This window comes from Gryllotalpicola sp., assembly GCF_027352875.1.
In the GTDB taxonomy this organism is placed as follows: Bacteria; Actinomycetota; Actinomycetes; order Actinomycetales; family Microbacteriaceae; genus Gryllotalpicola.
Map to the genome: position 1 here is coordinate 1 of NZ_DAIEII010000021.1, position 105587 is coordinate 105587.

99 protein-coding genes, 1 tRNA gene and 1 pseudogene are annotated in these 105587 nt (G+C 70.0%); 47 read left to right on the forward strand and 54 right to left on the reverse strand.

Annotation, left to right across the window (positions count from 1 at the left end):
- Nucleotides 1-768 (reverse strand): alpha-amylase family glycosyl hydrolase (locus tag M7D61_RS02605; RefSeq protein WP_298227302.1); only part of this gene is annotated, 768 nt, incomplete at its 3' end.
- 49 nt (nt 769-817) lie between these two features.
- On the opposite strand from M7D61_RS02605, the gene M7D61_RS02610 reads away from it, so the two are divergent.
- Entirely contained in the window at nt 818-1741 is a 924-nt protein-coding gene (locus M7D61_RS02610; RefSeq protein ID WP_298227304.1) for an alpha/beta fold hydrolase, read from the forward strand.
- On the forward strand, nt 1738-2829 hold the full coding sequence (locus M7D61_RS02615) for a glycosyltransferase family 1 protein (RefSeq protein WP_298227306.1): 1092 nt from the start codon (nt 1738-1740) through the stop codon (nt 2827-2829). The genes M7D61_RS02610 and M7D61_RS02615 overlap by 4 nt, the downstream gene beginning before the upstream one ends.
- Nucleotides 2830-2838: 9 nt before the next feature.
- Here M7D61_RS02615 and M7D61_RS02620 read toward each other — a convergent pair whose 3' ends face one another.
- Nucleotides 2839-3669, reverse strand: a complete 831-nt coding sequence (locus M7D61_RS02620) for a Sir2 family NAD-dependent protein deacetylase (RefSeq protein ID WP_298227308.1) — start codon at nt 3667-3669, stop codon at nt 2839-2841.
- A gap of 55 nt (nt 3670-3724) precedes the next feature.
- Here M7D61_RS02620 and M7D61_RS02625 point away from each other — a divergent pair, with 55 nt between their 5' ends.
- The 3 genes from M7D61_RS02625 (at nt 3725) to M7D61_RS02635 (ending at nt 7755) form a co-directional block, all read left to right on the forward strand.
- On the forward strand, nt 3725-4558 hold the full coding sequence (locus M7D61_RS02625) for an RNA methyltransferase (protein ID WP_298227311.1): 834 nt from the start codon (nt 3725-3727) through the stop codon (nt 4556-4558).
- 10 nt (nt 4559-4568) lie between these two features.
- Nucleotides 4569-5840 carry a D-alanyl-D-alanine carboxypeptidase gene (locus M7D61_RS02630; RefSeq protein ID WP_298227313.1) on the forward strand — a complete coding sequence of 424 codons (1272 nt, stop codon included), beginning with the start codon at nt 4569-4571 and terminating at the stop codon, nt 5838-5840.
- A gap of 85 nt (nt 5841-5925) precedes the next feature.
- Entirely contained in the window at nt 5926-7755 is a 1830-nt protein-coding gene (locus tag M7D61_RS02635) for a DEAD/DEAH box helicase (RefSeq protein WP_298227314.1), read from the forward strand.
- A 52-nt stretch (nt 7756-7807) separates the two neighbouring features.
- Here the strand turns inward: M7D61_RS02635 and M7D61_RS02640 are convergent, their stop codons facing one another.
- From M7D61_RS02640 to M7D61_RS02650, 3 genes are read right to left on the reverse strand one after another with little or no spacing between them, the layout of a single operon-like run.
- Nucleotides 7808-11266: an error-prone DNA polymerase gene (locus M7D61_RS02640; protein ID WP_298227316.1), complete on the reverse strand. Its 3459-nt coding sequence runs from the start codon at nt 11264-11266 to the stop codon at nt 7808-7810.
- 42 nt (nt 11267-11308) lie between these two features.
- On the reverse strand, nt 11309-12856 hold the full coding sequence (locus tag M7D61_RS02645) for a DNA polymerase Y family protein (RefSeq protein ID WP_298227318.1): 1548 nt from the start codon (nt 12854-12856) through the stop codon (nt 11309-11311).
- Nucleotides 12853-13506, reverse strand: a complete 654-nt coding sequence (locus tag M7D61_RS02650; protein WP_298227320.1) for a hypothetical protein — start codon at nt 13504-13506, stop codon at nt 12853-12855. Before M7D61_RS02650 ends, M7D61_RS02645 begins: the two co-directional genes overlap by 4 nt.
- Nucleotides 13507-13613: 107 nt before the next feature.
- Here M7D61_RS02650 and M7D61_RS02655 point away from each other — a divergent pair, with 107 nt between their 5' ends.
- Nucleotides 13614-15209, forward strand: coding sequence for a SulP family inorganic anion transporter (locus M7D61_RS02655; RefSeq protein ID WP_298227322.1), 1596 nt, complete (start codon nt 13614-13616; stop codon nt 15207-15209).
- A 58-nt stretch (nt 15210-15267) separates the two neighbouring features.
- Nucleotides 15268-16104, forward strand: a complete 837-nt coding sequence (locus tag M7D61_RS02660) for an undecaprenyl-diphosphate phosphatase (RefSeq protein WP_298227325.1) — start codon at nt 15268-15270, stop codon at nt 16102-16104.
- Between the two features lie 4 nt (nt 16105-16108).
- On the opposite strand, the gene M7D61_RS02665 is transcribed toward M7D61_RS02660, so the two are convergent.
- Both M7D61_RS02665 and M7D61_RS02670 read right to left on the reverse strand, forming a co-directional pair.
- Nucleotides 16109-16675 (reverse strand): dienelactone hydrolase family protein, encoded by a 567-nt coding sequence (locus tag M7D61_RS02665; protein WP_298227327.1) that lies wholly within the window; start codon nt 16673-16675, stop codon nt 16109-16111.
- 284 nt (nt 16676-16959) lie between these two features.
- Nucleotides 16960-17044 (reverse strand) — tRNA-Leu (locus M7D61_RS02670).
- Nucleotides 17045-17111: 67 nt separating this feature from the next.
- On the opposite strand from M7D61_RS02670, the gene M7D61_RS02675 reads away from it, so the two are divergent.
- The 3 genes from M7D61_RS02675 (at nt 17112) to M7D61_RS02685 (ending at nt 20885) form a co-directional block, all read left to right on the forward strand.
- The gene (locus M7D61_RS02675) at nt 17112-18440 is read left to right on the forward strand and encodes a M20/M25/M40 family metallo-hydrolase (RefSeq protein ID WP_298227330.1); all 1329 of its coding nucleotides are present in this window, start codon (nt 17112-17114) and stop codon (nt 18438-18440) included.
- The gene (gene mshC, locus M7D61_RS02680; RefSeq protein ID WP_298227332.1) at nt 18440-19732 is read left to right on the forward strand and encodes a cysteine--1-D-myo-inosityl 2-amino-2-deoxy-alpha-D-glucopyranoside ligase; all 1293 of its coding nucleotides are present in this window, start codon (nt 18440-18442) and stop codon (nt 19730-19732) included. Before M7D61_RS02675 ends, mshC begins: the two co-directional genes overlap by 1 nt.
- Before the next feature lie 250 nt (nt 19733-19982).
- On the forward strand, nt 19983-20885 hold the full coding sequence (locus M7D61_RS02685) for a DUF559 domain-containing protein (RefSeq protein ID WP_298227334.1): 903 nt from the start codon (nt 19983-19985) through the stop codon (nt 20883-20885).
- 67 nt (nt 20886-20952) lie between these two features.
- Here M7D61_RS02685 and M7D61_RS02690 read toward each other — a convergent pair whose 3' ends face one another.
- On the reverse strand, nt 20953-21882 hold the full coding sequence (locus M7D61_RS02690; protein ID WP_298227336.1) for a PAC2 family protein: 930 nt from the start codon (nt 21880-21882) through the stop codon (nt 20953-20955).
- A gap of 166 nt (nt 21883-22048) precedes the next feature.
- On the opposite strand from M7D61_RS02690, the gene M7D61_RS02695 reads away from it, so the two are divergent.
- Genes M7D61_RS02695 through lnt form a run of 8 tightly spaced genes read left to right on the forward strand, consistent with a single transcriptional unit; the run spans nt 22049 to nt 31866 of the window.
- A complete protein-coding gene (locus M7D61_RS02695; RefSeq protein ID WP_298227500.1) occupies nt 22049-22693 on the forward strand; it encodes an HAD family phosphatase in 645 nt (214 codons plus the stop codon).
- A complete protein-coding gene (locus tag M7D61_RS02700; protein WP_298227337.1) occupies nt 22690-23682 on the forward strand; it encodes a tRNA (adenine-N1)-methyltransferase in 993 nt (330 codons plus the stop codon). The genes M7D61_RS02695 and M7D61_RS02700 overlap by 4 nt, the downstream gene beginning before the upstream one ends.
- A gap of 41 nt (nt 23683-23723) precedes the next feature.
- Nucleotides 23724-24617 (forward strand): hypothetical protein, encoded by an 894-nt coding sequence (locus tag M7D61_RS02705; protein WP_298227339.1) that lies wholly within the window; start codon nt 23724-23726, stop codon nt 24615-24617.
- Nucleotides 24618-24620: 3 nt separating this feature from the next.
- A complete protein-coding gene (locus M7D61_RS02710) occupies nt 24621-26642 on the forward strand; it encodes a WYL domain-containing protein (protein WP_298227341.1) in 2022 nt (673 codons plus the stop codon).
- Nucleotides 26643-26668: 26 nt separating this feature from the next.
- Nucleotides 26669-26929, forward strand: coding sequence for a twin-arginine translocase TatA/TatE family subunit (tatA, locus tag M7D61_RS02715; protein ID WP_298227343.1), 261 nt, complete (start codon nt 26669-26671; stop codon nt 26927-26929).
- 3 nt (nt 26930-26932) lie between these two features.
- Nucleotides 26933-27727: a twin-arginine translocase subunit TatC gene (tatC, locus tag M7D61_RS02720; protein WP_298227345.1), complete on the forward strand. Its 795-nt coding sequence runs from the start codon at nt 26933-26935 to the stop codon at nt 27725-27727.
- Nucleotides 27728-27769: 42 nt separating this feature from the next.
- Nucleotides 27770-30262: a DEAD/DEAH box helicase gene (locus tag M7D61_RS02725; RefSeq protein ID WP_298227348.1), complete on the forward strand. Its 2493-nt coding sequence runs from the start codon at nt 27770-27772 to the stop codon at nt 30260-30262.
- A complete protein-coding gene (gene lnt, locus M7D61_RS02730) occupies nt 30259-31866 on the forward strand; it encodes an apolipoprotein N-acyltransferase (RefSeq protein ID WP_298227350.1) in 1608 nt (535 codons plus the stop codon). The genes M7D61_RS02725 and lnt overlap by 4 nt, the downstream gene beginning before the upstream one ends.
- 88 nt (nt 31867-31954) lie before the next feature.
- Here the strand turns inward: lnt and M7D61_RS02735 are convergent, their stop codons facing one another.
- The 3 genes from M7D61_RS02735 to M7D61_RS02745 form a co-directional block, all read right to left on the reverse strand.
- A complete protein-coding gene (locus tag M7D61_RS02735; protein WP_298227352.1) occupies nt 31955-32320 on the reverse strand; it encodes an RNA polymerase-binding protein RbpA in 366 nt (121 codons plus the stop codon).
- Nucleotides 32321-32611: 291 nt separating this feature from the next.
- Nucleotides 32612-33520: an SPFH domain-containing protein gene (locus tag M7D61_RS02740; RefSeq protein WP_298227502.1), complete on the reverse strand. Its 909-nt coding sequence runs from the start codon at nt 33518-33520 to the stop codon at nt 32612-32614.
- The gene (locus tag M7D61_RS02745; protein WP_298227354.1) at nt 33514-33975 is read right to left on the reverse strand and encodes an NfeD family protein; all 462 of its coding nucleotides are present in this window, start codon (nt 33973-33975) and stop codon (nt 33514-33516) included. The genes M7D61_RS02740 and M7D61_RS02745 overlap by 7 nt, the downstream gene beginning before the upstream one ends.
- A gap of 58 nt (nt 33976-34033) precedes the next feature.
- Here M7D61_RS02745 and M7D61_RS02750 point away from each other — a divergent pair, with 58 nt between their 5' ends.
- A complete protein-coding gene (locus M7D61_RS02750; protein WP_298227356.1) occupies nt 34034-34798 on the forward strand; it encodes an SDR family oxidoreductase in 765 nt (254 codons plus the stop codon).
- A gap of 110 nt (nt 34799-34908) precedes the next feature.
- Here the strand turns inward: M7D61_RS02750 and M7D61_RS02755 are convergent, their stop codons facing one another.
- Nucleotides 34909-35364: a hypothetical protein gene (locus M7D61_RS02755; protein WP_298227357.1), complete on the reverse strand. Its 456-nt coding sequence runs from the start codon at nt 35362-35364 to the stop codon at nt 34909-34911.
- Nucleotides 35365-35400: 36 nt separating this feature from the next.
- Between M7D61_RS02755 and M7D61_RS02760 the strand changes: the two genes are divergently transcribed.
- A complete protein-coding gene (locus M7D61_RS02760) occupies nt 35401-36879 on the forward strand; it encodes a hypothetical protein (RefSeq protein WP_298227358.1) in 1479 nt (492 codons plus the stop codon).
- Between the two features lie 94 nt (nt 36880-36973).
- Here M7D61_RS02760 and trpD read toward each other — a convergent pair whose 3' ends face one another.
- On the reverse strand, nt 36974-38029 hold the full coding sequence (gene trpD, locus M7D61_RS02765) for an anthranilate phosphoribosyltransferase (RefSeq protein WP_298227360.1): 1056 nt from the start codon (nt 38027-38029) through the stop codon (nt 36974-36976).
- Between the two features lie 56 nt (nt 38030-38085).
- Between trpD and M7D61_RS02770 the strand changes: the two genes are divergently transcribed.
- The 4 genes from M7D61_RS02770 to M7D61_RS02785 are packed head-to-tail and all read left to right on the forward strand — an operon-like array spanning nt 38086 to nt 42290.
- Nucleotides 38086-38730 carry a heme-copper oxidase subunit III gene (locus M7D61_RS02770; RefSeq protein WP_298227362.1) on the forward strand — a complete coding sequence of 215 codons (645 nt, stop codon included), beginning with the start codon at nt 38086-38088 and terminating at the stop codon, nt 38728-38730.
- A 14-nt stretch (nt 38731-38744) separates the two neighbouring features.
- On the forward strand, nt 38745-39572 hold the full coding sequence (locus M7D61_RS02775; RefSeq protein ID WP_298227364.1) for a cytochrome c: 828 nt from the start codon (nt 38745-38747) through the stop codon (nt 39570-39572).
- 37 nt (nt 39573-39609) lie between these two features.
- The gene (locus tag M7D61_RS02780; protein ID WP_298227366.1) at nt 39610-40671 is read left to right on the forward strand and encodes a Rieske 2Fe-2S domain-containing protein; all 1062 of its coding nucleotides are present in this window, start codon (nt 39610-39612) and stop codon (nt 40669-40671) included.
- 2 nt (nt 40672-40673) lie between these two features.
- Nucleotides 40674-42290 (forward strand): ubiquinol-cytochrome c reductase cytochrome b subunit, encoded by a 1617-nt coding sequence (locus tag M7D61_RS02785; protein WP_298227368.1) that lies wholly within the window; start codon nt 40674-40676, stop codon nt 42288-42290.
- 316 nt (nt 42291-42606) lie between these two features.
- On the opposite strand, the gene M7D61_RS02790 is transcribed toward M7D61_RS02785, so the two are convergent.
- The 6 genes from M7D61_RS02790 to M7D61_RS02815 form a co-directional block, all read right to left on the reverse strand.
- Nucleotides 42607-42942, reverse strand: a complete 336-nt coding sequence (locus M7D61_RS02790; RefSeq protein ID WP_298227370.1) for a DUF2255 family protein — start codon at nt 42940-42942, stop codon at nt 42607-42609.
- A 98-nt stretch (nt 42943-43040) separates the two neighbouring features.
- On the reverse strand, nt 43041-43457 hold the full coding sequence (locus M7D61_RS02795; RefSeq protein WP_298227372.1) for a cytochrome c oxidase subunit 4: 417 nt from the start codon (nt 43455-43457) through the stop codon (nt 43041-43043).
- Between the two features lies 1 nt (nt 43458).
- Nucleotides 43459-45144 (reverse strand): cytochrome c oxidase subunit I, encoded by a 1686-nt coding sequence (gene ctaD, locus M7D61_RS02800; RefSeq protein ID WP_298227374.1) that lies wholly within the window; start codon nt 45142-45144, stop codon nt 43459-43461.
- The gene (coxB, locus tag M7D61_RS02805; protein WP_298227376.1) at nt 45144-46049 is read right to left on the reverse strand and encodes a cytochrome c oxidase subunit II; all 906 of its coding nucleotides are present in this window, start codon (nt 46047-46049) and stop codon (nt 45144-45146) included. Before coxB ends, ctaD begins: the two co-directional genes overlap by 1 nt.
- Nucleotides 46050-46272: 223 nt before the next feature.
- A complete protein-coding gene (locus M7D61_RS02810; RefSeq protein WP_298227378.1) occupies nt 46273-46635 on the reverse strand; it encodes an iron-sulfur cluster assembly accessory protein in 363 nt (120 codons plus the stop codon).
- A gap of 8 nt (nt 46636-46643) precedes the next feature.
- Nucleotides 46644-48056, reverse strand: a complete 1413-nt coding sequence (locus tag M7D61_RS02815; protein WP_298227380.1) for a dipeptidase — start codon at nt 48054-48056, stop codon at nt 46644-46646.
- A gap of 18 nt (nt 48057-48074) precedes the next feature.
- Between M7D61_RS02815 and M7D61_RS02820 the strand changes: the two genes are divergently transcribed.
- Together M7D61_RS02820 and M7D61_RS02825 are read left to right on the forward strand one after the other, a co-directional pair.
- Nucleotides 48075-48599: a DUF3043 domain-containing protein gene (locus tag M7D61_RS02820; protein ID WP_298227383.1), complete on the forward strand. Its 525-nt coding sequence runs from the start codon at nt 48075-48077 to the stop codon at nt 48597-48599.
- Nucleotides 48600-48609: 10 nt separating this feature from the next.
- Nucleotides 48610-49077 (forward strand): annotated as a pseudogene (locus tag M7D61_RS02825) (ribonuclease H); the annotation flags it as partial.
- A gap of 130 nt (nt 49078-49207) precedes the next feature.
- Here the strand turns inward: M7D61_RS02825 and M7D61_RS02830 are convergent.
- The 22 genes from M7D61_RS02830 to M7D61_RS02935 all read right to left on the reverse strand — a co-directional run bounded on the left by M7D61_RS02830 (nt 49208) and on the right by M7D61_RS02935 (nt 73903).
- Nucleotides 49208-50236: a quinone-dependent dihydroorotate dehydrogenase gene (locus M7D61_RS02830; protein ID WP_298227385.1), complete on the reverse strand. Its 1029-nt coding sequence runs from the start codon at nt 50234-50236 to the stop codon at nt 49208-49210.
- A 4-nt stretch (nt 50237-50240) separates the two neighbouring features.
- Nucleotides 50241-50699, reverse strand: a complete 459-nt coding sequence (nrdR, locus tag M7D61_RS02835) for a transcriptional regulator NrdR (RefSeq protein ID WP_298227387.1) — start codon at nt 50697-50699, stop codon at nt 50241-50243.
- Between the two features lie 159 nt (nt 50700-50858).
- Nucleotides 50859-52157: a histidinol dehydrogenase gene (gene hisD, locus M7D61_RS02840; RefSeq protein WP_298227389.1), complete on the reverse strand. Its 1299-nt coding sequence runs from the start codon at nt 52155-52157 to the stop codon at nt 50859-50861.
- A 50-nt stretch (nt 52158-52207) separates the two neighbouring features.
- Nucleotides 52208-55726: a DNA polymerase III subunit alpha gene (gene dnaE / locus M7D61_RS02845; protein ID WP_298227391.1), complete on the reverse strand. Its 3519-nt coding sequence runs from the start codon at nt 55724-55726 to the stop codon at nt 52208-52210.
- Between the two features lie 21 nt (nt 55727-55747).
- The gene (locus M7D61_RS02850; RefSeq protein ID WP_298227393.1) at nt 55748-56668 is read right to left on the reverse strand and encodes an RluA family pseudouridine synthase; all 921 of its coding nucleotides are present in this window, start codon (nt 56666-56668) and stop codon (nt 55748-55750) included.
- On the reverse strand, nt 56668-57231 hold the full coding sequence (gene lspA / locus M7D61_RS02855; RefSeq protein WP_298227395.1) for a signal peptidase II: 564 nt from the start codon (nt 57229-57231) through the stop codon (nt 56668-56670). The genes M7D61_RS02850 and lspA overlap by 1 nt, the downstream gene beginning before the upstream one ends.
- Entirely contained in the window at nt 57221-57877 is a 657-nt protein-coding gene (locus tag M7D61_RS02860) for a DivIVA domain-containing protein (RefSeq protein WP_298227397.1), read from the reverse strand. Before M7D61_RS02860 ends, lspA begins: the two co-directional genes overlap by 11 nt.
- Before the next feature lie 55 nt (nt 57878-57932).
- Nucleotides 57933-58385, reverse strand: a complete 453-nt coding sequence (sepF, locus tag M7D61_RS02865) for a cell division protein SepF (RefSeq protein WP_298227399.1) — start codon at nt 58383-58385, stop codon at nt 57933-57935.
- A gap of 35 nt (nt 58386-58420) precedes the next feature.
- Entirely contained in the window at nt 58421-59110 is a 690-nt protein-coding gene (locus M7D61_RS02870; RefSeq protein ID WP_298227401.1) for a YggS family pyridoxal phosphate-dependent enzyme, read from the reverse strand.
- Nucleotides 59107-60315 (reverse strand): cell division protein FtsZ, encoded by a 1209-nt coding sequence (gene ftsZ, locus M7D61_RS02875; protein ID WP_298227402.1) that lies wholly within the window; start codon nt 60313-60315, stop codon nt 59107-59109. The genes M7D61_RS02870 and ftsZ overlap by 4 nt, the downstream gene beginning before the upstream one ends.
- Before the next feature lie 126 nt (nt 60316-60441).
- Nucleotides 60442-61488 (reverse strand): FtsQ-type POTRA domain-containing protein, encoded by a 1047-nt coding sequence (locus tag M7D61_RS02880; protein WP_298227404.1) that lies wholly within the window; start codon nt 61486-61488, stop codon nt 60442-60444.
- A complete protein-coding gene (murC, locus tag M7D61_RS02885) occupies nt 61485-62885 on the reverse strand; it encodes a UDP-N-acetylmuramate--L-alanine ligase (RefSeq protein ID WP_298227406.1) in 1401 nt (466 codons plus the stop codon). The genes M7D61_RS02880 and murC overlap by 4 nt, the downstream gene beginning before the upstream one ends.
- Nucleotides 62886-63006: 121 nt before the next feature.
- Nucleotides 63007-64080, reverse strand: a complete 1074-nt coding sequence (locus M7D61_RS02890; RefSeq protein ID WP_298227408.1) for a UDP-N-acetylglucosamine--N-acetylmuramyl-(pentapeptide) pyrophosphoryl-undecaprenol N-acetylglucosamine transferase — start codon at nt 64078-64080, stop codon at nt 63007-63009.
- Nucleotides 64077-65345 (reverse strand): putative lipid II flippase FtsW, encoded by a 1269-nt coding sequence (gene ftsW, locus M7D61_RS02895; protein WP_298227410.1) that lies wholly within the window; start codon nt 65343-65345, stop codon nt 64077-64079. The genes M7D61_RS02890 and ftsW overlap by 4 nt, the downstream gene beginning before the upstream one ends.
- Nucleotides 65346-65349: 4 nt before the next feature.
- Nucleotides 65350-66885, reverse strand: a complete 1536-nt coding sequence (murD, locus tag M7D61_RS02900) for a UDP-N-acetylmuramoyl-L-alanine--D-glutamate ligase (RefSeq protein WP_298227412.1) — start codon at nt 66883-66885, stop codon at nt 65350-65352.
- On the reverse strand, nt 66882-67994 hold the full coding sequence (gene mraY, locus M7D61_RS02905; protein WP_298227415.1) for a phospho-N-acetylmuramoyl-pentapeptide-transferase: 1113 nt from the start codon (nt 67992-67994) through the stop codon (nt 66882-66884). The genes murD and mraY overlap by 4 nt, the downstream gene beginning before the upstream one ends.
- On the reverse strand, nt 67991-69403 hold the full coding sequence (murF, locus tag M7D61_RS02910) for a UDP-N-acetylmuramoyl-tripeptide--D-alanyl-D-alanine ligase (RefSeq protein WP_298227417.1): 1413 nt from the start codon (nt 69401-69403) through the stop codon (nt 67991-67993). Before murF ends, mraY begins: the two co-directional genes overlap by 4 nt.
- Before the next feature lie 7 nt (nt 69404-69410).
- Complete coding sequence (locus M7D61_RS02915; protein WP_298227420.1) at nt 69411-71195, reverse strand: penicillin-binding protein 2; 1785 nt, start codon at nt 71193-71195, stop codon at nt 69411-69413.
- A 19-nt stretch (nt 71196-71214) separates the two neighbouring features.
- Complete coding sequence (locus tag M7D61_RS02920; RefSeq protein WP_298227422.1) at nt 71215-71889, reverse strand: hypothetical protein; 675 nt, start codon at nt 71887-71889, stop codon at nt 71215-71217.
- The gene (gene rsmH, locus M7D61_RS02925) at nt 71886-72839 is read right to left on the reverse strand and encodes a 16S rRNA (cytosine(1402)-N(4))-methyltransferase RsmH (protein ID WP_298227424.1); all 954 of its coding nucleotides are present in this window, start codon (nt 72837-72839) and stop codon (nt 71886-71888) included. The genes M7D61_RS02920 and rsmH overlap by 4 nt, the downstream gene beginning before the upstream one ends.
- Nucleotides 72840-72937: 98 nt before the next feature.
- A complete protein-coding gene (mraZ, locus tag M7D61_RS02930; protein ID WP_298227426.1) occupies nt 72938-73369 on the reverse strand; it encodes a division/cell wall cluster transcriptional repressor MraZ in 432 nt (143 codons plus the stop codon).
- 237 nt (nt 73370-73606) lie between these two features.
- Nucleotides 73607-73903 (reverse strand): DUF3040 domain-containing protein, encoded by a 297-nt coding sequence (locus M7D61_RS02935; RefSeq protein ID WP_298227428.1) that lies wholly within the window; start codon nt 73901-73903, stop codon nt 73607-73609.
- Nucleotides 73904-74013: 110 nt separating this feature from the next.
- Between M7D61_RS02935 and M7D61_RS02940 the strand changes: the two genes are divergently transcribed.
- Nucleotides 74014-75117 (forward strand): polyprenyl synthetase family protein, encoded by a 1104-nt coding sequence (locus M7D61_RS02940; protein WP_298227430.1) that lies wholly within the window; start codon nt 74014-74016, stop codon nt 75115-75117.
- 176 nt (nt 75118-75293) lie between these two features.
- On the opposite strand, the gene M7D61_RS02945 is transcribed toward M7D61_RS02940, so the two are convergent.
- On the reverse strand, nt 75294-75650 hold the full coding sequence (locus M7D61_RS02945) for an Rv2175c family DNA-binding protein (RefSeq protein WP_298227433.1): 357 nt from the start codon (nt 75648-75650) through the stop codon (nt 75294-75296).
- Between the two features lie 72 nt (nt 75651-75722).
- On the opposite strand from M7D61_RS02945, the gene pknB reads away from it, so the two are divergent.
- A complete protein-coding gene (pknB, locus tag M7D61_RS02950) occupies nt 75723-77735 on the forward strand; it encodes a Stk1 family PASTA domain-containing Ser/Thr kinase (protein WP_298227435.1) in 2013 nt (670 codons plus the stop codon).
- A gap of 4 nt (nt 77736-77739) precedes the next feature.
- Here the strand turns inward: pknB and M7D61_RS02955 are convergent, their stop codons facing one another.
- From M7D61_RS02955 to M7D61_RS02965, 3 genes are all read right to left on the reverse strand, one after another.
- Nucleotides 77740-79131 (reverse strand): class II 3-deoxy-7-phosphoheptulonate synthase, encoded by a 1392-nt coding sequence (locus M7D61_RS02955; RefSeq protein ID WP_298227437.1) that lies wholly within the window; start codon nt 79129-79131, stop codon nt 77740-77742.
- A gap of 162 nt (nt 79132-79293) precedes the next feature.
- A complete protein-coding gene (locus M7D61_RS02960) occupies nt 79294-79785 on the reverse strand; it encodes a peptide deformylase (RefSeq protein WP_298227439.1) in 492 nt (163 codons plus the stop codon).
- 4 nt (nt 79786-79789) lie between these two features.
- Nucleotides 79790-81274, reverse strand: coding sequence for a MinD/ParA family protein (locus M7D61_RS02965; protein WP_298227441.1), 1485 nt, complete (start codon nt 81272-81274; stop codon nt 79790-79792).
- 64 nt (nt 81275-81338) lie between these two features.
- Here M7D61_RS02965 and M7D61_RS02970 point away from each other — a divergent pair, with 64 nt between their 5' ends.
- Nucleotides 81339-82142 carry a ParA family protein gene (locus M7D61_RS02970; RefSeq protein WP_298227444.1) on the forward strand — a complete coding sequence of 268 codons (804 nt, stop codon included), beginning with the start codon at nt 81339-81341 and terminating at the stop codon, nt 82140-82142.
- A gap of 32 nt (nt 82143-82174) precedes the next feature.
- On the opposite strand, the gene M7D61_RS02975 is transcribed toward M7D61_RS02970, so the two are convergent.
- From M7D61_RS02975 to M7D61_RS02985, 3 genes are all read right to left on the reverse strand, one after another.
- Nucleotides 82175-82726: a MerR family transcriptional regulator gene (locus M7D61_RS02975; RefSeq protein WP_298227446.1), complete on the reverse strand. Its 552-nt coding sequence runs from the start codon at nt 82724-82726 to the stop codon at nt 82175-82177.
- Between the two features lie 145 nt (nt 82727-82871).
- Nucleotides 82872-83564 (reverse strand): MerR family transcriptional regulator, encoded by a 693-nt coding sequence (locus tag M7D61_RS02980; protein WP_298227448.1) that lies wholly within the window; start codon nt 83562-83564, stop codon nt 82872-82874.
- Nucleotides 83564-83935: an FHA domain-containing protein gene (locus tag M7D61_RS02985; protein WP_298227504.1), complete on the reverse strand. Its 372-nt coding sequence runs from the start codon at nt 83933-83935 to the stop codon at nt 83564-83566. Before M7D61_RS02985 ends, M7D61_RS02980 begins: the two co-directional genes overlap by 1 nt.
- Before the next feature lie 173 nt (nt 83936-84108).
- Here M7D61_RS02985 and M7D61_RS02990 point away from each other — a divergent pair, with 173 nt between their 5' ends.
- A complete protein-coding gene (locus tag M7D61_RS02990) occupies nt 84109-84948 on the forward strand; it encodes a DUF1295 domain-containing protein (protein ID WP_298227450.1) in 840 nt (279 codons plus the stop codon).
- Nucleotides 84949-84957: 9 nt separating this feature from the next.
- Nucleotides 84958-85434 carry a hypothetical protein gene (locus M7D61_RS02995; protein WP_298227452.1) on the forward strand — a complete coding sequence of 159 codons (477 nt, stop codon included), beginning with the start codon at nt 84958-84960 and terminating at the stop codon, nt 85432-85434.
- Here the strand turns inward: M7D61_RS02995 and M7D61_RS03000 are convergent.
- Nucleotides 85431-85946 carry an NUDIX hydrolase gene (locus tag M7D61_RS03000; protein ID WP_298227455.1) on the reverse strand — a complete coding sequence of 172 codons (516 nt, stop codon included), beginning with the start codon at nt 85944-85946 and terminating at the stop codon, nt 85431-85433. The genes M7D61_RS02995 and M7D61_RS03000 overlap by 4 nt on opposite strands.
- A gap of 35 nt (nt 85947-85981) precedes the next feature.
- Between M7D61_RS03000 and ybaK the strand changes: the two genes are divergently transcribed.
- A complete protein-coding gene (ybaK, locus tag M7D61_RS03005) occupies nt 85982-86470 on the forward strand; it encodes a Cys-tRNA(Pro) deacylase (RefSeq protein ID WP_298227457.1) in 489 nt (162 codons plus the stop codon).
- 160 nt (nt 86471-86630) lie between these two features.
- Here the strand turns inward: ybaK and mgrA are convergent, their stop codons facing one another.
- A complete protein-coding gene (gene mgrA, locus M7D61_RS03010; RefSeq protein ID WP_298227459.1) occupies nt 86631-87662 on the reverse strand; it encodes an L-glyceraldehyde 3-phosphate reductase in 1032 nt (343 codons plus the stop codon).
- The gene (locus tag M7D61_RS03015) at nt 87659-88534 is read right to left on the reverse strand and encodes an LLM class F420-dependent oxidoreductase (RefSeq protein WP_298227462.1); all 876 of its coding nucleotides are present in this window, start codon (nt 88532-88534) and stop codon (nt 87659-87661) included. The genes mgrA and M7D61_RS03015 overlap by 4 nt, the downstream gene beginning before the upstream one ends.
- 82 nt (nt 88535-88616) lie before the next feature.
- Here M7D61_RS03015 and M7D61_RS03020 point away from each other — a divergent pair, with 82 nt between their 5' ends.
- Nucleotides 88617-89507: an alpha/beta hydrolase gene (locus M7D61_RS03020; protein WP_298227464.1), complete on the forward strand. Its 891-nt coding sequence runs from the start codon at nt 88617-88619 to the stop codon at nt 89505-89507.
- On the opposite strand, the gene M7D61_RS03025 is transcribed toward M7D61_RS03020, so the two are convergent.
- Nucleotides 89479-90225 carry a tyrosine-protein phosphatase gene (locus tag M7D61_RS03025; RefSeq protein ID WP_298227466.1) on the reverse strand — a complete coding sequence of 249 codons (747 nt, stop codon included), beginning with the start codon at nt 90223-90225 and terminating at the stop codon, nt 89479-89481. The two genes, M7D61_RS03020 and M7D61_RS03025, sit on opposite strands and share 29 nt — an antisense overlap.
- 87 nt (nt 90226-90312) lie before the next feature.
- Here M7D61_RS03025 and M7D61_RS03030 point away from each other — a divergent pair, with 87 nt between their 5' ends.
- The 13 genes from M7D61_RS03030 to M7D61_RS03090 all read left to right on the forward strand — a co-directional run bounded on the left by M7D61_RS03030 (nt 90313) and on the right by M7D61_RS03090 (nt 102070).
- Nucleotides 90313-91641, forward strand: coding sequence for an O-acetylhomoserine aminocarboxypropyltransferase/cysteine synthase family protein (locus M7D61_RS03030; RefSeq protein WP_298227469.1), 1329 nt, complete (start codon nt 90313-90315; stop codon nt 91639-91641).
- 85 nt (nt 91642-91726) lie between these two features.
- Nucleotides 91727-93229, forward strand: coding sequence for an ABC transporter substrate-binding protein (locus M7D61_RS03035; protein ID WP_298227471.1), 1503 nt, complete (start codon nt 91727-91729; stop codon nt 93227-93229).
- A gap of 4 nt (nt 93230-93233) precedes the next feature.
- Nucleotides 93234-94196: an ABC transporter permease gene (locus M7D61_RS03040; RefSeq protein ID WP_298227473.1), complete on the forward strand. Its 963-nt coding sequence runs from the start codon at nt 93234-93236 to the stop codon at nt 94194-94196.
- On the forward strand, nt 94193-95104 hold the full coding sequence (locus tag M7D61_RS03045) for an ABC transporter permease (protein WP_298227475.1): 912 nt from the start codon (nt 94193-94195) through the stop codon (nt 95102-95104). The genes M7D61_RS03040 and M7D61_RS03045 overlap by 4 nt, the downstream gene beginning before the upstream one ends.
- Nucleotides 95101-95955, forward strand: a complete 855-nt coding sequence (locus M7D61_RS03050; RefSeq protein WP_298227476.1) for an ABC transporter ATP-binding protein — start codon at nt 95101-95103, stop codon at nt 95953-95955. Before M7D61_RS03045 ends, M7D61_RS03050 begins: the two co-directional genes overlap by 4 nt.
- Complete coding sequence (locus M7D61_RS03055) at nt 95952-96746, forward strand: ATP-binding cassette domain-containing protein (RefSeq protein WP_298227478.1); 795 nt, start codon at nt 95952-95954, stop codon at nt 96744-96746. Before M7D61_RS03050 ends, M7D61_RS03055 begins: the two co-directional genes overlap by 4 nt.
- Before the next feature lie 18 nt (nt 96747-96764).
- Nucleotides 96765-97757, forward strand: coding sequence for an LLM class flavin-dependent oxidoreductase (locus M7D61_RS03060; RefSeq protein ID WP_298227480.1), 993 nt, complete (start codon nt 96765-96767; stop codon nt 97755-97757).
- Nucleotides 97754-99076, forward strand: a complete 1323-nt coding sequence (locus tag M7D61_RS03065) for an LLM class flavin-dependent oxidoreductase (protein ID WP_298227482.1) — start codon at nt 97754-97756, stop codon at nt 99074-99076. Before M7D61_RS03060 ends, M7D61_RS03065 begins: the two co-directional genes overlap by 4 nt.
- Complete coding sequence (locus M7D61_RS03070) at nt 99073-99897, forward strand: DUF1684 domain-containing protein (RefSeq protein WP_298227484.1); 825 nt, start codon at nt 99073-99075, stop codon at nt 99895-99897. The genes M7D61_RS03065 and M7D61_RS03070 overlap by 4 nt, the downstream gene beginning before the upstream one ends.
- Nucleotides 99894-100934 (forward strand): LLM class flavin-dependent oxidoreductase, encoded by a 1041-nt coding sequence (locus tag M7D61_RS03075; protein WP_298227486.1) that lies wholly within the window; start codon nt 99894-99896, stop codon nt 100932-100934. The genes M7D61_RS03070 and M7D61_RS03075 overlap by 4 nt, the downstream gene beginning before the upstream one ends.
- Nucleotides 100935-100948: 14 nt before the next feature.
- Nucleotides 100949-101173 carry a hypothetical protein gene (locus M7D61_RS03080; protein ID WP_298227488.1) on the forward strand — a complete coding sequence of 75 codons (225 nt, stop codon included), beginning with the start codon at nt 100949-100951 and terminating at the stop codon, nt 101171-101173.
- Between the two features lie 10 nt (nt 101174-101183).
- Entirely contained in the window at nt 101184-101531 is a 348-nt protein-coding gene (locus M7D61_RS03085) for a carboxymuconolactone decarboxylase family protein (protein ID WP_298227490.1), read from the forward strand.
- A 5-nt stretch (nt 101532-101536) separates the two neighbouring features.
- Nucleotides 101537-102070 carry a flavin reductase family protein gene (locus M7D61_RS03090; protein ID WP_366083709.1) on the forward strand — a complete coding sequence of 178 codons (534 nt, stop codon included), beginning with the start codon at nt 101537-101539 and terminating at the stop codon, nt 102068-102070.
- A 73-nt stretch (nt 102071-102143) separates the two neighbouring features.
- Here M7D61_RS03090 and M7D61_RS03095 read toward each other — a convergent pair whose 3' ends face one another.
- On the reverse strand, nt 102144-102545 hold the full coding sequence (locus tag M7D61_RS03095; RefSeq protein WP_298227494.1) for a helix-turn-helix domain-containing protein: 402 nt from the start codon (nt 102543-102545) through the stop codon (nt 102144-102146).
- Between the two features lie 155 nt (nt 102546-102700).
- On the opposite strand from M7D61_RS03095, the gene M7D61_RS03100 reads away from it, so the two are divergent.
- Entirely contained in the window at nt 102701-103270 is a 570-nt protein-coding gene (locus tag M7D61_RS03100; RefSeq protein WP_298227496.1) for an NAD(P)H-dependent oxidoreductase, read from the forward strand.
- A gap of 494 nt (nt 103271-103764) precedes the next feature.
- Here the strand turns inward: M7D61_RS03100 and M7D61_RS03105 are convergent, their stop codons facing one another.
- On the reverse strand, nt 103765-105306 hold the full coding sequence (locus tag M7D61_RS03105) for a CoA-acylating methylmalonate-semialdehyde dehydrogenase (RefSeq protein WP_298227498.1): 1542 nt from the start codon (nt 105304-105306) through the stop codon (nt 103765-103767).
- Nucleotides 105307-105587 lie beyond the last annotated feature (281 nt).

The following is a 105587-nucleotide window of genomic DNA, read 5'->3' on the forward strand; positions in this document are numbered from 1 at the left end:
CGCCTCGGCGAGCATGACGCGCCCCGGATAGTCGCGGTCGACCATGCGCCTCAACTGCCGCAGGAACTCGTGCGTCTGCGGCTCGCCCTCGCCGTTGCCCTCGTCGGACTCGTAGAGGTACGGGATGGCGTCCAGCCGGAATCCGTCGACGCCCAGGTCGAGCCAGAACCGCACCACCTCGTGCACGGCGTGGTGGACAGCGGGGGAGTTGTAGTTGAGGTCGGGCTGGTGGCTGAAGAAGCGGTGGAAGTAGTACTGGCGGCGCTTCTCGTCGAAGGCCCAGTTCGAGGTCTCGGTGTCGGAGAAGATGATGCGGATGTCGGGCCAGCGCTCGTCGTCGTCCGACCAGACGTAGAAGTCGCCGAACGGCCCGTCCGGTTCGGCGCGGGCTGCCTGGAACCAGGCGTGCTGATCCGAAGTGTGGTTGAGCGGCAGGTCGATGATGATGCGCATGTTGCGCTGGTGCGCCTGGCGAACCAGATCGCGAAAGTCGTCGAGGGTGCCGTACTCGGCGGCGATGCCCGCGTAGTCGGACACGTCGTAGCCGCCGTCGCGGCCGGGCGAGGGGAAGATCGGCGGCAGCCACAGCGCGTCGATCCCCAGCCACTGCAGGTAGTCGAGCTTGCCGATGAGACCGGGCAGGTCGCCGATGCCGTCGCCGTTGGAATCCGCGAAGGAGCGCACGAGCACCTCGTAGAACACCGCCCGCCGGTACCACTGCACATCGAGGGCGAGGCCGGGCAGGGTGATCGGCGCGGTGAAGGTCACGTCGCCAGCCTAAGGAGGCGACCCTGCCGCGCCATAGAATGACCTCGGCATGACGGGGCACAGCACGGTCGATATCTCGCCGTACGCGGAGGCGCTCGCGAGCGTTCCGGGGCGCGAGCGCCACACTGTTGTGGCCGGCGTCGACTGCGCGTACTGGGAGTACGGGGCGGCGAGCGCGGTCGGGACGATCGTCGCGATCCACGGATTCCGCGGCGACCACCACGGGCTCGAGGCGATCATCGCCTCACTCGGCGGCCGCCACGTCATCGCCCCCGACCTGCCCGGTTTCGGCGCCTCGGCGCCCTTCGAGGACCGCGCCCACGACATCGCCGGATACGCAGCCTGGCTGGGCGAGTTCGTCTCGGCGCTCGGCGCCGAGGGCCCGGTGACGATCCTCGGCCACTCGTTCGGGTCGATCATCGTCGCCGCGGCGCTGGCGAACGGCCTGGTGGTGCCGGAACCCGGCCACGTCGTGCTCATCAACCCCATCGGTCAGAACGCGCTGCACGGCCCGCGCGCCCTCGGCACCGCCCTCGCCGTGTTCTACTACTGGCTCGGCCGGGTCCTGCCCGAGCGGCTCGGTCAGGCGTGGCTGCGCTCGCGCGTCATCGTGCGGGGGATGAGCGTCGCCATGGCGAAGACCCATGACCCGCAACTGCGCGCCTGGATCCACGAGCAGCACGACACCTACTTCTCGGCGTTCGCGAACCGGACCCAGCTGCTCGAAGCGTTCCGGGCGTCGGTGTCGCACGACGTCAGCGAGTTCGCGGCCTCCGTCACCGCACCGACCCTGCTCATCGCGGCAGCGCAGGACGACGTCACCCCGCTCAGCGCGCAGCGCCGGCTCGCGACGCTCTTCCCCAACGCGCGCCTCGAGGTCATCGAGGGCGTCGGACACCTCGTGCACTACGAGACGCCGCTCATCGCCGCCGACCTCGTGACCCGGTTCGTGGGCGACGAGGCCACCGCATGAGGCTGCTGTTCGACTGCAGATACGTGAGGGTGGGGCGCCACGACGGGATCTCGCGCTACTCGGCGTCGCTGGTCGCCGAACTGGCCCGGCTGATGCCGGTGGAGCTGCTCGTCTCGGACGAGCGCCAGCTCGCGTCGCTGCCGGCGGTGCCGTGGCACCTCGTCTCGTCGCCGACCTCGCCCCGGGAGCCCTGGATCGCCCGCGAGATCAACCGGCTCGAACCCGACGTCGTGTTCTCGCCCATGCAGACGATGGGCTCGCAGGGGCGGCGCTACCGGTTGATCCTCACCGTGCACGACCTCATCTACTACCGGCATCGGACGCCGCCGAGCGACCTGCCCTGGTACGTGCGTCTCGCCTGGCGGCTCTACCACCTGGCGTGGTGGCCGCAGCGGAGGCTCTTGAACGGGGCGGACGCCGTCGTCACCGTGTCGGAGACGACGCGAGTTCTGATCTCGGCGCACCGCCTGACGAAGCGTCCGGTGTTCGTGGTGGGGAATGCGCCGGGGGAGCTGCCCCCCAGCGTGCGCGCCGGCGCCTATCAGCCCGACCGCTCGCCCCGAGCGGTCGTCCACATGGGCCAGTTCCTGCCGTATAAGAACATCGACACCCTCGTGCGTGCCGCCGAGCACCTCGACGGCTACGAGATCCACTTCATGTCTGCGGCATCCGACGCGGAGAAGGCGCGGTTGCGAGCTCTGGTGACACCGGATGCCGCGATGCGGCTCGTCTTCCACGACGGAGCCTCCGACGCCGAATACTACGGCTGGCTGGCCCGGGCGACAGCGCTCGTCACGACGTCGTGGGACGAGGGCTTCGGCATCCCCGTCGTCGAGGCGATGCGCGTCGGCACGCCCGTCGTCGCGAGCGACATCCCCATCTTCCGCGAGGTCGGAGGGGATGCCGCGGTGTTCGTCGACCCGGCATCGGCCTCGGACGTGGCGCGGGGAATCCGCTCGCTCGAGGACGTCTACGAGTGGCACTCGCGCTCGGACGCCTCGATCCGGCACGCGGCGAGGTATTCGTGGGCGGCGAGCGCGTCGGCCCTCAAGGCCGCGATCGACACCGTCGCCGGGCCCACCCCATAGGCGTCGATGTCAGAGGCGTTCGGCGAGAGCGGTCAGCGTCTGCGTCGTGCCGCCATCGATCTTCACGGCCGCGGACGAGTCGCCCTTGGTCGCGCCGCGGTTGACGATGACGATGGGCAGCTTGCGGCGACGCGCCTGCTCGATGAGGCGGATGCCGGTGTTGACGACCAGCGACGAGCCCGCGACGAGCAGCGCCTCGGCCGAGTGCACCAGCGCGCGGGCCTCGGCGAAGCGGTCGGGCGGCACGAACTCGCCGAAGAACACGACATCGGGTTTGAGCCAGCCGCCGCAGACCGTGCATGCCGGCACGAGGAAGCCGTCGACGTCCGCGACGTCGACATCGCCATCCGGGTTGAGCATGACCGCGTCGGGCTGCCGGAGCTGCGGATTGAGCTCGTCGATGCGCTGGGCGATGTCGGCGCGGGCGAAGACCTGCCCGCAGCTCAGGCAGAGGACGCGGTCCATGGCGCCGTGGAGGGGGACCACGACCGACGAGCCGGCACGCAGATGCAACCCGTCGACGTTCTGCGTGATGACACCGCTGGCGACGCCCCGGCGCTCGAGGTCGGCGAGCGCGAAATGCCCCGCATTGGGCTGCGCTGCGCCGAAGAGCGCCCAGCCGAGGTGCGAGCCGGCCCAGTAGCGCTTTCGGGCGCGCTCGGAGCCGAGGAACTGCGCGATCGTCATGGGGGTTCGTTGGGGGGCGCCGACGCCGCGGTAGTCGGGGATGCCAGAATCCGTCGACACGCCTGCACCGGTGAGGACGGCGATGGTGCGACCAGCGAGCGCTTCGGCCGCCTGGTCGACGAGGACGGCAGCCTCGGAGGTCGTGACCGTCATCGCGCACCTCCTCCTCGATTGCGAGTGTAAACGGCGCATGATGCAGGCTTGTTTCGTGCAGCTGCGGCAGATCGAGACCCTCGACGACCCGATGCTCGCCGATTACACGTCGCTCACCGACGTCGCGCTGCGGCGTGTGCTCGAGCCGGCGGGCGGGCTCTACCTCGCCGAGTCGACGAAGGTCATCGAACGCGCCCTCGAAGCAGGGCACGTCCCGCGTTCGATGCTCGTGCCCGAGCAGTGGGTCGCCGAGGCAGAGGCGCTTCTGGCGCGTCACGCGCAGAATACGCACTCTGCGCCCTTGCCCGACGACTTCCCCGTTTACACCGGACCCGACGCCGTGCTCCAGCGGCTCACCGGATTCCACCTCCACCGCGGCGCGATGGCGGCGATGCACCGGCCGGAGCTGCCCGCCGTCGCAGCGGTGCTGGCAGGCGCCCGGCGTGTCATCATCCTCGATGGACTCGTCGACCACACCAATGTCGGCGCGATCTTCCGCTCGGCGGCGGGGCTCGGAGCCGATGCGGTGCTCGTCACACCGACCTGCGCCGACCCGCTCTACCGCCGCAGCGTGCGGGTGAGCATGGGTACGGTGCTGCAAGTGCCGTGGACACGGTTGCCGGAGTGGCCGGATGCCGCCGACGAACTGCACGCGGCCGGGTTCCACATCGCGGCGCTGGCGCTGGCCGACGACGCCGTCGCGCTGGACGTCTTCGCCGCCGCGCCGCCGGAGCGCGTCGCCCTCGTGCTCGGGGCCGAAGGCGACGGCCTGGGGCGGCGCGCCCTCGCCGTCGCCGATACGACCGTCACCATCCCGATGCTGCACGGCGTCGACTCACTTAACGTCGCTGCGGCGAGTGCTGTCGCGATGTGGGCGCTTCGTCGCTGAGCATCGGAGGATGACCGCTGAGGAACGCGCGCTGAGGCACCTGCGCGATGCGCGGCGGCGCCGCATCTACGCGCGCCGCCGCTGGCTCGTGTTCGGGACGACGGCCCTCATCGTGCTGGGGCTGGTCTACGTCGTCATGGGGGCGGCCGCGCCGCTCAAGGCCGCCGCGTTCACGCCATCCGCCGCCGCGACCGCCGTCGCGAAGGGAAAGGCCGCCGCACCCGCCTGGCCGCCCTACGGCGAAGCGGCCATCGGAATCGTCGGCCAGAACGGCCTCATCGCCCAGCGCGGCGCGCGCAAGACGGTGCCCATCGCCTCGATCACGAAGACGATCACCGCGCTCATGGTGCTCAAGGCGAAGCCCATCGCCGCCGGTGAGACCGGGCCGCTCATCACCTTCACGAAGAAGGACGTCGCGATCCTCCACCAGGTCGAGGCCGAGTACGGCGCCTGGCAGAACATCTGGGCGGGGCTGTCGATGACCGAGCTCGACGCGCTCAACGTCATGCTCGTGCCGAGCGCCAACAACTACGCCATCTCGCTCGCGACCTGGGCGTACGGCTCAGTTCCGGCGTACCTCACGGCGGCGAACGCCTGGCTGGCTGCACAGGGCCTGGCCGACACCCATCTCGCCGACGCCTCCGGGCTGGATTCCGGTTCGGTGAGCGACGCGGGCGACCTTGTCGCCCTCGGGAAGCTCGTCGCCGCGGACCCGACCTTGGCGCCGATTGTGGCGAAGAAGCACTTCACCCTCGCGGCCCTCGGCACGATGGACAACACCAACACCGCGCTCGGCGTCGGCGGCGTCGACGGCATCAAGACCGGTCACACCGACCAGGCCGGCTACTGCCTGCTGTTCTCGGCCTCGGTGAAGATCTACGGTCAGGCGCGCACGATCGTCGGCGTCGTGCTCGACCTCAGGTCCTACGACGATCTCAAGAAGTACGTGCCGAGGCTCGTCGCGAGCATCGCCGCCGGGTATCAGACCCTCGACCCCACGGGCGCCGGCACGACGGCGCTCGGCACCCTCACGACCGCGTGGGGTGCGTCGACGCCTGTCGTGGCGCAGAAAGCGGCGACGGTTCAGGTGTACGGGGATGCCCCGGTGACGGCCGTGCTCGACGTCGGCCGGCTGCGGCCGGGCACGGCGGCGGGCTCGACCGTCGGCACGGTGACCTTCGACGGCGGCGCGCATTCGGTATCCGTCCCGCTCGCGACGACGACGACCGTCTACGGCCCGGACTACGGCTGGCGGCTCAGCCACCCGTGGGACTGGTTCTGAGCACGAAGCCTCATCGCCGATCGGCTCGAGCCTCGGCCGCTTCGGGTCCACATCCTCGCCGTACTGTGACGTTACGCTCGAAGGAATGTCTGTGTTCGCGGCCGCAGAGCCGCCCGGCCGCGCCGGGTACGCCGCCGCCGATCTCTCGCCCGCCTGGCCGCTGCGCGCCCCCTGGGGCACCGCGAGCAAGCTGCGCGCCTGGCAGGAGGAGGCTCTCGAGCGGTACTTCACCGCCGAGCCGCACGACTTCCTCGCCTCGGCCACCCCGGGCGCCGGCAAGACGACGTTCGCGTTGCGCCTGGCGATCGAGCTCGTGCACCGGCACGAGATCGATCGCATCATCGTCGTCACCCCGACCGAGCATCTCAAGCGGCAGTGGGCGGAGGCCGCCGACCGGGTGGGCCTGCACCTCGATCCGGCGTTCCGCACCGCGTCCCGCCGCTTCGGCCGGCACTTCCGCGGCATCGCGGTGACGTATGCGCAAGTGGCCGTCAAGCCGCAGGTGTTCGCCGACCTCGTCGCAGAGCATCGCACGCTCGTCGTCCTCGACGAGGTGCACCACGGCGGCGATGCGCTGTCCTGGGGCGACGCGACGCGCGAGGCGTTCGAGCGCGCGACGCGCCGCCTGTCGCTGACGGGAACGCCGTTCCGCTCCGACACCGCGCCGATCCCGTTCGTCAGCTACGAACGCGGCGAGGACGGCATCCGCCGATCCCGTACCGACTACGACTACGGGTACGGCAGGGCGCTGGCCGACGGCGTCGTGCGCCCGGTGCTCTTCATGGTGTACGCCGGCCACGCCCGCTGGCGCACCCGGTCGGGCGAGCAGATGGAGGCGCGCCTCGGCGAGGGCAACACGCGCGATGTGACAGCCCAGGCGTGGCGCACCGCGCTCGACCCGAAGGGGGAATGGATCCCGGCGGTACTGACGGCCGCCGATCGCCGACTCACCGAGGTGCGCGAGTCGATTCCGGATGCCGGAGGCCTCGTCATCGCGACGGATCGCGAGCAGGCGAGGGCGTATGCCGCGATCCTCCGCGGAATCACCGGGCAGGAGCCCGTGGTGGTGCTCAGCGACGAGAAGACGGCATCGGAGCGCATCGCCGCCTTCGCGGGCGGCAACGAGCGCTGGATGGTCGCGGTGCGCATGGTGTCGGAGGGCGTCGATGTGCCGCGCCTCGCCGTCGGCGTCTATGCGACGAACTCGTCGACGCCGTTGTTCTTCGCCCAGGCGATCGGGCGCTTCGTGCGCGCCCGCCGCCGCGGCGAGACCGCATCGGTGTTCCTGCCCGACGTGCCGCAGCTCGTGGCCCTCGCCGCTGCGCTGGAACTGGAGCGCGACCACGCGCTCGACCGGGATTCCGCCGTCGAGGACGGCCTCGACGATTCCCTGCTCGAATCGGCGCAGCGCGAGGAGCGCGCCTCCGAGACGCTGGCCGACGAGTTCGCCTTCGAGGCGGTGTCGTCGGCCGCCGCCTTCGACCGCGTCGTCTACGACGGGCGCGACTTCGGCGCATTCGCCGAACCGGGCAGCGACGAGGAGTGGGACTTCATCGGCCTGCCCGGCATCCTCGAACCCGAGCAGGTGCACGAGCTGCTCGCGCATCGCCAGCAACGGCAACTCGCTCGGCAGCGACGATCCAGCGGATCGTCGCGCGAGTCGGCGCCGCCGACAGGCGGGGAGGCCAGGTCCGGGAGCCCGGCGAAGCCGCTGCCCCTCTACCGCACCCTCAAGGAGCAGCGCACCCTGCTCAACTCGCTCGTCGGGCTGTACGCCCGCAACTCCGGCGAGGCCCATGGACTCATCCACGCCGAGCTGCGGCGCCGGTGCGGTGGGCCGGCTGTCGCCCAGGCGAGCGTGACGCAGCTCGAGGCGCGCATCCAGCTGCTGCGGAAGCAGCTGGGGCATATCTGAGCCCCGCTTTCGGCGATGAGGCCGCCTCTGGCGATCCCTCGGATCGGCGCCCTCAGCGGAAGTCGCGCGACGTGGTCCGCACCGCGATCGGCAGCGGATCGATCCGGTCGGCGACGACGCTGATCACCCCCTCGGGGGAGCGCTGGAGGATGCCGCGTACCACCAGCGCGCTCGACTCGCGGGCCACCCGGCGGTACTTCTGCCACACCCCCCGCGCGACCACCACATTGGTCAGCCCTGTCTCGTCCTCGAGATTGAGGAACGTGATCCCCCCGGCGGTCGTGGGGTGCTGCCGATGAGTGACGACGCCGCCGATGCTCACCCGCCGCCCCGGTTCGTGGGTCGCAAGCTGGACCGCGGTGAGCACCCCGCTGCTCGCAAGCCGAACGCGCTCGTGCCGGAGAGGATGGTCGTCGGGGGAGACCCCGGTGGCCCACATGTCGTAGGCGAGCCGGTCGGCGGGGCCGAGAGCGGGCAGCAGCGGGGGCTGCACCACGAGATGGCTTCCCGGAAGGTGATCACGGTGCACCCGAGAGGCGCTCCCCGCGATCCAGATGGCTTCGCGGCGCGACTTTCCGAATGACTCAAAGGCGCCCGCGGCCGCAAGGGATTCCAGCTGCAGGGTGCTCAGCCCCACTCGCTCGGCCAGGTCGTACTGATCGCGGTAGGACCCGGATGCCTCGCGCTCGGCGACGATCCGCGCAGCCAGCTCCGACCCGATCGCGCGCACCTGGGCGAGGCCGAGCCTCACCGCAGAGGCGCCGTCGCGCCGGTGCTCTGCGGAGCCGTCGGGAGCGGAGGGGTCGAACTCGTCCGCTTCGTCGAGGTCGTCGGGGTCGCCGCTGCGCGTCGTGGTGTGCTGCAGGCAGGAGGCCCGCCCGGTCGGGCCTGTGCGCGCGGGCGCGATCGGCTCGAGCGCGGCGTCCGCCTCGGAGCGTGCGATGTCGACCTGCCGCACCTCGACCCCGTGGCGGACCGCGTCGGCCACCAGGGTCTGCGAGGAGTAGAAGCCCATCGGCTGGGAGCGCAGCAGACCGGCGAGGAAGGCAGCCGGGTAGTGCAGCTTGAGCCACGAGCTCGCGTAGACGAGCACCGCGAAGCTCAGAGCATGGCTCTCGGCGAAGCCGAAGTCGGCGAAGGCCTTGATCTTGCCGTAGATGCTCTGGGCATCGGCTTCCGTGATGCCGTTCGCGGCCATGCCGGCGAAGAGCTTCTCCTGCAGCGTCTCGATGCGCTCCTGACCGCGCTTCGAGCCCATCGAGCGGCGCAGCAGGTCGGCGTCCTCCGGGCTGCAGCCGCCGACGGCGACCGCCATCTGCATGACCTGCTCCTGGAAGAGCGGAACACCGTAGGTGCGCTTGAGCACGGGCTCCAGCGCAGGGTGCTGGTAGGTCACCTTCTCCTCCCCGGCGCGGCGCCGGATATACGGGTGCACCGCGCCGCCCTGGATCGGCCCGGGCCGGATGAGCGCGACCTCGACGACCAGGTCGTAGAAGCGCCGCGGCTTGAGTCGGGGAAGCGTCGCGAGTTGCGCCCTGCTCTCGACCTGGAACACGCCGATCGCATCCGCACGGCAGAGCATGTCGTAGACCGCCGGCTCCTCGCGCGGGATCGTCTCGATGGTCCAGCTCTCCCCGAGCGAGCCGACCTGGTCGAAGACCTGGTGGATGGCCGAGAGCATGCCGAGGCCGAGCAGATCGAACTTGACCAGCCCCATCCACTCGCAGTCGTCCTTGTCCCATTGCAGCACCGTGCGGTCGACCATGCGCGCATGCTCGATGGGGCAGACCTCGCCGACGGGCTGCCGGGTGAGCACCATCCCGCCGGAGTGGATGCCGAGGTGCCGGGGCGCCTTCCTGAGCTGCTCGGCCAGTTCGAGCACGGGACTCGGGATGTCGGCGGAATCGCCGGCCTGCAGCCCTCGGGAGCGCTCGAAGCGCTTGCTCCAGGCGTCCTGCTGGCCGGGGGAGTGGCCGAGGGCCTTTGCCATGTCGCGCACGGCGGCCTTGGGCTGGTAGCTGATGACCGTGGCGACCTGGGCGGCCCTGTCGCGGCCGTACTTCCCATAGACGTACTGGATCACCTCCTCGCGGCGCCCTGCCTCGAAGTCGACGTCGATGTCGGGCTCCTCCGGGCGCAAGGAGGAGAGGAACCGCTCGAACGGCAGCCGATAGAAGATCGGATCGACGGAGGTGATGCCGAGTACGTAGCACACCGCTGAGTTCGCCGCCGAGCCGCGGCCCTGGCAGAGGATCCCCCTCCTTCTAGCAAATTGCACAATATCGTGCACGATGAGGAAATAACCGGGGAAGTCCTTGTTCTCGATGACCTTCAGCTCGCTCTCCATCCGCACGCGCACCTCGGAGAGGAGGCCGGGCCGCCTCTCCTGCGCATATTTCTCACGGATGCCCTGTTCGACGAGCTCGCGCAGACGGCTCATGGGCGTGTGGCCCGCCGGCACATCGAGCATCGGCAGGCCGGGCCGGGCCTTCCGCAGCGAGAAGGCGAGCTCGGCGGCGACGTCGACAGTGCGCTCGACCGCCCCGGGGTAGCGGCGGAACAGCGCAGCCATCTCGGCGCCGCTGCGCAGATGAGCCGACCCCGCCGGCAGCCACGGGTCCAGTTCGTCGAGGCTGCGCCGGGCACGCACCGCGGCCACCGCGTCGGCGAGCGGCCGCTGCGCCGGCGTGGCGTAGTGCACGTTGCCCGTGGCGACGACCGCGAGATGCCGGGATGCCGCGAGTCCGGCCAGCGCGTCGTTCCAGGTGCTCGCGAGCGCCTCGCCATGGTCGTAGAGCTCGACGAGCACGTTCTCGCGCCCGAACAGGTCGATCAATCGGTCGAGTTCCCGACCCGCCGCGGCCGCGGCCGACCCGCGGTCGACGCCCGGAACGGTGAGCGCCTGCCGCACTGCGCCCTTGCGGCACCCGGTGAGGACCGTCCAGCGGCCGCGCCCCCGCTCGGCGAGCCTCTCGAGCGAGTATTCCGGCCTCCCCTTCTCGGCATCGCCGGCGAGCTGAGCCTCGGTGAGAGCGGCGGCGAGGGCGTGGTATCCCTCCGCCCCCCGGGCGAGGACGAGCAGGTGGCTCCCTTCGGGGTCCGCGATGCCGCTCTGCGGGGCGCCGAGTCCGAGCGACAGCTCGGCGCCGAAGACCGTCTTCAGCTCTGTCGAATAGACCTCCGCCGCCTCGGCCATCCGGACGACGCCGTAGAGGCCGTCGTGATCGGTGATGGCGAGGCCGGCCAGGCGCAGCCGTGCCGCCTCGGCGACGAGTCGGGCCGGGTCGCTCGCCCCGTCGAGGAAGCTGAAACTGGAGTGAGCGTGCAACTCCGCATAGGGCGTGACGAGATCGTCGCGGAGATCGCCGAGCGCGACGAGAGGGGGATCGGGCAGCTCGCGGCGGCGCTTCCGACCCGACGGGCGCTCTGGTTCGCGCGAGCCCGACGCGTCCCGGTCCGAGAGCGTGCGCTCGAGTTCCGACCACGGGATCGGCGGATTGGAGAACCCCATCAGAATCGCCGCCTTCCGGACACGACCGCTGGTCGATCGCACCTAGTCATACCGCGCCTCCGCCGCCCACGCGCCGCCCTCGAACACGAGCAGCCAGGCGGTTCCGACCTCGTCGATGAGACTGAGCCGCTGCACCCCGCGAGCAGCAGCGGCGTCCCACCACCGCTCGATGACCGGCCACGGGCCGGCCCAGGCGATGACGACCGCCGTGATCGCCCCGACGACAAGCACAGCCGGATCGCCGGTGAGGGCGCCGGACCCGTCCATCAGCACCGGCTCACCCGAGGAGTCCGCCACCGAGACCGCCAGCCGTTGCCGGAACACTGTCGCAGGCAGCGGGTCGGGAAGCGCCCCCGGCCACGGCCCCTTCGCGGCCCCCGCGATCTCGGCCGGAACCGGATCGCCCCAGGGCACGAGCACCTCGCGCTCGTCGAGCAGCCGACCACCACCGACGCGCGCGGTGACAACGCCCTCGTGGCCGAGCATGCTCTGCACCCGCGAGAGGGCGTGGTGCACCCGCTCGTCGGGCGCATCGCCCCACAGCCCCTCCTCGTGATGGTGGACGGAGTCGACGCTCTCAGGAGTGAGGGTGACGCGCAGCACCGGGGAGGACAGGCCGAGCGCCCCGCCGACCCCGTGAAGCTGCCAGCGCACCCGGTCGACGAGATCGGCGGCGGTGAACCAGCGCGGATGCAGCCAGGTGCGCACGCTCGTCTCGCCCTCTGTCTCCATGGTCACCGTGACCGCCGTGCAGACCAGATGGGCCGCGATGAGCGCGGCGACGACCTCATCGGCAGTGGCGCGAATGGCGAACGCGAGCTGATCGACGCGGTCGACGCCGTCGTCGAAGGCGATCGACCGCTCGAGCTGCGCCGCGGCCGGACGCGACACCACCGTCTCCGCGTCGCGCCCGGTCACGAGGGCGTGGACCCTGAGGCCCAATGCGCCGAAGCGGGTCGCCAGCTCGTCCTCTCCGAAGCCGGCGAGAGACCCCAGCGTCGAGAGGCCGAGTCGGCGGCACAGCTCGGCGAACCCGACGTCGCCGACCGCCTCGACGCTCTGCCCGGCGAGGAATTCGGATGTGCTCCCCGGTGGCACGAGGAGCACGGCGGACTCCGCCGACGTCGCCTGGACGGCGAGCTGGGCTGCGAACGGGCCGTCTGCCGCTCCGGCGCGCGCATCCGGGACACCGACGCTGCCGAGCGCGGCGATGAGGGTCGCGGCGAGGGGCTGCTCGCCGCCGTAGTACCGGGCAGGCCCCCGGGTGCGCAGCGCGAACAGGCCGGGCCGGATCGGCTGCACCCCGGGCACGAGCTGCTCGATCGCGGCGAGCACCGGCTCGAAGAGCCGCGCGTCGAGGGCGGCGTCATAGGCGACGACCGCCAGAGCAGGGCAGCGCGCCTGCGCTTCGCGCACCCTGAGGCCGCGTGCGACCCCGGCGGCGCGGGCCGCGGCCGAGCAGGCGAACACCTCGCCCTTGTCGATGAGTGCGAGCGGGGCGTCCCCGTCGAGCTCGGGATGCTGCAGCGCATGGGCGCGCACCGGCCAGTCCGGGCACCACAGCACCATCGAACGCGTCAGCTCGTTCATGCGACCGCCCACTCGCCCTGCCGGGCGACACCGCGCACCTCGGCGCGCACGGTGACGACGCGCTCGCGCGGATACCCGTGACCCTGCCCCATGCCCTGCCATGCGCTGTGCGCGACGGACAGCCGCGCGGTCGCCCCAGGCCACTCGCCGAAGGCGATGAGCGCGGCATCATGCTGGCGCAGCCGGGCGCGCAGCCGCGCAGCGTCCGTCTCACTCACCCGCGAGGCCGGCCGCACCGCGACGACCCGCAGCGCGTCGGCGAGGGCAGCGACGACCGCAAGCCACGCGGAGCCGGGGGAGGGCACGAGCACGAGCCGCGAGAGGTCGATGCCGAGACGGGATGCCGCTTCCGCGCCGAACCACGGCACGCCGACGACCGCGCACCACAGCCCTGCCGCGCTGGGCCCGGCGAGCAGCCCCATGAGCAGGCTCGTCGACCCGATGACGCTGTAGACGCCGCCGGGCTGCAAGCCCCCGCCGGGCAGCAGGGTCTGGAGATCCGGCAGCGTCGGCAGCACGGGGGAGCCCTCGACGGCGGAGCCCGCGAGCGTGATGCGCTGCAGGGAACGGACGCGCGCGTTCAGCTCGCGCACCCGCTCGAGGTCGGCGGCGGCTCTCTCCACAGGGAGGAGTTCGAATGCCGATGTCATTGGCATCCCGTCATAATCGAACACATGTTCTACAGTGTCAAGTCCCCCGCCGACATCGGCTCGAACACGGCGGCGATCGGTCCGCGCCGCGCGGCAGTATGGTCGGCATGGCGATCTTCGCAGGCCTCACCCGACAGGTCTGGCGGCGCGAGGCGTTCTCGGGCGTCACGCTCGCCGTGGTCTCGGTGCCGCTCGCGGTCGCCTACGCTGAGGCCGCCGGCCTGCCGCCGACGACGGGGCTCTACGCGCTCATCGTCCCCGCCGTGCTGTTCGCGCTGCTCGCCACCAGCGGGCGGCTCGTCGTGGGTCCGGCCCCTGTGGTCACAGCCATTGCGGCCTCGTCGCTGCCGCTCGCCTCGGGCGCGTCCGGGGTGCAGCTCGCCACCGCGCAGGCACTGCTCGCCGCGCTCGCCCTCGCCCTCATCGCGATGCTCCGCCTCGGCTTCGTGCAGGCGGCGCTGTCGCGCCCGGCGATGCTCGGCGTGGCCTCGGCGGCGGTGCTCGGCCTCGTCATCCGCCAGGCGGCGGGCATCCTCGGCATTCCGGTCGATGCGCCGCTCGGCACACCGCAACTCGTCTCCCAGGTCGGCGCGGGTCTCGGGGCGGTGCAGTGGTGGGCGGTCGCCTTCGGCGTGCTCGGTCTCGCAGTAATCGCGATCGGCCACCGCATCACGAAGTTCCTCCCCTGGGAGATCCTCGTCCTCGCTGCGAGCACGACCGCGTTCCAGGTCTTCGGCCTGCGCGGCCACGGCATCGCCCTCGCGCCTCAGATCCAGGCCGCGACGCCGCCGTTCTCCTGGCCGGTGATCCCATGGGGCTCCTGGCTCGAGCTCATCCCGAGCGCGATCGCCATCGCACTCGTCACGGTCTCCGAGACGGGCTTCGTCGACCGCCAGCACCGCAGCCCCTTCGGCTTCGCCGCCGCCGACTTCGCCGCCGGCATCACGGGGGGCTTCGCGGTCGGCGTCTCGCCCGAGCGCAGCCGACGCCTCACCCAGGCGGGCGCGTCCTCGCAGCTTCCCGGCGTCGTCTCCGCCGTCCTCGTCCTCGCCTTCGTCACCTTCGGAGCCTCGCTCCTCGGAACCGTCCCGCTCCCGACGATGGCTGCGATCGTGCTGCTGGCGCTCGCCCCTCTCACGCGCCCCAGCGAGTTCACCCGGCTCTGGGGAGTGCGCAAGCTCGACTTCCTCGTCGCCGCACTCGCCTTCGCCGCGACGATCGCGTTCGGCGCCCTCATCGGCATCGCGGTCGCCGTCGGCATGAGCCTGCTTGGCGTGCTGCGCACTGCCGCGAGCCCGCAGTCCGACCTCGTCGACGGCGACGACCGTCCGCGTGCGAGCCTCCGCGAGACGCAGGCCGGCCGCACGGTGTCGGCGCCCGGTATCGTCATCGTGCGCTTCGCCGGCCCGGTCACCTCGGCGACGGGGGACGCCTTCGAGCGCGGCATCCACCGTGCCGTCACCGCCGCCCGACCGGCGGGCCTCGGGCACCTCGTCATCGACTGCGAGGCGATCACGGGATTCGACGCGACCGGCGCGCTCGTGGCCCGCGAGGCGATCAGCTGGGCCCGGTCGCTGGGTGTCGCCACCGACTACTCCCGCGCCCGCGCGGCGCTCCGCATCGAGCTCGAGCACTACGGTCTGCTCGGCTCGGCGAAGGTGTTCGAGAGCAACGCCCGGGCGATTGCCGAGCTCAGCCCGTGAGCGCTGTTACCGTCCTCTTTGAGCCGCCCTTCCGGCGGCCTCCGAAAGGAATCCCCGCGTGAACTTCATCGTCGCTCTCGTCCTCGGCATCATCGAAGGCGTCACCGAGTTCCTCCCGGTCTCGTCGACCGGGCACCTCACGATCGTCGAGAAGCTCTTCGGCCTCGACGTCGCGGCCCCCGGCATCACGGCGTTCACCGCGATCATCCAGGTCGGGGCGATCATCGCCGTCATCATCTACTTCTGGCGCGACATCGTCCGTCTCGTCGCGGCCTTCTTCCGCGGGCTCGCCAACCCGGCGAAGCGCGACCAGAGCTACCGCGAGGCGTGGTTCGTCATCATCGGCACGATCCCGGTGGGCGTCATCGGCTTCGCGCTCCGGCACGTCATCTCGGGGCCGCTGCGCAATCTCTGGGTCGTCGTGGTGGCGCTCATCGTGTGGAGCGCCGTGATGTGGTTCGCCGAGCGGGTGGCGACGAGGCAGCGCGGCGAGCAGCAGATGAACTGGGTGGATGCCGTCGTCATCGGCCTCGTGCAGTGCTTCTCGCTCATCCCCGGCGTGTCCCGCTCGGGCGCGACGATCAGCGCGGGCCTCTTCCGCGGCCTCGACCGCGTCGCCGCGACGCGGATCTCGTTCCTGCTGTCCATTCCGGCGCTCGTCGCAGCGGGCGGCTTCGAGGCGCTGACGAGCGCGTCGGACGTCTCGAGCAGCTATTTCGGCTGGGGCGGCACCGCGATCGCGACGATCGTGAGCCTCGTCGTGGCGTACCTGTCGATCGCATGGCTGCTGCGCTACGTGCAGAAGCACCCGATCAGCGTCTTCATCTGGTACCGCGTCGGTGCCGCAGTCGTCGTCGGGGTGCTGCTCGCGACCGGCGTCATCACGGCGGTCTGAGCCGCTACGCGATCGCCTCGAGAAACCGCAGGATGCGATTGAGGGCGAGTTGCGCGGCCTCGGGATCGTAGTCCTCGTGCCCGGCCTCGGCGAAGAGGTGCCCTGAGCCGGGGTAGAGATACATCTCGGCGCCCGGGATCTCGTACTCCATCGCCGTGTCGACCTCGACTTCGCGCCGCGGGTCGTACTCGGTCTGATGGCTCTGCGCGGGCACCCCGTCCGGCCAGTCTTCGCCGAACCAGCCGGGCGCCACCGCACCGTAGAGGAACACCGCGCCCTGCGCATCGCCGCGGGTGAGGAGCACCTGCGCGGCGAGAGCGCAGCCCAGCGACATCCCGACGTACACCAGGCCCGCCGGCAGCGTCGACACCGCCTCGAACGCGCGCTCGGCGAGCTCCTCGTCGCCGAGCTCACCGGCGTAGCGCATGCCGTCCTCGATGTCGTCGAAGGTGTAGCCGCCGAAGACGTCGGGGGTCTCGACGCTGTGCCCGGCGGCGCGCAGCCGGTCGGCGAACGCGATGACGCCGCGGGTGAGCCCGCCGGCGTGATGGAAGAGCACGATGTCGGCCATGGCGCAACGCTATGGGCATCCGCTGAGAGGAGAACGGCCCGGAACCGAGAGGCACCCCGTCGCACCAGATGTGCACGCAGTGGAACTAGGTGTCACGGTCGTGCGGGCCGCGCACCGCCGCGAGGTGGACGAGCGCTGAAACGAAGCGGAGTCCCGCAATCCAGCGCGCAGCAGACCGCTTCCCGGCACACCCCGGAGAGCCCCAGCGCACGCCCCGGCACAGAAACCAGAACGACCCCCAAGATCAGGAACAAAATTCCTGATCAGGGGTCATTTCTGAATCGTGCGCGAGAGGGGACTTGAACCCCCACGACCTATACGGTCACTAGCACCTCAAGCTAGCGCGTCTGCCAATTCCGCCACCCGCGCGTGCACGAGGCGTCCGCCGCAGCGGCGCCGAGGAACGACATTATCACGAGCCGGTAGGTTGGGCAGCATGAGCCCAGACGCCCCCGAGTTTGACGGATCGCCTGACGGACCCCTCGACGAGACCGCGCGGATCGCAGCCGATCTCATCCGCATCGACACGTCGAACTTCGGCGAAGGCCGCTCCAACGGCGAGGCCGAGGCGGCCGAGTACATCGAGGGGTACCTGGTCGGCCTGGGGCTGAACCCCGAGCTCGTCGACGCGGCCCCGCGCCGCACCAGCGTCGTCGCGCGCGTTCCCGGCCGCGATGCCGCGAAGCCGGCACTCGTCGTCCACGGGCACACCGACGTCGTCCCCGCCGACCCGGCGCAGTGGAGCGTCGACCCCTTCGCGGGCGTCATCAAGGACGGGATGCTGTGGGGCCGCGGCGCCGTCGACATGAAGAACACCGACGCGATGATCCTCACCGCCCTGGGGGATGTCCTCGCCGCCGGCGGCCCCGAGCGAGACCTCGTCATCGCGTTCTTCTCCGACGAGGAGGACGGCGGACGCCTCGGCTCCCACATCCTCGTGCGCGAGCGCCCCGAGCTCTTCGCCGGCGCCACCGAGGCGATCGGCGAGGTCGGCGGCTACTCCATCGACGTCGGCGGCAGGCGCGCCTACCTGCTGCAGACCGGTGAGAAGGCCCTGATCTGGGCCCGGCTGACCGCACACGGGCCGGCCGGGCACGGCTCGCGGCTGGCGCCCGAGAACGCCGTCGTGACGCTGGCACGCGCCGTCGCCGCGATCGGCGCCCTCGACTTCCCGGTGCAGCTCACCGGCACGACGGCCGAGCTCGTCCGCGAGCTCGCGGCCCTGCTCGAGGTCGACCCCGAGCAGGTCGGGCCGGACGAGGTGGTGCTGCGCACGGGCTCGGCATCCGGATTCATCCTCGCCACCCTCCGCCACACCGCGAACCCGACCGGGCTCACCGCGGGCTACAAGCACAATGTCATCCCGGAGAAGGCGGAGGCGCTCGTCGACATCCGCCCGCTGCCGGGGTACGAGGCCGAGGTGCTCGACCTGCTCCAGGCGGTCGCGGGCGACGACGTCGAGATCGAGGTGCTGCACCAGGACATCGGCATGGAGCACCCCTTCGACGGCGCCCTCGTCGACGCCTGCGTCGCGGCCCTCGGCCGGCACGACCCGGGCGCGCCGGTGCTGCCGTACCTCATGTCGGGCGGCACCGACAACAAGGCGCTCGCCCGGCTCGGCATCAGGGGCTACGGATTCGCCCCGCTGCGCCTGCCCGCGCACCTCGACTTCCCGGGCATGTTCCACGGCGTCGACGAGCGGGTGCCGCTCGACGCGCTGGTCTTCGGCCGATCGGTGCTCGCCGACCTGCTGACGACCTACTGATGCGCTCCTGGCCCGCACCGCGGCTCCCCGAGCTGCCCGGCCGCTCCACCGCGCCGCTCGTCTACGACGACCAGGAGCGCGCGCTCGTCGAGCTCGGCCCGGCCGCGCCCGGCGAGCCCGTCACGCTGTACGTGTGCGGCATCACGCCGTACGACGCCACCCATCTCGGCCACGCCGCGACCTATCTCGCCTTCGACACGCTGCAGCGGGTGTGGCGGGATGCCGGATTCGCCGTCCGCTACGCCCAGAACGTCACCGACGTCGACGACCCGCTCCTCGAGCGCGCGAGCGCGACGGGGGAGGACTGGCGCGACCTCGCCGCACGCGAGGTGGAGCGGTTCCGACTCGACATGGCCGCGCTCGCCGTCATCCCGCCGGACGCCTACGTCGCGGTCACCGAGGTCATCGACCCGATCGCGGCTGCCGTCGCCGATCTCGTCGCCCGCGGCCTCGCCTACCCGGTCGCGGAGGCGCCCGGCGGGCCCGCCGACATCTATTTCGACACGGCCGCCGCGGAGGCCGCGACCGCCTGGGCGGCGGGCGAAGAGAGCCACCTCGACCGGGCAGGGATGCTGCGCCTCTTCGGCGAGCGCGGCGGCGACCCCGGCCGCGCCGGGAAGCGCGATGCGCTCGATGCACTGCTGTGGCGGCATGCGCGACCCGGCGAGCCGTCCTGGCCCTCGCCGGTCGGCGCCGGGCGACCCGGCTGGCACATCGAATGCTCCGTCATCGCCGCGCGCGAGCTCGGCGCCCCGATCACCGTGCAGGGGGGCGGCTCCGACCTGCTCTTCCCGCACCACGACCTAGGAGCGGGCACCGCCGCGGCGCTCACCGGCCGGCCGCACGCCCGTGCCTACGTGCACGCCGGCATGGTGGCGTACCGCGGCGAGAAGATGAGCAAGTCGCTGGGCAACCTGGTGCTCGTCTCGGCGCTGCGGGATGCCGGAGTCGACCCCGGGGCCATCCGGCTCGCCCTCCTCGCCCGCCACTACCGCGACGACTGGGAGTGGACGGATTCCGCCCTCGTCGACGCGCAGACGCGCCTCGCCCGGTGGCGTGCCGCAGTGGATTCCGCGACTCCGCCGGCCGACCGGCCGCCGAAGGCGACCGGGGGAGGCCACGGGGGCGTGCCCGCGGAGTCTGCACCGCTCGCCGCCGTCCGCGCCGCCCTGCACGTCGACCTCGACACCCCTGCCGCCCTCGCCGTCGTCGACGCCGCCGCGCAGACCGGCACCCTGACGAGCGACCTCGTCGCCGCGGTCGACGCGCTGCTCGGCATCCGCCTCGCCTAGCGTCGCGCCGAGGGCGCGACCTCGGCGCGCTCCGGCTGAGAGACGGCGAGACACTCCGGATTGCGCACACCGAGCTGCGGCGAGGCGCCCGGATCTCAGCCCGAGCGCACGCACGTCGACCGGCAGAGTGCGGAGGCCCTGAGCTCGGAGCCCTTTGCCCTTCCCCTCCACAGTCCAGTGTCGGAGGCAGAACGCACAGGAACGCGGCGGGCGAGCAGGCCCGCAAGGACCTCGGCCCAATCCTCCGGCGGTGAACTCGCCCCTCTGCGCCCTCAGCCACGTCGCCACCACCGCCCAGCTCATCACTGCCGGATATTCGCGGGGCGCCGTCGCTGCGCTGTCCGGTGACCGAAGGATCATCCGCATCCGCAGAGGATTGCTCTGCTGCGCCCATCTCACAGAGGACGAGCGCTACGCGTTGAACTGCGCGGCCAGGCTCGACTGCATCACGGTCTTGCGCGCCGCCGGAATCTGGACCGGGGCATCCCGTGGAACCCACCTGCGCTATGCACAAGGGACCTCGCGCCGCACTCAGCGGATGCGCGAAGCAGCCCGATACGCCGTGGCCCACTGGGCCGGCGAGTCGTTTCCCAGCCATGACCGCCTGTGGGTATCGGTTCCAGAGGCGCTCCGTCAGGCGATGGGATGCCTCCCACCAGACGACGTGGTCGCCGCTATCGAGTCCGCAGTGCGCCTCAAGGCGATCAGCGCGGATCAGGCACTCATGGTGATCGCAGCCGCTCCTCGGCGGCTGGCCTCGGTGCTGGGTGAGGTGGACACCGAATTCCGCGCGCAGTCAGGATACGAGACGCTCGTTCGCCTGCGTCTCACTCGACTCGGGCATCGGGTCGAGCCTCAGGCGCTCATCCCCGGAGTCGGGCACGTCGACAACCTCGTCGACGGGGTCCTCGCCGTGGAAACCGACGGGAAGACCCACGAGAACTCGGTCGCCGAGGATCGGCGGCGCGACCTGGCAACCCGGTCCTGGGGAATCCGGGTGCTGAGAGTCGACCCTGGTCAGGTCGATCATGACTGGGATGCCGTGCTCTCCGTCATCGAGCTGATGCTCGCGTCGGAGCAGGGCGGCGCGCGCAGCCCGGCGGTCGACCTTCGGGCTGAGTCCCGGCCGACACGCCGACGCAAAGGCTGGTAGCCACGGCATGTCCTCCGGATCTCAGCCCGAGCGCACGCACGCCCAGACCTCGGGCTCCCGGCCCGGCCTACCCCTGACCCGTGACCGGCCCGCCGTCGCCTGGCTTCTCGCGGTGGCGCAGGTAGCGCTCGAACTCCTTCGCGATCGCCTCGCCGGACGCCTCGGGCGACTCGACGGTGTCCCGCTGCTCCTCGAGCTGCTCGATGTAGGCCGCCATGTCCTCGTCGTCCGCCGCGAGTGCGTCGATACCGGATTCCCACGCCGCCGACTCGGCGACGAGATCGCCGCGCGGGATCGTCACGTCGACGAGCTCCTCGAGCTTGTCGATGAGGGCCAGCATCGCCTTGGGAGACGGGGCGTTGTGCACGTAGTGCGGCACCGAGGCCCAGATCGAGATCGTGGGGATTCCGAGCTGCTCCGCGGCATCCCCGAGCACCCCGAGGATGCCCGTGGGACCTTCGTAGGTCGAGCGCTCGATGTCGAGCTGGCGGCGCACCAGCGGGTTGTCCGAGGCCGCGAAGACGGTGATGGGCCGGGTGTGCGGCACATCGGCGAGCATCGACCCGAGGAAGACGATCGTGCCGATGTCGGCGGCGAGCGCGGCGTCCATGATCTCGGCGGCGAACGCCTTCCAGGTGCGCGACGGTTCGGTGCCGAGCACCAGATAGATGTTGGACTCGTTGTGCCCGCTCACCTGCATCTCGGCGTCCTCGGCCATGCTGTGCGGCACCTTCGGACCGTGCCCCGGCGAGCGCGGGCCGTAGAACGCGGCGCCCGGCCAGGAGAGGATCCGGCGGCCGTCGTCGTCGAACGAACTCACGGGACGAGTGAACTGGTAGTCGTAGTAGAGCTCGGGGTCGATCTCGTGCAGCGGCACGACGTCAAGGACGTCCTTCAATGTCCGCACGGCACCGCTCGCAGCTTCGCCGGCGTCATTCCAACCCTCGAAGGCGACGACGAGGATACGTCCGGCGAGGACCTCGCTGCGATCTGCCACTGCACCAACCTTCCGGGCTCCCGAGGCGGCCCGTCCTCCTCACACAATAGGCCGCGCGGTGCGCCCCGCCGTGGAATGCGGCTGGGAATCCGCCCACGGGATGGCACCGGGACGCCCCGCTAGACTCGGCCCCGTGACAGCCCTCCCCGCCGCCGTGCTGTGGGACATGGACGGCACGCTCGTCGATACCGAGCCGTATTGGATGGCGGCCGAGACCGAACTTGTGCACTCCTTCGGCGGCACCTGGACGCACGACGACGCGCTCACCCTCGTCGGCGGCGAGCTCTCCTGGTCGGCCGGCCAGCTCCAGCGCCGCGGCGTCGACCTCTCGATCGACGAGATCGTTCCGGCGCTCACCGCTCGGGTGCAGCAGCAGCTCGCCGAGATCGGCGTGCCGTGGCGGCCCGGCGCCCAGGAGCTGCTGCGCGAGCTGCGCGAGGCAAGCGTCAGGACCGCGCTCGTGACGATGTCGTACCGGCGGATGGCCGAGCAGATCGCCTCATACATCCCTTTCGAACCCTTCGACGCGATCATCGCCGGCGACGAGGTGGTGAACGGCAAGCCGCACCCCGAGGCGTACCTCACCGCCGCCGCGCGGCTGGGGGTAGACGCCGCCCGGTGCGTCGCGATCGAGGACTCCCTCACGGGGCTCGCCGCCGCGGTCGCGTCCGGCGCGATGACGATCGGGGTGCCGCACCTCGTGCCGCTTCCCGAGTCGGACGAGCACACGCTGTGGCCGACCCTCGCCGGGCGCACCGTCGACGACATCAGGGCCCTCGCCTCCGGCCGGTTCCGGGACGCCGCCCGATGACCGCCCCGGTCCTCTCCGGCCCGTTTCGCCCGGGCGACCGCGTCCAGCTCACCGACCCGAGGGGCCGGATGAACACCGTCTCCCTCGAGCCGGGCGCGGTCTTCCACTCGCACCGCGGCGACATCCGCCACGACGACATCATCGGCGTGCCCGACGGCTCGGTGGTCGTCAACTCCGGCGGCGTCGAGTACCTGGCGCTGCGGCCGCTGCTGCGCGACTTCGTCATGTCGATGCCGCGAGGGGCGGCCATCATCTACCCGAAGGATGCCGCGCAGATCCTCGCCCGCGCCGACATCTTCCCGGGCGCGACGGTCGTCGAGGCGGGTGTGGGCAGCGGCGCGCTGTCGCTCTGGCTGCTGCGCGCCGTCGGTCCGGCCGGGCGCCTCCACAGTGTCGAGCGCCGTGCGGAGTTCGCCGACATCGCGGCCGGCAACGTCGCCGGATTCTTCGGCGAGAGCCCTGCGAACTGGTCGGTGACCCTCGGCGACCTCGCCGATGTGCTCGGCGAGACCGTCGCGGCAGCATCCGTCGACCGCGTGGTGCTCGACATGCTCGCGCCATGGGAGGTGCTCGAGGCATCCGCGACCGCCCTCAAGCCCGGGGGAGTGGTGCTCGCCTACGTCGCAACCGTGACGCAGCTCAGCCGCGTGGCCGAGGCGATCCGCCGGACGGGGCTCTTCACCGAGCCGGACGCCGACGAGACGATGGTGCGCGGCTGGCACCTCGACGGCCTCGCAGTGCGCCCCGATCACCGCATGGTGGGGCACACCGGATTCCTCATCACGGCCCGCCGCCTCGGCCCAGGGGTCGTGCTCCCGGCGAGGGCCCGGCGCGGCAGCAAGGCGGAGGGCACCGACGCGGACGTCGAGGCCTGGACACCGGATGCTCTCGGCGAGCAGGGCAAGAGCGCGAAGGTGCTGCGGAAGAAGGCCCGCGAGGCCCAGGCCCTCGCGAATCGCTCGCGCTCGACCGCCCCGTCCGCGGACTGAGCGGCCGCCGCGAAGAAGTACGGCCGATAGACTGCCGTCCCGTGCGCAGAACCCCGTCCCTCATCTCCGCCGCCGTCCTCGTCGCGCTCGCCGCTGCCACCCTCACCGGGTGCGCGGCATCCGGCAATGACTCGAACTGCCTGGTCTCGAGCGGGCCGGCGTCCGACTCGGTGAGTGCGACGGGCGACTTCGGCGCGGCCGCGCTCGACGTCAAGGTTCCGTCGCCGCTGACCGCGACGACGACCGAGCGCACGACGCTCATCGCCGGAACAGGCGCGCCGCTGCAGGCGGGGCAGTACGCCAAGCTCGACCTCCACATCTACGACGGCGGCACGGGCAAGCTCATCGCCGCGCCCTCGACGTGGACGTCGGACTCGGTCTCCGTGCTGCGGAGCCAGGGCCTCACCGACGCCCTACGCTGCGTCCCCGAGGGCTCACGAGTGGCGATCGTGATCCCGGCCGCGGAGGGCGCGAGCACGCTCGGCGCCGCGGCGGATTCGACGGCGATCATCGTCGCCGATCTCTCCAACTACCTGCTGACACGGGCCCGGGGCACGAAGGCGACCCTGCCCGCAGGCTTCCCGGCGGTGACGCTCGCCCCGAACGGCCAGCCCGGGATCGTCATCCCGTCCGACACCCCCGCGCCGACCACGATCGAGTCCGCCGACTCCATCGCGGGCCACGGCGCCGTGCTCACCAGCAAGGACACGGTCGTCGTGCACTACTCGACGATCACCTGGAACACCCCGACGGTGACGAGCACCTCGTGGAACCAGAACGCCCCCGTCACGATCGGGCTCACGGGAACCGACGGCCTCACCAAGGCGATCGTCGGCCAGCGGATCGGGTCGCAGGTCGTGGTGCTCGTCCCGGCTGCGGACAACAGCGGCACCTCGGTCGTCTTCATCATCGACCTGCTCGGCGTCAAGAGCTGACCCGTGCCCGCTCGCGCCTCCGTCGACGAGCGCCTCTTCGCGCTCGTGCTGGCGCTCGTCGCGACCGACCGGGGTCTGACCAAGGCCGAAATCCTCTCGTCGGTCCACGGCTACTCCGAGGACTACCGCGAGGGCGGCGACAACTCCGCGCTCGAGCGCAAATTCGAGCGCGACAAGGACGAGATCCGCGAACTGGGGATTCCCCTCGAGACGCGCGAGCCCAGGGATGAGCCCGGCAACAACCAGCTCATCCGCTACCTCATCCCGAAGCGCGCCTACGAGCTGCCGCAGGACGTGCGGTTCAGCCCGGAGGAGCTCGGCCTGCTCACCCTGGCCGCCGAGGTGTGGAAGGAGGGGTCGCTGTCGGCGGAATCCCGCCGCGCCATCATCAAGCTGCGCTCGCTCGGCGTCGCCCCCGACGACCCGCTTCTCGGCTACGCGCCGCGGGTGAGCACGCACGACCGCGCCTTCGCCCCGCTGTCGCAGGCGCTGGAGAAGGGCGTCGTCGTGCAGTTCCGCTACCTGCGGCCCGGCGGGGCCGAGGCAGCGCAGCGCACGATCGCGCCGCTCGCCCTCTACCAGTTCCGCGGCCGCTGGTACCTCACCGGCACCAGCGCCGCCGACGGGGGCGAGCGCACCTATCTGCTCTCGCGCATCGTCGGCCCGGTAACGCTGACGAAGCAGCCCGCGCCGCGAGCGCCGACCGATGCGGCTCAGCGCTACCTCCGAGAGCTCGAGGGCATCTGGCTCGCGAACGAGGCGGTCGTCGACGTCCTGCCCGGCTCGGATGCCGCCGCCCGCCTCGGCCACCGCTACGGCACCGCCGAGGGCGCGACCCGACTCGAGCTGCACTACGCCGATGTCCACGTGCTCGCCGACGAGCTCGCAGGCTACGGCCCCGAGGCGCTCGTCGTGGAGCCGGCGGCGCTGCGGGATGCCGTGCTCGAGCGGCTCCGCACGGCGAGGACGCTGCACGAAAGCGCCGTCGATCAGGGCCCGCCGCCTGTCGGCGGCGCCGCATCGCGCGGCGGTCCGCCGGAGCGCCGCGCGGAGCGGGGCGCCACGCCAGACCGGCTCACCCTCCTCCTCTCGCTGGTGCCCTATCTCATCGTCACCAAGGTCGTCAGCGTCGCCGAGGTCGCCGAGCACTTCGACCTCGACGTCGACGAGGTACGACGGGCCGTCGAGCTCATCGCCGTCAGCGGCGTCCCCGGCAGTACGCGCGCCTATGATCCCGGCGACCTCTTCGACATCGACTGGGAGGCGTTCGAGGACGAGGACGTCATCGTGCTCACCCACGGCGTCGCGATCGACGACTCGCCACGGCTCTCGGCCCGCGAGGCGGCGGTGCTCATCACCGGCCTCCAGTCGTTGCAGGCGCTGCCCGAGAACGACTCGGCGGCGATCGACGCACTCAAGGCCAAGCTCGCACGCGGCGCGACGGGGGCGCCGGCGGCCGTCGCCATCGCCGCCGCCGAGTCCGACGAGACGCTCGCGACCATCGCCGCGATCCGCCGCGCGATCGCCGAGCGAACACAGCTCGCGTTCGACTACCTCGACGGCGAAGGCAACCGCGAGCACCGCTCCGTCGACCCGCTGCGGCTCGAGTCGAGCGATGACACCTGGTACCTGCGCGCCTGGTGCCACCTGCGCGAGGGCATCCGCACCTTCCGGCTCGACCGGATCAGCGGTCTTACCGCGACCGGCGAACCGATCGGCGACTCCGCCGCCGAGGCGACGTTGCCGGATTCGCTCTTCGAGGCCTCGCCCGACGACCTCACCGTCGAGCTGCGCATCGCCGAGGCAGCGCTGCCGTTCGTGGCCGACTATCTCGGCGCGGTGCCCGCGACCCCCGACGGCGACGGCTGGCTGCGGGCCGGCATCCGCGTCGCCCACTTCCACGGCCTCAAGCGCATCGCCACGGGCAACGCCGGCCTCATCGAAGTGCTGAGCCCGCAGGCGGCTCGCGACGAGGTCGTCACCTGGGCGGATGCTGCGATCCGCGCCTACGAAGCGCCCCGCTGACCCAGCGGCGGGTAAACTGTCGCGAAATGCCGTTCGGACGCCCGCGCGGCCTGGAGCCGGAGGAAATTATGTTCAGGGAATGGTGGTTCTGGGTCATCATCCTCGTGGTGATCCTGCTCCTCTTCGGGACCACGCGTCTTCCCGGCCTCGCCAAGAGCATGGGTGAGTCGATGCGCGTCTTCCGCAAGGAAGTGAAGGGCCTCGGCGATGACGTCAAGGCTGACGAGGCTCAGAAGACCACTGAGACCTCGGCGAAGTCCGAGACGCCGTCCGACACCAAGAGCTAGCCCATGAGCGCCCCGACCGAGAGTCGGCGGGCGCCGGGGTCGTCCGACAAACGGATGACCCTCCGCCAGCACCTGCTGGAGCTCCGAAACCGCGCATTGATCGCCGCCGCCGGAATCCTGGCCGGCGCCGTCGGCGGCTGGTTCCTCTACCCGTGGGTGTGGGCATCGCTGACCGATCCGGTGAAGAGCATGGGCACGCTCTCGACGATCAACTTCCAGGGCCTCACCGACGCCTTCGACATGCACATGGCGGTGTCGATCTACGTCGGCATCATCCTCTCGAGCCCGCTGTGGCTGTATGAGGTGTTCGCGTTCTTCACTCCGGGGCTCACCCGCCGCGAGAAGGCGTACGTCTTCGGATTCCTCATCCCGTCGGTCCTGCTCTTCCTCGGTGGCTGCACGATCGGCTGGTACGCCATCCCGCACATCGTCGACCTCTTCCTGCAGTTCACCCCCAACGGCAACAGCAACCTGCTCCACGCGACGGACTACTTCAACTTCGTGCTCAAGCTGATGATCGTCGCCGGCATCGCCTTCGTGCTGCCCGTGTTCCTGGTGCTGCTCGACCTCATCGGCATCGTCAACGGCAAGGCACTGCTCAAGGCCTGGCGGTGGGCGGTGCTCGGCTCGATCGGCTTCACCGCCCTCGCGACCCCGGCCACCGACCCGATCACGATGATGATCATGGCGATCCCGCTGCTCGTGCTGTACTTCGCGGCGTGCTTCGTCTCACTGTCCTTCGACAAACGCAAGGCCCGCCGGGCCGCCCTCGTGGACGCCGACCTCGCCGCGTCCTGACCGCCTCCCGGTGATGGGTGCCGCGGCGCTTAGTCTGAGCAGGTGACAGACCAGCTCTCGCCGGCCGAGCGCTACGCGCTGTCCCGCACCCGCGCCGCGAGCCCGCAGCTCGACGAGTTCCGCTCGCTCCTGGAATTCGACCTCGACCCGTTCCAGGTCGAGGCATGCGCGGCGCTGGAAGCGGGCAGGAGCGTGCTCGTCGCCGCCCCGACCGGCGCCGGTAAGACGGCGGTGGCCGAATTCGCGGTGCACCTCGCGATGCGCGACCTCAAGGACAAGGTCTTCTACACGACGCCGATGAAGGCGCTCTCCAACCAGAAATTCAATGAGTTCGTCGAGCGCTACGGCGCCGGCGACGTGGGACTGCTCACCGGCGACACCAATGTGAACTCGAAGGCGCGCATCGTCGTCATGACGACCGAGGTGCTGCGCAACATGCTCTACGCCAACTCCGACCTGCTCGCGAACCTCGCCTTCGTCGTCATGGACGAAGTCCACTACCTCGCCGACCGCTTCCGCGGTGCGGTGTGGGAGGAGGTCATCATCCACCTGCCGCAGCCGGTGCGGCTGGTCTCACTCTCGGCCACGGTCTCCAACGCCGAGGAGTTCGGCGACTGGCTCGAGGCGGTGCGCGGCGACACCGCGGTCGTCGTCTCCGAGGAGCGACCCGTGCCCCTCGAGCAGCACGTCCTCGTGCGCTCCAAGCTCGTCGACCTCTTCGAAGGCACGGGCGCGCCGCTCCGCTCGGAGCGAGGATCCAGTGGAGCCTCGCGCAGCGGCGCACCGCCGACAGGCGGCTCGGCCTATCGAGTGAACAGCGAGCTCGTGCAGTTGGCGAGAACAGGTGGCCGCTCCTCCGGCGAGCGCCTCCAGGCCGACAGGGGAAAGCGCCGCTCCTCCGGCGGTCGTCCCCAGGCATTCCGCGCCGACCGTGACGAAGTCGTCGAACTCCTCGACGACCGCAATCTGCTGCCGGCGATCTTCTTCATCTTCAGCCGCAACGGGTGCGACCAGGCGGTGAAGCAGCTGGTGAACTCCGGCATCCGCCTCACCGAGACCTGGGAGCGCGAGGAGATCCGCCAGATCGTCGAGGAGCGCACCCGCACCCTCCTCGACGAGGACCTCGCCGTGCTCGGCTACTGGGAGTGGCTCGAGGCGCTGAGCCGTGGCTTCGCCGCCCACCACGCCGGGATGCTGCCCGCGTTCAAGGAGGTCGTGGAGGAGCTCTTCCTTCGCAAGCTCGTCAAGGTCGTCTTCGCCACCGAGACCCTCGCACTCGGCATCAACATGCCCGCACGCACCGTCGTGCTCGAGAAGCTCGACAAGTTCAACGGCGAGGCGCGGGTGCCCATCACATCGGGGGAGTACACGCAGCTCACCGGCCGCGCCGGCCGCCGCGGCATCGACGTCGAGGGACACGCCGTCATCCAGTGGGTCGACGGTCTCGACCCGCAAGCGGTCGCGGCCCTCGCCAGCCGCCGCTCGTATCCACTCAATTCGAGCTTCCGTCCGACGTACAACATGGCCGTCAACCTCATCGAGCAGTTCGGCCGCGAGCGCACCCGCGAGATCCTCGAGTCGTCGTTCGCCCAGTTCCAGGCGGACCGCGCGGTCGTGGATCTCGCCCGGCGCGTGCGCACGCAGGAGAAATCCCTCGCCGGCTACGCCGAGGCGATGACGTGCCATCTCGGTGACTTCGCCGAGTATTCCGGGCTGCGCCGCCAGGTCACCGACCTCGAGAAGGCCAACGCGAAGTCGAAAGGCATGTCGAACGCCGAGAAGGTGACGCTGCAGAAGCGGCTCGGCGACCTGCGCTCGGCGATGAAGCGGCACCCCTGCCACGGCTGCGCCGAACGCGAGCAGCACGCCCGCTGGGCGGAGCGCTGGTGGCGCCTCACACGCGAGACCGACGCACTGCAGGGTCAGATCCGCTCGCGCACGGGCGCAATCGCGCGCGTCTTCGACCGCGTCACCGATGTGCTGCTGCACCTCGACTACGTGCGCGAGGACTCCGCCGGGCAGGTCGCGCTTACCGACACGGGCCGGCAGCTGCGCCGAATCTATGGCGAGCGTGACCTCCTCGTGGCCGAGTGCCTGCGGCAAGGCATCTGGCGCGAGCTGGATCCCGCCGCCCTTGCCGCTCTGGTGTGCGCGCTCGTCTTCGAGCCGCGTCGCGACGAGGTGAACCCGCCGGAGCGCCTGCTGCCCAATGGCGAGTTCCGTAACGCGCTCGCGCGCACCCAGGAGCTCTGGGCCGAGCTCGACGACCTCGAGCGGGAGTCGAAGCTGCCGGGCTCCGAGCCGCTGTCTCTCGGCCTGTCGAGCGCGATGTTCCACTGGGCGCGCGGCGGCCGCCTCGACAAGGTCCTCGAGATCGCCGACCTCGCCGCGGGCGACTTCGTGCGCTGGGCCAAGCAGACCATCGACCTGCTCGACCAGCTCACCGGCGTCGCCGACCCCGACCTCGCTCTCACGGCCCGCGAGGCGCTCGAGGCGGTGCGCCGCGGCATCGTCGCCTATTCGAGCGTCGGATGAGGCCGCTGCCCCTCTGGCTCGCCCTCCCCACGGCGGCCGGCGGCGCCATCGCCTACAACGATGCCTTCCCGACGACCGGCTGGTGGCCGATGGCGTTCGCCGGCCTCGCCCTCATGCTCTGGGCGCAGATCGGTCGCCGCGCCGACACCGCCCTCGTGACCGGGTTCGTCTCCGGCGCGGTGTTCTTCCTCACCGACATCGACTGGTTGGGCTACTACCTCGGCCCCATCCCCTGGCTGGCGACGGTCGTCGCGGAGGCCGCCTTCTGGGCATGCGCGGGCCTGCTCCTCACCTGGGCGTACCGGTGGATTCCCCGCGCCTGGCCCACCCGCGCCGGCCGGCTCGTTATCCTGCCGCTCGCGGTCGCGGGGCTCTGGACGATGCGCGAGCACGTCACGAACAACTGGCCGTTCCGCGGCTTCGCGTGGGGAAGGGCGGCGCTGTCGCAGTCCCAGAGTCCGCTGACTCCGCTCGTCGCCTGGTTCGGCGTCGCGGGGCTGACCTTCCTCATGGTGTGGTTGATCGTCTTCGTCACGGAGGCGGTGACGGCCCCCGCCGCTCGATCGGCGGGCGACGCCCGGCGGTGGAGACCGACGGCCACCAGAGCCCTCCCCGCTCTTCTGGCGATCGCCGCCGTTCTCGCCGTCCCGGCCTGGCCGGTGCGCACGGACGGTTCCCTCACCGTCGCCGCGGTGCAGGGCGACGGCCCGGCGGGGTACTTCCAGCCGCACAACGAGGGCGACGTCGAGGTCGCCCAGCTGAAGGAATCCGTCAAGCTCATCGGCCAGAAGGTCGACCTCATGGTGTGGCCGGAGGGCAGCGCCGACCTCGACCCGCTCGAGTACGCGCAGTCGGCGACGGCGCTCACCGAGCTGAGCCGCGAGCTCGGAGCACCGCTCGTCGTCGGCGCGATCACACCTGGCGAGACGAACGGCCAGTGGTTCAACTCGTCGCTGGTATGGACGGCGGCGGGGGGTGCGACGGCGCAGTACGACAAGCAGCATCCGGTGCCGTTCGGCGAGTACGTGCCTGCCCGCGCGTTCTTCCACGCGCTCGCGCCTGCCCTCGTCGACCTCAGCCAGCGCGACTACACGCCGGGCTCTCGTCCCAACGTGATGCCCGTCGCGGGCGTGCTCGCCGGCATCTCGATCTGCTTCGACATCATCGACGACTGGCAGACGACTCAGATGGTCTTCGGGGGAGCGCAGGTCATCCTCGCCCAGACGAACAACGCCGACTTCATCGACCCCACGACCGGCAAGGTGAGCGCAGAGACCGTGCAGCAGTTCGCGGCGGCGCGGCTTCGCGCGGTCGAGTCCGGGCGCGCGCTCGTCAACGTCTCCACCGTCGGCGTCAGCGAGGTCATCGCCCCTGACGGCTCGACGATCCAGTCGATCCCCGCCGATCGGCCCGGCTATCTGCTCGCCACCGTGCCGCTCTCGACGTGGATGACGCCGGCGGACTACGACGCGCAGCCGCTGGAGTGGGGTGCAAGCGTCTGGGGGGCCGGCATCCTCGCCGTCGCGTTTCTGTCGCGCCCACGGCGGCCGGCTGAGGAAGAAACGGGCCGACGCCGCTCGGCGTCAAGCGAAATCACCGCCTGAGCACCGCATCTCCCTGATCAGCCTCGGCCGCGTCAGTGCAGGCAGAAGGAGGGCCCGGGCTGCCGCCCGGGCCCTCCGCGATGACGGGCTAGGCCCCGATCTTCTCCTGCCCGCGACGGGCGCGCAAGAACTGCAGGCGCTCCTCGAGCAGCTCTTCGAGTTCGGGAATCGTGCGGCGCTCGAGCAGCATGTCCCAGTGGGATCGCGGCGCCTTCTGGTCGGAGTGATCGATGACGACGGGCGCGCCGCCGATCATGAGCAGCGCTTCGGCGCTGCAGTACCGGCACTCCCACACGTCGGGGGCATCGGCCTCGGCGGCGAAGACAACCGAGGTGTCCTTGCCGCAGCTGGGGCAGCTGTAGGTGTACGACTGTCGCGGTGAGAAGCTGACGCCTTCCTCGCTCTGGAGGCTCTGGGCGCCAAGCCGCATGCCACGCAAGCTGCGATCCGCCATTTCGGTTTCCTCTCGCTCGACGGGCTTTGACACCGTTATAAACCGCGAACCTGACCGTTCTGTTCCACGCCCTGGCGTTTCATGGCAACATCCCACTTCGGGGGCTGCCCGCGACGACCGCCACGGCGAGGTCCGCGCGGTTGGTGACGATTCCATCCGCACCGAGCGCGGCATCCGCGAGGGCGCGAAGGCGTAATTTCACACTGATGAGCAGTTTGGTGACCCGAATTGCGAAGCCGAGGTCGCCACGCCCTTCAGCCCGGTGAGCGCGGCCAGGCGGTGCGAAGAAGCTCACTCCGCCGGCTGGCCGTTCTTGCCGAGCAGTCCTCTGCCGATGCCGTCGAGCGCCTGGGTGAGCTCCGCAGGGACGACCCACACCGTGTTGGCGTTGCCCTCGGCGATCTTGGGCAGCATCTGGAGGTACTGGTAGGCGAGCAGGAGGCTGTCGGGGTTGCCGTCGTGGATGGCCTTGAACACCGTGCCGATGGCCGTCGACTCGCCCTCGGCCCGCAGCACCGCGGCCTGCTTGTCGCCCTCCGCCTTGAGGATGGCGGCCTGCTTGAAGCCCTCGGCGTTGAGGATCTCGGACTGCTTCGTGCCCTCCGCGGTGAGGATGAGGGCGCGGCGGTCGCGCTCGGCGCGCATCTGCTTCTCCATGGCCTCCTTGATGGAGGCGGGCGGTTCGATCGACTTGAGCTCGACGCGCCCGACGCGGATGCCCCACTTGCCCGTGGCCTCGTCAAGCACGACGCGCAGCTGCGAGTTGATGTTGTCGCGGCTGGTGAGCACCTCTTCGAGGTTGAGGCCGCCGACGACGTTGCGCAACGTGGTCGTGGTGAGCTGCTCGACGCCGGCGAGGTAGCTCGCGATCTCGTAGGTCGCCGCACGCGGGTCGGTGACCTGGAAGTAGATGACGGTGTCGATGGAGACGACGAGGTTATCCTCGGTGATGACCGGCTGCGGCGGGAACGACACGACCTGCTCGCGCATGTCGATGAGCGGCCGCACCCGGTCGACGAAGGGCACCACGACGTTCAGCCCGGGCTGCAGCGTGCGGTGGTAGCGCCCCAGCCTCTCGACGACGCCGGCGCGCGCCTGCGGCACGATCCGCAAGGACCGGAAGATCGTGACGATCACGAAGATCGCGACGATGAGGATCACGACCCAAAGGACGATGAGCCCGGTGTCCACGTTCACGATGCTGCTCCTGACTGGGCGACGACGACGGCGGCGCCGTTGACTCCGGTGACGGTGATCTCGGCGCCGGCGGCGAGGGGTGCGCTGCCGGGGGAGAGGTGAGCCGTCCAGGTCTCGCCGTTGGCGAGCTTCACCTGACCGGATTCCTCGGTGATGGCGACCGTGACCCGGCCGGCGATCCCGATGATCGCCTCGATGCCCGTCTTCGCCGGGTCCGCTGAGCGGCGCAGTCGGCGCAGCAGCGGCGGGCGCACCGCGAAGAGCAGCAGCAGCGCGACGAGCGCGGCGATGACGAGCTGGAGCCACCACGGTGCGCCGAGCAGCTCGCCGACCAGTCCGGCGAGCGCGCCGACGGCGAGCATGGCGAAGGTGAGCTGCACCGTGAGCACCTCGAAGACCGCGAACACGGCGATGAGGATCAGCCATCCGATCCAGTCGTATGCCGTTGCGCCGCCCATGGTGCCGACGCTACTCGGCCGGGCGTCCGATGGATACGCCGTTGGTAGGGTCGTTGCCGTGTCAAACCCTCTCGCACCTGGATCCCTGGCCGGCAAGCGCGTTCTCGTGACGGGTTCGTCGCGCGGCATCGGCGCGGACACCGTCGCGTACTTCGCCGAGGCAGGCGCACGGGTCGCGATCAACTATCGCAACAAGGAGGCGCGCGCCCTCAAGCTGCAGGCGCAGCTCTCCGAGAGAGGGGCCGAGGCGATCATCGTCGGCGCCGACCTCACCGACCCCGAATCGGTTCGGGCGATGTTCGCCCGGATCCAGGACGACTTCGGCGGGCTCGACATCCTCGTCCTCAACGCCTCCGGCGGCATGGAGGCCGATCTGGGCGAGGGCTACGCCCTCAGACTCAACCGCGACGCCCAGGTGAGCGTCCTCGACGCGGCGCTTCCGCTGCTCGCACCGGGTTCGCGGGTCGTGTTCGTCACGAGCCACCAGGCGCACTTCGTCCGCACGACGACGACGATGCCGGAGTACGAGGCCGTCGCCCTGAGCAAGCGCGCCGGCGAGGATGCGCTGCGCGAGCGCATCCCGGAGCTGGAGGCGCGCGGCATCGGTTTCGTGGTCGTCTCCGGCGACATGATCGAGGGCACCATCACGGCAACCCTCCTCAACCGCCTCAACCCGGGCGCGATCGAGGGGCGCCGCCAGCAGGCCGGCAGGCTCTACAGCGTCGCCGAGTTCGCCGCCGAGGTGGCGCTCGCCGCCGTCGAGCCGGTGCCGGCCGGTCATACCCGGCTCGTGGGAGACATTTCCACCTTTGGCGGCGTCTGAACCGCGATCAGCGTCGTGTCACGGCGGCCTCCGACGCTCCGGGCGTGCCGAAACAACGCCGATAATGCACATTATGTCAATAAATAACGCGCGAGGGCAATACTGGGGATTTATACCCCGTTTTCCTCTTCGGAGTGCTTCGCGCGCGCCTGGCACGTCACCGGACGCTCCTGCGCCGGCGCTGACGCCCTGGCGCCGCCGGAGGCTGCGAGCCGGCAGCGCAGTTCACGGCGGGCCGGATCCCCCAGCGCATCGAACACGGCGTCGACAGGACTCACCCCGCGCCGGCCTTGAACGCGGCCGGCTTCTTCTCTCCGGTCGGCGACGCCATCGTCGTAGCGGGCGCGAATCTCGGCGTGGTCGTACCGCAGACCGGCGAAGCCGCTTTCCCGCACCGTGACCACCACCGCTCCCCCGACAGTGGCCATCACTCCCCCGGCATTCGGCGCGAGCGCGAGCTCGACGAGCGTCGTCCCCGCTGCGATGTTGTCGAGATCGCCGGGCAGCCCCCGCTGAACCAGGATGAGCCGACCCGCTTCCACGAGTCGGGCATTACGGTGAAGCACGAGGAGAACGCCTTCTCCCCGCCCCCACGTCACCTCATGGACGATCTGACCGGGTACAACCAGCTACTGTCCATCGCACCCGGACTTTCATCCGACCCCAGCGGGGAACACTCCGCTGTCTATTGCGCCAGCACGGAGGCCAGCATGCCCCCTTCCGAAGACCGGGTTCAGCGGTTCAAGTACCGCAGCGCGGTGATCCCTACCCGCTCCGCCGCACCGATCGTCATCATCGTCGTCATCATCCTGGTGACGGCGCTGTGGATCGTCTTCCGGCCGCAGCAGGAACCACTCGACCGTTTCGTCGGCCAGCTGATCGGAATGGAAGGCGTGCTCCTGCTGTCGATCGGGCTGGTGCTGATCAGCACCCTGAGGGTCGTGGAACAGTGGTTCGACGGAATCGATCACGCGGCCATCTGGCACCGTGGTGTCGCCATCGCCGGAACGGTCCTGATCGCCGTGCACGCCGGCGCGACCACCAGCCCCCTCGCGACGGCCATCGGCGAAGGACTCGGGGCGGTCGGCCTGATCGGGCTGATCGTTCTCGTCGTCTGGGCGATCGCACCGCGCTGGCGCTCCTTCGTACCCAAGCCCCTCCGGGGGGCGGTCGTCAAGGTCAGCACCACCCGGGTCGCCCGACGCGTCAACGCCAGGTTCAAGGGCTATTCCAGCTGGCGTTCCTTCCACCGCTTCACCGGGCTGTTCGTGGCGATCGGCTTCGCCCACGGCCTGGTGGACGGAACCGTGTTCGGCTCCCCCGTGCTGCGCTGGAGCTATGTCGCCATCGGTGGAATCGGCCTGGCCTTCTACGCGTACCGGGAACTGCTCGCCCGGCGGTTCGCCGTGACGCATGACTACGAGGTCGAGTCCGTGCACCCGGTCGATGCGACCCTGGCCGAGATCTCCCTGAAACCGCTGGGCAGGCGCTTCCAGTTCCGAGCCGGACAGTTCGCGCAGCTGAATCTGGAGGCCGCGGACGGGTGGCATCGTCATCCCTTCAGCATCGCGAGCGGGCCGGCCGATGCCAACGTCCGGGTGACGATCCGATCCCTCGGCGACTTCACCTCGAATGTCTCCGCCCTGGTGCGGCCGGGGATGCCGGCGGTCATCAGCAGCCCGCACGGGAACTTCGACTACCACAAGGGCGGCGAACGGCAGGTGTGGATCGCCGGCGGCGTCGGCGTCGCGCCGATTCTCAGCTGGCTCCGCGATGCCCAGCCAGGGACGCTTCCGGAGCGCGTCGATCTGTACTACAGCGCAGAGGGCCCGCCGCCGTACTCGGATGAGATGCGCGAGCTGGCGGCCCGTCACGACTCGCTGCACCTGCACCTGATCGACACGGGAACCGAGCCCCGGCTCACCACCGAGAGGGTGCTTGCGGAGGCGGACTGCCCTGCGCGCGAGCTCTCCGCCTTCATGTGCGGGCCCGAGGGAATGGTGAAGTCGTTCCAGAAAGGGCTGGCCAAGGCGGGAGTGCGCCGGGCGAACATCCATCGGGAGTACTTCAACCTGCGCTGACTGCGGGGCGCCGCCGTCACGCAGCATCCGCTGCCATCGGGAAGCAACTGGCGCAGGTCGGGGATGTCTCGCCCTTCAGCCGCGCTGCAGGCGCTCACGCTGACGTAGTCGCCCGGACCCACTCGTCGAGCTTCGCCGCCGCCGCACCCGTGTCGACGGCGCGCGCCGCGAGCTCGAGACCTGCAGCGAAGCGGTCGAGGATCGGCTCCTGGACCGTCGCCGGATCCGCGGCGAGTTGGTACGCGACGAGGCCGGCCGCGGCGTTGAGGAGCACGATGTCGCGCACCGGCCCGCTCTCCCCCGCGAGCACCCGGCGCACCACGCCGGCGTTGTACTGCGGGTCGCCGCCCTTGAGGTCGGCGATGGCGGCGCGCGCGATGCCGAGGTCGCGCGGGTCGAGGTCGTGCTCGGTGACAAGTCCGCGCGAGATCTCCCAGATGTGCGAATGACCGGTCGTCGTGAGCTCGTCGAGGCCGTCGTCGCCGCGGAACACCAGCGCCGTCGCGCCCCGCGTCTGGAACACGCCGGTGATGAGCGGCACGCGGCTCAGCACGGCGACGCCGACGGCGGACGCGTCGGGCCGCGCCGGGTTGCACAGCGGGCCGAGGAAGTTGAACACTGTCGGCACGCCGAGATCGCGACGCGTCTTGCCCGCGTTGGCGAAGCCGGGGTGGAACGCCGAGGCGTAGGCGAAGGTGATCCCGGCGCGCTCGAAGACCTCGGCGACCCGCTCCGGGCTCATCGTGAGGTCGACGCCGAGCACCCCGAGCACGTCGGATGAACCGGATGCCGACGACGCGGCGCGGTTGCCGTGCTTAATGACAGGCACCCCGGTCGCAGCGACGACGATGGCCGCCGTCGTAGAGACGTTGACGGTGCCCAACCGGTCTCCGCCCGTGCCGACGATGTCGACCGCCATGGTCGGAAGCGGCAGCGGAAGCGCATGGTCGAGGATCGCGTCGCGGAACCCGACGATCTCGTCGACCGTCTCGCCCTTCGCGCTCAGCGCGACGAGGAACCCGGCCATCTGCGACTCGGACGCGCGACCCTCCATGATCTCGTCCATCGCCCAGGTGGCCTCGGAAACACTGAGGTCCGAACCTGCGAGAAGAACCGAGATCAGATCGGGCCATGAGAGCGAATTCGCCACGGGAACCGATCCTAATCGGCCTGTTCGGCGCAAAACGGTCTTCGGATTCCGACATAATGAGTTTTGTGACGAGCACCTCTGTTTCCTCCGCTACGGGAGCTCCGGCGATCAACCGCCCGAATGTCGTCGCCGTCGGCACGATCGTGTGGCTGGGCAGCGAGGTGATGTTCTTCGCAGGTCTTTTCGCGATCTACTTCACGCTGCGTTCGACGTCCCCAGGGCTCTGGGCCTCCATGACCGATCACCTCAACGTGCCGTGGTCGACCGGGAACACGATCATCCTCGTGCTGAGTTCGGTCACCTGCCAGTTCGGCGTCTTCGCCGCCGAGCGGCTCCAGCCGCGGCGCACCGGCGCGATCTGGAACGTGGCGAAGTGGGGCATGGTCGAGTGGTACACGCTGACCTATGTCATGGGCGCCGTCTTCGTCTGCGGCCAGATCGTCGAGTACGCGAACCTCGTCGCTGAAGGAATCACGGTCAGCACGAACGCCTACAGTTCTGCGTTCTTCATCGCGACGGGCTTCCACGCCCTGCACGTCACCGGCGGTCTCTTCGCCTTCATCTTCGTCATGGGCCGCGCCTTCGCGGTGCGCCGCTTCGGTCACAAGGAGGCGACGAGCGCCATCGTCGTCTCGTACTACTGGCACTTCGTCGACGTCGTGTGGATCGGGCTCTACCTGGTCATCTACGTGCTCAAGTAAGGATTCCCGACCACATGCCTAAGCTGAACGCCCCGTCGACGAAGACCGCTCGCAAGAACCGCAAGGTCGGCCGTCGCCACCCTCTTGCCACCGTCGCCCTCATTGCGATCGGCCTCGGCCTCACCGGTGGCGTCTACGCCGCCGTCAACGCGGCCCCAGCGACGGCCTCCGCGGACACGACCAGCGCTTCGCAGCAGCAGATCACCGAGGGTCAGAAGGTCTTCGAGGCGAACTGCGCGAGCTGCCACGGCCTCAACGCGGTCGGCTCCGCCAACGGCCCGAGCCTCATCGGCGTCGGCGCCGCCGCCGTCGACTTCCAGGTCGGCACCGGCCGCATGCCGATGGCCGCCAGCGGCCCGCAGGCCCCTCAGAAGCCCGTGCAGCTCAACGACACGCAGATCGCCGACCTCGCGGCCTATGTCGCCTCGCTCGCCCCTGGCCCGGCGATCCCCACGGGGCCGCAGATCTCGACGAACGGGGATGCCGCACAGGGTGCGGAGCTGTTCCGCATCAACTGCGCCATGTGCCACAACGTGGCCGGCGCCGGCGGTGCGCTCACCGAGGGCAAGTACGCTCCCCCGCTCGCGGGCGTCACGCCGACGCACATCTACGAGGCCATGATCACCGGCCCGCAGAACATGCCGGTCTTCAACGATCTCAACCTGACGCCCGCCCAGAAGAGCGACATCATCACCTACCTCACGTACATCCAGCAGAACCCGTCGCCCGGCGGCTACGCGCTGGAGGACCTGGGGCCGGTCTCCGAGGGCCTGTTCTTGTGGATCTTCGGTCTGGGCGCGATCGTGGGCCTCGCGGTGTGGATCACCGCAAAGTCCAACTAGCCCTGCCAACTGAATACGACGCGCACGAAGGAGAGCAATGGCGAAGAGTGACAGTGCTGTCGAGCACGCTACCGACGCCCCCGACGACGTCCGCCCCGGCGATCCGGGCACAGGCATCGTCCTCGCCGACGCACCGGTGAACCCGGGCTTCCCACCGCACCGTCCGCGTGTCACGGACCAGGACCCGAAGAAGAACCGCAGCGCCGAGCGCACCGTTTTCACTCTCTTCTACATCTCGATCGCCGGCTCCATCTGGGCTGTCGCCTCGTATCTGGCCTTCCCCATCGAGTCCGGCAACCTCGCCGACGTCCGCATGTCGACGATGTACATCGGCATCGGCTCCGCGTTCGCCCTCCTCGGCATCGGCATCGGCGCCGTGCACTGGGCGAAGGCCCTGATGAGCGACAAGGAAGGCATCGACATCCGCCATCCGATCCACGGCTCCGACGAGACGCGCCAGACGGCGATCGAGATCTTCGAGCAGGCGAACGAGGAATCCGGATTCGGCCGCCGCACGCTCATCCGCAACACGCTCATCGGCGCGCTGGTCGCCTTCCCGCTTCCCGCGGTCGTGCTCTTCCGCGGCCTCGCCCCGCAGAACCAGGACCCGGTCGTCGCGTTGTCCCACACCATGTGGAAGCAGGGCCTTCGCCTCACGAAGGACCCGTCGGGCCTTCCGATCAAGGCTTCGGACGTCACCCTCGGCTCGGTGTTCCACGTCATCCCCGATGGCCTCTATGACGCGCCCGACATGCTCGAGGAGAAGGGCAAGGCCGCGGTCCTGCTCATGCGCCTCGACCCCGGGGACCTGCACCCCTCCCCCGGCCGTGAGTCCTGGGCGTACAACGGCATCGTCGCCTACTCCAAGATCTGCACCCACGTCGGCTGCCCCGTGGCCCTCTACGAGCAGAACACGCACCACCTGCTCTGCCCGTGCCACCAGTCGCAGTTCGACATCACGCACGAGGCCGAGGTGATCTTCGGGCCGGCGAGCCGCCCGTTGCCGCAGCTGCCGATCACAATCGACGCCGAGGGCTATCTCGTCGCGCAGAGCGATTTCCACGAACCTGTCGGCCCGAGCTTCTGGGAGCGTAGCTAGTCATGACGACCGAAATCCCCCGGCTCCAGCGCACGGGCTTCACGGGCGCCGCTGCGAACTATATCGACGAGCGCACGAGCATCTCGGCCGTCGTCAAGGAGTTCGGGCGCAAGATCTTCCCTGACCACTGGTCGTTCCTGCTCGGCGAGGTCGCCCTCTACAGTTTCGTCGTCATCCTGCTGTCCGGCACCTTCCTGACGTTCTTCTTCCAGGCGTCGATGACCGACACGGTCTACAACGGCCCGTGGGTCCCGCTCGACGGCATCCACATGTCCGCCGCCCTCAACTCGACCCTCCAGATCTCATTCGAAGTGCGCGGCGGATTGCTCGTCCGCCAGATCCACCACTGGGCGGCCCTGCTCTTCGTCGCCGCCATCGGCCTGCACATGCTGCGCATCTTCTTCACGGGCGCGTTCCGCAAGCCGCGCGAGCTCAACTGGGTCATCGGCTTCACCCTGTTCATCCTCGCGATGGCCGAAGGCTTCACCGGCTACTCGCTGCCCGACGACCTGCTCTCGGGCAACGGCCTCGCGATCATCAACGGCATGATCAAGGGTGTCCCGCTCGTCGGCACCTGGATCTCGTACCTGCTCTTCGGCGGCCTCTTCCCCGGCACCGCGATCGTCGGCCGCCTCTACACGCTCCACATCCTGCTGCTGCCCGCCCTGGTGCTCGCCTTCATCGCGATCCACCTCGTGTTCGTCGTCGTGCACAAGCACACGCAGTTCGCGGGCCCCGGCCGCACCCAGGGCAACGTGGTCGGCTACCCGATCCTGCCGGTGTACGCGGCCAAAGCCGGCGGCTTCTTCTTCATCGTGTTCGGTGTCATCGTGCTGCTGGCGACGTTCTTCACCATCAACCCCGTCTGGCTGTACGGCCCCTTCGACCCCTCCCCCATCTCGGCTGGGACGCAGCCCGACTGGTACATCGGGTTCGCCGACGGCATGCTGCGCCTCATTCCGCCGCACTGGGAGTTCGTCTGGCTCAACCGCACCTGGTCGTTCAACATCATCGTGCCGATACTCATCCTCGGGCTGTTCATCGTGATCGTCATGTTCTACCCGTTAATCGAGGGCTGGATCACCGGGGACAAGCGCGAGCACCACATTCTCGACCGGCCGCGCAACCAGGCCACCCGCACGGCCATCGGCGCGGCGGGTGTCACCTTCTACGCGGTCATGTGGGCGGCGGCATCCGGTGACATCATCGCGACTCACTTCAAGTTCGCCGTCGAGGGCGTGACGCACGTGCTGCAGATCCTCCTCATCCTCGGCCCGGTCATCGCCTACTTCCTCACGAAACGCATCTGCATCGCCCTGCAGAAGAAGGACCGTTCGCTCGCCCTCCACGGCTACGAGTCCGGCCGCATCGTGCGCCTCGCCGGCGGCGAGTACGTCGAGGTGCACCAGCCCCTCGACGAGTACGAGCGCTGGCGCCTGGTCAGCCAGGAGGCCGACAAGCCCGTGATCGTCCGCCCGGACTCGCGCGGCCGGATCACCGGCGGCAGGCGCTTCCGCGCCTCTCTGTCGCGCTGGTTCTTCGACGACCGCATCGAACCGCTGAGCCAGGCCGAGATCGACGCGGCCTCCCACCACGGCGAACTCGAAGGCGGGCACTAGAACAACCTAGGGAAGGGCCTCGACTCCGGTCGGGGCCCTCCCTCGTCGTACCGGGATGCGCGCTCGCGGCGCCGTGAATCGGTTCACGTTCTCTCGACGTGCTTCGCACTCCTGCCGCCTTCGGCGGACCCTCACTGGTTCCGAGCTGCGCCGAGAGTCTTCGACCTCCGGCAGAACGGGACTTGGATGACGAGGCGTTTCTCACGGCGTCGGTGGCTTCGCCTCGCTCGCCGTGATACGCCGGCCCTGCCGGGCAAACCAGGCGCGTCGCTCCAGAAAAAGCGGTCAGGCGGTGAGGGTGACGCGGAAGGTTGCGTCAAGCGCCGGGCCCGAGCATCGGGTCGACGTACTCGCCGGAGTACTTCGGACGGTACTTGGCCTCGTAGGATTCCGAGACGGCCGAGATGAGCCGCGGGTCGTCGATGTCGGTGAGGACCACGTGCGCGCCCACTATGTCCCCCACCACGAATCGGCCCTCCCCGCTCGCGACCGCGGCCGCGAACCACCTCGAGCCCCTGCCGCGATACGAGCGGATATAGACGTCTCCCTCGACCTCAACGAACCAGATGACGACGCTGGGCCCGCCCTCGGGCACCACCGTCACCTCATCCACCTCGGCAATGGCATCCAACTGCTCCGTGCTCCAGGCCATGCCCCCAGCCTCGCACGCTTCCCGCTCTCTCGCGACGAACTCCCGGCGAAGAGAAAAAGAGAGCCCCGCCGAAGCGGGGCTCTCTTCCGACAGGTGACCTAGCGGGCGTGGAATCCGCGGTAGTACTCGAAGACCCAGCCCGTGAGGGCGACGAAGGCCAGGGCGCCGCCGATGAAAGTGATCCAGACGCCCACGGCGAGACCGAGAGCCCCGAGCGCCACGGCGAAGCCGAGCGTGACGGGCCACCAGCTCCACGGGCTGAAATGGCCGAGCTCGGGATCGCCGTCGTCGATGTCGGCGTCAAGACGGTCCTCAGGGAGCAGGCCGCCGATGGAACTCTCGGCGCGACCGAGATAGAAGGCGATGAAGAGGGCGAGGATGCCGGACAACGTCAGCGTCACGGTACCTGCCCATTCTGGCTGGCCGTACGAGATGACCGACCAGAAGGTGTAGATAGCGGCGACAACGATGAAGAAGATCGCGAGGATCCAGAAGAGGACGACGTTGAACTTCATGTCAGGCCTTCACCGGCTCGGTCTCGAGGATGGCGGCCTCGGGGTGGTTGAGGTCGAACGCGGGCGACTCGCTGCGGATGCGCGGGATCGACGTGAAGTTGTGGCGCGGCGGCGGACAGCTCGTCGCCCACTCCAGCGAGCGGCCATAGCCCCACGGGTCGTTGGTGGTGACCTTCGGCGCCGTCCGGGCAGTGATATAGACGTTGAGCGCGAACGGGATCATCGAGATAGCCAGGATCGCGGCGCCGATGGTGGACAGCTGGTTCATCCAGGTGAAGCCGTCGCTGGGCAGGTACGTGTAGTACCGACGCGGCATGCCCATCACGCCCAGCCAGTGCTGGATGAGGAATGTCGTGTGGAAGCCGATGAAGAGCAGCCAGAAATGCCAGACGCCAAGCTTCTCATTGAGCATCTTGCCGGTCCACTTCGGCCACCAGAAGTAGAAGCCGGCGAACATCGCGAAGACGACGGTGCCGAAGACCACGTAGTGGAAGTGGGCGACGACGAAGTAGGTATCGGACACGTGGAAGTCGAGCGGCGGGGAGGCGAGGATGACACCGGTGAGCCCGCCGAAGGTGAACGTGATGAGGAATCCGATCGCGAAGAGCATCGGGGACTCGAACGTCAGCGAGCCACGCCACATCGTGCCGAGCCAGTTGAAGATCTTCACACCCGTCGGCACCGCGATGAGCATCGTCATGAGCGAGAAGAACGGCAGCAGGACGGAGCCGGTGACGTACATGTGGTGCGCCCACACCGTGATCGACAGGGCGGCGATCGAGATCGTCGCGTAGATCAGCGTCTTGTAGCCGAAGATCGGCTTGCGACTGAAGACCGGCAGGATCTCAGAGACGATGCCGAAGAACGGCAGCGCGATGATATAGACCTCCGGGTGGCCGAAGAACCAGAACAGGTGCTGCCAGAGCAGGGCGCCCCCATTGGCGGAATCCAGCAGGTGCGCGCCGAGAATGCGGTCGGCGCCGGCGGCGAAGAGGCCCGCGGCGAGGACCGGGAACGCCATGAGGATGAGCAGCGAGGTCACCAGGGTGTTCCAGGTGAAGATCGGCATGCGGAACATCGTCATGCCCGGGGCGCGCATCGTGATGATCGTGGTGATGAAGTTCACGCCGCCGAGAATCGTGCCGAAGCCCGAGATGGCGAGACCGAAGAACCACATGTTGCCGCCGAGGCCCGGCGAGAAGGTCGCGTTGGCGAGCGGCTGATAGGCGAACCAGCCGAAGCTCGCGGCGCCCTGCGGGGTGAGGAAGCCGGCGACGGCGATGAGCGAGCCGAAGTTGTAGAGCCAGTAGGCGAAGGCGTTGAGGCGCGGGAATGCGACGTCGGGCGCGCCGATCTGCAGCGGCATGAGCGCGTTGGCGAAGCCGGCGAAGAGCGGCGTCGCGAACATGAGCAGCATGATCGTGCCGTGCATGGTGAAGAGCTGGTTGTACTGCTCCCGCGTCGGCACCACGTCGAGGCCGGGGGCCGAGAGCTGGGTGCGGATCACGAGTGCCATCACGCCGCCGACGAGGAAGTAGATGAACGACGTGATCAGGTACATGTACCCGATCGTCTTGTGGTCGGTCGACGTGATCCAGCTGACGATCACGTTGCCCTTGCGCTCGAAGTTGTTCTTGCCGAAGAGGTCGGCCGCGGGGCGCGCGACCGGCGCGACTGTGGTGGTCATTAGCCCTGTCCTCCGTTGTCAGAAGTGCTGGCCTCGGCGCCCGTGCCCGGGTCGGTTGCGGTGCGGTTGTAGGTGTTGTCGAGCGTGCCCGTGTAGCCCTTGTTCTTGAGGCTCGTGAGGTATGCCGTGTAATCGGCGCCGGAGACGACCTTGACCTGGAAGAGCATCGCCGAGTGGTACTCGCCGCAGAGTTCGGCGCACTTGCCCTCATAGGTGCCGATGCGGGTCGGCTCGACGTACATGTAGTTCGGGTGCCCCGGGATCAGGTCCTTCTTGTAGAGGAAGGCGGGCACCCAGAACGAGTGGATGACATCGCGCGACTCGAGCTCGATCGTGATCTTCTTGTTCACGGGCAGGTAGAGCGTCGGCAGCGCGGACTCGACCACCGCGCCCGGCAGCGCACCGGAGGAGGTGTCGGCCTGCGCCTGGATGCCGACGTCGTAGACGTTCTCCTTCGTGTACTGGAAGTCGAACGACCACTGCTTGCCCTCGACGAGGATCGTCTCATCAGGGCTCGCCCACGGTCTCTCGATCGCGTCCTGGGCCTTCGCGGTGTAGGCGAAGAAACCGAGGACGAGGACGAGCGGGACGATCGTGTAGAAGATCTCGATCGGCATGTTGTAGCGCAGCTGCACCGGGAGGCCGGTCTGGCCCTTGCGGCGGCGGTAGACGACGACGCACCAGATGATAAGGCCCCACACGACGATGCCGACGAGGAGCAGGACGATCCAACTGTTCACCCAGAGCGATGAGACCATGCCGGCCTTGCTCGTCACATTGGGCTGCCCGGCCACGAAACCAGGGAGGTAGCCGTTGAGCTGCTCAGTGGTACATCCGGCGAGAACGAGAGCTGTGACGGCTGCGATCGGGATCGCAGCCCACCGGAGACGACGTGACTGACGCACCAGGGACCTTTCGAGTGAACCTGCGTTGGATCTTCTGCCAGCCTAGCGCGTTCGAAAGGACTGCCAATCGCCCTCGGCGGCGTGTGGCGGCCCAATTAAACGTCCGTGGCCCCTCCAATGAGGGGCCACGGAACGTGCGCTTCTGCACGGCTGCCAGCGATTCGGCGATCTGCGCGCCCAATCGCGAAGCGACCCGCACCGCTGCTGCGGCGCGAAAACAGGTTCAGTGGAAGCTGTCTCCGCACGCGCAGGAACCAGAGGCATTCGGGTTGTCGATGGTGAAGCCCTGCTTCTGGATGGTGTCCTCGAAGTCGATGCTCGCGCCGTCGAGATAGGGCTGGCTCATCTTGTCGACGACGACCTCGACGCCGTCGCCGAATTCGACGACACCGTCGCCGTCGAGCATCCGCTCATCGAAGTAGAGCTGGTAGATCAGGCCCGAGCAGCCGCCGGGCTGCACGGCGAGTCGCAGGCGGAGGTCGTCGCGGCCTTCCTGCACGAGCAGCGCGCGCACCTTGTCGGCCGCGGCAGCGGTGAGATCCACGCCGTGGGCCTTGGTTTCTTCAGCGATAAGGGTGTTGGACATTACGCCTCCTAGAAGTCTTCTTTCGAGTGTAAGTCGAGACGCGCCAAGAAGAGCGCCTCCGTGAGAATGGCGCGCTGGAACACACCGAGGTGGAGCGACTCGTTGGGGCTGTGCGCGCGGGAATCCGGGTCCTCGACGCCGGTGACGAGGATCTGCGCCGCAGGGAAGACCCGGACGAGGTCGGCGATGAACGGGATGGAGCCGCCGATGCCCGCCTCGACGGGTGCCGTGCCCCAGGCGTCCGCCATCGCCTGTTTGACGGCCGTCGCCGCCCACCCGCTCGTGTCGACGAGGAACGGGTCGCCCTCCTCGCTGTAGAGCACCTCGAGGACGGCACCGAACGGGGCATTCGCCTGCAGATGGTCGAGCAGCGCCTGCTTGGCATCCGCCGCCGACTGGCCCGGGGCGACACGCATGCTGATGCGCACCGTGACGCTCGGAACCAGCGTGTTGGAGGCGTTCGCCAGGCTCGGCGCGTCGACGCCGGTGATCGTGATGGCCGGCTGAAACCAGAGCCGACCGAGCACCGGGCCGGTTCCGATCGCCGCGACGCCGGGCAGGAAGGCCGCGTCGCGGGCGAGCTCGTCCTCGGTGAACCCAGGGGTCGGGGAATCCCGCCGGACGAGACCCGGTACCGCGACGGAGCCGTCTTCGTCCCACAGCGTGTCGAGGAGGCGGATAGCGGCGAGCATGGCGTCGGGAGCCGCGCCGCCCCACATGCCCGAGTGGGAGGCATGGGCGAGGGTCGAGATCTTGAGGTTGATGCCGACCATGCCGCGCAGCGCGACAGTGAGGCTGGGGGTCTCGACGTTCCAGTTGTCGGAGTCGGCGACGACGATCGCATCGGCCTCCAGGGCCGCCCTGTTGTCGTCGAGGAAGTTGACGAAGGAGGCGGAGCCGAACTCCTCCTCCCCCTCGACGAAGACGACGAGGCCGAGGTCGAAGTCGCCGGCGACCTCGGCGAGGGCTCGGACCGCGGCGACGTGGGTCATGACGCCGGCCTTGTCGTCGGCGGCGCCGCGGGCGTAGAGCCGGTCGCCCTTGACGGTGGGCTGGTAGGGCGGGGTGTCCCAGTCGTTGTCCTTGCCGGGAGGCTGCACGTCGTGGTGCGCGTAGAGCAGCACCGTCGGACGGCCGTTCCGCGCCGGGCGCGTCGCGAGCACGGCCGGATGGCCGAGCTCGTCGGCAGCGACCTTCTTCGACTGCCTCACCTCGACGGTTTCGAAGACGCCGGTGGAGCGCAGCAGATCGGCGACGGCGTCCGCGCTGGCGCGCACCTGCGCGGCGTCGAAGGCCGGCCAGGACACCGACGGGATGCGCACCAGGGCGGAGAGGTCGGCGATGGTCGCCGGCACCGCGTCGGCGACAGCCTGGGAGACGGCCTGATCGCGCTCGGACAAGGACAGGGAGGCATCCGACATGCCGGTAATCTTATGAGGATGTCCGAAACCCCCGAACCCGCCGGCAAGGGCCGCGCCACCCCCAGCCGCAAAGAGAGGGAGGCGGCGCGCAAGCAGCCGATCGTCGCCGCCGACCGCAAGGCGGCACGCGTGCGCGCCCGCGCGCAGGACGCCGAAACGCGCGAGAAGAAGCGCATCGGCATGGCCGCCGGCGACGAGCGCTACCTGCCGGCTCGTGACAAGGGTCCGCAGCGCCGCTACGCGCGCGACTTCGTCGACGCCCGGTTCAGCTTCGGCGAGTTCATGATCCCCGTCGTGGTGATCTTCCTCGTCGGCTCGTTCGTCCCGGCGATCAGCCAGTACATCCTCTTCGCGGTGTGGGCGTACGTGATCCTCGCCATCATCGACGGCTTCATCATCGGCGCGCAGCTGCGCCGACGCCTGAGCGCCAAATTCGGCACCGCCGAACGCGGCGTGAGCTGGTACGCGGCGATGCGCGCTCTGCAGCTGCGGCGACTGCGGGTCCCGAAACCGCAGGCCGCACGCGGGCAGTACCCGAACTAGGGCGCTGGGCGTGACGATCGTCGCGGCAGCGGACGGCTCTGCACTGGGCAATCCCGGACCAGCCGGCTGGGCCTGGTACGTCTCCGACACCGTCTGGCACGCCGGCGGCTGGCCGCACGGCACGAACAACCAGGGCGAGCTGCAGGCCGTTATCGACCTGCTCGAGCAGACCGCGGTGGTCGCATCGGAGCCGCTGCGCGTGCTCTGCGACAGCCAGTACGTCATCAACACCGTGACCCAGTGGATCCCCGGCTGGAGGCGCCGCGGCTGGCGCAAGGCCGACGGCTCGCCGGTGCAGAACCTCGACTTCGTCAAGCGCCTCGACGCTGTGACGGCCGGGCGCCAGGTCGAGTTCGAATGGGTGCGCGGGCACAACGGGCACGAGCTCAACGAGGCGGCGGACGTTCGGGCGCGGGCGGTCGCGACCGCCTACCAGCTCGGGCGCGAGCCCGAGACCGGGCCGGGATGGCCCGGTGCGGGGGCCGCGGTGGCGGAATCCTCCGAGCCGACGCTGTTCTGAGGGGCTTGCCCTCGGGCTGGGATTCGGCGCGACACGCCGCCGAGAAGCGCGATCCTCCGGCGTGTCGCCGGGGGTTCAGTCCCGTCGCTCAGGGCAGAAGCCGCTCGAGGCCCCGGTTGATGGCACGGACCCACAGCGGGCCCGAGTAGATGAACTCGGTGTACCCCTGCACGAGCGTCGCGCCGGCGCGGAGGCGGTCGACGACATCATCCGCGGTGCGCACTCCCCCGACCGAGATGATGCAGAGCCCGTCCGGCACGGTGGCGCGGACCAGGGCGAGCACCTCGAGCGAGCGCTTCGCCAGGGGCGCGCCGCTGAGGCCGCCCGGGCCGAGGGATTCCACGTACGCGGCATCCGTCACGAGTCCGTCACGCGAGGTCGTGGTGTTCGTCGCGACGATGCCGGCGAGGCCCGCCTCGACCGCGAGCCGCGCGATCGTCACGACCTGCTCGTCAGTGAGGTCGGGCGCGATCTTCACGAGCACGGGAGCCTGGGCGGAGTGCCCCTTCACCGCGGCGAGCAGCGGGGCGAGCCGGTCGAACTCCTGCAGCCCACGCAGCCCCGGCGTGTTGGGCGATGAGACGTTGACGACGAGGTAGTCGGCGACCGGCGCCGCGGCCTCGGTCGAAGCGACATAGTCGGCGAGGGCATCCTCGACCTCGACGACGCGGCTCTTGCCGATGTTGACGCCGATGACCGGTCGCCTCGCGGTGTAGCCGAGACGGCGGAGCCGGTTCGCCGCCGCCGCCGCACCCTGGTTGTTGAACCCCATCCGGTTGATGAGCGCGCGGTCGCTCACCAGCCGGAACAGGCGCGGGCGCGGGTTGCCGGGCTGCGGGACGGCGGTGACCGTGCCGACCTCGACATGGCCGAAGCCCAGCGCCCAGAGCCCGAGGGGCGCCTTCGCGTCCTTGTCGAAGCCGGCGGCGAGACCGAAGGGCGTCTCGAAACGGCGACCAAGCGCGGTGACCGAGATATCGCGACGCGGCGCCGTGAGGCGGTGGATCAGCGGCGCGAGGCCGAGCTCCTGGACGACCTGAAGGACTCGGAACGCAAGGCGGTGGGCCCGCTCCGGGTCGATGCGCGTGAAGACCAGGGCGAAGAGCAGCCGGTACATCGCTCTACCCGGCGGCGTGGTGGTCGCGATTGAGCTGCGCGATCGCCTGCTCGAAGTCGGCCAGCGACTCGAAGCCCTGGTAGACGCTCGCGAACCGGAGGTAGGCGACCTCGTCGAGCTCGCGCAGCGGCGGGAGCACAGCGACGCCGATGTCGTTGGAGTCCACCTGCGAGGCGCCGGTCGCGCGGATCGTCTCCTCGACCTTCTGCGCGAGGACCGCGAGGTCGGAATCCGTCACCGGCCGACCCTGCGTCGCCTTGCGAACGCCCGACATGACCTTCTCGCGGCTGAACGGCTCGACCGCTCCGCTGCGCTTGATCACGGTGAGGCTCGCAGTCTCGGTCGTCGAGAAGCGGCGGCCGCAGTTGGGGCACTCGCGGCGGCGGCGGATCGAGGTGCCGTCGTCGCTGGTGCGCGAGTCGATGACGCGCGAGTCGGGGTGGCGGCAGAAGGGGCAGTGCACGGGGTCAAGGGTATCGGCGGAGCCGGACGGGAACCTGCTTGCCCGCCCATGAGCCGCGAGGAACGCCTCGCGAGCCTCACGCCCGACCACGCCCGGCACGCAGCTTCCGTCCGCCTCGGCGCCCAGCGACCGACGGCAGGCAGCGCCCCGGGAGGGGAATCAGCGAAAACGCGCTGTCACAGCCTCGCCGTGCGCGGGCAGGTGCTCGGCGTTCGCGAGGGCGACGATGGCCGGCTCGAGTTCGGCGAGGGCCTTGCGTGAGTACTCGATGACCTGTTGCGGGCGCAGGAAGGTGTAGGCGCCGAGGGCGCTCGAGAAGCGCGCTGTGCCACCGGTAGGGAGCACATGGTTGGACCCGGCGAGATAGTCGCCGAGGCTCACCGGCGTGCTCTGCCCGAGGAAGATCGCTCCGGCGTTCTCGATGCGCGCGAGCGTCGCGTGCGGGTCGGCGGTGTGCAGTTCGAGGTGCTCGGGCGCGTAGGCGTCGCTGAACGCGACCGCGGCGGCCTCGTCGTCGACGAGGACGATCGCGGATTGCGGCCCGTCGAGCGCCACGCGGGCCCGGGCCGCGTTGGCGGTGGCGGCGAGCAGCGGGCGGATGGCGAGGCGCACCGCATCTCCGAGCTCCGCCGAGTCGGTGACGAGCACCGAGGCCGCGGCCTCGTCGTGCTCGGCCTGGCTGAGCAGGTCCGCGGCGATGATCACGGGGTCGGCCGTTTCGTCGGCGATGACGAGGATCTCGGTCGTGCCCGCCTCGGAGTCGATGCCGACGACGCCGCGCACCAGGCGCTTGGCCGCGGCGACGTAGATGTTGCCGGGACCGGTGATGATCTGGACAGGTCGGAGTCCCGCATCGGGCACCCCGTAGGCGAGTGCGCCGATCGCGCCGGCTCCCCCCATGGCGTAGACCTCGTCGACGCCGAGCAGGCCCGCCGCGGCGAGGATGAGCGGGTGCACGCCGCCCCCGAACTGCTTCTGCGGCGGGCTCGCGAGCGCGATCTCGCGCACTCCGGCGACCTGCGCCGAGACGACATTCATGACGACGCTCGACGGGTAGACGGCCTTTCCGCCGGGCACGTAGACGCCGGCCCGTGCGACGGGGTGCCAGCGCTGGACGATGGTGGCGCCGTCGGCGATCGAGGTCGTGGTCTCTGGCGGCACCTGCGCCCGGGCGCCCTCCGTGACGCGCGCGATGGAGAGCTCGATCGCCGCCCTCAGTTCGGTGCCGAGCCCGGCGATGGCGGCGTCGAAGGCGGATTGCGGCACGCGCAGCTGCGCCGGCCGGCCGCCGTCGAAGCGATCCGCCTGCTCGAAGAGCTGCGCCACTCCGCCGCCGCGCACGGCGTCGATGAGCGCCCCGGCCGCCTCGGAGGCAACGGACACGTCGACGATCGGGCGAGGCACGGCCTTGCCGAACTCGGAGGCCGCTTTCCCGCGCAGATCAATGGTCCGAAGCACGACTCCAGGCTAATGGCGGCGGGTGGATGACCGTCCTCGCCCACCAGCCCTCACGATGCCAGGCAGGCGGAGCCGAGCAGTCCCTTGAGCTCGCCGAAGAGATCGGGGGTGACCGCGACGCGGGCAGGCAGTTCGAAGACGCGCGCTACATCGTCCTTGACGAGCCGCAATCGCACCTCGCTCTCGCCGCGGTGCCTCGCCAGCACGTCGGCCAGCTCGCGCACGGTGTCCGGGGTGGCCCGCTTCTCCGGCAGCGAGAGGGTGAGCGGCCCGGCGTCGGTCGATACGGCTTCGACAACGGACAACGTCTGGGCATGGAGGTTCATGCCATCGTCGCGCAGGCTCACGCGGCCTCGGATGACGACGATGGCATCGTTCTGCAGCCGCGCGCCGTACTCCTGGTAGGCGCGGCCCAGGAACATCACGGCGACCTCGGCGCCGAAATCCTCGACGGTGATCGTGGCGTACTGGTTGCCGGACGCCTTCGCGACGCGGTGCTGCACGCCGGTGACGAGGCCCGCAACGGTGACGGTATCGCCGTCGGAGACCGACTCCGAACCGGTGAGGTCGGCGATCGACGTACTGGCGTACTTGGCGAGGGTGAGCTCGAGCCCGGACAGCGGATGATCCGAGACGTAGAGGCCGAGCATCTCGCGCTCGAAGCCCAGCTTGGTCTTCTTGTCCCATTCCGGCCGCTCGGGCACCACGGAAATCGGCCCGGTGTCGGCGTGGGCCTCGAAGAGCGAATCGAAATCGAAGCCCGCCTGCCCCGTGGCCTCCACGCGCTTCTCGCTGACGACCAACTCCACCGCGCCCTCGTGGATCTCGACCAGCGCGCGGCGGCTCGCGCCGAAGGTGTCGAACGCCCCGGCCTTGATGAGCGACTCGACGGTGCGCTTGTTCGCGACCGCCAGCGGCACCTTCTTGAGGAAGTCGTGGAACGACTCGAACCTGCCCTTCCCCTGGCGGGCCTCGCGAATGCCGTCGACGACGTTCGCTCCGACATTGCGCACCGCTCCGAGGCCGAAGCGCACGTCGGAGCCGACGGCAGTGAAGTACAGCGACGACTCGTTGACGTCCGGCGGCAGCACCTTGATGCCCATGCGGCGGCACTCGCCCAGGTAGAGCGCCATCTTGTCCTTGGAGTCGCCGACGCTGGTGAGCAGCGCTGCCATGTACTCGGCCGGGTAATGCGCCTTGAGGTAGGCGGTCCAGTACGAGATGACGCCGTAGGCGGCCGAGTGGGCCTTGTTGAACGCGTAGTCGGAGAACGGCAGCAGAACGTCCCACAGCGCGCCGACCGCGCTCTGCGAGAAACCGCGTTCCTTCATCCCGGCGGAGAAGCCCGCGAACTGCTTGTCCAACTCGCTCTTCTTCTTCTTGCCCATCGCCCGCCGCAGGATGTCCGCCTGCCCGAGCGAGAAGCCGGCCACCTTCTGCGCGATGGCCATCACCTGCTCCTGGTAGATGATGAGGCCGTAGCTCTCGGCGAGGATGTCCTCGAGCGGCTCGGCGAGCTCGGGGTGGATCGGCGTGATCTCCTGCAGACCGTTCTTGCGCAGCGCGTAGTTGGTGTGCGAATTCGCCCCCATCGGGCCGGGCCGGTACAGCGCGATGAGGGCCGAGATGTCGCCGAAGCTGTCGGGCTTCATGAGCCTGAGCAGCGCGCGCATCGGTCCGCCGTCGAGCTGGAAGACGCCGAGCGAGTCGCCGCGCGCGAGCAGCTCGTAGGCATCCGCGTCGTCGAGGCTGAGATCCTCGAGGACGAGGTCGATATCGCGGTTCGCGCGGATGTTGTCGAGCGCGTCATTGATGATGGTGAGGTTGCGCAGCCCCAAGAAGTCCATCTTGATGAGGCCGAGCGCCTCTGCCGATGGGTAGTCGAACTGGGTGACGATCTGGCCGTCCTGCTCGCGCTTCATGATGGGGATGATGTCGATGAGCGGCTCGCTCGACATGATGACGCCCGCCGCGTGCACCCCCCACTGACGCTTGAGGTTCTCGAGCCCGAGGGCGACGTCGAACACGCGCTTGGCGTCGGGGTCGGACTCGACGACAGCGCGGATGTCGACGGCTTCCTTGTAGCGCTCGCTCGCCGTATCGAAGATGCCGGAGAGCGGGATGTCCTTGCCCATCACGGCGGGCGGCATGGCCTTGGTGAGCTTCTCGCCCATTCCGAAGGGGAAGCCGAGCACGCGGGAGGCGTCCTTGAGGGCCTGCTTCGCCTTGATGGTGCCGTAGGTGACGATCTGGGCGACGCGCTCCTCGCCGTACTTCTCGGTGACGTACCGGATGACCTCGCCACGGCGCCGATCGTCGAAGTCGACATCGAAGTCGGGCATCGAGACGCGATCGGGGTTGAGGAAGCGCTCGAAGATGAGGCCGTGCTCGAGCGGGTCGAGGTCGGTGATGCGCATGGCGTACGCGGCGATCGAGCCCGCCCCGGAGCCGCGGCCGGGGCCCACGCGGATGCCGTTGCGCTTGGCCCAGTTGATGAAGTCGGCGACGACGAGGAAGTACCCCGGGAAGCCCATCTGCGAGATGATGCCGATCTCATATTGGGCCCGCTGCTTCACCCGCTCGGGTACGCCGCCGGGATAGCGCAGCTCGAGACCGGCCTCGACCTCCGTGACGAACCAGGATTGCTCGGTCTCGCCCTCGGGAACGGGGAAGCGCGGCATGTAGTTCGCGCTCGTATCGAACTCGATCTCGCAGCGCTCGGCGATGAGCAGGGTGTTGTCGCACGCCTCCGGGTGGTCGCGGAACAGGGCGCGCATCTCGGCAGCGCTCTTGAGGTAGAACTCCTCGGAGTCGAGCTTGAAGCGGTTGGGGTCGTCGAGCGTCGAGCCGGATTGCACGCAGAGCAGCGCTGCGTGCGCCTCGGAGTCCGCCTTGTGGGTGTAGTGCAGGTCGTTGGAGGCGATGAGGGGAATCCCCAGCTCGGCGGCGAGCCGCAGCAGGTCGCCGTGGATGCGGCGCTCGAGCCCGAGGCCGTGGTCCATGATCTCGACGAAGAAGTTGTCGCGGCCGAAGATGTCCCGGAAGTCGGCCGCGGCTCGAAGCGCCTCGTCGTACTGGCCGAGCCGCAGCCTGGTCTGCACCTCGCCGGAGGGGCACCCCGTCGTCGCGATGATGCCCTTGGCGTAGGTGCCGAGCAGCTCGCGGTCCATGCGCGGCTTGTAGAACTGGCCCTCGATGGAGGCGCGCGAGGCCAACCGGAAGAGGTTGTGCATGCCCTCGGTGGACTCGGCGAACATCGTCATGTGGGTGTAGGCGCCGCCGCCGGAGACGTCGTCCTCGCCGCCGCCGCCCCAGCGCACGCGCGTGCGGTCGCCACGGTGCGTGCCGGGGGTGAGATACGCCTCGATGCCGATGATGGGCTTGACGCCGACCGAGCGGGCCGCGTTCCAGAACTCGAAGGCGCCGAACATGTTGCCGTGGTCGGTGATCGCGAGCGCCGGCATGCCCTCGGCTGCGGCGGCCTCGACGAGCGGCTTGATACGGGCCGCGCCGTCGAGCATCGAGTACTCGCTGTGCACGTGGAGGTGGACGAACGAGTCCTGGGACATGCGTTTCATTCTGCCGCGGGCTCACCCCGCGCGGAGCACCTCGAGGGCGTGTTGCAGGTCGGCGGGGTAGCCGCTCTCGAATTCGACCCACTCCCCCGTCGCAGGATGCTCGAAACCGAGTTGCACGGCGTGCAGCCACTGCCGGGTGAGGCCGAGCCGCGCGCTCAGCACCGGGTCGGCGCCGTACATCGTGTCGCCGACGCACGGGTGGTGCTGCGCACTGAGGTGCACCCGGATCTGGTGGGTGCGGCCCGTCTCGAGGTGCACCTCGAGCAGGCTCGCGGCGCGAAACGCCTCGAGCGTCTCGTAGTGCGTGACGCTCGGCTTGCCGTCGGCGGTGACGGCGAACTTCCACTCCGACTTCGGATGCCGACCGATCGGCGCGTCGATGGTTCCCGCGAGCGGGTCAGGATGCCCTTGCACGACGGCGTGGTAGACCTTCTCGACCGCCCGGTCGTGGAAGGCGCGCTTGAGCAGGGTGTAGGCGCGTTCGCTCTTGGCGACGACCATGAGGCCGCTCGTGCCGACGTCGAGGCGGTGGACGATGCCCTGACGCTCTGCGGCGCCGCCCGCGGCGATGGTGAAGCCCGCTGCCGCAAGGGCCCCGAGCACGGTCGGCCCCTCCCAGCCCTGCGAGGGGTGGGAGGCCACCCCCGGCGGCTTCGACACGACGACGAGGTCGGCGTCGTCGTAGACGATCTTCAGGTCGGGGACCGCCAACGGGATGACGCGCGGCTCCTCCTTGGGCTGCCAGCTCACCTCGAGCCAGCTCCCCGCGGCGAGCCTGTCGGATTTGCCTGCCGGCTTCCCGTCGAGCACCACGCCGCCGGCATCCGCCACCTCGGCGGCGAAGGTGCGCGAGAAGCCGAGCAGCTGGGACAGGCCCGCGTCGACCCTGAGGCCGGCGAGGCCGTCGGGGACGGGGTAGCTGCGGGACTCCATCAGCGGCCGGGGTCGGTCGGGGTCCGGTCGGGGTCGGCGGGATCGGCCGACGGCGTGACATGCCGCCGCCCGTCGAGGCCGATGCCGCGGATCGTGAGGACGATGAAGAGCACGGCGGCGAGCGTGATGGCGGAATCCGCGAGGTTGAAGACCGCGGGCAGCAGCGGGATGGTGATGAAGTCGATGACCTGGCCCTCGCCGAACGACGGCGGGCGGAACAGCCGGTCGCCGAGATTTCCGAGCAGGCCGCCGAGCAGGAGGCCGAGCACGATCGCCCACGCGACGGACCGGATGCGCGGCGCCCACCACACGACGAAGCCCAGCACCCCGAGCGCGATGATCGTGAAGATCCAGGTGGCGCCCGTCCCGATGGAGAACGCGGCGCCCGCGTTCTTGACGTAGTGGAGGGTGAACTGGCTGCCGATGAGCTGGATGGTCTGGCCCAGCGTCATCGTCGACGTCACCGCGAACTTCGCCGCCTGGTCGACCAGGAGCACGAACCCCGCGACGGCCGCGAGAACGACGATCGCGCGGACGCTGACCTTTCGGCGCTCAGGCCCCAAAGCTCTGGAAGCTCGGCGCCTCGGCCGCCGTCTCGCCGGTGGCCGAGCCGGATTCCGCAGGCGCCGCGGGCGTACCCGAGCCGGTCGACTCGAGGTCGCGGAGCTGGTTCTCGATGTAGGACTTCAGCTTGGTGCGGTAGTCGCGCTCGAAGCTGCGCAGTTCGTCGATCTTGCCCTGCAGCGTGGAGCGCTGCTCCTCGAGGGCGGAGAGCTGCTCCTGCTGCTTCTGCTCCGCCTCGGCGACGAGGCGGGCGGCCGTGGCCTGACCCTCGGCGATGAGCGCGTCGCGCTTTTCGGCGCCTTCGCGCACATGCTCCTCGTGAAGGCGACGCGCGAGCTGGAGGAGGCTGTTGGTGCTCTGCGTCTCGTCGATCGTGGAGTCGACGACCGGAGCGGCGGCGGTGACCGGCGCGACGGGAGCCTCGACCGCCTCGGCGACAGGCGTCGCGAGGACCACGGGAGCCTCGCCGGTACGGGACTCAGCGGCGGCGAGCCGCTGCTTGAGCTCGTCGTTCTCCTGGTGCAGGCGGCGGAGTTCGACGACGACCTCGTCGAGGAAGTCGTCCACTTCGTCCTGGTCGTAGCCCTCACGGAACTTGGTGGGCTGGAACCGCTTATTGACGACGTCTTCAGGTGTCAGAGCCATGGGTAAACCGTAGCAAACCCCGAATGGGAGGATGCTCTCTCAGGAATCCGGCGGCTCAGGCCTGGGCGAACAGCGAGGACTCGTCGCTCGCCGCCACGGCGGGGTCGCCCGAGATGGCGATGTGCGAGGGCGACAGCAGGAAGACCTTGTTGGTCACGCGCTCGATCTTGCCGAGCAGTCCCTGCGACAGGCCGCTCGCGAAGTCGATGAGGCGACGAGCGTCGCCGTCGTTCATCTGCGAGAGGTTGATGACGACCGGGATGCCCTCGCGGAACGCCTCGGCGATCGCCTGGGCGTCCTTGTACTGGCGCGGATGCACGGTGAGGATCTCGTTCATTTCAGGGACCGCCTGCCTCGATGGGGCACTCTTGCGCAGGGGGACGACCGGAGCGCGCTCGGCGCGCGGCGGGACGGGGACGGGTGCGACGACCGGGGCCGGCTCTTCGTACTCGAATTCCTCGTCGGCGAGGCCGAGGTAGACCGCAGCCTTCTTCAGGGGGTTGGCCATCTTTTCCTCCGGTTGGGTGCGCTGACGTCGTCAGGTTAAGGCCGCTCCGGGCGGTTTCCCGTGATTGCCGTGCCGATGCGAAGGTGTGTCGCGCCCGCCGCGATCGCGGCGGCGAAATCGCCCGACATCCCCGCCGAGATCGCGGTCGCCTGGGGGGCGAGGGCTCTGAGCCGTTGGGATGCCGCGCGGACCGCCCCGAACGCGCGTGCCGGTTCTGCGCCCAGCGGTGCGACCGCCATCACGCCGCGCAGGGTGAGCACGGGGCGGGCGAGGATCTGCTCGGCGAGCGACTCGAGCGCGTCGGGCCGGACCCCGCCACGCGCCGGATCGTCCGTGAGATTGAGCTGGACGAAGACATCGACGGGCGTGTCGTCGCTCGCGAGCGCATCGACGAGGCTGGACCGGTCGACCGAGTGGATGACACGGGCATAGCGCTTGACCTGCCTGGCCTTGTTCGCCTGGAGTTGCCCGATGAAGTGCCACGTCAGCCCCGCGAGATCGGAGAGCTCCGCGGCCTTCGCCTGCGCCTCCTGGTGGCGGCTCTCACCGACGTCGCGCACGCCGAGGCCGTAGAGCGCGCGCACCAGCGCGGCAGGGTGGAACTTCGTGACGACGATCGTCGTGATCTCGCCGGGATCGCGGTGGGCTGCGCGGGCGGCATCCGCCACCTCGGCCTGCACTCGGTGAAGCCGCTCAGCCAGTGCGGGCACTGGCTGAGCGCTCACTTGAGGAACTCGGGGATATCGAGGTCTTCGTCGGCGCCGAAGGCCGGGTCGGCGAGGGGAAGCGGCTCGTCGACGACGGTCTCCTCGACCAGGGTGGCCGACCACGACACCACGCCGGAGGGGTGCACGCCGAGCTCGCCCGCCGCGTACTGCTCGGTGTCACGGGCTGCAGCCGCCTCGCGGTCGGCGTAGCTCGAGGTGGTCGCCTGGTAGAGCGGCGTCTCGTCGCGATAGGGGAAGGCGGCCTTGGTCGCCGACTCGCCGACGTCGAAACCGGCCGCGATGACCGTGACGCGCACCTCGTCGCCGAGCGTGTCGTCGATGACGGTACCGAAGATGATGTTCGCCTCGGGGTGCACGGCCTCCTGCACCAGGCGGGCGGCATCGTTGATCTCGAAGATGCCGAGGTTGGAGCCGCCCTGGATGCTGAGCAGCACGCCGCGGGCGCCGTCGATGCTCGCCTCGAGCAGCGGCGAGGCGATGGCGAGCTCGGCCGCCTTGATCGCACGGTCGGCGCCGCGGGCCGAGCCGATGCCCATGAGCGCGCTGCCGGCGCCCTGCATGACCGACTTGACGTCGGCGAAGTCGAGGTTGATGAGGCCGGGAGTGGTGATGAGGTCGGTGATGCCCTGCACGCCGGCGAGGAGCACCTGGTCGGCGGTGAGGAAGGCCTCGATCATGGAGATGCCGCGGTCCGAGATCTCGAGCAGACGGTCGTTGGGGACGACGATGAGGGTGTCGACCTCCTCCTTGAGGCGGGCGACGCCGGCTGCCGCGGAATCCGCCCGGCGCTTGCCCTCGAAGCCGAACGGCTTGGTCACCACGCCGATGGTGAGCGCCCCGATGGACTTGGCGATACGGGCCACGACGGGCGCACCGCCGGTGCCGGTGCCGCCGCCCTCGCCTGCGGTGACGAAGACCATGTCGGCGCCGGCGAGGGCCTCCTCGATCTCCTCGGCGTGATCCTCGGAGGCGCGGCGGCCCACCTCGGGGTCGGCGCCCGCGCCCAGGCCGCGCGTGATCTCGCGGCCGACGTCGAGCTTGACGTCGGCGTCGCTCATGAGAAGCGCCTGCGCATCGGTGTTGATGGCGATGAACTCGACGCCGCGCAGGCCGAGCTCGATCATCCGGTTGACGGCGTTGACGCCGCCGCCGCCGATGCCGACGACCTTGATGACGGCGAGGTAGTTCTGGTTCGTGCTCATGAGCCCTCCGTAAACCTTCAACCTCAGGTATAAGCTAAAAGTTATGCTCGGTATGCATTTCTTGCTCAGAGGCTAGGTCGCGGCCTCGGCCGCGCCGCGGAGGCGCGCCCGGCGTGTCTGCGCGAGTCAGCGGGTGACGGGGCTCTGAGGGCTCGACACGTCATAGGTCGATGCGCCGGGGACCGACTTGAGCAGGACCGTGAGGTCCGCGAGCTTGAGGGCGGAATCCGCCGTGCCGCCCCAGATGACCTTCTTGCCGGTGCTGAGCTGGAACTCGACGCTCTGCGAGGTCGCCGCGGAGGCCGTGGTCACCTTCAGCGAGGACGGCAGGCCCGCGAGCACAATCGCGACCGCCGTGAACGCCGGTGCCGTCGCGAGGTTCCTGGTGCCCGCCCCCACCGTGATAAGCGGGTAGCCGGACGGCTGCGAGGCCGACTCCGCCACCGTCACCCCGGCCTCGTCGACGAGGTCGAAGCCCGCCGCCGATCTCACAACGCCGAGCGGGGTGCGCTCGGCGATGCGCACGATGAGGGTCGAGGGCGGCACGAGCTCGGTCGCGTAGCTGCGGATGAGGCTGAACGACGACAGATCGCCGCCCACGGCGCTGAGGTTCACCAGCGGCAGCGGCCTGCCGAGCTGGCCGGCGAGGGCCGCCTCGACGTCGGACACCTTGATGCGGTGCGTCCCGACGACCTCGATGGTCCTCAGCGCCATCGCCGGCGAGAAGGCGGTCACGACCGCTCCCCCGAGCACCACCACCACGACGCCCGCGCCGATGAGCCAGGCGCGGCGGCGGATGCGCTGACGGCGGGTGAAGCGCCTGACCTCCTCGCGCTCGTAGCGCCTGCGCTCCTTGATCGCCTGGCGCCTCTGGCGTCGCACCTCGCGGGGGTGGAGGAGCTCCGGCCGTTGGCGGACGGGCGGACGCTCCGCTGGACGCGAGGATCCGGCGGACCCTCGCGCGGCCTCCGCCCGGCCGACCGGCGGCGTGACGCTGTCCTCCAGAGCGAGCGTGGGCTCAGCGTCCCCGGAACGGGCGTCCGCCGCCTTCACCGTCTTGACGAGCGCGGCGATGTCCGCCTGTCGGCGGGCCTCCGCGCGGGGGTCCACCGGGCCGCTGCCCTGACCGGAGAGGCCCCCTGACTGCGACACCGTCTGCGTCGGCCGCTTCATGACACCGTCTGCGCCGTCAGCGAGTCGAGGAGCTGCGGAACGATGAGATTGACGTCGCCGCAGCCGAGGGTGATGACGAAGTCGCCGGGGCGGGCGAGCCGCGCCGCGTAGTCGGCGGCCTCCTGCCAGTCGGAGATGAACCGCACGCGGGCGCCGTCATGGAACTTCTCGCTGACGAGGGCACCGGTCACACCCGGCACCGGATCCTCGCGGGCGCCGAACACGTCGAGCACGACCGTCTCGTCGGCGAAGCGCTCGAGCGTTTCGGCGAACTCGCCGGAGAGCCGCGCGGTGCGGCTGTAGGTATGCGGCTGATGGATGGCGATGATGCGGCCGCCGCCCACGACGGAACGCGCCGCCTCGAGCACGGCGCGGACCTCGGCCGGGTGGTGCGCGTAGTCGTCGTAGACGCTCACTCCGCCGACCGTGCCATGCAGCTCGAAGCGGCGGTGCGTACCGCCGAATGCGGCGACCGCGTCGAGCGCGGCATCCGCGTCGAATCCGAGGCCGACGAGCACCGCGAAGGCGCCGGCGGCGTTGATCGCGTTGTGGCGGCCGGGCACGCGCAGACGGGTGTCGAGGCGTTGCCCGCCCCATTCGATGCCGAACGCGACGGGCCCGTCGGCGACGATGTCGACGACCCGGACATCGGCGGCCGGCGATTCCCCGAAGGTCACGACCGGCCCGCCCAGCCGGGCACCGACCGACACCGCGCCGGGGTCATCCGACGAGATCACGACGAGGTCGCGCGCCCGCCGTGCGAACTCGACGAACGCCGCCTCGACGGCCTCGTAGGAGCCGTAGTGGTCGAGGTGGTCGTCGTCGACGTTGGTGATGAGGGCGACCGCGGCGTCGTAGAGGAGGAAGGAGCCGTCCGACTCGTCGGCCTCGATGACGAACAGATCGCTGCCGCCTGCGGCCGCGTTCGTCTCGAGGCCGGCGACCACTCCCCCGCTCACGAAGCTCGGATCGGCGCCGAGGCCCACGAGGGCGGTGGCGAGCATCCCGGTCGTCGTCGTCTTGCCGTGCGCGCCGGCGACGGCGACGACGCGGTGACCGCGAGTGAGCCAGGCGAGCGCCTGCGAGCGGTGCAGCACCGGGATGCCGCGGCTTATCGCCGCGAGGTATTCGGCATTATCGGCCCAGAGCGCGCCCGTGTACACGAGGGCCGACGCATCGGCCGGGAGATTGGCGGCATCGTGGCCGATGGCGATCCGAGCACCGAGCGCGCGCAACTCGTGCACGTACTCGCTGTCGGCGCGGTCGGAGCCGGTGACGCGGTGGCCCGCCGCGAGGAAGAGCCGGGCGAGCCCGCTCATGCCGGAGCCGCCGATGCCGACGAAGTGGACCGTGCCGATGGTCGCCGGAAGCGGCATCGACAGGTCTGGCTTGATCACCCGTTCAGTATCGGCCGCGCGGCTGCGCGTTCGCGGAAAGCCACGCGCGGCAGGCTCAGGAGGTCCTCCAGCTTTTCGGCTGCGAGACCAGGCCGCGCTCGAATGCGGCTCCCGCTGTCCCTCAGCCGGCCGCAGCAACCGCCTGGTCGACGAGGTCGGCGAAGCGCTTCGACCCATCGCGGACGCCGAGCGAGGCCGCCGCCTGCGCCATGGCCGCCAGCCGCGCAGGGTCGCGCAGCAGCGGCAGCACCGTCTCGCGTACGGCAGCGGGCGTGAAGGCCGCGTCGTCGACGAGGATCCCGCCACCGGCGTCGACGATCGCCTGGGCGTTGTAGCGCTGCTCGCCGTTGCCGACGGCATAGGGGACGTAGACCGCGGGAAGGCCGAGGAGAGTGAGCTCGCTGACGATCCCGCCCGAGCGGGACACGGCGGCGTCCGCCGCCGCGAGCGCGAGTTCCATCCGGTCGCAGTAGTCGACGAGATGGTAGCCGGGCAGTTGCGGGTCCTCGAACTCGTGCGCCGGCCCCTGGATGTGCAGCACCTGGTAGCCGGCGTCGAGCACGTCCTGCGCGCAGGCGAGCATCGTCGAGTTGATGCGCCTGGCACCCAGCGATCCGCCGGTGACGAGCAGCGTCGGCCGGTCGTCGAGGCCGAAGAAGCTCTTCGCCTCGGCCCGGGCGGCGGGCCCGTCGAGGTCCTCGATCTCGCGCCGCAGCGGCATCCCCACCCACGTCGCGCTCCTCAGCGGGGTGCCCTGGAGGGCGACGCCGACGAAGCGCGTGCGGCGGGCGCCGAGGCGGCTCGCCATGCCGGGTTTCGCATTGGACTCGTGGATGGCGAGGGCGATGTGCTCGCGGTGGGCGGCGACGTATGCGGGCGCCGCGGCGTAGCCACCGAAGCCCGCGACCGCGTCGACCCGGCGCTCGCGGATGATCGCACGCACGCGCTTCACCGTGCGGTACCACCTCAGCGGGAACGCGACGGCGTCACGACCCGGCCGCCGCGGGAACGGCAGCTTCGGGATGGTGACGAGCTCGTAGCCGCGCGCGGGAACGAGCCTGGCCTCGAGACCCTCTGCGGTGCCGAGGACGATGATCTCGGCATCCGGATGCCGCCTGACCAGCTCGTCGGCGACGGCGAGCAACGGGTTGACATGGCCGGCGGTGCCCCCGCCGGCCAGCAGGTAGCGCGTCATCGGACCGCAGGCTGCCGGGCGGAGGCGCGCGCGGTGCCCGACGCAGCGCCCTGCGCCTGTCGGCGGGACGCGACCGCGCGCGGGTCCGCCGGATGCTCGCCGCCCAGCGGCCGCGTCCTGGCGAACGACAGCACGACGCCGATCGAGGCCAAGGTCGAGATGAGGGCGGTGCCGCCGGACGAGAACAGCGGCAACGGCACGCCGAGCACAGGGAACAGCCCGACGACGACGCCGATGTTCACGATCGCCTCGGTCATCAGCCACACCAGGACGCCGCCGGTGAAGACGCGGCCGAACGCGGTGTCGGAGGCGCGCACGATGCGCACCAGCGCGATGGCGAGGAAGACGAAGAGCGCCAGCACGAGCAGCGCGCCGATGAGGCCGAGCTCCTCGGCGGTGATCGCGAAGATGAAGTCGGTCGAGGACGCCGGCAGCCAGTGCCACTTCGACTGCGAGTTCCCCAGGCCCACCCCGAAGATGCCGCCGTTCGCCATGCCCCACATGCCCTGCTGCACCTGGTACCCCGTCCCGAGGTCGACGCCCGTCGACGGGTGCAGGAACGACCCGATGCGGCGCAGCCGGTTGGAGGACGTGAGGACGAACAGCACGACGATCCCGGCGACGATGACGAGGATGACGACGAGGTGCCGGATCCGGATGCCTGCGACGAGCAGACAGCCGAGCACGAGCGCCGACATGATCATCGTGGTCCCGAGGTCGCCTCCGAGCAGGACGAGCATGAGCGAGACGGCGGATGCGAGGAGCGCGGGGATCAGCGTCGAGAACCGGTCGAGGTGGCGCTCGCGGCGGTGGAAGAACGCGGCGAGCCACACGAGCAATGCGAGCTTGATGAGCTCGGAGGGCTGGAACGCGATCGGGCCGATCGCGAGCCAGTTGCGGTTGCCGCCTGAGACGCGGCCGAGCGGAGTGAGCACGACGAGCGCCTGCAGCACCCACGAGAAGCCGAGCGCGAGCCAGGACAGCCTCGCCCACCACCGCACGGTGAACCGGCTGAGAAGGAACATGAGCGGCAGGCCGATGATCGCGTAGACGGCCTGGCTGAAGAAGCTTGCGAACCAGCTCTGCCCGCGGGAATGCGCATCGACGTACGACGACGAGAGCACCATGAGCAGGCCGAAGGCGACCATGAACAGGGTCACCCCGAGCAGCATGAAGAAGTTGCTCGACTCGGCCTCGAACATCCGCCCGAGTGACACCCGCGCGCCGCGCAGGCGGGGCAGTTCGGGCACGGCGACGCGACTCACGCGATCAGTCTGCATCCCCCTCGCCGGAATCTCCGGCAACCAGGCCGCGCACCGCCGAGGTGAAGAGATCGCCGCGCTCGTCGTATCCGGCGAACTGGTCGAACGATGCCGCGGCCGGCGCCAGCAGCACCGTATCGCCCGGCTCGGCGGCTCCGTCCGCGAGGCGGACGGCCTCGGTCATGACGGGCAGGCCGCGCTCCGTCGTCGTGACCTCGGCGAGCGGCACCTCGGGCGCGTGGCGCCGGAAGGCGTCGCGCACCGCGTCGCGGTTCTGCCCGATGAGGACGGCCGCGCGCAGTCGGCCGGCGTGCGCGCGTACCAGGTCGTCGACGTGCACGCCCTTGAGCAATCCGCCGACGATCCACACCACCGGCTCGAAGGCGCGCAGCGAGGCGTCGGCCGCGTGGGGGTTGGTCGCCTTCGAGTCGTCGACCCACTCGACGCCGCGGTGCCGGGTCACGACCTCGATGCGGTGGTGGTCGAGCCGGAACGTCTCGAGCACATCGTGGATGACGCCCGTCTCGACCCCGAACGAGCGCGCCAGCGCGGCGGCGGCGAGGATGTTCGCCACGATGTGCGCGGCGCCGAGCCCCCGCTCGCGGAGCTCGGCGACGGTGGAGAGCTCGAGCGCGGTGTGGTGGCGGTCGTCGAGGAACGCCCGGTCCACGAGGATGCCCTCGATGACGCCGAAGTCGCTCGGCCCCGGCACGCCGAGGCCGAAGCCGATGGCTCTCGCGCCCTCCTCGACGTCGGCGTCCTCGACCATGCGGATCGTCATCTCGTCGGCCTTGTTGTAGACGCAGGCGGTCTTGGTGTTCTCGTACACCTTCGCCTTGGCGCCCAGGTAGGCGTCGAAGGAGCCGTGCCACTCCAGGTGGTCCTCGGCAATGTTGAGGCAGACCGACGAGAACGGGTGCAGGGCGCCGGGCCCGCCGCGGCGCACCCAGTGCAGCTGGTGGCTGGAGAGCTCGACGACGAGCACGTCGAAGCCTCCGGGATCGCGCACCGCGTCGAGAATAGGCACCCCGATGTTGCCGCACGGCGCCGCGCGCACCCCGCCGGCCGCGAGGAACGTCGCGGTGAGCTGTGTCGTGGTGGTCTTGCCGTTGGTACCGGTGATGGAGATCCACTCGGCGGGGGTGCCGTCGGCGCGCAGCACCTTGTCGCGCACCCGCCACGCGAGCTCGATATCGCCCCACACCTCGATGCGCTCGGATTCCGCCCAGGTCAGCAGCGGGTGAGACGGCGGGAACCCCGGCGAGACCACGACGAGGTCGGCGTCGAAAGCCGTGAGCCGCTCCGGCGCGACCTCGATGCCCGGCTGTTCGACGAGCTCGACGCCGATGACGGGCAGCAGGCGCGCGTAGTGCTCGTCGGCGGCCTCGGTGACGACGATGACCCGGGCGCCGAGCTCGGCGAGGGTGTCGGCGACGGAGAATCCCGTCATCGCGAGCCCGAAGACGGCGACGCGCAGCCCCTTCCAGTCGGCGTGCCAGCTCGTCAGAGCGCCGAGCCGCGCGGCGAGTTCGGGCGTGGTCATGGCGCCCTGAGGGACCACTCGAGATAGAACGCGCCGACGCCGATCGCAGCGAAGAGGCCGGCGATGATCCAGAACCTCACGACGACGGTGACCTCGGCCCAGCCTTTGAGCTCGAAGTGGTGGTGAATCGGGCTCATGCGGAAGATGCGCTTGCCGTGCGTGAACTTGAAATAGGCGCGCTGAATGATGACCGAGCCGGGTTCGATGACGAAGAGCGCCCCGATGATGACGAGGAGGAGCTCGGTGTGGCTCTCGACGGCGAGCGCCGCGAGCGCGCCCCCCAGGCCGAGCGAGCCGGTGTCGCCCATGATGATCTTCGCCGGGTTCGTGTTCCACCACAGGAAGCCGACCAGCGCGCCGACGATCGCCGCCGCGACGACCGCGAGGTTGAGAGGCGTGCTCACCTGGTAGCAGGCGGCGACGTTCGCGCTCTCCAGACGCGGGTTGTAGCAGGACTCGTTGTACTGCCAGAACCCGATGAGCAGGTAGGCGCCGATCGCGAGGATCGACGCGCCCGTCGCGAGGCCGTCGAGGCCGTCGGTGACATTGACGCCGTTGGTCGTGCTCGCCGAGATGAGGTTGATCCAGACGAGGTAGAGGATGATGCCGACAGCCGGGATGCCGCCCCACACGAGCAGGTCGACACCGGGCAGATCGCGGATGAACGAGACCGCTGTGGACGCCGGCGTGTGGCCGTGGTCGTCGGGGAAGTTGATCGCGAGCAGGCCGAAGGCGGTCGCGACCACGACCTGGCCGCCGATCTTGGCCCAGCCGCCGAGGCCGAGGCTGCGCTGCCGACGGACCTTGATGAAGTCGTCGACGAAGCCGACGAGCCCGTTGCCGACGAGCATGAGCAGCACGAGCAGCGACGCCGCCGAGACGCCGTCGCCGCCGGTGATGAGCGCCGCCCCGAAGAACCCGGCGATCGCCGCGACGATGATGACGATGCCGCCCATCGTCGGGGTGCCGTGCTTGGCATAGTGCGACTTGGGGCCGTCCTCGCGGATGAACTGGCCGAGCTCGAGTCGGCGCGAGAGCTTCGCGAAGAGCGGGGTGAGGACGAGGGCGAGGACCAGCGAGATCGCAGCGGCGATGATGAGGGCCCTCACGAGAACGATTCTCCCAGCCGGTCGCCGAGGAACCGCAATCCCGCCGAGTTCGACGACTTCACGAGGATGGTGTCGCCCGGCTCCACCATCGCCATGACGAGGGCGTAGGCCTCATCGACGGTCTCGACGTACTGCGACTCGTCGCTGAAGAACGTGCCCTCGCGTTGGGCCGCCACGTGCATGCGGCGGGCGTCGGGCCCGACGACGACGAGCCGGTCGATGCCGAGCACGACGACATCGAGGCCGACCTGGTCGTGCGCCTCCCCGGAGTGCTCGCCGAGCTCGGCCATCGTGCCGAGGACCGCGATGGTCTTGTGGCCGGGCTTCTTGATCGTGGCGAGGGTGCGCAGTGCTGCCGTCATCGAGTCGGGGCTCGCGTTGTAGGCGTCGTTGACGACGACGACGCCGTCGCGGCCCCCGAGCACCTCCATCCGCCAGCGCTCGGCACGAGTGACGGCCTCGAGGCCCGCGACGATCGCGGCGATGGGCACGCCGAGGGCGTGGGATGCCGCGGCGGCGGCCAGCGCGTTCATGACGTGGTGCTCGCCGAGCACCCGGAAGCGCACCGGTGCGCTCTCGCCGTCCGGCAGCACGAGAGTGAACACCGTGCCCTCCGCGGAGGCCTCGATCTCGCGCGCAGTGACCTGGGCGCCGGGACCGAGACCGAACCACAGCGGGGTCGCGCGGGTCAGCGGGGCCATCTCGGCGACGCGACGGTCATCGATGTTGAGCACGGCGATATCGCCCTCGCGCAACGCGGTGACCATCTCGCTCTTGGCACGGAAGATCGCCTCCACTCCCCCGAATTCGCCGACGTGGGCGAGGCCGACCTTGAGCACGATAGCGACATCGGGCCGCGCGAGCGAGACGAGGTGCGCGATCTCGCCGAGGTGGCCGGCGCCGTACTCGGCGACGAGGAAGTCGGTCGCGGCATCCACCTGAAGCATCGTGATGGGCGCGCCGACCTCGTTGTTGAGCGAGCCCCTGGGTGCGACGACGGAGCCGACCTCCGACAGGATGCTGCGCAGCAGGTTCTTCGTCGTCGTCTTGCCGTTCGACCCGGTGACCGCGACCACCGTGAGACGGCCGAGCGCGCGCACCGCGGCGACGATGTGCTTCGCGAGGGCGCCGAGCGCGGTCACAGTGTCGCCGACGACGACCTGCGGCACGTCGAGGTCGAGCTCGCGCTCGACGACAAGCAGCGCGGCGCCCCGTTCGACGGCCTGCGGGGCGAAGAGGTGGCCGTCGGTGACCTCGCCGCGCTTGGCGAAGAAGATGCCCCCGGCCACGACCTCGCGGGAGTCGGTGGTGGACGGGCCGTCGACGATCGTCTCGGGTGCGACGTCTGCGCGCAGCACGAGACGGCCCGAGACGGCGGCGGCGATCCCGGAGAGGGGAAGCGGAATCACGACGGCATCACCAGTAGGGCTGGTACATCGTCGGCACGCTCGAGGAGGGCGCGATGTGGAAGGTCTTGAGCACCTGCTGAACCATGATCTTGAAGAGCGGGATCGCAGCCGCCGACGTCCTGTTCGTCGTCGGGTACCCGAGGTTCACCGAGATGACGTACCGCGGGTCGTCGGTCGTCGTCACGCCCATCACCGAGACATAGTACTTACCGGCGAAATACCCCGAGCCGTTGGGGTTCGGCTCCTGCGCGGTACCGGTCTTGGCCGAGTAGCGGTAGCCGGCCATCCTGAGGGTGTTGCGGTAGGGGCCCTGCTGCACGATCGACTCGAGCATGTCGAGCACGGTCTGCGCCGACTTCTTCGAGACGACGCGAACCGGCTTGGGCTTGGGCGCGTCGGTCACGGCGCCGTCGGCCTGCCGGCAGCCCTTGACGAGCGTGAGCGGGATCCGCACCCCACCATTGGCGAGCGCCTGGTAGGCGTCGAGCATCTGCGCCTGGGTGGCCGAGACGCCCTGCCCGAACAGGGTCGAGAACTTCGTCTGCGGACTCCAGGTGCTCGGGTTGGTGAGCACGCCGCTCGACTCGGCCGGGAAGTCGACGCCAGTAGCCGTTCCGATGCCGAACTTCTGGTAGTACGCGTAGCGCACCATCGGGTCCATGTTCGCGCCGAGCGACGAGATGCCGGTGTTCGAGGAGTTCATGAGGATGCCGGTGAGCGTCAGCCGCGAGTCGCCGTGCCCCTCGGCGTCGTGCACCAGGACGCCGCCGGGCGCGGTGAACGCGTAGGGGGCGATGACCCGGGACGAGGGGGTGGCATACCCCGAGTCGATCATCGCCGCGGCGCTGATCGCCTTGAAGATCGAGCCCGGCTCGAACTGGGAGGAGAACATCATCGCGGTGCTGCGGTATGCGGCCGGGGTGCCGTCGACGTTGTTGGGGTCGACGGAGGGGTACTGGGCGGACGCCTTGATCGCGCCGGTCTTCGTGTCGATGACGGCGATCTGTCCGAACTCGGCGCCGGTCTTGGCGACCTGATCGACGAGCTGCTGGTTGGCGAACCAGTTGAGGTCGGCGTCGAGGGTCGTCACGAGCGTGCCGCCGGGCTTCGCCGCCTTGGTCACCTGCGTGCTGCCGGGGATGACGACGCCGTCGGCGCCGTACTGGTAGCTCTCCTTACCGTCGACGCCGGCGAGGCACTGCTGGTAGGCGGACTCGAGGCCTTCGACGCCGACGCCCTGGGCATTGAGGTAGCCGATGATGTTCCCGGCGACGGCGCCATCGGGATACACCCGCCCCGGATGGCTCGTCGCATGCACCCACGGGATCTTCAGGGCGATGACCCTGTTGTACGCCGCGACGTCGGCATTGGAGTAGAGCAGCGCGTACAGCGAGTCCGGGTTCGCCTTGAGCGCGGCGGTGATCGCCGCCTGGAACCTGGCGGCACTGCCACCCGTCGCGTTCGCGAGCTCCTCGAGCGCCTGGGCCACCGTGACAGTGGTGGCGTGCCCCGCAGAATCCGTGAGCTGGAAATCGGCGGTGTGCGACGGGTCGGCCTGGAAGTCGTACCTCAGCACGCTGCCGGCGAGCACCGTGCCGTCGTCGGCGACGATGTCGCCGCGCGGAGCGTAGATCGTGTCGACGCTGCCGCGGGCGGCGGCGGCCTGCGCGGCGAGGGCGCCGGCGCTCACCACCTGGATGTCGATGAGCTTGTAGACGACGAGGCACACCCCCAGCAGGACGACGACCAGGATGGTCGACGTGCGCCGCTTCGTCGACTTCGTCGGTTTCACGGCGCCTCCGAATCGGCTGCTAGTGGGTGTTCGGCGAGGGCAGCAGGCCTCCTGGCCACGCTACGGGGCCGGTCGCCGCAGGGGTCGGATTGGCCTTCGGCGTTGCCGGTTTCGCGGCGGTTTTCCCAGCCGTCGCGTAGGCGCCCGCCTTCGGGACATAGTTCTGGAAGTCCGGCGTGACGTGGGTTCCGGGAGTCGTGTCGCCCGCTGTCGAATACGTCGCGATCGGCACGCCGGTCAGGAGCGAGTTCGGCACGAGGTTGCGGGCGACCGGTGAGACGACGCCCGGGCTCGGCTGGCCGAGGACGTGGCCGGTCTTGAGGTTGAGGTACACCGGGTTGGCGCTCTCCACCATGCCGAGCGCGGCGGCGTTCCGGGCGAGGTTCTGCGGGCTCGACAGGGTTGCGACCTGCTCGGTCGCCGCCTGGAGGGAGCGCGAGGTGTCGTCCTGCGTCTGCTGCAGCGAGGCGAGCTGGTAGGCGCCGTTCGAGACGGCGATGCTGAAGCCGAGCTGCACGCACACGATCGCGAGAATGGCGGCGACCGCGGCGGCGGCGTAAAAGAGGACGGGGCGCTTGCGGCGTCCGACGATCTGCTCGACGGGGGCGAGCAGGCCGCGGCGCTCTTCGTGGCGCGACGGCAGCGGTGCATCGCTGACCCAGGGATTCTCGTCGACCCATGCCTGCAGGCTCATGCCGCCTCCTTGATCCTCTCCACTGCGCGCAACCTGACCGGCGCGCTGCGCGGATTGCGCGCCTTCTCGGCGTCGCTCGCGGTCTCGGCCCCGCGAGTGAGGAGTCTCAGCTCCGGCCTGTGCTCGGGAAGCTCGACGGGCAGGCCCCGAGGGGCGGTCGAGGTGGAGCCGGCGGCGAAGATCCGCTTGACGATGCGGTCCTCGAGCGACTGGTAGGACATGACGACGAGCCGCCCGCCGAGGTCGAGGGCGGCGATCGCGCGCGGAATGGCCCGCTCGAGCACGGCGAGCTCCTGGTTGACCTCGATGCGCAGGGCCTGGAACACCCGCTTCGCGGGGTGGCCCTGGTTGCTGATCGCGGCCGGCGTCGCCCGCTGCAGCAGGTCGACGAGCTGGCCGGTGCGCGTGATCGGCGCCGCCGCGCGCTCGCGGACGATGAACGAGGCGTAGCGCCCGGCGAGCTTCTCCTCGCCGTACTCGCGGAAGAGGCGGGCGAGCTCGCCCTGGCCGTAGGTCGCGACGATATCGGCGGCGGTGAGCTCGGTCGTGGTGTCCATCCGCATGTCGAGCGGGGCGTCCTTCGCGTAGGCGAAGCCGCGCTCGGCCTCGTCGAGCTGCATCGAGCTCACCCCGAGGTCGTAGAGCGCGCCGTCGATCGAGGGGATGCCGAGGGCGGCGAGCGCCGAATCCACCGTGTCGTACACGGCGTGGACGAGGTGCACCCTCGCCCCGAAACGCGCGAGGCGCTCCCCGGCGAGGGCGAGCGCCTGCGTGTCGCGGTCGAGTCCGACGAGCGTGAGGTCGGGGAACCGCTCGAGCATCGCCTCGCTGTGCCCGCCGAGGCCGAGGGTGCCGTCGACGACGACGGCGTGAGGCCGGCTGATCGCGGGCTCGAGCAGCTCGAGGCAGCGCTCGAGCATGACAGGGGTGTGAAGGTCGGAGATCGCCATCGGAGTCCGGTGACGGCGCCTGCCCTGATTCCCATCCATTCCTACGCGGCGCCGGGGAAGTACGCCGCGGCGGATTGGCTGGGAGTCGGAGCGTGCGCCTAGAAGAGGCCCGGAATCACCTCCTCCGAGGTGTCGGCGAACGAGGATTCGTGTTCGGCGAGGTACGCCTCCCACTTCGGGGTGGCCCAGATCTCGGCCCGGTTGCCCGCGCCGATGACGGTGAGGTCGTGCTCGAGACCGGCGTACGTGCGCAACGGCTGCGGAATGGTCACGCGGTTCTGACGGTCGGGCTCTTCGTCGCTGGCACCGGAGAGGAAGACACGGAGGTAGTCGCGGGCGCGCTTGTCGGCGACAGGGGCCTGGCGGATCTTCTCGTGCAGCGCCTGGAACTCGCTCATCGAGAAGACGTAGATGCAGTGCTCCTGACCGCGGGTGAGGACGAGGCCGCCGGAGAGTTCGTCGCGGAACTTCGCGGGAAGGATCACGCGCCCCTTCTCATCGAGCTTCGGGGCGTAGCTGCCGAGAAACACGGGGCCGACCTCCTCTCCACACGCACTCCACTGACGTTGCTCCCACATTACCCCACTTTCATCCACAGATCCCGGATTCTCGGGCCAATTTCGGACAACACGAGGAGTAGGCCCCTGACATTACGGGGGTATCACCGGTGGAGGGAAATGGAGTCGGTTCGGCTCTCTCGCGACCGCGCGGGCACAAAAAAGGGGCCGATCCGTTCGGATCAGCCCGTGGGGTGGAGCGAAGTGGGTCTAGATGCGGTCGTCGGGCGGGGTCTGGGAACTCTTGCGCTTCGGGGTGAGCGCGACGACGGCCCCCGCGAACATGAGCACGAAGCCGACGATGCCCACGATGGAGAACTTGGAGATCACGCCGACGAGCAGGGCGCCGACGCCGACGACGAGCAGGAGCACCCCGAGGACAACGGTGCGATACGTGGAACGCCGACGACGAGGCCTGCCGACCGCCGAAACGAAGTCGGCGTCGTTCTGGTAGAGCTGGCGCTCCATCTCATCGAGGAGGCGCTGCTCGTGCTCCGAAAGCGGCATCGCAGCCTCCTCTCGACTGGCGGTCTGGGCCGTCCAGCAGGAGATCTGACCTCTGTTGACCGGCACTGTGCGCTTAGTGTACCCGCGCCCGGCGCCGCTAGGCTAGGCGCGTGTCCGAAAGCACTCGCCTGGCCGAATCCGTCCAGGCCCGCCTGGACCGGTTCTTCGCCGACCGCGACTCCATTGTGGGTCGGATCGGGCCTGACGTGGCCACGCTCCTGACGTACTCGCGGCAGTTTCTCAGCGGTGGCAAAAGATTTCGGGCGCAGTTCTGCCACTGGGGCTGGCGGGGCGTCGCCGCCTACTCGTCTGCGGCGCAGACGGAAGCCGAGTCCGAGGCCGCCCTCGGCGCCGCGGCCGCCCTCGAGGTGTTCCACGCGGCCGCCCTCGTGCACGACGACGTCATCGACTCCTCCGATACCCGCCGGGGAGCCCCGAGTGCGCAGGTCCGCTTCGCGGGTCTCCACTATGACAAGCGGTGGACGGGCGATGGCACCGCATTCGGCCGCGCCGCGGCCATCCTGCTCGGCGATCTGCTGCTCGGCTGGAGCGACGAACTGCTCGACGAATCCCTCGCGCTGCTGGATTCCCCCGCCCGGGCCCGCGCAGCGCGCGCCGTCTTCACCGAGATGCGCACCGATGTCACTGCCGGGCAGTACCTTGACGTGCTGGAGGAGAGCGCCTGGGTCGAGCGGAGCGAGAAGGAGGTGCTGGCCTCCGCCGAGCGGGTCATCGTCTTCAAGTCGGCGAAGTACTCCATCGAGCAGCCGCTGCTGCTGGGAGCCGCGATCGCCGGCGCCGATGAGACCCAGCTCGCGACGCTGAAGGCCTACGGCCTGCCGCTGGGTATCGCGTTCCAGCTGCGGGACGACCTGCTCGGGGTGTTCGGCGACACCGCGATCACCGGCAAGCCCAGTGGCGACGATCTGCGCGAGGGCAAGCGCACCGTGCTCGTCGCGCTCACCCGGACGAAGGTGCCTGCGGGGGTCCGTCGCACCATCGACGAGCTTCTCGGCGACCCCGGCCTCAGCCCCGAGCAGATCCTCATGCTGCAGTCGGCGATGCGGGACTCCGGTGCCGTCGAGGACCTCGAGCGGATCATCGACCGCAACGTGCTGCGCGCGAATACGGCGCTCGACGAGGCATCCCTCGCGCCCGATGCGATCAGTGCGCTGCGCGCGCTCGCCCGCTCGGTGACCGACCGCGCGTCCTGAGCCTCGCGGCACCGTCGTCGCTCGCCCTCCGCGCCGAACGCAGTCCGGAGGACCTGACGCCCGCTTCGGATCAGTGCGCAGTCGCCTGGACAATCCGCTCGGAGCCGACCTGAACCGAGGTCGGCGACACGTCACGCGACCCTGCACCGTCACGTCAGATGCAAGGCAACCGGACGCTATGCGAGGGCCTGGGCCACCCGCCTGACCTCGGCCTTGCGGCCCGAGCGCAGCGCGTCGATGGGGGCGGTGCCGAGGCTCTCCTCGAGGGAGAGCAGCCAGTCCATCGCCTCGTCGTCGCTGAATCCGGCGTCGCCGAGGACGATGAGGGTGCCGCGCAGGTCGCGCAGCGGCTCGGTGCCGGACGGCTCGAGGAAATCCTCGGGGATCCGCAGCACGCCGTCGAGCTTCGCCGCGAGCAGATGCCGGTCCTCGAGGAGGCGCCGGATGCGGCCGGGGCTCACGCCGAGGCGCTCCACGAGGTCCGGGACGGTGAGCCAGACGCGACCGGGTTGGGATTCCTTCGATGTCGCCACTTTAATAACAGTGCCAGAACGGCGGCCGTTTCGCTCCGGGTGCCGTCCCAGGGCGCTTCATAGACTCGTCGGGTGACCTCCACGAGCCAGACGGACCCGTTGATCGGTCGTCTGATCGACGGCCGGTACCAGGTGCGCTCGCGGATCGCCCGCGGCGGCATGGCGACGGTCTACCTCGCGACCGACCTGCGCCTCGAACGCCGCGTCGCCGTCAAGGTGATGCACTCGCACCTCGCTGACGACACGAGCTTCAAGAACCGCTTCATCCAGGAGGCCCGCTCGGCCGCGCGCCTGGCGCACCCCAATGTCGTCAATGTCTTCGACCAGGGGCAGGACGCCGACACGGCGTACCTCGTCATGGAGTACCTCCCCGGCATCACGCTGCGCGACCTGCTACGCGACTACGGCAAGCTCACCCCCGAGCAGACCATGGACATCATGGAGTCGGTGCTCGCCGGCCTCGCCGCCGCGCACCGTGCCGGCATCGTGCACCGCGACCTCAAGCCCGAGAACGTGCTGCTCGCCGACGACGGGCGCATCAAGCTCGGCGACTTCGGCCTCGCACGCGCCGCAAGCAAGGCCACCGGCACCGGCCAGGCGCTGCTCGGCACGATCGCCTACCTCTCCCCCGAGCTCGTCACCCGCGGCGTCGCCGACACCCGCAGCGACATCTATGCCATCGGCATCATGATGTACGAGATGCTCGCGGGCGAGCAGCCGTTCCAGGGCGAGCAGCCGATGCAGATCGCCTACCAGCACGCCAACGACGCCGTGCCCCGGCCCAGCCGCAAGAACCCGCTCGTGCCGCCGCAGCTCGACTCGCTCGTCCTGTGGGCGACGGCGCACAATCCCGAGGAGCGGCCGAAGGACGCGGGCGAGATGCTGGATGCCCTGCTCGACGTCGAGCGGGCGACGCGCAGCGCCGGCATGGGGAACGGTGCGGTCCAGATCAGCGCAGCACACGGCGTCGACGACACGACCAGGGTCCTCGACCCGGCCGAGCTGCCGCACGCGCAGACGGCGGCGACCCAGTTCATCGGCGCGCGGGCCTCATCGCTGACCGGGCCGGCAGCGCAGGTGCGCGCCGAGGCGTCCGCCGCGGACGCCGTCGGTCGGCTCGCCACGGTGAGCCGCGGCCGCCGCAGCCGGGGCTGGTGGCTGTTCTCCGCGGTCGCAGTGCTCGCCATCGTCGCGGGCGCGACCGGCTGGTGGTTCGGCAGCGGACCGGGCGCGCTCATCGCGGTGCCGCCGGTGGCCGGCCTGTCGGCGCAGAGCGCCTCCGCCAAGCTCGTCGGCGAGGGGTTCGTCGTCACGCAATCCAAGTCGAACAGCCTCAACACGAAGTCCGGACTCGTCATCAACTCCCTGCCCGACTCCGGCACGCCGCTGCACAAGGGCGACATCGTCACGATCGTCGTCTCGCAAGGGCCGAAGCCCATCACACTGCCCGTCCTCGCCAATCTTTCTCTGGCCAAGGCGACGGCCGCGATCACCGGTCAGGGCGCGGTCGTCGGCAGCGCGATCGACACCCGGTTCACTGCCGGCGTCGCCAAGGGCGCCGTGATCGCGGCGACCGTCGACGGCATCGCGACGGACGTCTCGCAGGGCGGCAGGACCGTCCAGGGCGCGACCGTCGACCTCGTGGTGTCGGCCGGCCCGATCCCGAACGTGGCCGGTCTCCCGCTCAGCGAGGCCGAGGCACAGCTCACCGCGGTGCAGCTGCAGGTCTCGCCGCACTCGACGCAGCAGTACGACAACAACGTTCCGAATGGCAGCGTCATCAGCGCTGCCCCAGAGCAGGGCAGCGGGGTCGTCCGCCCCGGCGACACGATGCTGCTCACCATCTCGAAGGGCGCCCAGCTCTTCCCGGTGCCCAATGTCGTCGGCGAGAAGCTCAACAAGGCGATCAACGACATCGAGTCGGATGGCTTCGTCCCCCAGTACCCGTCGCGCCTCGGCTTCGTCCCGGTGACCGGCAACGAGAAGTACTTTCAGGTGACCTACCAGAGCCCCGACTCGACGCAGCAACTCAAGAAGGGCAGCACCATCGCACTGACCATCTCCGGCACATTCGCCGGGGGGTGACGGTCTACCGGCCGAGCTCCTCCGCGACGAGGAACGCCAGTTCGAGCGACTGCATGTGGTTGAGGCGCGGATCGCAGAGCGACTCGTAGCGCGTCGCCAGCGTCGCCTCGTCGATCATCTCGGAGCCGCCGAGGCACTCGGTCACGTCATCCCCGGTGAGCTCGACGTGGATGCCGCCGGCGTGCGTCCCCACCGCGCGGTGCGACTCGAAGAATCCCTTCACCTCGTCGACGACGTCGTCGAAGCGGCGCGTCTTGTACCCGGTGGGCGTCGTGAGGCCGTTGCCGTGCATCGGGTCCGTCACCCACAACGGCGTCTCGCCGTGAGACTTGGCGGCCTCGAGCAGTCCCGGCAGCACGTCGCGGATCTTTCCGGCGCCCATGCGGGTGATGAAGGTCAGGCGGCCCGGCTCGCGCGCAGGGTCGAGCTTGTCGATGAGGCGGAACATGTCGTCCGCGGTCGTCGCGGGGCCGAGCTTGACGCCGATCGGGTTGCGCACGCGCGAGAGGAAGTCGACGTGCGCGCCGTCGATGTCGCGGGTCCGCTCGCCGATCCACACGAAGTGCGCCGACACGTCGTACGGCAGTCCGGTGCGCGAGTCGATACGGGTCAGCGGGCGCTCGTAGTCCATGAGCAGCGCCTCATGGCTCGCATAGAACTCCACCGCCTTGATCTCGTCGAAGTTCGCACCGGCGGCCTCCATGAAACGGATGGCCTTGTCGATGTCATGCGCGAGGCCCTCGTAACGCTGGTTCAGCGGGTTGTCGGTGAAGCCCCGGTTCCAGGAATGCACCTCGCGCAGGTCGGCGAAGCCGCCCTGCGTGAACGCGCGGATGAGGTTGAGGGTCGAAGCGGCGGTGTGGTAGCCCTTGAGAAGACGAGCAGGGTCGGCCTGGCGCGACTCGGGGGTGAAGTCGTAGCCGTTGACGATGTCGCCGCGGTAGGCGGGCAGGGTGACATCCCCGCGGGTCTCGGTGTCGCTCGAGCGCGGCTTCGCGAACTGCCCCGCCATGCGGCCCATCTTGATGACGGGCACCGAGGCGCCGTAGGTGAGCACGACCGCCATCTGCAGCACCGTCTTGACGCGGTTGCGGATCTGGTCGGCGGTCGCGCCCGCGAAGGTCTCGGCGCAGTCGCCGCCCTGCAGCAGGAAGGCCTTGCCCTCCGCCGCCTTGGCGAGCCGCTCGCGCAGCTGGTCGACCTCGCCCGCGAAGACGAGCGGAGGATAGGTGGCGAGCTCGGCGGAGGCGGCGCGCGCAGCCTCCGCGTCGGGCCAGACCGGCTGCTGCTTGATGGGCAGCGTGCGCCAGTGGTCGAGGCCCGCCAGCGTGAAGGGATCAGCGGGGATGACCGGATCGATGATTGCCACGAGGATCCAGCCTAATCGGGGATGCATTCCGCAGGGCGACTGCGGTCATCGCACTTCTGGCGTCGGGCCGGAGGACATGGCCGGGTTCCTGCCCTGTGCGACAGAAGTGCACCCGACCTGACCCGAAGGGTCGAACTACTGGTCTCTATATATCTATAAACGGAAGGAAAGAAGGGAGCAGCAGCAGAACTAGAACCAGCTCGATTCGCGGACGGCCTTCATCGCCTCGCGGCGGGTCGGCTTGTCGAGGCGGTCGAGATAGACGTGGCCGTCGAGGTGGTCGACCTCGTGCTGCAGCATCTGCGCGAAGACGCCCTCGCCGGAGAGCTCGACCTCGTTCCCGTCGAGGTCGACGCCGAGCGCTTTCGCATAGGGGTGGCGCGGCGTCTCGAACCACAGCCCTGGCAGCGACAGGCAGCCCTCGCCGACGAGTTCGGGCTCACCGCCGAGTTCGACGATGCGCGGATTGAGGAGGTAACCCACCGCGCCGTCGACGTTGTAGCTGAAGGCGCGCAGATTCACGCCGATCTGCGGGGCGGCGACTCCAGCCCGGCCGGGCGGCGTCGTCGTGTCGACGAGATCGTCGACGAGAGAGCGGATGCCGGCGTCGAGGACCTCGATCGGCGCCGAGACGGTCCTCAGCACAGGGTCGCCGAAGAGGCGCAGAGCACGGACAGCCACCCTCTCAGGCCTCGACGGGCGCCTCGGCCAGCGCGTCGACAGCAGCCGGCACGGCCTTCTCGCGCGTCGCGGGCAGGCCCTCGACGACGAGCGCAGCAAGCTGGCGCGCCGCCTCCTTGGTGATGGCCCTGAGGTGCTGATAGGGAACAACGGAGCCGGCGGCGAGCACCGGGTCGTACGGAATCCGCACGATGTCGCGCACCCGCGAGCGGAAATGCGATTCGATCTCGTCGAGTTTGACGAGATTGGTGCCGTGGGTCGCGGTGTTGATCGCGACGATCGCGTTGCGCACGAGGTCGGCGTAGCCGTTCGCGTCGAGCCAGGTGAGCGTCTCGCTCGCGAGCCGCGCCTCGTCGACGGAGCCGCCGGAGACGATGACGATCGAGTCGGCACGGCGCAGCGTCGCCCGCATCACCGAGTGCACGATGCCGGTGCCGCAGTCAGTGAGGGCGATCGAGTAGTACTTCGACACGAGGTCGGCGACGACGTTGTAGTCGTTCTCGTTGAACGCCTCGGAGAGGTTGGGGTCGGTGTCGGAGGCCAGTACGTCGAGGCGGGTCTCGTCGCGCGAGACGTACGCCGAGAAGTCGGTGTAGCTGCCGATGCCGGGCGCCCGGTCGACGACGTCGCGCACCGTGAAGCGCGTGTAGCGCGGCACGCGCTCGAGCAGCGTGCCGCGGTCGGGGTTGGCATCGATCGCGATGATGCGGTCGTCGCGCACGTCCGCGAGGGCCATGCCGAGCAGCGTCGTCACCGTCGTCTTGCCGACGCCGCCCTTGCGGGTGAGGATCGGGACGAACCGCGTCGTGCCATCGAAGGTCTTGCGGATGCGGTGGTCGAGCTCCTTGCGGTGGCGCTCGGCCGGGGAATCCCCGAGGTTGACGTTCTTCAGCGTGAGGTACCAGACCGCGCGGCGCCACCAGCCGGTGGGCTCGTTCTTCTTCTGGTAGCGGCCGTCGAGGATGCGGTCGGCGGTGAGCATCGTGGCCGGTTCCGGCTGATCGGAGATCTCGCCGCGGAGGCGGTCGCGACGCGAGGTGCTGAAAGCGGGCTGCGGACCGGTGCTGTTCGCCGCGAGCGGAGTCGGCCCCGTGATCGGGGTCGCGACGACCGTCGCGGGGATCTCGACCGGCGTCGGACCCGACGTGGGGGCGACCGCGGTGACGACGGTCACCGAGCGCGTCGACGGTGCGACGACCTCGCCCGGGTCGACCGGGATGTCGTCGATCGCGACGGCCTTCTCGTCCTCCGGGGCCTCGTGCTGCGCCTCGGGGAGGTCGACGACGACCTGGACCTCGTCGACGTCGAGGTCCGCTTCGAGGTCGGCGACGACCTCGTCGCCCGCCGTCTCGTCGGGTTCGGAGACGGCGCCGCCCACCTCGGCCGGGCTCAGATCGGTGTCCTCGGCTGCAGCCGGCGACGCCGGTGACGACGTGCGCGTCGGCGCGGCCGAGGAGTCCACGGGGCGCTTGCTGGTCGTGTCTGCCACCCATGCACTCTAGCGCCCAGGCGATGTTTAGGTTCCTGCGAAGAGGCGCGGGTAAGTTCGTTGCGTGCATGTTCTCAGCGTCAGCTCTTTGAAGGGCGGGGTCGGCAAAACGACCGTGACGCTGGGCCTCGCCTCGGCCGCCTTCGCGCGCGGGCTGCGGGTCCTCGTCGTCGATCTCGACCCCCAGTCGGACGTCTCAACGGGCATGGACATCCAGATCGCAGGCCACCTCAACGTCGCCGACGTGCTCGCCTCCCCGAAGGAGAAGATCGTGCGCGCCGCGATCGCACCGAGCGGCTGGACGCGGGGGCGGCCCGGCACCGTCGATGTCATGATCGGCAGCCCGTCGGCCATCAACTTCGACGGCCCGCACCCCTCGGTGCGTGACATCTGGAAGCTCGAGGACGCGCTCGTGCTGCTGGAGAACGACTACGACCTCGTGCTCATCGACTGCGCCCCGTCGCTCAACGCGCTCACCCGCACCGCGTGGGCGGCATCCGACCGGGTCGCCGTCGTCACCGAGCCAGGCCTCTTCTCGGTCGCGGCCGCCGACCGGGCGCTACGCGCCATCGAGGAGATCCGGCGCGGGCTCGTGCCGCGCCTGCAGCCTCTCGGCATCATCGTCAACCGGGTGCGCTCTCAGTCGCTCGAGCACCAGTTCCGCATCAAGGAGCTGCGCGACATGTTCGGCCCGCTCGTGCTCGCACCGCAGCTGCCGGAGCGCACCTCGCTGCAGCAGGCGCAGGGCGCCGCGAAACCGCTGCACATCTGGCCGGGCGAGAGTGCCCAGGAGATGGCGCACAACTTCGACCAGCTCCTCGACCGCGTCATCCGCATCGCGAAGATCGGCGCGGACGCGCAAGCGTAGGTTTCCATCGCGCCCGACTGCGGCGGTTCGGCTCAGCCGGCCGCTTTGCGCGCGGCGCGGCGCGCGGCGAGTTCGTCCTCGGGGTCGAGCGAGGCGTCGATGTCGACGAGGCTCGCTTCGACCTCGCGCAGGACGCGGCCGATGGCGATGCCGAACACGCCCTGGCCCTGATTGAGGAGGTCGATGACCTCGGCGTTCGAAGTGCAGAGGTAGACGCTCGCGCCGTCGCTCATGAGGGTCGTCTCGGCGAGGTCGGTGACGCCGGCGAGGCGGAGCTGGTCGACGGCGATGCGGATCTGCTGCAGCGAGATGCCGGTGTCGAGGAGTCGCTTGACGAGCTTGAGGACGACGACGTCGCGGAAGCCATAGAGGCGCTGCGACCCCGAGCCCGCGGCGGCGCGGACGGTCGGCTCGACGAGCGCGGTGCGCGCCCAGTAGTCCAGCTGCCGGTACGAGATGCCGACGGCTCGCGCGGCGACGGCACCCTTGTAGCCGACCTGGTCGTCCATTTCGGGCAGACCGTCGGTGAACAGGTACTGCAGGTCGAGGCGGTCTTCTCCGCCCGTGCTGCTGACTTCGCTCACTGTGTGACCTCTCGGGATCGCTATCGGCGCCGGGTGTGCCCTAAGGCTATCCGTCGCCGCAGGCCCTCTCAACGAAATGGGCTCGAATCCGATCTCTCGGCGTGTCGAACTCTCAAGCTCAGCCTGAGAGTTATGGATTCCGTCCTCAGGCGAGTCGCTCGACCGCGGCGCGCAGCAACTGCGATCGCACCACGTCGAGCGAGCGAGCGATGTCGTGCGCCGCCTCTGCGGCCTTGGCACGGCTCGCGGCGTCGCGCCGACGGACCAGCGGCGCGACGGCGCTCTCGATGAGGCCCGCCTCCCGCTCGACGGCGGCGCGCAGCGCCCGCAGATGCCTCGGCTCGATGCCGCGGCTCTGCAGGTCGACGAGCGAGGCGAGCACGTGGAGCGCGTCCTCGCCGAAAACGTCGGCGGCCGGGATGAGCAATGCCGTCACGGCATCAGAGAGCAGCTGCGGAGTCGCGCCCGCCTCGCGCACCAGGTCCTCACGGGTGAAGCGGCGGCCGGTCGCCAGGATGCCGGGAACGCTCGGCCCGGCCTGCCCCGGTAGGAGCGGGCTGAGCCCGCGGTCGAGGTCGGCGAGGTAGTCGCCGATGACCTTGAGCGGGAGGTAACGGTCGCGCTGCATCGTGAGGATGAGGCGCAGGCGCTCGAGATCGCCCGGGGCGTACTTGCGGTAGCCGCTCGGGGTCCGCGACGGCGAGACGAGGCCCTGCTCCTCGAGGAAGCGCAGCTTCGAGGGGCTGAGGTCGGCGAACTCCGGGGTGAGCTTCGCGAGCACCTGCCCGATGCTCAACAGCGATTGCGCAGGCCGCGCCTGCCCGGTCACGCGGGCCACTAGTTCGCCTTGGCCCGCGAGGCGTAGAACGTGAAGCGGTACTTGCCGATCTGCACCTCGGCGCCATCGGCGAGGACCGCGGACTCGACGCGCACCCCGTCGTAGTAGGTGCCGTTGAGCGAGCCGAGGTCGTGCACCTCGAACGTGCTCGCCCCGACGCGGTCGAACTCGGCGTGGCGGCGCGAAACCGTCACGTCGTCGAGAAAGATGTCGGCGTCGGGGTGGCGGCCGGCGGCCGTCACATCATGGTCGAGGAGAAAGCGCGCACCGGTGTTCGGGCCGCGGCGCACGATGAGCAGTGCGCTGCCGAAGGGAAGCGAGTTGATCGCGCCGAGCTCATCGGCGGTGATGCCGCTGCCGTCGACGTTCAGGGCGTCGCGGAAGTCGTCGCCGAAGCGCGCTGTCGTCGCTTCGTTGCTGTGCGCAGGCTCGCGCAGCGGCTGCTCGTCGGACACGCCATCCCCTCTCGTGTCACCCAGAGTATAGGAAAGGCAAGAGGCCCGAAGAGGCTCCGATGACCTCGCCGCTGCCTATGCTCATAGGCATGGCCCCGCTCATAGCCGATCTCTGGATCCTGCTCGGAGTCTGCGCCCTCACCTGGGTGCTCTCGCTCGTCACCGGCGAGCACTCCTGGGTCGACCGGCTCTGGTCGATCGTGCCCGTGGCCTATGTCTGGGTATTCGCCGGCTTCGCCGGACTCGCCGACACCCGCCTCGACCTCATGGCCGCGCTCGTGACGCTGTGGGGGGCACGGCTCACCTTCAACTTCGCGCGCAAGGGCGGCTACCGGGCGGGCGGCGAGGACTACCGCTGGGCGGTGCTGCGCGCGCGGATGTCGCGCGGCGCCTTCGCGGTGTTCAACCTCTTCTTCATCGTCATCTACCAGAACATCCTGCTGCTCCTCATCGCGCTGCCGGCGTTCACCGCCTATCAGGCGGGCTCGCCGCTGACGCCCTGGGATGTCCTGCTCGCCGCCGCATTCCTCGCGGCGCTCGTCGTCGAGACCGCCGCCGACCAGCAGCAGTGGAACTTCCAGAATCGGAAGAAGGCGGAGATCGCGGCAGGGCGAGAGCCCGCGGAGCGCTTCGTCACCACCGGGTTGTTCAGCGTCTCGCGGCATCCCAACTACTTCGCCGAGCAGGCGCAGTGGTGGCTGCTGTTCTTCTTCGGATGCGTCGCCGCCGGCTCGCTCTGGCAGTGGACGGTCGCAGGCGCGGCCCTCCTCACCGTGCTCTTCCTCGGCTCCACGCGCTTCACCGAGGAGTTGTCGCTCGCCAAGTACCCGGAATACGCCGAGTACCAGGCGCGGATCTGGCCGCTCGTGCCCTGGTTCCCCAAGCGCGCAACGCGCGTCGAGGCCGCCGACGACAGCGGGCGGAGTTAGCCTGGCGCCATGTCCTGCATCCGGTTCAACACGCCCGCCCAGCGCGAGGCGATGCGCCGGTTTGCGCCGTCGCAACTCACGCCGGCCGAGGTCGCGGCGCTGCATCCCGCTCCTCCGGTGACGGAATCGAAGCTCAACCGGCTGCGCCTGCTCGCCGCGGACCCGAACCCCAAGATCCGCGAGGCGGCGGCGGCAAGCTGCAACACGCCGGCCGACGTGTTCGCAGCCCTCGCCGCGGATCCCGACGCGGGCGTGCGCGGCTGCGTCGCCCGCAACGAGGCGACCCCATGCCATGTGCTGCGCTCGCTCGCCCACGACGAGTCCGAGCAGGTGCGGTCATTCCTCGCGGTGAACTACCTCGTCCCCGACGACACGATGGCGGTCCTCGCGGACGACCCCTCGCGCCAGGTCCGCGCGCTCGTGCGGTGGAAGGGCGCGTTGCGGCTCGCGGAGCCGGCTGAGATTCCCGCCCGTGCGCGGGCCTAGGCCGATCCGGCCAACCGCCGGCTGATCTCCTCGACGCTGGGGCGAAGACGGGGCCAGGCATCCGCGAAGCCTGGATGCAGTTCCAGCGAATCGACCTCGGCGATAGACACCCAGCGGACTTCGAGGGATTCGGCGTCGGTGACGGCGGGCTCGAAGTGGTCGGCGACGTGGCCGACGACCGTCGTGTAGCTCCACCAGCCGAGATCGAGCACGGACTCGAAGTCGACGCGCACGAGCTCGGCCGGCACGCCGGCCTCCTCGACCGCCTCGCGGACGGCGCCGGCGGCGGCGGATTCCTCGGGCTGGCGTGCGCCGCCCGGAATCCCCCACGTCCCGCCGAAATGCGACCACGCGACGCGGTGCTGCAACAGGACCCCCGATTCGGGGTGCACGAGCAGCAGCCCGGCCGCGCCGAACTTGCCCCAGAACCGCTGCCCGTCGGGGCCCATGACCCAGCCGTCACCCGGGCCGCGGTGCAGGTTCGGCGGCGGGCCGGGAGGGAGGTCGATCACCCTCCCGAGCCTACGCGTTTGGTTGACTGTGAGCTGTGGCGAAGAAGAGCGGCGCAGCACCGACCCTGGCCATCGTCGCGCTCGCGCGGGCCGGGGTCGCGTTCGCCGTGCGCGGCTACGAGCACGACCCGGCCGCGAGCGACTTCGGCGCCGAAGCCGCCCGGGTGCTCGGAGTCGAGCCGGGCCGTGTCTTCAAGACGCTGATGGCGTCGACGGATGTCGGATTCGTCCTCGGCATCGTGCCCGTCGACGCGATGCTCGACCTCAAGGCGCTCGCCGCCGCGGTCGGCGGCAAGCGCGCCACGATGGCCGACCCGAGGGACGCCGAGCGCAAGAGCGGCTACATCGTCGGCGGCATCAGCCCCATCGGCCAGAAGACCGCTCTGCCGACCGTGCTCGACGACTCCGCGCTCGAGCACGAGACGATCCTCGTCTCCGGCGGCCGCCGCGGCGTAGACATCGAGCTCTCCCCCGCCGACCTCGTCCGAGTGACGGCTGCGATCACGAGTCCGCTTCGCCGGTAGGGAGCGCGGCCGCGCAGGCGTGGCCGGGCGCGTGCACGGATCTCGTCGCTGGAGGCGACGATCCGGTAGATCGTCGGGCGGGATCCGCACCGCCGAAGGCGGCCGCGAAGCAGGCCCGCGCGCAGGCGGGCGAGGCCCGCACTCGCTACCGGCGCCTCGGCTACACAATCGTGCTGGAGCGAGCCCAGAGGTTGATGCCGGCGTCGACGGCGAACCGATCGATCGCCGCGAGCTCGCCCGGCGCGAAGTCGAGCCTGCCTGCGGCGGCGAGATTGGCCTCGAGCTGCGCCACGCTCGAGGCACCGACGAGCGCGGAGGTGACGCGCGCATCGCGCAGCACCCACGAGATCGCGAGCTGGGCCAGACTCTGGCCGCGCGCGGCGGCGATGTCGTTCAGACCCCGCACCTTGGCAAGGACGTCGTCAGCAAGGAATCCGCTCGACCACGACGACGAGCCGCGTCCGGCGCGCGAGTCCGCGGGGATGCCGCCGAGGTAGCGGTCGGTGAGGAGGCCCTGGGCGAGCGGCGAGAAGGCGATGACGCCGATGCCGAGCTCGGAGGCCGCATCGAGCAATCCGCCCTCGATCCAGCGGTTGAAGAGCGAGTAGGACGGCTGGTGGATGAGGACGGGTGTGCCCATCTCGCGCAGGATGCGGCTCGCCTCGCGGGTGCGCTCGGGCGAGTAGCTGGAGATGCCCGCGTAGAGCGCTTTGCCGCTGACGACGGCCTGGTGCAGCGCGCCCATGGTCTCCTCCAGCGGTGTGTCGGGGTCGGCGCGGTGCGAGTAGAAGATGTCGACGTAGTCGAGGCCCATGCGGGTCAGGCTCTGGTCGAGGCTGGCGAGGAGGTACTTCCGCGAGCCGAAGTCGCCGTACGGGCCGGGCCACATGTCATAACCGGCCTTCGTCGAGATGACGAGCTCGTCACGGTAGGGATGGAGATCCTCGGCGAACACCCGCCCGAAGTTGATCTCGGCGCTGCCGTACGGCGGGCCGTAGTTGTTGGCGAGGTCGAAGTGCGTGACGCCGAGGTCGAAGGCTCGGCGCAGGATGGCGCGCTGGGTGTCGAGCGGCGTGATGTCGCCGAAGTTCTGCCAGAGCCCGAGCGACACGGCCGGCAGCAGCAGGCCGCTGCGGCCGGTGCGGCGGTAAGGCAGCTCCTCATAGCGGTCCGGGGCGGCCTGGTAGCTCACGATTCCTCGGCGGTGGTCATGAGGATGTGGGCGAGGCGCGTGAAGGAGATGTCGACGAGATCGTCGTGCCCGGTGAGCAGCTGCACGGCGACGTGGTCGGCGCCCGCGTCGAAGTGCGCCTGGATGCCCGCCTGGATGTCCTCGTCCTGCCCGTAGACGACGAGCTCGTCGATGAGGTGGTCGCTGCCGGGCGCAGTGAGGTCCTGGTCGGTGAAGCCGAGCTCGCGGAGGTTCTTCGTGTAGTTCGCGAGCGCGAGATAGCGCTCGATGTGCGGGTGCGCGATCCGCCGCGCTTCCTCGGCGTCCTGACGCAGCACGACCCGCTGCTCGGGCACGAGCAGGGCCGCCCGCTCCCCCTCGCCGCGCGCCTCGTCGAGGATCGTCCGCGCGCGCGCGTCGAACTCCGCGGTCATGAGGTAGGGGTGCGCGCCGGCCGCGCGCTCGGCGGCGAGCTTCAGCATCCTCGGCCCGAGGGCGGCGAGCACCCGCTGTTCGAGCGGCACCCGCTCGAGGTCGAGCCAGTCGAGGTAGTCGACCATGCGCTGATAGGGCGTGTAGCTGCGACCGCCGAGCTGCTCGGGATGGCCGGCGCCGATGCCCAGCACGAAACGGCCGGGGTGCTTCTGATCGACGCGGTGGAAGGCGACGGCGAGGTCGAGCGGGTCGGACGTCCAGATGTTGACGATCGCCGTGGCGATCGTGATGCGCTCGGTGGCGTCGAGGAGCTGCTCGGGGAACTCGAGGTTCGCGGACGGCGAGCCGCCGATCCAGATGGCGCCGAATCCGAGGCGCTCGAGGTGCTGGGCGAGCTCGGGGGTGAGCAGGCGCCCGCTCCGCCAGACGCCGATCTTGCCCAGTGCAGGGATCGTCATGGAAGTCGTCCTATCACGGTTTGGGGCGAACTATGACGTTCGCCGCTCTTCTCCTGGCGCCCGAACGCGGCAAGATCGAGGCATGAGCGATGAGTTCCGCCTCCTTCCCGACGAGGCCGCCCTGGTCGGCCGCACCGCACCGCTGCCGAGCGTGCGACGAGTGGCGACGCAGACGCCATCCGGCGAGGTGAGCGCGCTCGTGTGGGGGGATGCCCCCGCCGTGACGCTGCTGCACGGCGCTGCCCTCAACGCGCACACCTGGGACGCGACGTTGCTCGCGCTCGGCCGCGACGCCATCGCGCTCGACCTGCCCGGCCACGGCGACTCGGCCTGGCGCGACGACTTCGACTATTCGCCCGCCGTCAACGCCGAGGCGGCGGCGGCCGTCATCGATGCCGTGGCCCCGGGCGTGCCGCAGGCGATCGTGGGCCACTCCCTCGGCGGCCTCAGTGCCATCGCGCTCGCCGCGACCCGCCCCGACCTCGTCTCGGCGCTCGTCATCGTGGATGTCTCGCCAGGCCTGCGCCTCGGCGACGCCGCTCAGGTGTCCGACTTCCTCACCGGGCCGCAGGTGTTCCCGTCCCGCGAGGCCATCGTCGAGAGCGCGCTGGCAGCGGGCATCGGCGATGACCGCGCCACGCTCGCCCGCGGCGTCGAGCTCAACACCCGCGTGCGCGACGACGGGAGCGTGATCTGGAAGCACCACTTCGGCAACCCGCCTCAGGACGGCACCTTCGGCTCGGCAGGGCTGCGCGACCTCACCCTGCTGTGGCCGGGGCTCACCGAGGCGGACGTGCCCGTGCTGCTGGTGCGCGGTGCGACCGGGTACCTCGCCCCGGAGGTCGTCGAGGAGTTCCGCGAGAAGGTGCCGCGGGCGATCGTCGTCGAACTCGCCACCGGGCACAACGTGCAGGAGCAGGACCCGGTGGGGCTGGCGGCGGCGATCAGTGGGTTTCTATCAGGGCTCGCCTGAGCCCGTCGACGTCGGCGTCGGTGAGGCCGTGCGCGAGCGCGTACTCGCGCGTCGAGCCGTACTGCGCCTCGATCGAGGCGAACACCCGCTCGAGCTCGGCGGCGGGGCTGAGACGCACCAGCGCGTCGAGATTCACCGGGTTCTCGAGCACATGCCGCGCGCGCAGCCGCTCCACGATCTGATCGAGCAGCGGCGCGGGCAGGTTCTTCTCAGTCTCGGCGTAGTCGGCGATGATCTCGGCGCGGTCGACGCCGACGAGGTCGAGCGCGAGCGCGACGACGAGGCCGGTGCGGTCCTTGCCCGCCGTGCAGTGCACGATGACGGGATCATCCCCGGAGCCCGCAATATGGCGGATCGCGGCGATGAGCCGGTCCCCCTCGCGCTCGACGATGTCGGAGTAGAGTTCGGCGAGCGCGGCGTCCCTGGCGATGTAATCGCTCGTCGGCCCGGACAGCAGCGGATTGCGGATGATCTCGGCGTCGAGCGCGTCGAGACGGGAAGGTGAGAAGTCGGCCTCATCGTCGCTGCGGAGGTCGATGACGCGCTTGACGCCGCGGCGCGCGAGCTCCGCAACATCCGCATCCGTCAGCGCATGGAGGGAGTCGGAGCGGTACAGCTTCCCCCAGCGAGTCGTGCCGCCGCCCGCAGCCCGGTAGCCGCCCACATCGCGCAGGTTGTACGTGCCGGCCAGGGGCACCAGCCGCTCGGGTTCGCTCATGCCCTCAGATTATGGGGTCATGCGCATGCGCACTCTGTGTTACGCCGGGTTCGCACGCCGTTCATCGGCCGACTAGCGTCGATTCCGATGAGCGACGAGTCTCTCGAATCGGGCTGGTCCTTCGACACCCTTCAGGTGCACGCGGGCGCCTTCCCCGACCCCGCCACCCGGGCGCGGGCGGTGCCGATCTTCGCGACGACGAGCTACGTCTACGAGAGCGTCGACACGGCGGCTGCGTCGTTCCTCCTCGAGGATCTCACCGTCAACAGCTACTCGCGCACCGGCAACCCGACGACCGCAGCGGCCGAGCGCCGGATCGCCGCGCTCGAGGGCGGCGTCGGTGCTGTCGCCGTCGCCAGCGGCCAGGCCGCGACCACCCTCGCCCTGCTCAACATCGTGCGCGCCGGCGATCACGTCGTGCTCTCCGGCCAGGTCTACGGCGGCACGACGAGCCTCGTCACGCAGCGCTTCCCCGAGCTCGGCATCGAGCACACCATCGTCACCGACATCGACGACCCCGAGGCGTGGCGTGCCGCCATCCGCCCGAACACCAGGGCCTTCTTCGCCGAGTCGATCGCCAACCCGCTCGCCCGCGTGCTCGACATCGAGACGGTCGCCCGCGTCGCACACGACGACGCCGGCGTGCCGCTCATCATCGACAACACGCTCGCCACTCCCTACCTGCTGCGCCCCATCGACTTCGGCGCCGACATCGTCGTGCATTCGACGACGAAGTTCCTCACCGGACACGGCACGGTGCTCGGCGGCGTCGTCGTCGACTCGGGCGCGTTCGACTTCGGAGCCGAGCCCGCCAAATGGCCGGGACTGCACTCCGTCGACCCCGGCCACGGTGAGATCGGCTACTGGGAGCGCTTCCACGGCCAGGGCCTCGGCTACCTGCTGCGCCTGCGCTCGCTGCTGCTGCGCGACTATGGCCCCACCCTCTCGGCGTTCAACTCGTTCCTGCTCATCCAGGGCATCGAGACGCTGAGCCTGCGCCTGCGCCAGCACGTGGCCAACACCGAGCGGATCGTGCGCTACCTCGAGAGCCACCCGCAGGTCGAGCTCGTCAACCATCCGCTCGCCGCCGGGCACCCGTCGGCCGGGCTCGCCGCGAAGTACCTGCCCAAGGGCGCCGGCAGCGTGTTCTCCTTCAACCTCGTCGGCGGCCTTGAGGCCGGGAAGGCGTTCATCGGAGGGGTCAAGCTGTTCAGCCACCTCGCCAACATCGGGGACGTGCGATCGCTCGTCATCCACCCGGCGTCGACGACGAACTCTTCGCAGACCCCCGAGCAGCGCGCCGCCACCGGCATCGGCGAGGGACTCATCCGCCTGTCGGTCGGCATCGAAGACGCCGACGACCTCATCGCAGACCTCGAACGCGGCTTCGCGGCCGCGCGAGCGGTCCGACCGTAATCAGCGGAGACTATCGGCTGAGCACCCCCACGCCACCGCGCACCATTCGCAATCCATCCGTCTGAGAGAGAAGAAGAACACAGCAATGCGCACCTCGAAGATACTGCTCGCCGCGGGTCTCGCCACAGTCTCGGCTGTGACGCTCGCCGCGTGCACCGGCGGCTCCACCCCCACCCCCGTCAACACCGACGCGACCGTGAACCTCGGGCTCGTCCTCGCCCCGACCGACCTCGACATCCGCACCACCGCCGGCGCGGCCCTCAACCAGGCGCTGCTCGACAACGTGTACCAGGGCCTCGTCACCCTCGACGACAGCGGCAAGATCGTCCGCGACATCGCCAAGAGCTACACGATCTCCCCCGACGGCCTCACCTACGATTTCACGCTCAACTCCGGCGTGACGTTCAGCGACGGCCACGCGCTGACCGCCGACGACGTCGTGAGCTCGCTGCAGGATGCCACCAAGAACAAGACGACCTACGTGGATGCGTCCGGTCTCGCGGACGTCGCCTCGGTCACCGCACCCGACGTCGGCACCGTCGAGGTCAAGCTCGACAAGCCGAACATCGAGACGCTGTGGGCGCTCGCCGGCCGCGCGGGCATCGTGCTCGAGAAGGGCGCGACGAACGACCTCAAGACGACCGCGCTCGGCACCGGCCCGTACACGGTCGCCGGCTTCCAGGCCAACACCAGCCTCACCCTCGACCGCAACGACAACTACTGGGGCACGAAGGCGCAGGTGAAGGAGATCGTCTTCCACTACTACGCCGACACCGCGACCGCGGCGAACGCAGCCCTCTCGGGCGATCTCCAGGCGCTGCTGCCCGTCGACCCCACCCAGAAGGCCAAGTTCGCCGGCGCTCAGAACCTCGCCATCGTCCAGGGCGACTCCACCGACAAGTGGACGCTGGGCTTCAACAACACCGACCCGACGCTGAGCAAGAAGGACGTGCGCACCGCCATCCGCGAGGCGATCGACCCCAAGGCGATCATCGCGGCGGTCGGCGGCGCCGGCCTCCCGCTCGGCGGTCCGATCCCCACCGGGGACCCGGGATACCAGGACCTCACCTCGGTCGACGCCTACAACGCGGCCGACGCCAAGGCGAAGTTCGCCGCGGCGGGAGTGACCAGGCTCACGCTGACGATCCCCACTCCGTACGGCACGACGATCTCCGACATCCTCACCAGCGAGCTCAACGCGGTGGGCGTCAAGCTCACCGTCAAGCAGGTCGACTTCAACACCTGGCTGTCGCAGGTGTTCATCGCCGGCAACTACCAGCTGAGCATCGTCGACCACGTCGAGTCGCACGACTTCGGCACGCTGTGGACGAACCCGAAGTACTACTTCCACTACGACAACGCTCAGGTGCAGTCGCGGTATCACCAGGCACTCGCGTCGACGACCGAGGGCGACGAGGCGAAGTATCTCTCGCAGGCCGCCGCCATCGTGTCGAACGACGCCGCGGCGGAGTGGCTGTACCAGGGCGTCGTGCTCAACGTGGTGAGCACCTCGCTCAAGGGCCTGCCGGTGAACAACACCAACAACCGGCTCAACCTGGCGAACATCTCGGTCCTCGGCGGACAGTGAGTTCGTGACCCGCTTTCTCGCCACTCGGGCGCTGCTGCTCCTGGTGGGGCTTGCGGTCGCCGCGATCCTGATCTTCTTCACCCTCCGGGTGCTCCCGGGTGACGTAGCCCTCACGATCGGCGGAACCCAGGCCACACCGGAGCAGATCGCCCACATCCGCAGATCGCTCGGACTGGACCAGCCGGTGCTGGTCCAGTTCGGCGACTGGGTGGCGGGACTGCTCCACGGCGACCTCGGGCAGTCGCTGCTCACCGGCGTGCCGGTGGCCGACGACATCGGCCGGGCCCTCACCGTCACCCTGCCCCTCGCAGGCCTGTCGCTCGTGTTCGGCCTCGCCATCGGAATCCCCCTCGGCGTCGTGTCGGCGGTGCGCCACCGGCGCTTCAGCGGCTTCGCCATCTCCGCCGCAGCCCAGGCGGTCGCAGCGATCCCGATCGTGTTCATCGGAATGCTGCTCGCCGTCGGCGTCGGGCTGTACCTGCGCTGGCTGCCGGTGCAGGGGTTCCCCAATGCGGGCTGGGCGAACCCGCGGCGCGCATTCGACTCGCTCATCCTGCCGGCGCTGTCCATCGCTCTCGTCGAGGGCGCCGTGCTGCTGCGCTTCACGCGCTCCGCGGCGCTCGAGGCGATGAGCCAGGACTTCGTGCGCACCGCGGCGGCGAAGGGCATGACGCGGACCCGCGCGCTCGTGACGCACGGCCTGCCGAACGTCATCCTCTCGGTGGTGTCGGTGCTCGGCATCCAGCTCGCCGCGCTGCTCGTCGGCGCCGTGCTCGTCGAGGTGGTGTTCCAGCTGCCCGGCCTCGGCAAGGCGCTCGTCGACGATGTCGGCAATCGCGACCTCGTCAAGGTGCAGGGCGAGCTGCTCGTCATCACCGCGCTCATCCTCGTCGTCGGCTTCGTCGTCGACGTCGTGCACCGCCTCGTCGACCCGCGCGAGCGGCAGGCGGACGGGGACCTCGAATGACCCCTCGACGGACTCAGGGCCCGGCCTGGCTGCGCGAACTGCGGCGGCGACCGGCCGGCATCTTCGGCTCGATCGTCATCATCCTGCTGGTGGCCTCCGCGGTCGTCTCGAGCTTCTGGACGCCCGTCGACCCGTTCTACGCCGACCCGTTCCACCCCTGGCTCGGCCCGAGCCTCGCGCACCTCCTCGGCACCGACGCGGTCGGCAAGGACATCTTCAGCTACCTCTTCCTCGGCTCGCGCACCACGCTGCTCGTCGCCGCCGGCTCCTCCGTCGTCGCCACCGTCGTCGGCATCGCCCTCGCCGCGCTCGGGGCGCTGACCGGCCGATGGCTGCGCGAGACTATCGCCGTCATCGTCGACATCCTCATCGCGTTCCCAGTGCTGCTCATCGCCGTCATGCTCACCGCGGTCCTCGGCCCCTCGCTCGTCAACGTCGTCATCGCCGTCGGCATCGGATTCGGCGTCAACATCGCCCGAGTCTCGCGCGGCGAGATCCGCCGGGTGGCGCGCACCGACTACGTGCTCGCCGCGCGCGCCGCAGGGGTCGGGCCGTGGCGGAACCTCGTCGACCACATCTTCCCCAACATCGCGCCGGTGTTCATCGTGCAGCTGTCTCTCGCCGCCGGGGTGGCGATCCTCTCGGAGGCCGGCCTGTCATTCCTCGGCTACGGCGCCGACCCGGGCACCGCCTCGTGGGGCCGCATGCTGCACGACCTGCAGAACTACATCACCCTCTACCCGCTGACCGCGGTGTGGCCGGGCGTCGCGATCGGCCTCACCGTGCTCGGGTTCAACCTCTTCGGGGATGCCCTGCGCGAGGCGACGGACCCCCGGCTGCTCGCCGGGAGCGACGGTCCGATGGACCGTCGCTCGAGCAGGCGCCGCCGAAAGGCGGCGACCCCGTGAGCCTGGAGATCTCCGACCTCACCATCCGCTTCGGCGAGCGCGTCGTCGTCGACGCGGTGTCATTCTCGGTCGCGCCGGGCGAGCGGTTCGGCATCATCGGGGAATCCGGCTCGGGCAAGTCGCTGACGACGCTCGCGATCCCCGGATTGCTCCCCGAGCGCGCCACCTGGACCGGCAGCGTCCGCCTCGACGGGGTCGAGCTGCTGGGCCTGGCCGAGAAGGAGCTCGCGCGCATCCGCGGCCGCCGGATCGGATCGGTCTTCCAAGACCCGCAGACGGCGCTCAACCCGATGCGCACCATCGGCAACCAGCTCGTCGAGCCTCTGCTGCTGCACGGCATCGTCGGCCGGCGCGACCACGACGAGCGCGCCCGCCAAGCGGTGCGCCTCGCTTCGCTCGTCAAGCTTCCCGATCCGAGCCGCATCGTCGAGCGCTACCCGCACCAGCTCTCGGGCGGGCAGCGCCAGCGCGTCGGCATCGGCATCGCCCTCGCCGCCTCGCCCAGCGTGCTGCTCGCCGACGAGCCGACGACCGCGCTCGACGTGACGATCCAGGCCGGAATCCTCGAACTCTTCAACGACCTCGTCAGCGAATCCGGCACCGCGCTCGTCTTCGTGACCCACGACCTCGGCGTGCTCGCCCAGGTGGCCGATTCCGTGCTCGTGCTCGCGAACGGCCGCGCAGTCGAGCGCGGCACCGTCGCGGGCATCCTCGACCACCCTCAGCACGAGGTCACCGCGGGGCTCGTCGCCGCGGCGCGGCTCACGAGCTTCGATGCGCGGATTCCACTCGGAGGCGGCGATCCCGCGGATCGTCGCGCGGAACCCGCCGCCGAAGGCGGGCTGTCATGACACTGCTGACGGTGACCGGCCTCGTCCGCGACCATGTGCTGCCGAGGCGCACGCTCTTCGGCCCGGCCGAGGTCAAGCGGGCGCTCGCAGGGGTCAGCTTCGAGATGGCGGACGGCGACACGCTCGCCATCATCGGGGAATCCGGCTCGGGCAAGTCCACGCTCGTGCGGCTCATCCTCGCCCTCGACTCCCCCACCTCGGGATCGGTCGAGTTCGAGGGCCGCCGCGTGGCGCCCGGCTCGGCCGCGTCGCTGCGCTGGCTGCGCCGCGAGACGGGCATCGTGCTGCAGGACCCCTATGCCTCGCTCGACCCGCGCATGCCGGTGTGGCGCAGCGTCATCGAGCCACTGCGCGCGCTCGGCATCGACGGCGACCACCGCGCCATGGTCGCCGAGGTGCTCGAACGGGTGGGGCTCGCCGCGGAGCTGTCGACGCGGTACCCGCACGAGCTCTCCGGCGGCCAGCGCCAGCGCGTCGCCCTCGCACGGGCCATCGTGCACGGCCCGAAGCTGCTCATCGGCGACGAGCCGCTCAGCGCCCTCGACGTCACCGTGCGCGCCCAGGTTGTCGAATTGCTCCGCGAGCTGCACCGCGACCTCGGCCTTTCGATGATCCTGGTCTCGCACGACATCGGCCTGGTGCAGCACTTCGCCCGCCGCGTCATCGTCATGCACGACGGCGAGATCGTCGAAGACGGCCCGTCGCAGCGGGTCCTCATCGCTCCTGAGCACGAGTACACCCGCGCGCTACTGTCGGCGGTGCCCCGCCTCGACGGCCGCCGCCGGCGCTGATTTCGAAAGAGGATTCCCATGACCTTCCGCCTCGGTTTTCAGACGCACCTCCACGGCGAGCAGAGCGCCGCCGACCTCTACGCCGGGGGCATCGACCTCTTCCAGGCGGCGGAAGAGCTCGGCTTCGAGACGGGCTGGGTGGCGCAGCACCACCTCTCGACGAACGAGGGCCGACTGCCGTCGCCGCTCGTCTTCCTCGCCGCGGTGGCGCAGCGCACCTCGCGCATCCGGCTCGGCACGGCGGTCGTGACGATCACCCTCGACGAGCCCCTGCGGGTCGCGGAGGACGCCGCGGTCCTCGACGCGCTCGCGAGCGGCCGCCTCGAGCTCGGCATCGGCAGCGGCAATCCGCACCCCGAGCAGTTCGCGGCGTTCGGGCGCTCGGCCGACGATCGGCGCGCGCTCTACGCGAACGCGTCGGATGTGCTGCGCCGCGCCCTCGCCGGCGAAGAGCTCGCACCCGGGACCCGGCTTCAGCCGCCGGCGCCGACACTGCTCGAACGCATCTGGGAGTCTCCGGGGTCGGTCGAGCGCGAAGCCCAGGTGGCGCGCGACGGCCACGGCGTGCTCATCGGCATCGGCCCTGCCGCGACCGTCCAGCTCGAGCTCGCCCAGGCCTATCTCGCGGCGGCGGCGGAGGTGGGCATCGCGCCGCGCCTCGCGATCGTGCACTCGGCCTTCTTCGGCGCCTCTGCCGAGGCCGTCGCCGACTCGCTGTGGCCGGGCGTGCGCGACAGCTCGCTGTCCTACTACCAGCGCGCCGGCTGGGTCGGCGAGGACGCCGCCCCGGAGGAGCTGCTCGCGGCGATGAACATCCACCACGGCACCGTCGACGACGTCATCGCGAGCGTCGGCGCCGAGCCCGTCGTCGAACTCGCCACCGACCTCGTCTTCGCCGCCCAGGCCCACCGGACGACCTTCGACGAGGCCATCCGCGGCCTCGAGACCATCGCCCGCGAGGTCGCCCCCGTCCTCGGCTGGAAGCGTGCCGCCGCCGAGGTGGGCGCGTGACCGGGCGCACGCTGCACCTCGGCGGGTTCCTCAAACCGGCCGGGGAGTACCTGGCCGGCTGGCGGCATCCGGAGGCCCCGCGCGCCGCGGGCGTGGACTTCGAGTTCATCGCCGGGCTGGTGAAGCGCCTCGAGGCGGCGAAGTTCGACGCCGTCTTCTTCCCCGACCTCGTCGGCGTGCCGGATTCTCCCGACGCCGTCCTCGAGCGCGTCGCCGTCGTCAACGACGCCCTCGAGCCGACCGTGCTGCTCGGCGCCCTCGCCGCCGTGACGAACCGGATCGGCCTCGTCGCGACGGCATCGACCAGCTATTCGGAGCCGTACACCACCGCCCGGGTCTTCGCGGCGATCGATCACATCTCGCACGGCCGCGCGGGCTGGAACGTCGTCACGTCGCTCAACGACGCCGAGGCGCGCAACTACGGCCTCGACAGCCATCTGCTGCACGCGGACCGCTACCGGCGCGCCGAGGAGTTCTACGACGTCGTCGAGGGGCTCTGGGACAGCGTCGAGGAGGGCGGATTCGTCGAGGACAAGGCATCCGGCATCTACCTCGACACCGCCCGCCGGCACCGCCTCGACCATCGAGGCGAGTTCTTCACCGTCGCCGGCCCCCTCAACATCCGCCGCCCGGTGCAGGGCCGTCCGATCATCGCCCAGGCCGGCTCGTCCGGGGCCGGCCAGGCGCTCGCCGCCCGCATCGCCGACCTCGTCTTCACTCGGGCACAGGCGATCGAGCCGTCGCGCGAGCAGTACGCGGCCATCAAGGCCAGAGCAGCCGGGTTCGGGCGGAATCCCGATGAGATCCTCGTGCTGCCCGAGCTCGCGACGGTCGTCGGGCGCACCCGCGCCGAGGCCGAGGACAAGTTCGCCGCGGTGCGCGAGCTGCTGCACCCGCGCGTGGCCCTCGCCGACGTCGAGTACTGGCTGCGCGCCGACCTCGCCTCGCTGCCGGCGGATTCCCCGCTGCCGCCACTGCCCGCGACGAACGCGAGCCAGGGCGCCCAGGCCGAGCTCTACGCGCAGGCGGTGCAGGACGGCCTCACCGTCGGCGGCCTCGTGGCGTTCGTCGCAGAGGGCGACGGCGCGGTCATCGGCACCGCCGACGATGTCGCCGACCGCATCGAGGAGTACTTCACCACCGGCGCCGCCGACGGCTTCAACGTGTCCTTCCCCTATCTGCCCGGCACGCTCGAGGACTTCACGAGCCTCGTCGTGCCCGAACTGCAGCGGCGCGGGCTGTTCCGTACCGAGTACGAAGGCGAAACATTGCGCGAGCACCTCGGACTTGCACCTCCCGCGTCACGATGGAAGACATGAGCACCACCGCTGAACTCGACAGACTCGATGCGCACCGCGAGGCGCGCATCCGCAACGCCGCCTCCAGCCGCGGACCGGCGTCGTTCTTCTGGGGCGACATGGTCACCGCGCCCGGCCAGACCGTGACGGGCGCGCCCGGCCGCTGGTCGCCACTGCCGGCAGGCGAGGCCGGAGTGCGCGTCGACGCGACCGCGGCCGACGGCATCCGCATCGGCGGCGCACTCGTCGACGGCACGGCGATCCTGCACTACGACGAGGCCGATGGGCCGACCGTCGCCTCCTTCCCCGACGGTGCCGAGGGCATCGTCTTCAGCTACGACCGCTCGAAGTTCGCGCTCCAGGTGTGGAACCCGCACTCGGAATGGGCGAACCGCTTCGCCGGCATCACCGCGTACCCCTGCGACGACGCCTGGCGCATCGAGGGGCGCATCGAGACCGTCGCGCCCGGCCGCACCGTCGCCATCCCCCACCACCGCGACCCGCGCCCGATCGACACCCCGGTCACCGCCGAGGTCGTCTTCGAGGTCGACGGCGCCGAGTACCGGCTCGCCGCGACGCGCGGGGCGCGCCCGGATTCGCTGCTCGTGCTCTTCGCGGATGCCACGAACGGGGTCGAGACCTACTCGGCCGGCCGCAGCCTTGAGCTCGACTCCGCCGGCCCCGGCCGCGTCATCCTCGACTTCAACTACGCTGCGCTGCTGCCGTGTTCGTTCAGCCTGGCGTGGAACTGCCCGATCCCACCCGTCGAGAACCACCTGCCCATCGCGGTGCGCGCCGGCGAACGCAACGCCGTCGACGCGCAAGGAGAGCCGCTGCTATGAGCTTCGACCTCGGATTCCTCGTCTTCCTCAACTACACGAGGCACGCGGACGCCGCGCGGTCGCTGCGCGACGGAATCGAACTGTACGAGCACGCCGAGTCGATCGGCTTCGATTCGGGCTGGGTGCGCGTGCACCACGGCGTGCAGACACTCACCAGCCCGTTCCCGTTCTTCGCCGCGGTGGCGCAGCGCACGACACGGATCCGGCTGGCGACCGCGGTCATCCCAGTGGGCTTCGAGCACCCGCTGCGCTTCGCCGAGGCCGCGGCGACGACCGACCTGCTCGCCGACGGGCGCCTCGAACTCGGGCTGAGCTCCGGCATCCCCGACGGAAACGACCCGGCAGCGAAGCGCGCGATCACCCGGCAGCGGCTCGACGAGATCCAGGCGGCGCTGGCGGGCGCCGCCGAGGCCGCGGAGGAGACCAGCAACCGCACCGGCGATGAGCACCTGCCCGGCGGCCCGGTGCGCGCGCACTCCGGCGACGACGTCGCCCTCCCCTACGCGCCGGGCCTCACCGAGCGCCTCTGGTACGGGGCGGGCAGCATCGAGAGCGCACTGGATGCCGCCCGCCGCGGCCTGCACCTCGTGCTCTCCACGATCGGCAGCGACACCGGCCACGCCTCGCTCGGCCACCAGCAGGCCGAGATCGTCGCGGCGTACCGCGCCGAGTTCGCCGCGCACCACCCGGGCCGCGTCTCGCGCGTCGCCATCAGCCGCTCCATCCTGCCCATCGTCGACGCCGACGACGAGTCCGCCTTTGGCGGGCACGCCGCCTACTACGCCTCCCTCGTCGACGCCACCGGCCATTACACCGACGGCTCCGGCTTCGACGGGCTATCGACCCCGCTCTACTCCGGTGAGCCCGCGCGGATCGTCGACGAGCTCGCAGCCGACCCGGCGCTGGCCCTCGCCGACGAGCTGCTCCTCACTCCGATCAGCGAGCTCTCGACGGCCCAGAAGAAGCACGTGTTCGCCGCCGTCGCCGAGCACGTCGCCCCCGGCCTCGGCCGGCGCTCGCCCGTGCGGGGTCGGTAGCGGCCGATCCGATTGTGCGCCGGCTCGAAGCCGTTCTCGTCGACATGGGAATCGCCGTGGCCGGAATCGAGTTTCTCGACACCGTGGGAGGCCGCCGGGTCGTCCACGACGTCAACACCAACACCGACTACAACGCGCTGATCGAGGCAGCCGCCGGCGTGCCCGCTGCTCGGCTCGTCGCCCGGAACCTCCGAGGGCGGCTCGCGCACGCGCAGGCATACGGTGGAACAACCGACTGAAAGGCATCAGATGGCCGACTACTTCGACACCGACGACAAGAAGTTCACGCACGTCTACAGGGACAACACCCCCGACATCCTGAAGGTGTGGGGCGACTTCAACACCGCGATCTTCCAGGAGGGGCGCGAGATCCCGGTGAAGTACCGCGAGCTCGCCGCGATCGCCGTCGCCCTCACCACCCAGTGCCCGTACTGCATCGAGGGCCACACCGCCGCCGCGAAGAAGGCCGGGGCGAACGAGAACGAGATCGCCGAGATCGCCTGGGTCGCGACCGCCCTGCGCGCCGGCGCCGCGTACACGCACGGCCGCCTCGCCTTCAAGCTCTACGAGGGCGCACCCGAGGCGCACCAGCATTGAGCGCCGTGGACACCGATCTCGGGGCGGATTTCGGCGCCGGCCTGAGTGCCGACGACTTCAAGCTCGCGTTCCGCAACCACGCCGCCGGGGTCGCCGTCATCACCGCCGATGTCGGCGACGGGCCGGTCGCGATGACGGCGACGAGCGTGTTCTCCGTGAGCGCCGAGCCGCCGCTGCTCGTCTTCTCGATCTCGGACATGTCCTCGTCGACGCCGACCATCGAGCAGGCGAAGACCGTCGTCGTGCACCTGCTCGAGGCGGAGCAGTATCCACTCGCCAAACTCGGCGCGACGCACGGCGTCGACCGCTTCGCCGACACCACGCAGTGGACGCGCCTGCCCACCGGCGAGGTCGTCTTCCCCGCCGCACACGCCTGGATCCGCGGCGAGATCGTGCAGCGCACCCGCGCCGGGCAGTCGATTCTCGTCACCGTTCACGCACTCGAGGCGAAGCTGCCGGATCCTGCCGACGCCGCCGCGCCGCTGGTCTACTACAACCGCCAGTGGCACGCGCTCACCGAGCAGTCGCGACTCGGATAGGAATCCGCTGGTGCCGGGTTCGCGCGATAGAGCACGGCTCACGCGGGCCGGGGCCGCTCATCCCGGGTGGACCCTACGCATCGAAGGCGGCGCGGTTCGCCTCGACCTCGTCCTGGTGGCGCTCCGCCCAGTCGACCACGGCCTGCACCGGCTCGATGAGCGTCGCACCCAACGGCGTGAGCGCGTAGTCCACGCGCGGCGGAACCTGCGCGTACGGGGTTCGGGTGACCATGCCGTCGCGCTCGAGGGCGCGCAGGGTCCGGGTCAGCATCCGATGGGAGATGCCCTTCACGGCACCCTGCAAGGCCGTGAAGCGCATCGGCCCGGCGGCGAGGTTCTGGACGACGAGGATCGTCCACTTGTCGCTCACTCGGACGAGGATGTCGCGGATGAGCGCCCGGGTGCTGCCGGCGTCGCCGCAGCCGGCGAGCGATGCGCCGGCGTCCGCCGGCGAGAGATCCAGTTCCAGCGTCATCTGGCGATACGACCCTTCGTGTTCGTGAAGCACTTCAAAGTGCGTCTGGTGGATCGGGATTATTCGCCGCCGTCCGGCGTTACGCACTAGGGGTAACCGGCGCAGAACCGGAGCGATTCCCTCATCCGCATATCACGCATACGCAAGGAGCATCAGTGACGAAGATCGCCATCATCATCGGCAGCACCCGCCCGGGTCGCAACGGCAAGCAGGTCGCCGACTGGGTCTACGAGCACGCCAAGCAGCGCACCGACGCCGAGTTCGAGCTCATCGACCTCGTCGACTACCCGCTGCCCCACCTCGACGAGCCCATGCCGGCATCGATGGGGCAGTACCAGCATGACCACACCAAGGAGTGGGGGGCCAAGATCGACGAGTTCGACGGCTACATCTTCGTCACCCCCGAGTACAACCACAGCACCTCGGGCGTCCTCAAGAACGCGCTCGACTTCCTGCACAACGAGTGGCACAACAAGTCCGTCGCATTCGTCGGCTACGGATCGGTCGGCGGCGCACGCGCCATCGAGAACCTGCGCCTCGTCGCGGCGGAGCTCCAGCTCGCCAGCGTGCGCCAGACACTGACGCTCTCGCTCATGACCGAGTTCGAGAACTTCAGCGTGTTCAAGCCCGGCGACTACCAGCTGCCGGCGCTCGAGATCCTGTTCGACCAGGTCATCGCCTGGGCGAACGCGCTCAAGCCGCTGCGCACGGGGGTCACCTCCTAGGTGTAGTTCCCCACGAGGTCGTGAACGGCTGAGTCGGCGAAGACCTCCGTGGCGGATGCGGGTGGCCACACTCACTCATCCCAACGGAGGTCTTCGCGTCTCACGGTAGGCCGCCAGTCACGGCGGAGGGGCGACGGCTGGTGCTCGGGCATCCGCGCGCGTCAGCGGCAACCAGGGAGTGAACTCGAACGGATCGCCGCCTGCACGACCAGCTGCCGGATGCTGCCGAGCTGGAACGCCGCGCCGGGACGGCATCCCCGTCACGGGCGCAGCCGGTGAACGTTTCCCGGTGCGCACGTGTTCGGGCTGAGATCCGGCGCGCCACGCCGTGATGGGGTGCCCGGTCTCGGCGGGTCGCGCGGATCTCAGCCCGAACGCACGCGTCGCCGAGGCCATGACCATAAGCACCTCGTCGGTACAGGCGTCGTCCTCGCAGCACACCGCCCTCAGCCGGGCGCGAGCGCACCGCCGGAGGCGAGCCGGACGGTCAGAGGCTAGTTGTTCTGGGGGAATCCCAGGTTGATGCCGCCGTGCGAGGGATCGAGCCAGCGCGAGGTGATGGCCTTGAGCTGGGTGAAGAACTTCACGCCTTCGGCACCGTGCGCCTTGGTGTCGCCGAAGAGCGAGGCCTTCCAGCCGCCGAACGAGAACGTGGCCACCGGCACCGGGATCGGCACGTTGATGCCGATCATGCCGACCTGCACCTCCTTCTGGAAGCGCCGGGCGGCGCCGCCGTCGTTGGTGAAGATCGCGGTGCCGTTGCCGAACGCGCCACTGTTGATGAGGTTGATGCCCTCGTCGAACGACGACACCCGCACGACCGAGAGGACCGGTCCGAAGATCTCCTCGGTGTAGGCGCGCGAGGTCGTCGGAACCCGGTCGAGCAGCGTCGGGCCGAGCCAGAAGCCGTTGGGGTCGCCATCGGGGTTCACCGAGCGCCCGTCGACGACGACGCTCGCGCCATCCGCCGCGGCGACGTCGATGTACGACGCGACCTTGTCGCGGTGCTCGCGGGTCACCAGAGGACCCATGTCGCAGCCCCGTCGGCCGTCGCCAGTGCGCAGCGTCCGCATCCGCTCCGTGATCTTCTCGATGAGGACATCGGCCACGGGCTCGACGGCGACGAGCACCGAGATCGCCATGCAGCGCTCGCCGGCCGAGCCGAAGCCAGCGTTGATCGCGCTGTCGGCGGTGAGGTCGAGGTCGGCGTCGGGCAGCACGAGCATGTGGTTCTTTGCCCCGCCGAGGGCCTGCACGCGCTTGCCGTGAGCGGTCCCCGTCTCGTAGACGTAGCGGGCGATCGGGGTCGAGCCGACGAACGAGATCGCGGCGATGTCAGGATGCGTCAGCAGGCCGTCTACGGCGACCTTGTCGCCGTTGAGGACGGTGAACACGCCGTCCGGCAGACCCGCCTCCTTCCAGAGCCGGGCGAGCCAGATCTGCGACGACGGATCCTTCTCGGACGGCTTGACGACCACGGTGTTGCCCGCGGCGATCGCGAGGGGGAAGAACCACATCGGCACCATCGCCGGGAAGTTGAAGGGCGAGATGATCCCGACGACGCCGAGCGGCTGGCGGGTGGAATAGACGTCGATGCCGGTCGAGACCTGCTCGCTGTACTCGCCCTTGAGGTGGTGGGCGAGGCCGGTCGCGAATTCGACGACCTCCTGGCCGCGGGTGATCTCGCCCAGGGCGTCGGAGAGGACCTTGCCGTGCTCGCTCGTGATGATCTCCGCGAGCTCGCCCTTCTTCGCCTCGAGCAGCTCGCGGAATTTGAAGACGATCGACTGCCGCCTGGCGAGCGAGGTGTCGCGCCAGGCCGGAAAGGCGGCTTTGGCACTCGCGACCGCGGCGTTGATCTCGGCCTCATCGGCGAGCGCGACCCGCTTGGTCTGGATGCCGAGCGCCGGGTCGTACACCGGAGCCGTACGGCCGCTCTTCGACGGGTACGTGGACCCGTCGATCCAGTGCGGGACGACGGGCAGATCGGCTTCGGAGGGCTGGCTGGCGGGGGCGACGGTGGTCTCGGTGGTCACCGGTCAATCTTCCCACTGCGCCGGAACAGAAGTAACGGGCCGGCCCGAATACCCGACCACGTCGTCGGGTATTCCGTGCAACCGCGACACGCCTACGATCTATTCGGGGACTGATCACCGCTCTGAGACGCCGCAGCACCCGCGGCGCGGCGATCCAGCACACCCGACGACGGAGGTGGCATGAGCGTCGACGAGCGCGAGGTCAGCGAATTGACCCTCGACGAGTGCTGGCAGGTGCTCGCCACGCAGCATCTCGGCCGCCTCGCACTGAGCTACGGCGA

What these genes read in the sequence shown, in the direction of transcription:
- M7D61_RS02610 (WP_298227304.1), top strand. Translation starts at nt 818, where the DNA reads ATGACGGGGCACAGCACGGTCGATATCTCGCCGTACGCGGAGGCGCTC.
- M7D61_RS02615 (WP_298227306.1), top strand. Translation starts at nt 1,738, where the DNA reads ATGAGGCTGCTGTTCGACTGCAGATACGTGAGGGTGGGGCGCCACGAC.
- M7D61_RS02620 (WP_298227308.1), bottom strand. Translation starts at nt 3,669, where the DNA reads ATGACGGTCACGACCTCCGAGGCTGCCGTCCTCGTCGACCAGGCGGCC.
- M7D61_RS02630 (WP_298227313.1), top strand. Translation starts at nt 4,569, where the DNA reads ATGACCGCTGAGGAACGCGCGCTGAGGCACCTGCGCGATGCGCGGCGG.
- M7D61_RS02635 (WP_298227314.1), top strand. Translation starts at nt 5,926, where the DNA reads ATGTCTGTGTTCGCGGCCGCAGAGCCGCCCGGCCGCGCCGGGTACGCC.
- M7D61_RS02640 (WP_298227316.1), bottom strand. Translation starts at nt 11,266, where the DNA reads ATGGGGTTCTCCAATCCGCCGATCCCGTGGTCGGAACTCGAGCGCACG.
- M7D61_RS02645 (WP_298227318.1), bottom strand. Translation starts at nt 12,856, where the DNA reads ATGAACGAGCTGACGCGTTCGATGGTGCTGTGGTGCCCGGACTGGCCG.
- M7D61_RS02650 (WP_298227320.1), bottom strand. Translation starts at nt 13,506, where the DNA reads ATGACATCGGCATTCGAACTCCTCCCTGTGGAGAGAGCCGCCGCCGAC.
- M7D61_RS02655 (WP_298227322.1), top strand. Translation starts at nt 13,614, where the DNA reads ATGGCGATCTTCGCAGGCCTCACCCGACAGGTCTGGCGGCGCGAGGCG.
- M7D61_RS02665 (WP_298227327.1), bottom strand. Translation starts at nt 16,675, where the DNA reads ATGGCCGACATCGTGCTCTTCCATCACGCCGGCGGGCTCACCCGCGGC.
- M7D61_RS02675 (WP_298227330.1), top strand. Translation starts at nt 17,112, where the DNA reads ATGAGCCCAGACGCCCCCGAGTTTGACGGATCGCCTGACGGACCCCTC.
- mshC (WP_298227332.1), top strand. Translation starts at nt 18,440, where the DNA reads ATGCGCTCCTGGCCCGCACCGCGGCTCCCCGAGCTGCCCGGCCGCTCC.
- M7D61_RS02695 (WP_298227500.1), top strand. Translation starts at nt 22,049, where the DNA reads ATGGACGGCACGCTCGTCGATACCGAGCCGTATTGGATGGCGGCCGAG.
- M7D61_RS02700 (WP_298227337.1), top strand. Translation starts at nt 22,690, where the DNA reads ATGACCGCCCCGGTCCTCTCCGGCCCGTTTCGCCCGGGCGACCGCGTC.
- tatA (WP_298227343.1), top strand. Translation starts at nt 26,669, where the DNA reads ATGCCGTTCGGACGCCCGCGCGGCCTGGAGCCGGAGGAAATTATGTTC.
- tatC (WP_298227345.1), top strand. Translation starts at nt 26,933, where the DNA reads ATGAGCGCCCCGACCGAGAGTCGGCGGGCGCCGGGGTCGTCCGACAAA.
- lnt (WP_298227350.1), top strand. Translation starts at nt 30,259, where the DNA reads ATGAGGCCGCTGCCCCTCTGGCTCGCCCTCCCCACGGCGGCCGGCGGC.
- M7D61_RS02735 (WP_298227352.1), bottom strand. Translation starts at nt 32,320, where the DNA reads ATGGCGGATCGCAGCTTGCGTGGCATGCGGCTTGGCGCCCAGAGCCTC.
- M7D61_RS02745 (WP_298227354.1), bottom strand. Translation starts at nt 33,975, where the DNA reads ATGGGCGGCGCAACGGCATACGACTGGATCGGATGGCTGATCCTCATC.
- M7D61_RS02760 (WP_298227358.1), top strand. Translation starts at nt 35,401, where the DNA reads ATGGACGATCTGACCGGGTACAACCAGCTACTGTCCATCGCACCCGGA.
- M7D61_RS02770 (WP_298227362.1), top strand. Translation starts at nt 38,086, where the DNA reads ATGAGTTTTGTGACGAGCACCTCTGTTTCCTCCGCTACGGGAGCTCCG.
- M7D61_RS02775 (WP_298227364.1), top strand. Translation starts at nt 38,745, where the DNA reads ATGCCTAAGCTGAACGCCCCGTCGACGAAGACCGCTCGCAAGAACCGC.
- M7D61_RS02780 (WP_298227366.1), top strand. Translation starts at nt 39,610, where the DNA reads ATGGCGAAGAGTGACAGTGCTGTCGAGCACGCTACCGACGCCCCCGAC.
- M7D61_RS02785 (WP_298227368.1), top strand. Translation starts at nt 40,674, where the DNA reads ATGACGACCGAAATCCCCCGGCTCCAGCGCACGGGCTTCACGGGCGCC.
- M7D61_RS02790 (WP_298227370.1), bottom strand. Translation starts at nt 42,942, where the DNA reads ATGGCCTGGAGCACGGAGCAGTTGGATGCCATTGCCGAGGTGGATGAG.
- M7D61_RS02795 (WP_298227372.1), bottom strand. Translation starts at nt 43,457, where the DNA reads ATGAAGTTCAACGTCGTCCTCTTCTGGATCCTCGCGATCTTCTTCATC.
- ctaD (WP_298227374.1), bottom strand. Translation starts at nt 45,144, where the DNA reads ATGACCACCACAGTCGCGCCGGTCGCGCGCCCCGCGGCCGACCTCTTC.
- M7D61_RS02810 (WP_298227378.1), bottom strand. Translation starts at nt 46,635, where the DNA reads ATGTCCAACACCCTTATCGCTGAAGAAACCAAGGCCCACGGCGTGGAT.
- M7D61_RS02815 (WP_298227380.1), bottom strand. Translation starts at nt 48,056, where the DNA reads ATGTCGGATGCCTCCCTGTCCTTGTCCGAGCGCGATCAGGCCGTCTCC.
- M7D61_RS02820 (WP_298227383.1), top strand. Translation starts at nt 48,075, where the DNA reads ATGTCCGAAACCCCCGAACCCGCCGGCAAGGGCCGCGCCACCCCCAGC.
- M7D61_RS02830 (WP_298227385.1), bottom strand. Translation starts at nt 50,236, where the DNA reads ATGTACCGGCTGCTCTTCGCCCTGGTCTTCACGCGCATCGACCCGGAG.
- dnaE (WP_298227391.1), bottom strand. Translation starts at nt 55,726, where the DNA reads ATGTCCCAGGACTCGTTCGTCCACCTCCACGTGCACAGCGAGTACTCG.
- M7D61_RS02850 (WP_298227393.1), bottom strand. Translation starts at nt 56,668, where the DNA reads ATGGAGTCCCGCAGCTACCCCGTCCCCGACGGCCTCGCCGGCCTCAGG.
- M7D61_RS02860 (WP_298227397.1), bottom strand. Translation starts at nt 57,877, where the DNA reads ATGGCTCTGACACCTGAAGACGTCGTCAATAAGCGGTTCCAGCCCACC.
- sepF (WP_298227399.1), bottom strand. Translation starts at nt 58,385, where the DNA reads ATGGCCAACCCCCTGAAGAAGGCTGCGGTCTACCTCGGCCTCGCCGAC.
- ftsZ (WP_298227402.1), bottom strand. Translation starts at nt 60,315, where the DNA reads ATGAGCACGAACCAGAACTACCTCGCCGTCATCAAGGTCGTCGGCATC.
- M7D61_RS02880 (WP_298227404.1), bottom strand. Translation starts at nt 61,488, where the DNA reads ATGAAGCGGCCGACGCAGACGGTGTCGCAGTCAGGGGGCCTCTCCGGT.
- M7D61_RS02890 (WP_298227408.1), bottom strand. Translation starts at nt 64,080, where the DNA reads ATGACGCGCTACCTGCTGGCCGGCGGGGGCACCGCCGGCCATGTCAAC.
- murD (WP_298227412.1), bottom strand. Translation starts at nt 66,885, where the DNA reads ATGACCACGCCCGAACTCGCCGCGCGGCTCGGCGCTCTGACGAGCTGG.
- M7D61_RS02920 (WP_298227422.1), bottom strand. Translation starts at nt 71,889, where the DNA reads ATGAGCCTGCAGGCATGGGTCGACGAGAATCCCTGGGTCAGCGATGCA.
- rsmH (WP_298227424.1), bottom strand. Translation starts at nt 72,839, where the DNA reads ATGGCGATCTCCGACCTTCACACCCCTGTCATGCTCGAGCGCTGCCTC.
- M7D61_RS02935 (WP_298227428.1), bottom strand. Translation starts at nt 73,903, where the DNA reads ATGCCGCTTTCGGAGCACGAGCAGCGCCTCCTCGATGAGATGGAGCGC.
- M7D61_RS02955 (WP_298227437.1), bottom strand. Translation starts at nt 79,131, where the DNA reads ATGCATCCCCGATTAGGCTGGATCCTCGTGGCAATCATCGATCCGGTC.
- M7D61_RS02990 (WP_298227450.1), top strand. Translation starts at nt 84,109, where the DNA reads ATGGCCCCGCTCATAGCCGATCTCTGGATCCTGCTCGGAGTCTGCGCC.
- M7D61_RS02995 (WP_298227452.1), top strand. Translation starts at nt 84,958, where the DNA reads ATGTCCTGCATCCGGTTCAACACGCCCGCCCAGCGCGAGGCGATGCGC.
- M7D61_RS03015 (WP_298227462.1), bottom strand. Translation starts at nt 88,534, where the DNA reads ATGACGATCCCTGCACTGGGCAAGATCGGCGTCTGGCGGAGCGGGCGC.
- M7D61_RS03020 (WP_298227464.1), top strand. Translation starts at nt 88,617, where the DNA reads ATGAGCGATGAGTTCCGCCTCCTTCCCGACGAGGCCGCCCTGGTCGGC.
- M7D61_RS03025 (WP_298227466.1), bottom strand. Translation starts at nt 90,225, where the DNA reads ATGAGCGAACCCGAGCGGCTGGTGCCCCTGGCCGGCACGTACAACCTG.
- M7D61_RS03030 (WP_298227469.1), top strand. Translation starts at nt 90,313, where the DNA reads ATGAGCGACGAGTCTCTCGAATCGGGCTGGTCCTTCGACACCCTTCAG.
- M7D61_RS03035 (WP_298227471.1), top strand. Translation starts at nt 91,727, where the DNA reads ATGCGCACCTCGAAGATACTGCTCGCCGCGGGTCTCGCCACAGTCTCG.
- M7D61_RS03045 (WP_298227475.1), top strand. Translation starts at nt 94,193, where the DNA reads ATGACCCCTCGACGGACTCAGGGCCCGGCCTGGCTGCGCGAACTGCGG.
- M7D61_RS03055 (WP_298227478.1), top strand. Translation starts at nt 95,952, where the DNA reads ATGACACTGCTGACGGTGACCGGCCTCGTCCGCGACCATGTGCTGCCG.
- M7D61_RS03060 (WP_298227480.1), top strand. Translation starts at nt 96,765, where the DNA reads ATGACCTTCCGCCTCGGTTTTCAGACGCACCTCCACGGCGAGCAGAGC.
- M7D61_RS03070 (WP_298227484.1), top strand. Translation starts at nt 99,073, where the DNA reads ATGAGCACCACCGCTGAACTCGACAGACTCGATGCGCACCGCGAGGCG.
- M7D61_RS03075 (WP_298227486.1), top strand. Translation starts at nt 99,894, where the DNA reads ATGAGCTTCGACCTCGGATTCCTCGTCTTCCTCAACTACACGAGGCAC.
- M7D61_RS03085 (WP_298227490.1), top strand. Translation starts at nt 101,184, where the DNA reads ATGGCCGACTACTTCGACACCGACGACAAGAAGTTCACGCACGTCTAC.
- M7D61_RS03095 (WP_298227494.1), bottom strand. Translation starts at nt 102,545, where the DNA reads ATGACGCTGGAACTGGATCTCTCGCCGGCGGACGCCGGCGCATCGCTC.